The sequence below is a fragment of the Sporosarcina sp. FSL K6-2383 genome (assembly GCF_038618305.1).
GTDB lineage: Bacteria > Bacillota > Bacilli > Bacillales_A > Planococcaceae > Sporosarcina.
In genome coordinates this window covers 1,172,248-1,287,590 of the sequence record NZ_CP152017.1, presented here as the reverse complement: position 1 = coordinate 1,287,590, position 115,343 = coordinate 1,172,248, and the positions used below count along the sequence as shown (strand labels likewise).

General features: G+C 40.9%; 108 protein-coding genes and 2 pseudogenes (1 of these 110 running past the window's edge). 19 read left to right on the top strand and 91 right to left on the bottom strand.

The window, feature by feature from the left end; genetic code table 11:
- Together addB and fdhD are read right to left on the bottom strand one after the other, a co-directional pair.
- On the bottom strand, positions 1 to 2,457 hold the 5' portion of the coding sequence (addB, locus tag MKZ10_RS06430; RefSeq protein ID WP_342508942.1) for a helicase-exonuclease AddAB subunit AddB. 1,041 nt of this gene lie to the left of the window's left edge; the window shows 2,457 of its 3,498 coding nt (coding positions 1-2,457); the start codon lies at positions 2,455 to 2,457; its stop codon lies beyond the left edge, outside the window.
- Positions 2,458 to 3,271: 814 nt separating this feature from the next.
- Entirely contained in the window at positions 3,272 to 4,069 is a 798-nt protein-coding gene (gene fdhD / locus MKZ10_RS06425; protein WP_342508940.1) for a formate dehydrogenase accessory sulfurtransferase FdhD, read from the bottom strand.
- Positions 4,070 to 4,255: 186 nt separating this feature from the next.
- Here fdhD and fdhF point away from each other — a divergent pair, with 186 nt between their 5' ends.
- The gene (fdhF, locus tag MKZ10_RS06420) at positions 4,256 to 7,192 is read left to right on the top strand and encodes a formate dehydrogenase subunit alpha (protein WP_342508938.1); all 2,937 of its coding nucleotides are present in this window, start codon (positions 4,256 to 4,258) and stop codon (positions 7,190 to 7,192) included.
- A 6-nt stretch (positions 7,193 to 7,198) separates the two neighbouring features.
- Positions 7,199 to 7,681 carry a DUF1641 domain-containing protein gene (locus MKZ10_RS06415; RefSeq protein WP_342508936.1) on the top strand — a complete coding sequence of 161 codons (483 nt, stop codon included), beginning with the start codon at positions 7,199 to 7,201 and terminating at the stop codon, positions 7,679 to 7,681.
- Positions 7,682 to 8,118: 437 nt separating this feature from the next.
- Here the strand turns inward: MKZ10_RS06415 and MKZ10_RS06410 are convergent, their stop codons facing one another.
- Positions 8,119 to 8,742, bottom strand: a complete 624-nt coding sequence (locus tag MKZ10_RS06410; protein ID WP_342508935.1) for a TVP38/TMEM64 family protein — start codon at positions 8,740 to 8,742, stop codon at positions 8,119 to 8,121.
- A 111-nt stretch (positions 8,743 to 8,853) separates the two neighbouring features.
- On the opposite strand from MKZ10_RS06410, the gene MKZ10_RS06405 reads away from it, so the two are divergent.
- Positions 8,854 to 9,570: an AzlC family ABC transporter permease gene (locus tag MKZ10_RS06405; protein WP_342508933.1), complete on the top strand. Its 717-nt coding sequence runs from the start codon at positions 8,854 to 8,856 to the stop codon at positions 9,568 to 9,570.
- Entirely contained in the window at positions 9,570 to 9,878 is a 309-nt protein-coding gene (locus MKZ10_RS06400; RefSeq protein WP_342508931.1) for an AzlD domain-containing protein, read from the top strand. The genes MKZ10_RS06405 and MKZ10_RS06400 overlap by 1 nt, the downstream gene beginning before the upstream one ends.
- A 267-nt stretch (positions 9,879 to 10,145) precedes the next feature.
- Here the strand turns inward: MKZ10_RS06400 and MKZ10_RS06395 are convergent, their stop codons facing one another.
- From MKZ10_RS06395 to flaG, 17 genes are all read right to left on the bottom strand, one after another.
- The gene (locus MKZ10_RS06395) at positions 10,146 to 10,397 is read right to left on the bottom strand and encodes a CsbA family protein (RefSeq protein WP_342508928.1); all 252 of its coding nucleotides are present in this window, start codon (positions 10,395 to 10,397) and stop codon (positions 10,146 to 10,148) included.
- A 27-nt stretch (positions 10,398 to 10,424) separates the two neighbouring features.
- Positions 10,425 to 11,612, bottom strand: coding sequence for a PDZ domain-containing protein (locus MKZ10_RS06390; protein WP_342508926.1), 1,188 nt, complete (start codon positions 11,610 to 11,612; stop codon positions 10,425 to 10,427).
- A 553-nt stretch (positions 11,613 to 12,165) separates the two neighbouring features.
- Complete coding sequence (locus MKZ10_RS06385; RefSeq protein ID WP_342508924.1) at positions 12,166 to 13,605, bottom strand: S41 family peptidase; 1,440 nt, start codon at positions 13,603 to 13,605, stop codon at positions 12,166 to 12,168.
- A 203-nt stretch (positions 13,606 to 13,808) separates the two neighbouring features.
- Positions 13,809 to 14,375, bottom strand: a complete 567-nt coding sequence (locus tag MKZ10_RS06380) for a TlpA disulfide reductase family protein (protein ID WP_342508922.1) — start codon at positions 14,373 to 14,375, stop codon at positions 13,809 to 13,811.
- Entirely contained in the window at positions 14,368 to 14,988 is a 621-nt protein-coding gene (locus MKZ10_RS06375) for a hypothetical protein (protein WP_342508920.1), read from the bottom strand. The genes MKZ10_RS06380 and MKZ10_RS06375 overlap by 8 nt, the downstream gene beginning before the upstream one ends.
- A 375-nt stretch (positions 14,989 to 15,363) precedes the next feature.
- A complete protein-coding gene (locus MKZ10_RS06370) occupies positions 15,364 to 16,653 on the bottom strand; it encodes a peptidoglycan DD-metalloendopeptidase family protein (protein WP_342510060.1) in 1,290 nt (429 codons plus the stop codon).
- Between the two features lie 52 nt (positions 16,654 to 16,705).
- On the bottom strand, positions 16,706 to 17,590 hold the full coding sequence (ftsX, locus tag MKZ10_RS06365; RefSeq protein ID WP_342508918.1) for a permease-like cell division protein FtsX: 885 nt from the start codon (positions 17,588 to 17,590) through the stop codon (positions 16,706 to 16,708).
- The gene (gene ftsE, locus MKZ10_RS06360) at positions 17,580 to 18,266 is read right to left on the bottom strand and encodes a cell division ATP-binding protein FtsE (protein WP_342508916.1); all 687 of its coding nucleotides are present in this window, start codon (positions 18,264 to 18,266) and stop codon (positions 17,580 to 17,582) included. The genes ftsX and ftsE overlap by 11 nt, the downstream gene beginning before the upstream one ends.
- Positions 18,267 to 18,636: 370 nt before the next feature.
- Positions 18,637 to 18,966 (bottom strand): cytochrome c551, encoded by a 330-nt coding sequence (gene cccB / locus MKZ10_RS06355; protein ID WP_342508914.1) that lies wholly within the window; start codon positions 18,964 to 18,966, stop codon positions 18,637 to 18,639.
- A 412-nt stretch (positions 18,967 to 19,378) separates the two neighbouring features.
- Positions 19,379 to 20,480 (bottom strand): peptide chain release factor 2 gene (gene prfB / locus MKZ10_RS06350; protein WP_212391128.1). Its coding sequence is split into 2 segments (ribosomal slippage): positions 19,379 to 20,407 and positions 20,409 to 20,480, totalling 1,101 coding nucleotides; the frame shifts between segments, so codons are not numbered across the junction.
- Between the two features lie 36 nt (positions 20,481 to 20,516).
- On the bottom strand, positions 20,517 to 23,024 hold the full coding sequence (gene secA / locus MKZ10_RS06345; protein ID WP_342508911.1) for a preprotein translocase subunit SecA: 2,508 nt from the start codon (positions 23,022 to 23,024) through the stop codon (positions 20,517 to 20,519).
- Between the two features lie 270 nt (positions 23,025 to 23,294).
- Complete coding sequence (gene raiA, locus MKZ10_RS06340; RefSeq protein WP_342508909.1) at positions 23,295 to 23,861, bottom strand: ribosome-associated translation inhibitor RaiA; 567 nt, start codon at positions 23,859 to 23,861, stop codon at positions 23,295 to 23,297.
- A 255-nt stretch (positions 23,862 to 24,116) separates the two neighbouring features.
- Entirely contained in the window at positions 24,117 to 25,745 is a 1,629-nt protein-coding gene (locus MKZ10_RS06335) for a methyl-accepting chemotaxis protein (protein WP_342508907.1), read from the bottom strand.
- 182 nt (positions 25,746 to 25,927) lie between these two features.
- Complete coding sequence (locus MKZ10_RS06330; protein WP_342508904.1) at positions 25,928 to 26,284, bottom strand: hypothetical protein; 357 nt, start codon at positions 26,282 to 26,284, stop codon at positions 25,928 to 25,930.
- Positions 26,281 to 26,682: a flagellar export chaperone FliS gene (fliS, locus tag MKZ10_RS06325; RefSeq protein WP_342508902.1), complete on the bottom strand. Its 402-nt coding sequence runs from the start codon at positions 26,680 to 26,682 to the stop codon at positions 26,281 to 26,283. The genes MKZ10_RS06330 and fliS overlap by 4 nt, the downstream gene beginning before the upstream one ends.
- A 33-nt stretch (positions 26,683 to 26,715) precedes the next feature.
- Positions 26,716 to 28,170 carry a flagellar filament capping protein FliD gene (gene fliD, locus MKZ10_RS06320; RefSeq protein WP_342508900.1) on the bottom strand — a complete coding sequence of 485 codons (1,455 nt, stop codon included), beginning with the start codon at positions 28,168 to 28,170 and terminating at the stop codon, positions 26,716 to 26,718.
- A gap of 19 nt (positions 28,171 to 28,189) precedes the next feature.
- Entirely contained in the window at positions 28,190 to 28,561 is a 372-nt protein-coding gene (flaG, locus tag MKZ10_RS06315; RefSeq protein WP_342508898.1) for a flagellar protein FlaG, read from the bottom strand.
- Positions 28,562 to 28,856: 295 nt separating this feature from the next.
- On the opposite strand from flaG, the gene MKZ10_RS06310 reads away from it, so the two are divergent.
- Entirely contained in the window at positions 28,857 to 30,848 is a 1,992-nt protein-coding gene (locus tag MKZ10_RS06310; protein ID WP_342508896.1) for a methyl-accepting chemotaxis protein, read from the top strand.
- 173 nt (positions 30,849 to 31,021) lie between these two features.
- Here the strand turns inward: MKZ10_RS06310 and MKZ10_RS06305 are convergent, their stop codons facing one another.
- From MKZ10_RS06305 to MKZ10_RS06055, 51 genes are all read right to left on the bottom strand, one after another.
- Complete coding sequence (locus MKZ10_RS06305; protein WP_342508895.1) at positions 31,022 to 31,537, bottom strand: DUF3800 domain-containing protein; 516 nt, start codon at positions 31,535 to 31,537, stop codon at positions 31,022 to 31,024.
- Positions 31,538 to 31,643: 106 nt separating this feature from the next.
- Positions 31,644 to 31,925, bottom strand: coding sequence for a hypothetical protein (locus tag MKZ10_RS06300; RefSeq protein WP_342508893.1), 282 nt, complete (start codon positions 31,923 to 31,925; stop codon positions 31,644 to 31,646).
- Positions 31,922 to 32,959, bottom strand: coding sequence for a hypothetical protein (locus tag MKZ10_RS06295; protein ID WP_342508891.1), 1,038 nt, complete (start codon positions 32,957 to 32,959; stop codon positions 31,922 to 31,924). Before MKZ10_RS06295 ends, MKZ10_RS06300 begins: the two co-directional genes overlap by 4 nt.
- A gap of 505 nt (positions 32,960 to 33,464) precedes the next feature.
- Entirely contained in the window at positions 33,465 to 33,653 is a 189-nt protein-coding gene (locus MKZ10_RS06290) for a hypothetical protein (RefSeq protein ID WP_342508889.1), read from the bottom strand.
- Positions 33,654 to 33,811: 158 nt separating this feature from the next.
- On the bottom strand, positions 33,812 to 34,957 hold the full coding sequence (pseC, locus tag MKZ10_RS06285; RefSeq protein ID WP_342508887.1) for a UDP-4-amino-4,6-dideoxy-N-acetyl-beta-L-altrosamine transaminase: 1,146 nt from the start codon (positions 34,955 to 34,957) through the stop codon (positions 33,812 to 33,814).
- Entirely contained in the window at positions 34,954 to 35,997 is a 1,044-nt protein-coding gene (pseI, locus tag MKZ10_RS06280) for a pseudaminic acid synthase (RefSeq protein ID WP_342508885.1), read from the bottom strand. Before pseI ends, pseC begins: the two co-directional genes overlap by 4 nt.
- Positions 35,998 to 35,999: 2 nt before the next feature.
- On the bottom strand, positions 36,000 to 36,980 hold the full coding sequence (gene pseG, locus MKZ10_RS06275; RefSeq protein ID WP_342508883.1) for a UDP-2,4-diacetamido-2,4,6-trideoxy-beta-L-altropyranose hydrolase: 981 nt from the start codon (positions 36,978 to 36,980) through the stop codon (positions 36,000 to 36,002).
- A 1-nt stretch (position 36,981) separates the two neighbouring features.
- Entirely contained in the window at positions 36,982 to 37,698 is a 717-nt protein-coding gene (locus tag MKZ10_RS06270) for a glycosyltransferase family protein (protein ID WP_342508881.1), read from the bottom strand.
- Positions 37,695 to 38,231 carry a UDP-4-amino-4,6-dideoxy-N-acetyl-beta-L-altrosamine N-acetyltransferase gene (gene pseH / locus MKZ10_RS06265; RefSeq protein ID WP_342510055.1) on the bottom strand — a complete coding sequence of 179 codons (537 nt, stop codon included), beginning with the start codon at positions 38,229 to 38,231 and terminating at the stop codon, positions 37,695 to 37,697. Before pseH ends, MKZ10_RS06270 begins: the two co-directional genes overlap by 4 nt.
- Entirely contained in the window at positions 38,231 to 39,433 is a 1,203-nt protein-coding gene (locus MKZ10_RS06260; RefSeq protein ID WP_342508878.1) for an acyl-CoA reductase, read from the bottom strand. The genes pseH and MKZ10_RS06260 overlap by 1 nt, the downstream gene beginning before the upstream one ends.
- The gene (locus MKZ10_RS06255; protein ID WP_342508876.1) at positions 39,433 to 40,503 is read right to left on the bottom strand and encodes an acyl-protein synthetase; all 1,071 of its coding nucleotides are present in this window, start codon (positions 40,501 to 40,503) and stop codon (positions 39,433 to 39,435) included. Before MKZ10_RS06255 ends, MKZ10_RS06260 begins: the two co-directional genes overlap by 1 nt.
- Positions 40,500 to 41,855 carry an AMP-binding protein gene (locus tag MKZ10_RS06250; RefSeq protein ID WP_342508874.1) on the bottom strand — a complete coding sequence of 452 codons (1,356 nt, stop codon included), beginning with the start codon at positions 41,853 to 41,855 and terminating at the stop codon, positions 40,500 to 40,502. The genes MKZ10_RS06255 and MKZ10_RS06250 overlap by 4 nt, the downstream gene beginning before the upstream one ends.
- A gap of 46 nt (positions 41,856 to 41,901) precedes the next feature.
- On the bottom strand, positions 41,902 to 42,648 hold the full coding sequence (locus MKZ10_RS06245) for a 3-oxoacyl-ACP reductase family protein (RefSeq protein WP_342508872.1): 747 nt from the start codon (positions 42,646 to 42,648) through the stop codon (positions 41,902 to 41,904).
- A 9-nt stretch (positions 42,649 to 42,657) separates the two neighbouring features.
- On the bottom strand, positions 42,658 to 42,897 hold the full coding sequence (locus MKZ10_RS06240; protein ID WP_342508870.1) for an acyl carrier protein: 240 nt from the start codon (positions 42,895 to 42,897) through the stop codon (positions 42,658 to 42,660).
- A 129-nt stretch (positions 42,898 to 43,026) separates the two neighbouring features.
- The gene (locus tag MKZ10_RS06235; RefSeq protein WP_342510052.1) at positions 43,027 to 44,208 is read right to left on the bottom strand and encodes a glycosyltransferase; all 1,182 of its coding nucleotides are present in this window, start codon (positions 44,206 to 44,208) and stop codon (positions 43,027 to 43,029) included.
- A gap of 10 nt (positions 44,209 to 44,218) precedes the next feature.
- A complete protein-coding gene (locus MKZ10_RS06230; RefSeq protein WP_342508868.1) occupies positions 44,219 to 45,319 on the bottom strand; it encodes a glycosyltransferase in 1,101 nt (366 codons plus the stop codon).
- A complete protein-coding gene (locus MKZ10_RS06225; RefSeq protein WP_342508866.1) occupies positions 45,316 to 45,885 on the bottom strand; it encodes a GNAT family N-acetyltransferase in 570 nt (189 codons plus the stop codon). Before MKZ10_RS06225 ends, MKZ10_RS06230 begins: the two co-directional genes overlap by 4 nt.
- Positions 45,886 to 45,935: 50 nt before the next feature.
- Entirely contained in the window at positions 45,936 to 47,030 is a 1,095-nt protein-coding gene (locus MKZ10_RS06220) for a DegT/DnrJ/EryC1/StrS family aminotransferase (protein WP_342508864.1), read from the bottom strand.
- Positions 47,027 to 47,434 (bottom strand): FdtA/QdtA family cupin domain-containing protein, encoded by a 408-nt coding sequence (locus MKZ10_RS06215; RefSeq protein WP_342508863.1) that lies wholly within the window; start codon positions 47,432 to 47,434, stop codon positions 47,027 to 47,029. Before MKZ10_RS06215 ends, MKZ10_RS06220 begins: the two co-directional genes overlap by 4 nt.
- 11 nt (positions 47,435 to 47,445) lie before the next feature.
- A complete protein-coding gene (gene rfbB / locus MKZ10_RS06210) occupies positions 47,446 to 48,453 on the bottom strand; it encodes a dTDP-glucose 4,6-dehydratase (protein WP_342508861.1) in 1,008 nt (335 codons plus the stop codon).
- A gap of 4 nt (positions 48,454 to 48,457) precedes the next feature.
- Positions 48,458 to 49,330 (bottom strand): glucose-1-phosphate thymidylyltransferase RfbA, encoded by an 873-nt coding sequence (rfbA, locus tag MKZ10_RS06205; protein WP_342510050.1) that lies wholly within the window; start codon positions 49,328 to 49,330, stop codon positions 48,458 to 48,460.
- Positions 49,331 to 49,404: 74 nt separating this feature from the next.
- Positions 49,405 to 51,039, bottom strand: a complete 1,635-nt coding sequence (locus MKZ10_RS06200; RefSeq protein ID WP_342508859.1) for a hypothetical protein — start codon at positions 51,037 to 51,039, stop codon at positions 49,405 to 49,407.
- A 142-nt stretch (positions 51,040 to 51,181) separates the two neighbouring features.
- A complete protein-coding gene (locus MKZ10_RS06195) occupies positions 51,182 to 52,156 on the bottom strand; it encodes a Gfo/Idh/MocA family oxidoreductase (RefSeq protein WP_342508857.1) in 975 nt (324 codons plus the stop codon).
- Complete coding sequence (locus MKZ10_RS06190) at positions 52,156 to 53,094, bottom strand: Gfo/Idh/MocA family oxidoreductase (protein ID WP_342508855.1); 939 nt, start codon at positions 53,092 to 53,094, stop codon at positions 52,156 to 52,158. The genes MKZ10_RS06195 and MKZ10_RS06190 overlap by 1 nt, the downstream gene beginning before the upstream one ends.
- 19 nt (positions 53,095 to 53,113) lie before the next feature.
- Complete coding sequence (locus MKZ10_RS06185; RefSeq protein ID WP_342508854.1) at positions 53,114 to 53,809, bottom strand: acylneuraminate cytidylyltransferase family protein; 696 nt, start codon at positions 53,807 to 53,809, stop codon at positions 53,114 to 53,116.
- Complete coding sequence (locus MKZ10_RS06180) at positions 53,802 to 54,854, bottom strand: nucleotidyltransferase family protein (RefSeq protein ID WP_342508852.1); 1,053 nt, start codon at positions 54,852 to 54,854, stop codon at positions 53,802 to 53,804. The genes MKZ10_RS06185 and MKZ10_RS06180 overlap by 8 nt, the downstream gene beginning before the upstream one ends.
- Before the next feature lie 3 nt (positions 54,855 to 54,857).
- Positions 54,858 to 55,481, bottom strand: coding sequence for an acetyltransferase (locus tag MKZ10_RS06175; protein ID WP_342508849.1), 624 nt, complete (start codon positions 55,479 to 55,481; stop codon positions 54,858 to 54,860).
- Positions 55,474 to 56,547, bottom strand: a complete 1,074-nt coding sequence (neuB, locus tag MKZ10_RS06170) for an N-acetylneuraminate synthase (RefSeq protein WP_342508848.1) — start codon at positions 56,545 to 56,547, stop codon at positions 55,474 to 55,476. Before neuB ends, MKZ10_RS06175 begins: the two co-directional genes overlap by 8 nt.
- Positions 56,547 to 57,218: a PIG-L family deacetylase gene (locus MKZ10_RS06165; protein WP_342508846.1), complete on the bottom strand. Its 672-nt coding sequence runs from the start codon at positions 57,216 to 57,218 to the stop codon at positions 56,547 to 56,549. The genes neuB and MKZ10_RS06165 overlap by 1 nt, the downstream gene beginning before the upstream one ends.
- On the bottom strand, positions 57,215 to 58,102 hold the full coding sequence (locus tag MKZ10_RS06160) for a formyltransferase family protein (protein ID WP_342508844.1): 888 nt from the start codon (positions 58,100 to 58,102) through the stop codon (positions 57,215 to 57,217). Before MKZ10_RS06160 ends, MKZ10_RS06165 begins: the two co-directional genes overlap by 4 nt.
- A complete protein-coding gene (gene neuC, locus MKZ10_RS06155; protein WP_342508842.1) occupies positions 58,099 to 59,274 on the bottom strand; it encodes a UDP-N-acetylglucosamine 2-epimerase in 1,176 nt (391 codons plus the stop codon). Before neuC ends, MKZ10_RS06160 begins: the two co-directional genes overlap by 4 nt.
- Positions 59,271 to 60,425, bottom strand: a complete 1,155-nt coding sequence (locus tag MKZ10_RS06150) for a LegC family aminotransferase (protein WP_342508840.1) — start codon at positions 60,423 to 60,425, stop codon at positions 59,271 to 59,273. Before MKZ10_RS06150 ends, neuC begins: the two co-directional genes overlap by 4 nt.
- On the bottom strand, positions 60,422 to 61,432 hold the full coding sequence (locus MKZ10_RS06145) for an NAD-dependent 4,6-dehydratase LegB (protein WP_342508838.1): 1,011 nt from the start codon (positions 61,430 to 61,432) through the stop codon (positions 60,422 to 60,424). Before MKZ10_RS06145 ends, MKZ10_RS06150 begins: the two co-directional genes overlap by 4 nt.
- The gene (locus MKZ10_RS06140; protein ID WP_342508836.1) at positions 61,419 to 62,501 is read right to left on the bottom strand and encodes a GDSL-type esterase/lipase family protein; all 1,083 of its coding nucleotides are present in this window, start codon (positions 62,499 to 62,501) and stop codon (positions 61,419 to 61,421) included. Before MKZ10_RS06140 ends, MKZ10_RS06145 begins: the two co-directional genes overlap by 14 nt.
- A 7-nt stretch (positions 62,502 to 62,508) precedes the next feature.
- Positions 62,509 to 65,352, bottom strand: a complete 2,844-nt coding sequence (locus tag MKZ10_RS06135; RefSeq protein ID WP_342508834.1) for a 6-hydroxymethylpterin diphosphokinase MptE-like protein — start codon at positions 65,350 to 65,352, stop codon at positions 62,509 to 62,511.
- A gap of 40 nt (positions 65,353 to 65,392) precedes the next feature.
- Entirely contained in the window at positions 65,393 to 65,554 is a 162-nt protein-coding gene (locus tag MKZ10_RS06130) for a UDP binding domain-containing protein (protein WP_342510048.1), read from the bottom strand.
- Positions 65,555 to 65,746: 192 nt separating this feature from the next.
- Complete coding sequence (gene pseB, locus MKZ10_RS06125; protein ID WP_342508832.1) at positions 65,747 to 66,715, bottom strand: UDP-N-acetylglucosamine 4,6-dehydratase (inverting); 969 nt, start codon at positions 66,713 to 66,715, stop codon at positions 65,747 to 65,749.
- A 63-nt stretch (positions 66,716 to 66,778) separates the two neighbouring features.
- A complete protein-coding gene (locus MKZ10_RS06120; protein ID WP_342508830.1) occupies positions 66,779 to 67,381 on the bottom strand; it encodes a hypothetical protein in 603 nt (200 codons plus the stop codon).
- Positions 67,382 to 67,622: 241 nt separating this feature from the next.
- Positions 67,623 to 68,453 carry a flagellin gene (locus MKZ10_RS06115; protein WP_342508828.1) on the bottom strand — a complete coding sequence of 277 codons (831 nt, stop codon included), beginning with the start codon at positions 68,451 to 68,453 and terminating at the stop codon, positions 67,623 to 67,625.
- Positions 68,454 to 68,610: 157 nt separating this feature from the next.
- A complete protein-coding gene (csrA, locus tag MKZ10_RS06110; RefSeq protein WP_342508827.1) occupies positions 68,611 to 68,832 on the bottom strand; it encodes a carbon storage regulator CsrA in 222 nt (73 codons plus the stop codon).
- A 1-nt stretch (position 68,833) separates the two neighbouring features.
- Positions 68,834 to 69,280 (bottom strand): flagellar assembly protein FliW, encoded by a 447-nt coding sequence (locus tag MKZ10_RS06105; protein ID WP_342508825.1) that lies wholly within the window; start codon positions 69,278 to 69,280, stop codon positions 68,834 to 68,836.
- Positions 69,281 to 69,442: 162 nt separating this feature from the next.
- Positions 69,443 to 69,997: a DUF6470 family protein gene (locus tag MKZ10_RS06100; RefSeq protein ID WP_342508824.1), complete on the bottom strand. Its 555-nt coding sequence runs from the start codon at positions 69,995 to 69,997 to the stop codon at positions 69,443 to 69,445.
- 68 nt (positions 69,998 to 70,065) lie between these two features.
- Positions 70,066 to 70,953 carry a flagellar hook-associated protein FlgL gene (gene flgL / locus MKZ10_RS06095; protein ID WP_342508823.1) on the bottom strand — a complete coding sequence of 296 codons (888 nt, stop codon included), beginning with the start codon at positions 70,951 to 70,953 and terminating at the stop codon, positions 70,066 to 70,068.
- 40 nt (positions 70,954 to 70,993) lie between these two features.
- Positions 70,994 to 72,562: a flagellar hook-associated protein FlgK gene (flgK, locus tag MKZ10_RS06090; RefSeq protein WP_342508822.1), complete on the bottom strand. Its 1,569-nt coding sequence runs from the start codon at positions 72,560 to 72,562 to the stop codon at positions 70,994 to 70,996.
- Positions 72,563 to 72,573: 11 nt separating this feature from the next.
- Positions 72,574 to 73,071: a flagellar protein FlgN gene (locus tag MKZ10_RS06085; RefSeq protein WP_342508820.1), complete on the bottom strand. Its 498-nt coding sequence runs from the start codon at positions 73,069 to 73,071 to the stop codon at positions 72,574 to 72,576.
- A 25-nt stretch (positions 73,072 to 73,096) separates the two neighbouring features.
- Positions 73,097 to 73,360 carry a flagellar biosynthesis anti-sigma factor FlgM gene (gene flgM / locus MKZ10_RS06080; protein WP_342508818.1) on the bottom strand — a complete coding sequence of 88 codons (264 nt, stop codon included), beginning with the start codon at positions 73,358 to 73,360 and terminating at the stop codon, positions 73,097 to 73,099.
- A gap of 147 nt (positions 73,361 to 73,507) precedes the next feature.
- Positions 73,508 to 73,936, bottom strand: coding sequence for a TIGR03826 family flagellar region protein (locus MKZ10_RS06075; protein ID WP_342508816.1), 429 nt, complete (start codon positions 73,934 to 73,936; stop codon positions 73,508 to 73,510).
- A gap of 26 nt (positions 73,937 to 73,962) precedes the next feature.
- The gene (locus MKZ10_RS06070; RefSeq protein WP_342508814.1) at positions 73,963 to 74,565 is read right to left on the bottom strand and encodes a phosphoribosyltransferase family protein; all 603 of its coding nucleotides are present in this window, start codon (positions 74,563 to 74,565) and stop codon (positions 73,963 to 73,965) included.
- On the bottom strand, positions 74,562 to 75,671 hold the full coding sequence (locus MKZ10_RS06065) for a DEAD/DEAH box helicase family protein (protein WP_342508813.1): 1,110 nt from the start codon (positions 75,669 to 75,671) through the stop codon (positions 74,562 to 74,564). Before MKZ10_RS06065 ends, MKZ10_RS06070 begins: the two co-directional genes overlap by 4 nt.
- 308 nt (positions 75,672 to 75,979) lie before the next feature.
- Positions 75,980 to 76,825: a DegV family protein gene (locus MKZ10_RS06060; RefSeq protein ID WP_342508810.1), complete on the bottom strand. Its 846-nt coding sequence runs from the start codon at positions 76,823 to 76,825 to the stop codon at positions 75,980 to 75,982.
- 559 nt (positions 76,826 to 77,384) lie between these two features.
- Positions 77,385 to 78,620, bottom strand: a complete 1,236-nt coding sequence (locus tag MKZ10_RS06055) for an HDOD domain-containing protein (RefSeq protein ID WP_342508808.1) — start codon at positions 78,618 to 78,620, stop codon at positions 77,385 to 77,387.
- A 144-nt stretch (positions 78,621 to 78,764) separates the two neighbouring features.
- Between MKZ10_RS06055 and MKZ10_RS06050 the strand changes: the two genes are divergently transcribed.
- Entirely contained in the window at positions 78,765 to 79,541 is a 777-nt protein-coding gene (locus tag MKZ10_RS06050; RefSeq protein WP_342508807.1) for an enoyl-CoA hydratase-related protein, read from the top strand.
- Positions 79,542 to 79,627: 86 nt separating this feature from the next.
- Here MKZ10_RS06050 and MKZ10_RS06045 read toward each other — a convergent pair whose 3' ends face one another.
- The 4 genes from MKZ10_RS06045 to MKZ10_RS06030 all read right to left on the bottom strand — a co-directional run bounded on the left by MKZ10_RS06045 (position 79,628) and on the right by MKZ10_RS06030 (position 83,408).
- Entirely contained in the window at positions 79,628 to 79,912 is a 285-nt protein-coding gene (locus MKZ10_RS06045; protein ID WP_342508806.1) for a late competence development ComFB family protein, read from the bottom strand.
- A 240-nt stretch (positions 79,913 to 80,152) separates the two neighbouring features.
- A complete protein-coding gene (locus MKZ10_RS06040) occupies positions 80,153 to 80,737 on the bottom strand; it encodes a hypothetical protein (RefSeq protein ID WP_342508805.1) in 585 nt (194 codons plus the stop codon).
- On the bottom strand, positions 80,734 to 81,279 hold the full coding sequence (locus MKZ10_RS06035) for a GNAT family protein (RefSeq protein ID WP_342508804.1): 546 nt from the start codon (positions 81,277 to 81,279) through the stop codon (positions 80,734 to 80,736). The genes MKZ10_RS06040 and MKZ10_RS06035 overlap by 4 nt, the downstream gene beginning before the upstream one ends.
- A 152-nt stretch (positions 81,280 to 81,431) precedes the next feature.
- Positions 81,432 to 83,408, bottom strand: coding sequence for a S9 family peptidase (locus MKZ10_RS06030; RefSeq protein ID WP_342510046.1), 1,977 nt, complete (start codon positions 83,406 to 83,408; stop codon positions 81,432 to 81,434).
- Between the two features lie 159 nt (positions 83,409 to 83,567).
- On the opposite strand from MKZ10_RS06030, the gene MKZ10_RS06025 reads away from it, so the two are divergent.
- Positions 83,568 to 84,722, top strand: a complete 1,155-nt coding sequence (locus MKZ10_RS06025) for a hypothetical protein (protein WP_342508801.1) — start codon at positions 83,568 to 83,570, stop codon at positions 84,720 to 84,722.
- Between the two features lie 109 nt (positions 84,723 to 84,831).
- On the opposite strand, the gene MKZ10_RS06020 is transcribed toward MKZ10_RS06025, so the two are convergent.
- Positions 84,832 to 85,938 (bottom strand): citrate synthase/methylcitrate synthase, encoded by a 1,107-nt coding sequence (locus MKZ10_RS06020; protein WP_342508799.1) that lies wholly within the window; start codon positions 85,936 to 85,938, stop codon positions 84,832 to 84,834.
- A 106-nt stretch (positions 85,939 to 86,044) separates the two neighbouring features.
- On the opposite strand from MKZ10_RS06020, the gene MKZ10_RS06015 reads away from it, so the two are divergent.
- The 3 genes and pseudogenes from MKZ10_RS06015 to MKZ10_RS06005 all read left to right on the top strand — a co-directional run bounded on the left by MKZ10_RS06015 (position 86,045) and on the right by MKZ10_RS06005 (position 87,762).
- Entirely contained in the window at positions 86,045 to 86,926 is an 882-nt protein-coding gene (locus MKZ10_RS06015) for a LysR family transcriptional regulator (RefSeq protein WP_342508797.1), read from the top strand.
- 35 nt (positions 86,927 to 86,961) lie between these two features.
- A pseudogene (locus MKZ10_RS06010) lies at positions 86,962 to 87,243 on the top strand (nucleotidyltransferase domain-containing protein); the annotation flags it as partial.
- Between the two features lie 114 nt (positions 87,244 to 87,357).
- On the top strand, positions 87,358 to 87,762 hold the full coding sequence (locus MKZ10_RS06005) for a DUF86 domain-containing protein (RefSeq protein WP_342510044.1): 405 nt from the start codon (positions 87,358 to 87,360) through the stop codon (positions 87,760 to 87,762).
- Between the two features lie 42 nt (positions 87,763 to 87,804).
- On the opposite strand, the gene MKZ10_RS06000 is transcribed toward MKZ10_RS06005, so the two are convergent.
- The 7 genes from MKZ10_RS06000 to MKZ10_RS05970 all read right to left on the bottom strand — a co-directional run bounded on the left by MKZ10_RS06000 (position 87,805) and on the right by MKZ10_RS05970 (position 97,677).
- A complete protein-coding gene (locus tag MKZ10_RS06000) occupies positions 87,805 to 88,884 on the bottom strand; it encodes a CotH kinase family protein (protein ID WP_342508795.1) in 1,080 nt (359 codons plus the stop codon).
- A gap of 914 nt (positions 88,885 to 89,798) precedes the next feature.
- Positions 89,799 to 91,352: a fatty acid--CoA ligase family protein gene (locus MKZ10_RS05995; RefSeq protein WP_342508793.1), complete on the bottom strand. Its 1,554-nt coding sequence runs from the start codon at positions 91,350 to 91,352 to the stop codon at positions 89,799 to 89,801.
- Positions 91,353 to 91,514: 162 nt separating this feature from the next.
- Positions 91,515 to 93,449 (bottom strand): ABC transporter permease, encoded by a 1,935-nt coding sequence (locus tag MKZ10_RS05990; RefSeq protein ID WP_342508791.1) that lies wholly within the window; start codon positions 93,447 to 93,449, stop codon positions 91,515 to 91,517.
- Positions 93,421 to 94,203, bottom strand: a complete 783-nt coding sequence (locus MKZ10_RS05985; RefSeq protein WP_342508789.1) for an ABC transporter ATP-binding protein — start codon at positions 94,201 to 94,203, stop codon at positions 93,421 to 93,423. Before MKZ10_RS05985 ends, MKZ10_RS05990 begins: the two co-directional genes overlap by 29 nt.
- On the bottom strand, positions 94,118 to 95,206 hold the full coding sequence (locus MKZ10_RS05980) for a sensor histidine kinase (RefSeq protein ID WP_342508787.1): 1,089 nt from the start codon (positions 95,204 to 95,206) through the stop codon (positions 94,118 to 94,120). Before MKZ10_RS05980 ends, MKZ10_RS05985 begins: the two co-directional genes overlap by 86 nt.
- Entirely contained in the window at positions 95,203 to 95,907 is a 705-nt protein-coding gene (locus MKZ10_RS05975) for a response regulator transcription factor (RefSeq protein ID WP_342508785.1), read from the bottom strand. The genes MKZ10_RS05980 and MKZ10_RS05975 overlap by 4 nt, the downstream gene beginning before the upstream one ends.
- A gap of 777 nt (positions 95,908 to 96,684) precedes the next feature.
- On the bottom strand, positions 96,685 to 97,677 hold the full coding sequence (locus tag MKZ10_RS05970; RefSeq protein ID WP_342508783.1) for a lipoate--protein ligase: 993 nt from the start codon (positions 97,675 to 97,677) through the stop codon (positions 96,685 to 96,687).
- Between the two features lie 257 nt (positions 97,678 to 97,934).
- On the opposite strand from MKZ10_RS05970, the pseudogene yhfH (MKZ10_RS05965) reads away from it, so the two are divergent.
- A pseudogene (yhfH, locus tag MKZ10_RS05965) lies at positions 97,935 to 98,036 on the top strand (protein YhfH); the annotation flags it as partial.
- A gap of 79 nt (positions 98,037 to 98,115) precedes the next feature.
- On the top strand, positions 98,116 to 98,241 hold the full coding sequence (gene yhfH / locus MKZ10_RS05960) for a protein YhfH (protein WP_203245910.1): 126 nt from the start codon (positions 98,116 to 98,118) through the stop codon (positions 98,239 to 98,241).
- Positions 98,242 to 98,505: 264 nt separating this feature from the next.
- Here the strand turns inward: yhfH (MKZ10_RS05960) and hemY are convergent, their stop codons facing one another.
- The 3 genes from hemY to hemE are packed head-to-tail and all read right to left on the bottom strand — an operon-like array spanning position 98,506 to position 101,941.
- Positions 98,506 to 99,921 carry a protoporphyrinogen oxidase gene (gene hemY / locus MKZ10_RS05955; protein ID WP_342508778.1) on the bottom strand — a complete coding sequence of 472 codons (1,416 nt, stop codon included), beginning with the start codon at positions 99,919 to 99,921 and terminating at the stop codon, positions 98,506 to 98,508.
- A gap of 28 nt (positions 99,922 to 99,949) precedes the next feature.
- Positions 99,950 to 100,882 (bottom strand): ferrochelatase, encoded by a 933-nt coding sequence (gene hemH, locus MKZ10_RS05950; protein ID WP_342508776.1) that lies wholly within the window; start codon positions 100,880 to 100,882, stop codon positions 99,950 to 99,952.
- Between the two features lie 18 nt (positions 100,883 to 100,900).
- Positions 100,901 to 101,941 (bottom strand): uroporphyrinogen decarboxylase, encoded by a 1,041-nt coding sequence (hemE, locus tag MKZ10_RS05945; RefSeq protein WP_342508774.1) that lies wholly within the window; start codon positions 101,939 to 101,941, stop codon positions 100,901 to 100,903.
- A gap of 270 nt (positions 101,942 to 102,211) precedes the next feature.
- Between hemE and MKZ10_RS05940 the strand changes: the two genes are divergently transcribed.
- From MKZ10_RS05940 to MKZ10_RS05930, 3 genes are all read left to right on the top strand, one after another.
- Positions 102,212 to 102,730 (top strand): antibiotic biosynthesis monooxygenase, encoded by a 519-nt coding sequence (locus MKZ10_RS05940; RefSeq protein ID WP_342508773.1) that lies wholly within the window; start codon positions 102,212 to 102,214, stop codon positions 102,728 to 102,730.
- Positions 102,731 to 102,806: 76 nt separating this feature from the next.
- A complete protein-coding gene (locus tag MKZ10_RS05935; protein WP_342508771.1) occupies positions 102,807 to 103,970 on the top strand; it encodes a M20 family metallopeptidase in 1,164 nt (387 codons plus the stop codon).
- Positions 103,971 to 104,156: 186 nt separating this feature from the next.
- Complete coding sequence (locus MKZ10_RS05930; protein WP_342508769.1) at positions 104,157 to 104,675, top strand: competence protein ComK; 519 nt, start codon at positions 104,157 to 104,159, stop codon at positions 104,673 to 104,675.
- 9 nt (positions 104,676 to 104,684) lie between these two features.
- On the opposite strand, the gene MKZ10_RS05925 is transcribed toward MKZ10_RS05930, so the two are convergent.
- From MKZ10_RS05925 to MKZ10_RS05910, 4 genes are all read right to left on the bottom strand, one after another.
- Positions 104,685 to 105,041: a hypothetical protein gene (locus MKZ10_RS05925; protein ID WP_342508767.1), complete on the bottom strand. Its 357-nt coding sequence runs from the start codon at positions 105,039 to 105,041 to the stop codon at positions 104,685 to 104,687.
- Between the two features lie 633 nt (positions 105,042 to 105,674).
- Entirely contained in the window at positions 105,675 to 106,247 is a 573-nt protein-coding gene (locus MKZ10_RS05920; RefSeq protein ID WP_342508765.1) for a nuclear transport factor 2 family protein, read from the bottom strand.
- Between the two features lie 77 nt (positions 106,248 to 106,324).
- Positions 106,325 to 106,999 carry a response regulator transcription factor gene (locus MKZ10_RS05915; RefSeq protein ID WP_342508763.1) on the bottom strand — a complete coding sequence of 225 codons (675 nt, stop codon included), beginning with the start codon at positions 106,997 to 106,999 and terminating at the stop codon, positions 106,325 to 106,327.
- 22 nt (positions 107,000 to 107,021) lie between these two features.
- A complete protein-coding gene (locus MKZ10_RS05910; RefSeq protein ID WP_342508761.1) occupies positions 107,022 to 108,179 on the bottom strand; it encodes a histidine kinase in 1,158 nt (385 codons plus the stop codon).
- 144 nt (positions 108,180 to 108,323) lie between these two features.
- On the opposite strand from MKZ10_RS05910, the gene MKZ10_RS05905 reads away from it, so the two are divergent.
- Positions 108,324 to 108,956, top strand: a complete 633-nt coding sequence (locus tag MKZ10_RS05905) for a YigZ family protein (RefSeq protein WP_342508759.1) — start codon at positions 108,324 to 108,326, stop codon at positions 108,954 to 108,956.
- 177 nt (positions 108,957 to 109,133) lie between these two features.
- Entirely contained in the window at positions 109,134 to 110,189 is a 1,056-nt protein-coding gene (locus tag MKZ10_RS05900) for an LCP family protein (RefSeq protein ID WP_342508757.1), read from the top strand.
- 181 nt (positions 110,190 to 110,370) lie between these two features.
- Here MKZ10_RS05900 and MKZ10_RS05895 read toward each other — a convergent pair whose 3' ends face one another.
- A complete protein-coding gene (locus tag MKZ10_RS05895) occupies positions 110,371 to 111,414 on the bottom strand; it encodes an MraY family glycosyltransferase (RefSeq protein ID WP_342508755.1) in 1,044 nt (347 codons plus the stop codon).
- A gap of 258 nt (positions 111,415 to 111,672) precedes the next feature.
- Here MKZ10_RS05895 and secA2 point away from each other — a divergent pair, with 258 nt between their 5' ends.
- Together secA2 and MKZ10_RS05885 are read left to right on the top strand one after the other, a co-directional pair.
- The gene (gene secA2, locus MKZ10_RS05890) at positions 111,673 to 114,036 is read left to right on the top strand and encodes an accessory Sec system translocase SecA2 (protein ID WP_342508753.1); all 2,364 of its coding nucleotides are present in this window, start codon (positions 111,673 to 111,675) and stop codon (positions 114,034 to 114,036) included.
- On the top strand, positions 114,033 to 114,935 hold the full coding sequence (locus tag MKZ10_RS05885; RefSeq protein ID WP_342508751.1) for an accessory Sec system S-layer assembly protein: 903 nt from the start codon (positions 114,033 to 114,035) through the stop codon (positions 114,933 to 114,935). The genes secA2 and MKZ10_RS05885 overlap by 4 nt, the downstream gene beginning before the upstream one ends.
- Positions 114,936 to 115,343: the final 408 nt, after the last annotated feature.

The window sequence follows — 115,343 nt, the reverse complement described above, 5'->3', positions numbered from 1 at the left end:
CTCCAATGTAAATTCTGTCCGTTCACGCAAGCCAAGCCCGAACGACGCGTAATGCTGAAATGGACAACTATAATAGGATTCAATGCGTGACACACTCGATACAAATGATTCCCCATACAAGCCGGTCGTCAACTCTGGACGTAGTCGATCTGTTTTATTCTTTTCATTCATGGGGCGAATAATATGACGGAAGACAGATGACCAATACGGATCCTCTTCGTAATAGGCCATAACCGCACGCCATTCACGCTCAAGGACTCCTGTATGCTGCGCTTCTTTGATTTTCATCGACACATACGGCAGTGCCGCGCGCGGATGGCTAATATAATCGAATTGATTGGCTTCAACCGGTAATTCCGACGGATCCGTCACCGCCATGATTGTTTGCGTACCAGGCAATAGCTGTTGAATACGAGCACTATATAACGAAGGTAATAAGGATTTCCCTTCTTCATCCGCAACAGGATACGACACATAAAGCTGTTCACGCGGCGCAGTGAACGCCCGGTATGCCATATACGTTTCATCCATCAATTTCATTTTCGAAGTTGGTGCCAGCTCAAACCCGATATCCGTAAACCACTCACGATCCGCGTCCGATAATAGCCCTTCATTATCGACACGTTTTGGCATGACACCATCATTGACACCGATGACAAATACAGCGTCTATATTCATTAAATTGGACACTTCTACATTCGACACCGTCACTTGATCAAGAGATGGAGGAATCCGTGCAAATTCTAGTGAATCGAAACCTTCATCCAAAATACGCGCAGCTTCTTTTGGAGGCATCTCTTTATCGCCGAACATCAACACAAACTGATCGAGGACATTGATCCAGCCAGTCCACGCCTGTTCATGCTCCGTGGCACCAAGCAAACGCCCCGCCCGTTCTTCATCCGCACGCAAGTCGATGATTTTATCAAAGACATGGAGCTTTTCCATCAATAAAAACAGCGCCTCTGCTACATCACGCCCATTTTTCGAACCTTTCAGCCGTTTTTCAAATCCAGCAAGTGGCCCCCGAATTTCATCGCGAATGATATGCAATTCTTTCTCCATCGCACGCTCTTCATCAGTTTGGACATCGCTATACAATTCCAGCCCACGGTACTTCTTCACTCGCCAACGGCTATCATCGAACCAGCGTTGACCATAAATGCCATGCGCTAAAACGTAATTTTCAAGACGATCCGCCCGATCACGCCAGAGCAGCTTATCTTCTCGATGCGGGAAAAAAAGATCCGTCTTCACCGCACGAAATACCGACTCATACGACCAGCCCGACGTTATCGCTTCTAAAATTGAACGTGAAAACTCAATGAGTGGATGGTGTAGCATCGGCTTTTTCTGGCTAATGAATAACGGAATATCATACTGCGGAAAAATGGTTTCAATGAGTTCATCATACTTTTCAGGCTGGCGATACAATATCGCGATATTCTTATAGCGTTTACCTGCTAGCATAAGTGACCGAATCTGACGTGCCACCGCATGAATTTCTGCTCGGCGATTCGCCGCTTCAATGAGCACAACATGGCCCTCTGAATCCTTCGCTTGCGCTGGATAATGGTCAAATTCTGCTTCAAAATGCTGAAGGTCTTTGTTTTGAAAACGTTGTGCCTGCGCCATATAAATATCTTCTTCTACATCCACTGACTCGACGCGCGCTAGTTCACGTAATTTAAGTGATGTCTTGACTGGATTAAAAAATAGCTCGTGGTCTGCAAAACCTGCATGCGCACCTTCCATTGGTAGCACAACCGTGACACGCTTGGCATGCTTCATCAGTTCAGTGACAATTTCATATTCCCGTGTCGTAAAGTTTTCAAAGCCATCTAGGTAAATATCAGCCCCTTGCAGAAGCTCCGAATGATTAATTTGCGCAGCTAAAAGAGCGAGATGTCCTTCACTATCAACAAAACTTGTCCCTAGCTTTTCTTCGATTTTTGTCAGTAGCAGCGACAGGTCACTCGCTTTGTCGAGCAAAGTACGCGGCGCATTAGCTGCCACCAGCTCATCGTAGAGATTACCCATCATTTGATGATCCAAGCAATAGCGACTAAACTCCTTCAATAAATCCCCAATCATTTCCGTGAATCCACGTTTACTCGCCGCCTGCCGGAACAATTTAAACTCTTCCCGATTGTCCTCCAATACACTGCGTACGAGCATTCGATACCCGAAGCCATCCACTTCCTTACGCGTAATGCCTCCCGTCTCCTGCAGCACGCGCCATGCCAGCCGCTTAAACGTCAACACCTGCGCACGAATAATCCCTTGCAAACCATAATCGACAGCTAAGCTATGCTCCATCGCAAACGACATTTGGTCAGGCACAATAACAATTATCGGTGAACCTACTGGATTTCGTTCAAGCTCTGTTGCAATCTCCTGCTTAACGAACGTCGTTTTGCCTGAGCCCGATCGTCCCGTTATAAAACGTAATGACATGTTGTCCCTCCTTTTTTCGTAATGATATATGTATTCAAATCTATTCTTCTATTGTACAGAAAGTTGGAGGTGACATGAACATATATGTTAAATTGCTGAATATCTAAATGTAAACTGACGACATTCCATGATGTCTCGAAACTAGACAACGTTTTCGCCTAACTAAACAACATTTCCTGTGAACTAGGCAACGTTTCAAGTAGTTAACAACATAAACACGAAACTAGACAATGTTTTCACCTAACTAAACAACGTTTCCTGTGAACTAAGCAACGTTCCAAGTAGTTAACAACATAAACTTGAAACTAGACAACGTTTTCGCCTAACTAAACAATGTTTCCTGTAAACTAGGCAACGTTTCAAGTAGTTAACAACATAAACATAAAACTAGACAACGTTTTCACCTAACTAAACAACGTTTCCTGTAAACTAGGCAACGTTTCAAGTAGTTAACAACATAAACACGAAACTAGACAACATTTTCGCCTAACTAAACAACGTTTTCTGTGAACTAGACAACGTTTTCGCCTAACTTTGCAACGTTCATCATAACCACAAAAAAAGAAGAGAGAAGAGTATCGCCCTCTCTCCCTTCCTTCCCACACAAATGATTAGGTTGCTGCCCAACATCCGGCACCCGCAGTCCGGCAAGTGAATCACGTTTTTAAGTTGCTCACCAACACCCAGCACCCGAAGTCTGGGAGGACCATCACTTTTTCATGGTGCCTAATCATCACCCGCATACAACTTGACAGGAGCTTTCAAAATGTCCTGCTATTTTTAGTATATGCAGTTCTCAGGTCAATCTATGCATTCATTTGCCATCAAAAATAATTCGTTCTGGATGCGTATACACATTGAATGACTGTTGCCGAATAAAGCCAACGGTCGTGATGCCCAATTCTTCCGCCAACGTCAACGCCAACTCAGTAGGCGCCGACTTAGACAGCACTATTTCACACCCAATTTTAGCGACCTTCAATAAAATCTCAGAAGAAATGCGCCCACTAAATACGATCACTTTATCTCCGACTGGAATTTGATGCTTCAAGCAGTATCCATATATTTTATCTAGAGCATTATGTCTGCCAATATCCATCCGCGCTAGCACAATACCGGTCGAATCGCAAAGCGCCGCATTATGCACACCGCCCGTTTGACGAAACATCTCTGCCGATTGGTCCATCTGCTCCATCAAGAAAAGACAATCATCCGGCGTCAATGTCACACGCGTTTCCGTCATCTTTTTAGCCGTCAAAGCATCGTTAGCAAAAACAAATCCTTGCCGACTCATTCCACAACAAGACGTGATATAACGCTTATTCATTAATTTTTCGTAGAAAGGATACTGCTTATCCGTTTCAATATGCACAATCCCAGCCTCTTCCTGCACACGAATCGAACGAATATCTTGATACCTTGGAATCACACCTTCCGACGCCAAAAATCCAACCACCATATCCACTATATACTCCGGTGAGCAGACAATGGTAGCCAATTCCCGTCCATTGATGTGGATGGTCACAGGATGCTCCGTTACAACGCGGACTTCCTTGTTCGCACTCTGCCCTTGCGTATATTGAACGATCGTCCGTCCCTTCTCCAACTCCATCCGCCTCTCCTCCTTGATACTGTTTCAATAATCCAAAAAATAGATTGAAGATTCATTTTCTTTCTATTATACTAGAAAGTAGAGATAATCCTACCCTATTCGCAAACGAATCCACTATGAAAGTGCACGCATGACATCGGTGTATTTTTTTCATAGTGGTTTTTTATTAATTAAAGGAGGTGCCCTGTGTTGATTAACATCAATGGTTTAGATTTTAACTTTGAGGAAGGTCAGACACTCATTGAGCTCATCAATCAACATCAATTTTCCCATCCGCAAATTTGTCACTTACCAGAAGTCGACCCCATTGAGACGTGTGATACCTGTATTGTCGAGGTCAATGGTCAACTGATGCGGGCTTGTTCAACGGAGGCCGTTGCAGGCATGGCTGTTCAACTTTCATCTACTCGTGCCAAGGAAGCTCAGACCGAAGCAATGGATCGAATTCTTGAAAACCATCTACTATATTGCACAGTTTGCGACAACAACAATGGCAACTGCAAAATTCATAATACAGTCGATTTGATGGAAATCGAGCATCAAAAGTATCCATTTGAACCGAAATGTTCAACGAATGAGGTCGATTTTACGCATCCGTTTTATCGCTATGATCCGAATCAATGCATCGCTTGTGGCCAATGCGTTGAAGTATGTCAAAACTTACAGGTCAATGAAACCCTGTCCATTGATTGGGAAAGAGATCGCCCTATTGTGTTATGGGATGGTGGCGCGAAAATCAATGACTCTTCCTGTGTTGGCTGTGGTCAATGCGTAACGGCTTGCCCATGTAATGCGTTGATGGAAAAATCAATGCTCGGTGAAGCTGGCTTTATGACGGGATTAAAAGAGGAAATTCTGACACCGATGATTGACCTTGTGAAAGACGTGGAGCCAGGATACAGCGGAATTATGGCGATTTCAGATGCCGAAGCGGCAATGCGTGATACACGGACGAAGAAGACGAAAACCGTTTGTACGTTTTGTGGGGTCGGCTGTTCATTTGAGGTGTGGACAAAAGATCGTAAAATCTTGAAGATTCAACCCGTTTCTGACGCACCTGTCAATGCGATTTCCACTTGCATCAAAGGAAAATTTGGCTGGGACTTCGTCAATAGCGACAAACGGCTCACCACGCCCCTCATTCGCAAGGGCGACTCCTTTGTCGAGGCATCGTGGGAGGAGGCACTTGACCTTGTTGCGCTCAAACTAGGGACGATAAAAAAAGAATATGGCAAGGAAGCTGTCGGCATCATTTCCTCATCGAAGATTACGAATGAGGAAAACTATGTCATTCAAAAGCTTGCACGCCAAGTGTTTGAAACGAATAGTGTCGATAACTGTTCACGCTATTGCCAGTCTCCGGCAACGGATGGACTTTTCCGTACTGTCGGAATGGGCGGCGATGCGGGAACGATTGAAGATATTGCCAAAGCAGGGCTAGTCATTATTATTGGTGCGAATCCTGCTGAAGGTCATCCTGTTCTTGCAACTCGCGTCAAACGCGCGCATAAATTACATGGGCAAAAATTGGTTGTCGCTGACTTGCGGAAAAATGAGATGGCGGAGCGTTCCGATATTTTCATCAGTCCAAAACAAGGAACAGATCAGGTGTGGCTCATGGCTGTGACCCGTTATATGATTGAGCAAGGCTGGCATGATCAGTCGTTCATTGACGAAAATGTTCATTACTTGGAAGAATTTAAAGATGTTCTTTCAACATATACACTCGATTATGCGGAGAAAGTTTGTAATGTATCAAAAAATATGCTGATTAAAACAGCTGAATTAATTCGCGATGCTGATGGCACTTGTATTCTATGGGGCATGGGAGTTACACAAAATACGGGTGGTTCCGATACATCCGCCGCCATTTCAAACTTGCTACTAGCAACTGGTAACTATCGCCGCCCTGGCGCGGGTGCTTATCCACTACGTGGGCATAATAATGTACAAGGCGCCTGTGATATGGGCACTTTACCAGGCTGGCTGCCCGGCTATCAGCATGTGACCAATGATGCCGCGCGTCAAAAATTTGAACAAGCATATGGTGTGGCTATCGACGATAAACCTGGGCTCGACAATATTCAAATGCTCCATTCCGTGGATGATGGCATCATGAAAGCGATGTATATTGTCGGAGAAGATATGGCGCTTGTCGATTCCAATTCCAACTTCGTACATGATATATTGTCGAAGCTCGATTTCCTTGTCGTACAGGATGTTTTCTTTTCGAGAACAGCTCAATATGCCGATGTTATTTTACCAGCAGTACCTTCACTCGAAAAAGATGGCACCTTTACAAATACCGAAAGGCGTGTTCAGCGCTTGTACAAAGCACTCCCTGAGCTCGGTGATGCCAAAGCGGACTGGTGGATTGTCCAAGAAGTGGCTAACCGACTTGGTCAAAGCTGGAATTTTAGCCACCCTGCCGATATTTTTGCAGAAATGGCGAGTTTGTCACCTCTGTTTAGTCAGGCAGATTACAGTGTGATGGAAGGTTGGGACAGCTTCTTATGGGGCAGTTTGGATGGCTCAAGTACACCGCTTCTGTATGAGAATGGATTTAATTTCCCGGATAAAAAAGCGCGCTTTGCATTATCCGACTGGGTAGAGCCTGTTGAATTTCCGGAAGAATACGATCTTCATATTAATAATGGACGCTTGCTAGAACATTTCCATGAAGGCAATTTGACGAATAAATCAGATGGTATTCAAGAGAAAGTTCCAGGGATTTTCGTCGAGGTATCACCCGAACTCGCTAAAGAACGCGGCGTATTAAGCGGTTCACTCGTCCGATTGGTTTCTCCCTATGGGGCGTTGAAACTTCCCGCCCTTGTCACGGACCGCGTCAAAAACAACGAATTATTTTTACCAATGAACTCAGTGGAAAAAGAATCCGCTATTAATTTCCTAACAGGACCTGCAGTCGATCAACGTACGAATACACCTGCCTATAAACAGACGATGGTGCGGCTGGAAGTTCTTCGAAAAGACGGAGAAAATCCTCTACCTGCATCCAATCCGCGCAATAAAGTGCGTCATCCACAAAACGGCGTCGAAGTGGAGCGCAAATGGGCACGGCCAGGCTATGTTCATTTAACGGATTATTGGGAGGAAAGGTGATTAGCGATGGCGATACCAATTACGACGATTCATAAAAATGAGTTGTCGCCCGAAGATGTCAAACAGCAGAAACTGGCGGAGCTCCAGTCATTAATTGCTCAACAAGATCAGGCGATCAACAAAATTCTTGCGATTACTGGTGAGCTAGATGACGCCGGCATTTTCGATGCTTTACAGGCTATTGTCAAGGCAAAAGAAAATCTAGCCCAAATCGCGGTTGACCAAGCAGCGAGAGAGCCCATAACAAATATTATCAACCACGTACTAAAAGCATCCGGAGTCCTGTCATCCATTGATCCTGCTGTGACTGAAAAACTTGCCACAGTCATCAAAAAAGGACTCGATGAAGCAGAACTGTACAGGGCGAATGGGGAAAAAGTGGGTGCATATCAGTTGATGACAGCTTTAAATGACCCTGATATTAACCGAGCAGTCAAATTCGGGATTGATTTCCTGAAGGGAATGGGGAAAGAGCTCGGTAAGGAGTAATTATCGGAGCAACCTGACTGGGTTGCTTCGATTTTTTATTTTTTTGGGAGAAACTGGGCTACAAATTTGGAGAACTGGGCTACCTATTTACAGAACTGAACTACCTAATTCGCAAACTCGGCTACCCCACGGAATTTGAGCTACGAATTTGGAGAACTGGGCTACCTATTTACAGAACTGAACTACCTAATTCGCAAACTCGGCTACCCCGCGGAAACTGAGCTACGAATTTGGAGAACTGGACTACCTATTTACAGAACTGAACTACCTAATTCGCAAACTCGGCTACCCCACGGAAACTGAGCTACGAATTTTGAGAACTGGGCTACCTAATACCAAAACTCATCTACCAACCACTCCCTCAAATAAAAAACTATCCTAAATCACTTTCCAACTCACGGAAAATAACTGAGGATAGCCATCTAAACAAACACCCGTCATTTTTCATCTCCACGACTAGCGACTGCCCGAAAATCAGCTTCAACCTTCGCATTCAAGCGTTTTTCAAATGCTTTACCAACGAACCATAGTAGCACAATAATGAGCACAACAATGATTGTCCGCATCGGTTGCGTTAACAGCGCCTTTAAATCATAGCCGATGAAACTGATCGTGAAAATCATCACCAATTTACCCGCCATCAGTGTTACCAAATAATACGTTTTCTTCATATTAGACAAAGCCGCAACGAGATTGACAAGGGCAGACGGTGTAAATGGAAAACAAATCAATAGAAACAGTGGACCAAACCCGTGCCCATCCACCCATCTAATTAATTTCTGAACACGTGGTTTTTTCGTTAAAAATCCTAACAAACGATTCCGACCATATTTTCGAATAATCAAAAACACCACATACGAGCCAACTACTGCCCCAGCCCATGACAAGACAAATCCATACCAAAGACCATATGCACTCGCATTGGCAAAAACGAAAACGAACAATGGTAGAAAAGGCAAAAATGACTCGATGAATGGCAATAACAATCCAATGAACGGCCCTAATGCCTTATAATGTTGCGCCAACTCAACTATTTTATCTACATCTAGCCATTCATTCATCCCAAACACCTCCAAAAAACTACTACTACTACTTAGAATTCTCTTATATATACCCATTAAAACATGGAATTATAGTATAATCACAGGAAACCTATAGAAAGATGTGACAATATGGAGAATAACCAGTTTTCAGCCGGATTGAAAGCCGGTACAAGCATTGCCATTGGCTACTTCCCCGTTGCCCTCACATTTGGACTTCTTGCGAAAACAGCGGGGTTGTCCATCGTCGAAGCAACTGCGATGAGCATTTTCGTCTTTGCTGGCGCAGCGCAATATATGTCGCTCAGCTTGATTACATATGGGGTCGATCCATTGTTAATCATTATGAATACATTTGTCGTCAACATTCGACACTTTCTTATGACGGCTTCACTCAATGAAAAGATGCAGCCCGCTAAAAAATGGATCAAAGCTATCTATGCTTTCGGTATTACAGACGAATCATTTTCCGTGCTAGCAACTGGTAAAAAAGGCAAGATTCCGACCACCTTTGCATTTGGCGTAGCGCTCATCGGCTATGGAAGCTGGGTTATTTTTACCGCTATTGGTCATGTCATCGGAGCTAATCTGCCGCAATTTTTACAAGCCGCCATGTCTATCGCGCTCTATGCCATGTTTATCGGACTGCTCGTCCCTTCCATGAAAGGCAACCGCAAAGTCGTCATGCTGGCAGGCGTAGCAGCAGTTACCCACTGCCTACTGTATGTTATCGGTGTATCAACCGGGTGGTCCATTTTAATCGCAACACTAGTTTCTTCAATTTTAATTGAAATTGTGTACGCGAGACGTGGTAAAGCCACTATGTATAGCCAAAAGGAGGGAGCATAATGGGACCAACTTATTGGTGGATGCTGTTCGGCATGGCACTTGTAACGTACTTACCACGTATGATTCCGCTGACATTTTTGGATGGTAAGGAATTGCCGCCCATCGTATCAGGCGTTTTGCGTAATATTCCATACGCTGTCCTCGGTGCGCTCATCTTTCCCGCTGTATTATTCGTGCAGGAAGGTAATATTTTATTTGGCGTCATTGGTGCCAGTGTTGCATTTTTGATAGCAATTTTAGGTGGTGGCGTCATGCCCGTCGTACTGGGTACGATTGGTGTGCTTGCCGTCTACAGTCTATTTATGTGAATTCAGCAGAAAACCACCACTTCCATAAATAGGAGACGGATGCAAGAAGCTTTTCATTCAGTGGGAGTTCAAATTACTGCTGAATTCAAATAAAGCCTCCGGCGGATGTCACGGATTTTTTAGGGGAGCTTTCGAGCAAGCTCGAAAAAAATCCGGACTCAATCATGCCGAGGCATGATTGATGTAAGGGACCGCTTTGACTGCGGTCTTTTTTTGTGGCTGAATAAAATACGAGACCACTCCTCCGAAAAGAAGTGGCCTCGCATTTTATTCAGCCTTGGCATGTTGGCGTGCTCTATTCACCATACGTGTTGCATACCAGAAGCCTACTGTTAGCGACAGTGCGTCTGCCACGTATAACAGCCAATTATGCGTATAGCCTGCATAGACCGACGCAGCGATCAGCGCAACCGTCAAAATCAGACCGACGATATGATGAAATGTTACGCGTGTAAAGAAAATTACAAGAAGCCCTGGTAGTAAAAGGGCTAACATCAATTTCGTTTCAAATGAACCCATGTCAAACATTCCTTCCAACATACAGGTTTATCGCACAACGAGAAGACCTAAGCGATGATGATCATGCCTGTAAATGACTTGCTGCATGAGCCGCACTTCACCGTTACGATCGACGACTTGCATACGACAATGCGCGGCATTGATCTGAATCGCATCGTACAGCTCTTTTTCATTACTCACTTGAATGCCATTCACGGAACGGATACATTCTCCAGTAATCAAACCCATCTTCTCCCCAGGTGAATCCGGTAAAATACCTGCAATCACAACACCCGTAGGATGGGGACTAGCCGCAAACCCACCTTGACGTTCACGAATGGAAACCACAATGGAAATCGTTATCCGGCAACCTACGCCAATCAACAGCGCCACCCATCCTAATATCGGTATCCATATCGCCGTTAAACCTGCACCAGCAACAATAATGCCCGTCCAAGCAACCGTACGACCTATCTTTGGCAATAAAACATCAGGATATGTCGAACGCATAACTTGTGAAAATCCGATAATTACTGGAAGCGGGATAATGCTGAATGCGTTCTCTCCCAGTGTAAACTGCGGCCAGTAGGGAAGATAAGCTGAAATCATATCCCCCGGAATCACAAATACAATTGGCAACAGCCAAAGTCGCTTCGTCTTAAATACCGCCGCACGTAATCCACGCTTCGTCTCCATTAAATAAGGCGATGCATATTTCAGAGTGTGGCGACCAATTAGAAGCCCCTCCGTCACAAGTAACAATCCAGCTATGACAGGAATCGTAATCGCCAGCTCACCAAACAAATCGATTTGCCCCGGACTCCAGCCTCTGAATGTAAACGTTCCAGCATATTTCCCGATAAAATAAAGAGCGAAAAAAGACGTTGCTGCAAAATAAATCGGTGAAGTTATTTTATAATAAAATGAAACAAGTCCAACAAGCACCGCTGCCGAAAACAGCACAAGCCAACCCGGATCAACGAGTAAGCCAGCCCCCGAAATAATGACCGACAACACAAGCCCATATAACCACGACTCTGCCAGCAATCGCTTCAGCTCAGTCAAACCAGGCAATAAGCGCACTTTAAAACTTTGACGCTCACGCTTTACACGAAAATACCCTAAAGCAACAGCAACTAGAAGCGTCACTAGAAATAAAGGATTTAAAAAAAATAGTGCAATCGCCTGTAATACATCAACCAGTAAGTTCTCGGACACGAACCGCCACCATCCCATCTTCCACAACCTCATTTCCTCTCATTGTATCAAAATAATGAGAGGAAATGTAAAAGAATCTTTGAAACTGTCAGAAGGAGGGAATGTCAAGGTGGATTGGGGAACTGTCAGGGCGATTCGCCGAACTGTAATGGCTATTTTGCTTACTTGTAATGGCTAAATCGAAAACTCTAATGGCAGGGCGAAACTGTCAGGGCGATTCGTCTAACTCTAATGGCTATTTTGCTAACTGTAATGGCTAAATCGAAAACTCTAATGGCTATGCGAAACTGTCAGGGCGATTCGCCGAACTCCAATGGCTATTTTGCTAACTGTAATGGCTAAATCGGAAACTCTAATGACAGTGCGAAACTGTCACGGCGATTCGCTGAACTCTAATGGCTATTTTGCTAACTGTAATGGCTAAATCGAAAACTCTAATGGCAATGCGAAACTGTCACGACGATTCGCCAAACTCTAATGGCTAAGCAAATCTGTCTGCGCAATCTCACTAACTCTAATGAGAATCACCCGCCCAAAAAGCCCCCGGCATAAATCACCAGGAGCCCCGCTATCAATTCTCACCCATTTTGTGGTTAATATAACCAAGCGCCATTTGCAGCTGTTCATCATTTTGACGGTCATCCCGGAACGCTTCCACTTGCCCTTTCAGCGCTGTAAAGAAGACGCGGTCCATGCTTTCATCCACCTTCACTTTCGAATCAACGCGAAATGCGTGGACCGCTCGAGCTGTTGATTCGTCAAAATAGCCGTCTTGCCGCCCTACACTGTAGCCGAGTCCGTCGAGTAAACGCTGCCCATATGCGATATCGTCATGGTAATCGCCATCTTTATACACTTCCGCAACTAGGCGAATATGCTCGCTAAACAACGCTTTTTGGGCCACTTCAAGATCCGTCTTTACCCCTTTACCATGAATCCACTTCTCCTTAGGCGTAAGCCATTTATGTGTCGACAGCTTCATCTCTCCGCCATTCGATAGCTCCGTAATATCTTGGACGGTTCCTTTCCCGAAACTTGTCACACCCATAATATAGCCTCTTTTCAAATCCTTCAATGCCCCGCTCAGCACCTCGCTCGCCGAAGCACTCCCTTTATCCTGCAACAAAACAATGGGCATCTTCTTCAGCTTTTCATCATAGGCATAATCTTCAGATGCCTCTGTCACAAGCGGTGTCAATGCCCCTTGCGCATCTTGCATAAAGGCAAAAACCGTATCCTCCGGCAATAAACTACCGGCGATATCACCAACCGTATGCAAATATCCTCCTGGATTGCCACGCACGTCAATTATTAATGACTGCGCACCTTCATTAATCAGCTTATTGGTTGCCTTCTCCCACTCTTTTGCACTTTCTTCAGCAAATTTCGTCAGTGATATGTAACCAATCTTCTTGTCACGTATTTCCATCATTTCTGCTGACACCGTCTTCACAGCAATCGCGTCACGTATGACCGGCACTTCAAGGTGTTTATTCAAATCGGGCCTGTAAATCGTCATTGTCACCGTCGTTCCACGCTTACCTCTAATGCGTTGCACCACGTCTTGTAATGACTTACCATCCAAACGTTCACCGTCAATCTGCACGATTTCATCATAAGGCTGCAAGCCCGCTTTCTCAGAAGGAGAGCCCTTCATCGGTGCAACAATAATGAATTTTCCATTTGACCTTGTTACTTCTGCACCGATGCCAATTCGTTCACCCGCAAGCGATTCCTTATGCGCCGCAGCCTCTTCCTGCGTTAAATATGTCGAATACGGATCGCCAATCACATCTGCCATGCCACGAAGAGCGCCCTCAATCAGCAGCTCCTGTTCAACCGGATAAACCCCTTTGTCCTTAATCACATCCAACGCCTCATCAATTACCGGGAACGTACTTGCCGTACCCGTCCCTTGCTCCTTATTCGCCGCACAGCCATCCAATATTAAAAATAAGCCAAGCAACAAGACAACTAAAATTACGAACAACAAAAACCGGCTTCTTTGCATAAAGCAATGTCCCCTCCTCCGTCCACTATATGAACGAAAAAGCAACATTACGACAGCAGAGAGCCGGCTTTCTTTAAATCAATCACGCCTGGCGTGATTGCGTCCAGATTTTGAATTGCGCTTGCGCAATTAACTCCCTTCAAAATCTGTGACATCCGCCGGAGGCTAGACTAAATTCAGCAGGGTTTGAACCCCTGCTGAATTTAGTTCAGGTTATCAATAAGCGCCTTCAACATTTTTTCATCCATCGGTCCTACCTTTTTAAAGGCGATGACTCCATCAGTACCAATCATATACGTCGTGGGAATCGTCATGACCTCATATTGCTTCCCAACGGTCCCGTCAATATCCATTGGAATCGGAAAAGTTAGCCCATAAGCTTCCACGAATTGCTCGACACCTTCAATGCCCCTCTTCTCGCCAGTTGTCAAATTCACCGCAATGAATTCAACATTTTCTTTGTCCTTGTTTTTCTTATAATAATTTTGCATATGTGGCATCTCCACCTTACAAGGTCCACACCACGATGCCCAGAAGTTCAACACCACTTTCTTACCTTTCAAATCCGACAGCTTCACAACATCTCCTGAAAGCGTCGTAAGTTCAAAGTCAGGCGGCGTAGTTCCCTTTTTCAATCCAGGCAGTTCCTCCGAGCCCGCTAAATAATTCTCAATCGGCTCCGTCTTCTCTAAATTCGACTTTATCATCAGCACCACCATCGATCCTATAAGCAGCACTGTGATTATATAGCCAATTATTTTCTTATTCACATCTGTTCCTCCGATCTAACTCCATGAAAAAAAGTCCTATTAATAAAGTTGAAATAAGCGGCGTATCGAAAAGTCCAGCTGGCTGCCATACAGCAACAAAGACATGAACCGTCATGAACAATCCTATGAATGGACGTGATCCATCACCTTTCATCCAATAAAAGATTGCAAACCATACAAAAGCGACAACGGTCACTACTTGCACGACCAACTCTCCGTCATTCAACAAAACCATCATCACCTGATACACTGCCTGCACAACCACTGCACCCATCAGAAGAGCTTGAATTCCCTCAGCGGTCAGCCGTTTCTTTTTACTGTCCCATAAAATTTTTCCTGCAACAAACACCAGGCCCAGATAAAACCCAACAACCCCTCCATCGAAATAAATCAGCGAGATTGGCGAGCGAATTACCGAACTAAAATCGGTAAGGACAACACTCAATTTCCACACAATAACCAAATAAAAAAATCCATCCGACAAAATTTCTGCATACTTTTTCCCATAACGAACCCGAATTGCACTATATGCGATAACGAACGCCACAATGAGTGCAATCCAAGAAGAAGGGACTGATAGATTCACGATTGTAAAATAATCTGTCACAAGCATTATCGGCTAACTCCTTCTACTATGTATATCCTATATGCTAGCGGATATCAGACGTGATGGCGACTTTTTTGCCCTATATGAGAACTCGACTACCTTTTCAGCAAACTGAGCTACCTTGGGGAAACTTTATTACCTAATTCGGAAACTCGGCTACCCCGACGGCGAACTCGACTACCTTTTTGAAAAACTGGGCTACCTCAGGGAAACTCTATTACCTAATTCGGAAACTCGGCTACCCCGACGGCGAACTCAACTACCCATTCATCAAACTGGGCTACCTCATCTCCAAATCCTGTCCAACAAAAAGGCCCGTCATCTTTAGACGGACCTTCCTATCAAACTACTCAATTCCGCTGAGGAGTTTGCTGAATTTAGTTAAAACGATACATATCGTAGTGGATTGACTGCACTTGGACCACTTGCTGTCCAGTTGCCAACATGGATTTCAAAATGCAAGTGAGGACCTGTTGAACGCCCCGTATTTCCCATTGCAGCGATATATTGTCCTTTATCAACTTGCGTACCAACACTCACTCCGATAGAAGATAAATGTGCATAAACAGTTGTAAACGTCTGACCTTCAAGATAATGCGTCACCATCACTAGATTCCCATATGTGCCTAACGAACCGGCATATGAAACAATTCCATCTGCGGCAGACACGATTGGTGTTCCAACCGAATTGGCAATATCCGCACCACGGTGTTGACGGCTTATCCCTCCAAGCGAACGCCATCCAAATGATGATGTAAACCGTCCATTTGCTGGTCTTGTCCAACTTCCACTTGAAACAGCCGGAATACTTTGACTTGAATTATTTTTAGCCGCTTCTCGTCTTGCGCGCTCTTCAGCAGCTTTCTTTTCCGCTGCTTTGCGTGCAATTTCAGCAATTCTTTTTTGTTCTGCTGCAATTTTCTGCTGGAGTTCTTCCTCTACCTCAACAACTTCATCGAGCACCGTTTCAAGATGATTTTTTTCATCCTTTAACTCAGCCTGCTCAATTTCCAACTGATCTATCAACTTATCTTTATCCTTCTTTTGCGTTAATAAAGATGCCTTCAAGCCTTCAAGTTCCGCCTTATCAACTTCTTGTTGAGCAAGTTTTTGTTCAACAAGCGCCTTCTCATTTTCCAACTGCTCGACGTCTTCTGCTTGTTGCGTCATTATTTTACGATCCGCATCCATCAGTGTATTGACAGCCGAAAAACGGTCGATGAAATCTGCAAAACTATTAGCCCCAAGAAGGACATCTAAATAATTAACTTTTCCACCCTTAACCTGCATTGCACGAACACGTTCCCGTAATACTTCATCACGCTCCTCGATTTTCTTTTCAAGGTCAGCAATGGAGACTTTTAGCTCATCAATTTCAACTGTCGTCTGATTGATTTGTTCGATGACGCGGTTAATATTGGTATTCGTATTGTCAATTTTACTATTTAGCTCACTAATTTGTTTGAGGATTTTATCAATCGTCGATACGTTTGTTTTAATCTCCGCTGATTTTTGCTCAATCCCCTGATTCAATTCATTCTTCTTCTGCTCTGCTTCTTTTTTCTCTTGTTTCAAATCACTCAGCGGGCTCGCTAAAACAGCTGCTCCACCTAACACAGTGGAAAGCAATAGAATGACGATACTATTCGAAATCAACCATTTCGTTCTCATCAACGTCTCTGTTCCCCTTTCACGCACTAATAAAAAATTATACTAGAAGTAATTACACTTTAAGAAACTTACGGACGGACATAAAGCTACCCCATATACCGATAAAAATTCCCATGAATAAAATCAAACCATTCAATTGGAAAATAAACGGTGTCGTATTCAACAATTGGAACAGTTCTCCTTGTAATCTCGGCTCCCAATATTCATATAGATTAAAATAGGAGATAGAAATGATGAGCATCGGTACGATTGCCCCTAAAATACCGAGCCAAACCCCTTCCATTAAAAATGGTACACGAACAAAATTATTCGTCGCTCCCACCAGTTTCATAATTTCAATTTCTCTTCCTCTTGCAACGATTGTAATGCGAATCGTATTCGAAATGAGGAACATCGCTGTGAACAGCAACGCCAAGATGAGCACAAGCCCAACATTACGACTCGCGTTCAAAATACTAAACAACTTTTCAACTTTTCCTTCTCCATACTCAACATCAGATATGTAGTCATATGTACTAATTTTCTTAGCGACGGCGGCAGTTTGCTGGGGATCCTTCGCCTTCACGAACAAAGCATCGCCAAGCGGATTACTTTGTTTATATAAACTCAGTTCATTCCCGAACGATTGAATCAGCTTGTCCAATTCTTCATCCCTCGATGAATAAACAACTTCGAAAACGCCCTCTGTCTCAGTTATCTTTTTCTGTAGCTCCTTCACAGCCGCTTCGTTTGCCGCCGGATCCGCTACCACCTTAATTTCCACATCATTCTCGATGCTTTCCGCCAATTGATTTAAGTTCATCATAATGACGATAAAGACACCGACAAGTAATAATGTAACGGTTACAGCGCTCACCGAAGCAAACGTCATCCAACTGTTACGACGTAGGCTCTTTAAGCTTTCTCGTAAATGTCTTCCTAAAGTTCTAGCCTTCATAGCCGTACTCACCTCCGTATTCATCACGGGTGATAAGTCCGCCTTCCACTACGATGACACGATGCCTAATTGTGTTTACGATTTCCCTATTATGGGTGGCCATGACAATTGTCGTTCCACGAGCATTAATCTGTTCGAAAATCCTCATGATCTCCCATGATGTTTCAGGATCCAAGTTCCCAGTCGGCTCATCTGCAATCACAACTTTAGGGACGTTAACAATTGACCTTGCAATGGAAACGCGCTGTTGTTCTCCACCCGATAACTCATTAGGGAACATTCTTGCTTTTTGCGTCAGTCCCACAAGTCCAAGTACATCATTTACTTTTTTTCTAATTTGTGCTGGCGTTTCCTCAATTACTTCAAGAGCAAATGCCACATTTTCATACACATTTAATTTCGGTAATAATTTAAAGTCTTGGAAAACGACACCAATTTGCCGACGCAAATTAGGCACTCTCTTGTTGCGAATTGTCGAAAGGTTAATGCCATTAATAATGATGTCACCACTCGTAGAAGCCTCTTCACGATACATCATTTTGATGAACGTCGACTTTCCAGCACCACTCGGTCCAACCACATAGACGAACTCGCCTCTGTCAATTTCAATATTAATGCCGTTTGCTGCTACAACCCCATTGGGATACTTTTTGTACACATTTTTCATTACAATCATGTTAAGACCACCTGAAAATAAAATTTCCCTCTTTTTAACCAACAAGCCCATTATAGCATGAATAATCTATGTAAGCATTACAGTTGTGTATCAATTAAGCTCTGCAATAAACCTTTATAACTCTATATGTGAGTACTATTCTCACAGTTAATAACCGTGACCTACAGACTATCTTGTTGTTCTATTCGACCTGAACAGGAAAAATCCTCTATTTCAGTAGTAATCTTATGTAATCATAAAGAATTTTCTGTTTTTTATCGGATTTTCCTAAAGTTACAAGTGAATCTCAATAACCGCGCGGAATTTCGCCAAACTTCTACAAAAAAAACCGCCACAGACAATTTGCCCGTTAGCGGTTTCAGCATTCGATTTATTTTTTCTCTGCAAGCCATTTCGCTACTGCTGTAGCGTCATCACCTTTAATAAGTCCAGGTGGCATACCGCCGCTTGTACCTTTTTCAATGATTGTATGAATTTCTTCTTCAGACATACGTGCGCCGATATCAGCTAGTCCAGGTGTATTACCTTGACCTTCAAGGTTACTACCGTGACATGCGATACAGCTCTTGTTTACGATTGCTTCTGCGTCAGCAGTTGCTGTTTCTCCACCTGTGTCTTTGCTTGTGTCAGCTTTATCGCCACCACATGCTCCAAGGACGAGTACAGCTCCGAACATGACTGCTAGTAGTTTGCTCTTCATTTTCTTCCTCCTTCATTAATTGTTGTATTACATATATAAGTATACCAAAACTATCCGCGGATTGAAAAAACTTCCGCGCTTGAAGAAACCATCTACACCTTGAATTAGCGGAAAACGTATTCATATCAAGGGTTTGTGAATTGTTCCAAATTTGTGAACATGATTATTTATTCTATTACGCAATAGTAAAATGCTCTTTTACGCCTCTATCGCTTACTATACACCTTTAGCGCATTTCTAAACCCTTTAACAAACATTTTTAATCTAAATACATTGAATTAAATAATCCGACAACCCGCTGATTTCCGTTCCGGGCGGACGCTTTCCGCGGGCACGGCTTCAGCTGAAGAATCATTAATTCAACTTATATAAAGAAAAAGCACACCACAAAGTGCACTTTTCCCTTCAACTATTATGAAATGCGTGAACGTAAATATGCATTAATGAATAAATCGATGTCGCCGTCCATCACTGCGCCAACGTTTCCTGTTTCTGCACTCGTCCGGTGATCCTTCACCATGGAATACGGGTGGAAAACGTAAGAACGAATCTGACTGCCCCAACCGATTTCTTTTTGATCGCCTCGAATTTCGAGAAGACGTGCTTCCTCTTCTTCAATACGAATTTGATAAATTTTTGCTTTCAATAAATTCAGCGCACGCTCACGGTTTTTGATCTGTGAACGTTCCGTTTGACACGTCACAATCGCGCCCGTTGGAATATGTGTCATCCGTACAGCAGAATCTGTCGTATTGACGTGCTGACCGCCCGCACCACTTGAACGGTACGTATCGATCTTGACATCTTCCATTTTAATTTCTACATCGACGTCGCCTTCAAACTCCGGCATTACTTCTATAGAAGAAAATGACGTATGACGTCGACCTGATGAATCAAATGGTGATATACGAACAAGACGGTGAACACCTTTTTCTGCTTTCAAATAGCCGTATGCATTATGCCCTTTAATGGACAATGTCACTGACTTCACGCCCGCTTCGTCACCCGCCTGGTAATCAAGTGTCTCGACTTTAAAGCCGCGATGCTCTGCCCAACGCGTATACATACGCAGTAGCATAGATGCCCAGTCCTGAGATTCCGTACCGCCAGCACCCGAATGAAGCTCAAGAACTGCACTATTTTTATCAAATTCATCGCTTAACAGCATTTGTAATTCAAATGCCTCTAGCTTCGTTTTAAATTCCTTCAATTCTGCTCCGAGATCTTCTTGCATTTCTGCATCGAATTCTTCACGCAATAATTCGAGCGTCATTTCTAAGTTTTCCTGCTCGTCAGTCAGCTCTGTGTAATCGCCGACAATGTCCTTTAATGCCTTTGATTCAGAAATTACTTTCTGCGCACTGTCCTGGTCATTCCAGAATTGTGGATCCAGCATAATTTCATCAAACTCTTGAATACGTGCCTCTTTGTTTTCTAAGTCAAAGAGACCCCCTAAAGTCCGCTAATTTCTTAGCTGATTTGTCTAGCTCATTACGTACATCGGATAATTCCATCATTGTTATTCCTCCTGAATTTGGGTTGCCCGGCACTTATGCTCTACCGTGACAGTTTTTATACTTCTTCCCGCTACCGCAAGTACATGGGTCATTTCGTCCGATGTTTACTGCACGACGCACTGGTTTCTTCGTTACTTTTTCGCCATCCTCTTTCGGATTAACAGCTTGAGCTTTGACAACTTCTTCACGCTCAAGATTATTACGGATTTCTGCCTTCATGACGTACTTAGATGCATCCGATTCAATCGACCCCAGCATCTCCTCGAACATCGCAAATCCTTCCGATTGATACTCACGCAACGGATCTGTTTGTCCATAAGCACGTAAATGAATTCCATGACGTAATTGGTCCATCGCGTCGATATGATCCATCCATTTCGAGTCAATGGCACGCAACAAGACGACTTTTTCGAATTCGCGCATACGCTCTTCCGACATTTCCGCCTCTTTCTCATCATAGCGTTCCGTAACCGCCTGTTGAATCAATGCCGTCAGCTCTTCCACTGATTTCCCAGCCATATCAGTCGTTTTCAGACGTTCCTCTTGCAATAAATTCGCTCCAAGGAAATCTTCAAGCCCTTTTAAATTCCAATCTTCTTGCTTCTCTTCAGTTGTATGCAACGCAACAGACTGTTCTACAATATTCACTAACATATTTTCTAACACATCACGAATATTATCCGACTCTAACACTTCATTACGTTCTTTATAGATGATTTCACGCTGCTGACGCAACACATCATCATACTGTAGCAAACGTTTCCGTGCATCGAAGTTATTACCCTCTACCCGTTTTTGTGCAGATTCAACCGAACGTGATACCATTTTCGACTGAATCGGTGTCGTATCGTCCATGCCCAATTTCGTCATCATCGACTTCATTTGATCCGAACCGAAACGGCGCATTAATTCATCCTCAAGTGATAAATAGAATTGCGTCACACCCGGGTCACCTTGACGACCTGAACGACCACGAAGCTGATTATCAATACGGCGTGACTCATGTCGTTCCGTACCAAGAACTGCAAGACCGCCAAGCTCCTGCACGCCTTCACCCAATTTAATATCCGTACCACGTCCAGCCATGTTCGTCGCAATTGTCACAGAGCCTTTTTGCCCGGCTTCCAAAATAATTTCAGCTTCACGACCATGGTTTTTCGCATTCAATACATTATGCTTCACACCAAACTTCGTCAAGTACCTTGAAATGATTTCAGACGTTTCAATCGCAACCGTACCAACTAACACTGGTTGCCCTTTGGCATTGCGTTCTTTAATATCCTCCGCAACAGCCTTATACTTGCCTTCCATTGAGGAATAAATCAAATCCGCCCGGTCATCCCGCGCAATCGGTCGATTTGTAGGAATCGCAATAACATTCATATTGTAAATATTGCGGAATTCCTCTTCTTCCGTTTTCGCAGTACCCGTCATACCAGACAGTTTTTCATACATTCTAAAGAAGTTCTGGAATGTAATCGTCGCAAGCGTCATCGTTTCATTCTGGACTTCAAGACCTTCTTTCGCCTCAATCGCTTGGTGCAGACCATCGCTATAACGACGTCCTTTCATCAAACGCCCTGTGAATGAATCGACAATGACAACTTCGCCTTCCTGCACAACGTAGTCAATGTCATTATGCATACTCGCATGTGCCTTCAAAGATTGGTTGATGGCGTGGTTTAGCGTGACATGCTGCAAATCAAACAGGTTTTCAATGCTAAACGCCTTTTCCGCCTTTTCAATACCATTTTCCGTTAGCACTACACCTTTAGTTGATTCATCATATGAATAATCTTCTTCATTCTTGAGCGTTTTCGTAAACATATTCGCCAAACGATACAACTCAGCCGCCTTCGCAGCTTGCCCAGAAATAATAAGCGGCGTACGCGCTTCGTCAATTAAAATCGAGTCAACCTCATCTATAACTGCATAAAACAGCGGGCGCTGCACTTTATGTTCATTATAAAGCACCATATTATCACGCAAATAATCGAAGCCAAGCTCGTTATTCGTACTGTACGTAATATCCGCACTATACGCTTCACGCTTCTCATCCTTCGATAAACTATTCAAGTTCAAACCGACAGTCATACCAAGAAACTCATACAGCTGGCCCATTTCCACAGCATCACGACTGGCAAGGTATTCGTTCACCGTCACAACATGCGCACCTTTACCTGCAAGCGCGTTTAAGTAAATCGACAGTGTAGACGTCAACGTTTTCCCTTCACCGGTTTTCATCTCAGCAATATTACCTTCATGTAAAGCAGCTGCTCCAACAATTTGTACACGGAATGGATACATGCCAAGTACACGACGAGACGCTTCGCGAACAACTGCAAATGCCTCCACTTGAAGATCATCCAGTGTTTCACCTTTTGTGAAACGCTCCTTAAACTCTTCTGTCTTCGCAGTTAGTTGGTCATCCGTTAGCTGCTCCATTTGCGCAGCAAGCTGTTCAACCTTTTCTGCAATCTTATCGAGACGTTTCAAATCTCGTTTATTCATATCAAACACTTTATTCAATACGCCAAGCATTTAGGTCACATCCTCATTAGGTTCACTCTTCATTTTAACATTGTAAAATGCTAGGTGCAAATGGTCTAGTCCAAACCGTTTAGAAAATTCCGGGTGCCAGACACCAGATGTGATTTTTTTTACGCGCGAGAGGTACAACTTTGTGGGTTGCACTGACTATTCCACCGGTTTCACTGACTCCTTCCCAATTTGCACACGAAGTGAGTAATCTCTCGACAATTCAAAAACCCCCGAGCAACATACACTCGGAGGTTCAACTTATTCACTCATTTAATTTGTTTCGATTAGACCGTACTTACCGTCTTTACGTTTATAAACGATATGTGTGCCGTCAGATTCTGCATCTGTGAAGATGAAGAAATTATGACCCAGCATATTCATTTGTAGGATGGCTTCTTCTTGATCCATCGGCTTTAAGTCGAATTGCTTTGTACGAACGATTGGGAATGCGTTGTCTTCTTCGACAGCTGCATCGCCATTTCTATCGTCGCTTTTGTTAACAGATGCAAAAAATGCAGCAACACCTTCGCGTTCGCGGAACTTACGATTTACTTTTGTTTTATATTTACGAATTTGACGTTCGAGCTTATCGACGATTAAGTCAATGGCTGCGTATAGATCGTTATGGCGTTCTTCAGCGCGAAGTGTCAAGTTCTTCATTGGGATTGTAACTTCTACTTTTGTTTGCTTATCATTGTACACTTTCAAATTCACATTGGCTGTTGCATCTGCACCTTCTGTGAAATACCTTTCGAGTTTTTGAACTTTCTTCTCGACGTGTTCACGAATCGCCGGAGTCACCTCAATATTTTCACCGCGGATGTTGAAGTTTAACATATGAACTCCTCCTTTAATTAACCATATAGTACTCTTCTACATCTTCCCTTTAAAGTCCTTCTGGAAACATTATTTCTTTTTTAATTTTGTCGAATTGTGACGAATTTTCTTCAAACCTCACCCAAATTCATTTCAAAGCGTTTGCGCAATTTAAGTTCCTCCGCAAAAAGCTTTGCACCACCTAGACCACTATCAATAAATTGACACTCATCGCATCACTACACATTTCTTTCAGTATACCAGATGGTCATTTTTTCATCGAATTTCTGCCAGCAATTTTGTACGCCTCATCGTCCCATCTAATGTGGCAACGATTTGTTCATTATCAGCAACGGTTGTATGAATCGTCGCATTGACTTCCTCGAGTGATGCACTTGATTCGGTCAACAAATCGGCAAATGTCCCTGTCATACGTCCGATATCCGTCGTCTCCCGTGTGATTGACGCCATTTTCTCATCGAACATCCCAAATTTCTGATGAAGCTCATTCAATGTATGGTGCATGAGACCAATTTTCGCTTCCGCATCCACCGTCAATGCCGTCTGCGTCACAAGTCTTCCTGTACTGCTCGTCAAATTGTTGCGTGAGCGTTCGTTCATTGTATTGACATCGGCTAAATTGCCGTTAATTTCCGTAAGCGTAACAGCCGTTAGTCCCGCCAGCTTACGAATTTCATCGGCTACCACTGCAAAGCCTTTACCATTTTCACCTGCCCGTGCCGCCTCAATCGACGCATTCAATGCCAAAAGATTCGTCTGCTCAGTAATCGTCGCAATCGACTTTGCAAGTGTATTCGTCTTGTCGATGTTTTCCGTTAGCGCCTCGAACGAGCCGTTCAGATCGTCAAGCAATGACTGCACTTCTTGCATCCCACCTCGCAAATTTTGCATCAAATCTACAATTTCACTAGACTCCAAGCGCAAATTTGCTGTATCCTCATTCATCGTCCGTGTTTCCTTATGCATGTCGCTCACATCACTTTGCGTCCGCTCCGTATTGTCAGCAATTTTCGCAATTTGTACCGTTTCCTGCTCAACTGTTGCTGCAACACTATTCATAATGTCTAGCAACTCCTTCTGCGCTGTCAAATGGCGTGTAGCCGTCTCCCCAATCGCCGTCAAATCATCCGCCACTTGCTCCACATTTGCATTAAGTGCGCGATGCTTATCCGATTGCTCTTGCGCATGATTTGCCTGCTTAGCTGTAAATAAATTCACTTGCTCCTCCAGCTTTTTCGTCTGCTTGATTTGAATGAAAAGCCCTACTGCCATTAAAATGAGAACGAGTGCCAAACTGCCCTTACTATCTGCAATCTGATCCTGAAAAGGATAATTCACAATGAATACTCCCAAAACGGCAAGCGATAACGCAAACCCATACGTCATAATCCTCATCGACAAATGCACACTCGCAATCCCGGCAATGAAAAAAGCAATTCCCGCTGTCGCAATCGAAGGCTCTCCAACAACTCCATTTAAGAGCGCTGCAAAGGCTGTCACACCAAGAACAACCCAGGGAAACCATCGTTCCACAACTGTCACCTTTTTTGCTAGTCCATAAAATAACAGCGTGATGACAACCGGTATGGCCATGCTAACCGTTTTCAACATTCCTAGACCCGTTACGATATAAAAGAGTAGACCAACGAAACTCGAACCACCGAGCGTTATAAATAGAATAAAGTTCTTGTTCGCAAATTCCTTCTGCCGCATTGTCTCTACATGATTCATTTTTTCATCCCCCATGAAGATTTTTTCTATAGTGCTCAACAACTTATTCGAATTAACTGACAACCGAAGTTGTAAAAAAATCGCCCAAGGATCAGGACGATTCCATATCACTTCTTCATATGTTTCATTCTGCTTTAATCGTTTTATATCCATTCATAAACGTTCCGTAAACAGCCATTATTCTTGAACAGTCTGAATAAATCACTATGTAAAATGTATCATGAATGAATCACCATTCACATAGGAGGAACTAACTAATTATTCATTATACTTTTAACCGCCATAAACAATGTAAAAAACCCTAGTAGAGAAAGAAATCCTCTACCAAGGTCTGATTATTGTTTCGTATCGTAAAACGTACCATCACGTGCTACATTGCTGTAGGGATTGATGTAGTTTTTCATATGGTCTTTTTTTGATTGACTTTCGGAAATATCCACACGGATTTGTTTGGTGAACAAGGCTAGTTTTTTCTGAACATCTGCCTCCATTGCGACAAGCTCCTTGCCGAACGATTCTTCTTCAGAAGTAAACGGTGCAACAATTTGCGCTTGTAGCTTGTCCCGATCATCTAAAAATCCTTCAATGCTCAAAATCATAGCATCTCGCTGTTCTTCAGAAATCTCACCTGCCGCCAATGCCAACAATTTCTCCGTCACGTCACGCCAAGCGACCATCGCTGGCCGAATCATATCTCATCCACATTCGCATACTGCTTCTGCCGGTTAATCTGAATAACCTGCTTCCACGTATCGCGAAATTCCATAATGATAGAGGAAGCTTCGTCGAAAAGAGCACTATCATTTTTAATATTGCCGTCAATGAGACGACTGTTAGCAAATTCATAGAGAATGAGCATGTTTTTAGAAACCGGATAGGACATATCAAGCGTTAGCATCAGCTCAGAAACGATTGCCCGCGCCTTTTTAATAGACTTGTTCTTTCCTTCCATATTGCCATCATGCAGTTCCCTTTTTGCTTGTTCAATAAATTTCAAACAGCCATTATACAACATGAGTGTTAGCTCACCGGGCGTAGATGTATTAACTGAGTTATTCTGGTACGTTGCATATGGATTATTTGCAGCCATTTTATGTCTCCTTTTGTACTATACTTACTACTATTATACACCGCCGAGTGTACTTTGCAGTTGTGCAGACTGTGCGTTTGCACGATTGATCGCCATTTCCATCGCAGTGAATTGTTTCCAAAGTCGATCTTCAACCGTTTTCATGCGTTTTTCAAAACGTTCAATTTGTTCATTCATGCTCTTCATTGTATTGCCTAAAGTAAATGTATCGTTTCCTGCTCCAACACTACCAGCTAATTTAGCAATCGCTGACTGTCCTTCATCAACAGCCTTACGGAATGTCGTAGCAAGCCCAGTTTCTGCTTTTGTGAACAGTTCAGATACTTTGCTTGGATTTTCTGCAATCATTTCACGAAGTTTTGTCTCATCAATAATCAGTTTCCCATTATCCTTGTAATTCGTAGACGTTGTAATACCAAGATCGCTGAGACGTATTTTTTCTCCATCCGAACCTATGACATTATCATTCAACGCTTGGCGCATTTTCATTAACATACTTGAAATCGTCGGGTCGTTGCGAAGTGTTCCACTTAATGCTTTTTCTTCCCAAAGCTTAATTTCATTTTCCTTCATTTCTTTCTTTTGTTCAGCAGTAAGTGGCGGAAAATCACGATATTTAGGTTCGCGAATCTTCGCATTTAATTCTTCAATCATTTTATTATAATCATTGACAAATCCAATGACTGCATTAGCTACTGTATCAGTATCTGGAGTTGAACTGAAGGTTACAGCAGTACCAGGTACAGCCGGTGTTCCCGTAGCTTGTTTTAACGTAATTTCAAAACCATTGATTTCAAATGAATTGGTAGAACGCTCTGTTTGAAGGCCGTTAAATGTAAACATTGCATTTTGACCCGCTTTGCCTGTTCCGTCAAATTCTGTTCCTGCAAGTCCTGTCACATTAATTGTACCAGCTCCACTATTTTTAGCTGTAAATGCAAATTTACCACTAAACGAATCATAAAACGCATTGACATCTGTATTTTTACTTATTTTAGTCATCAATGAATCGATGGTATCCGTCGCCGGATTGATTGTTACTTTCTTATCCTCCATAACACCTTTTGCATTGGGTGCCTGAATGATAATTTCAGTTCCATTAATCCCTAGACTTGACAAAGTTTCATTTCCACTTTTACCTTTAGTTGCTTCACTGCCCGTACTTTGCCATGTAGCTTGCGCAGCTAACTGCTCAATTGAAATTGTTCCTGTAAAATCGGCTATTGAACTTGTACTTTTAATGCTTACTGCGTCCGGATTAGAAATCGTAATATTTTTCGCCATAAAAGACTTTTCAAGTAGTAATGTATCTCCAACTTTATTGCTTGCTGCTGTCAAATCACGGTTTACGCTACGATAAGCATCCAATTGCATTTCTAAATAGGATTTCTTTTGTGTTATTTTTTCGAGCGGTATCCGATTTGCTTTCATTAAATCCCTAATAATTGAGTCTGTATCAATCCCTGATGCTAATCCACCAATTCTCATAATCCTTCACACCTTCTACTTATATTTTTCGATCTACGAGTAAACCTACAAACTCACGCATTGCCGCATGGATGTCCATCAATTTTTTTGATGGAATTTCTCGAATGACTTCATCTGTTTTCGAATCGATAATCGTTACATAATATTCATTGAGTCCCTCATGAAACTTAAAACGAAGCTGTGTGTTCGCGCTTCCTAAAAACGTGTTCATGCTGTCCGTCATCTGTTTTGCTTTTTCCGCCGGGAATTGTTGTTCTTGATCAGCTTGCGGCTGTGTTTGCTCAGCAACTGGTTGTGTTTGCGCTACCATAACTTCCATGTCCGGAGCTGCTTTTTCAACTGAAACCCTTGCTTGCCGTGTCACCGTTCCACCATCCATACGACTTACCATTCCTCAAACCTCCCTGTTCTCGAGAACTTACTTATAATTTATATCGGCAACCATAAAAGGAAGTTGAGTAAATTGGGAATAAAAAGTATTGAAACGCTTATGAATTCCAATTTCCCCTCTGAATTAAACATCTTTATTTGCAAACAGAAGTTTGTCCAGCAGGTTTCTACATAATTACAATTGGGTACTTTAAATAATAACTACTATTCTCACTTTTCGGTTTATCTAAACAAACGAATAGATAAACCGAAATTCATATAGTAAGACTATTTTAGAGAGAAAGCGAGGGCGCGATATGTTCAAATCTATTAAGACGAAAATTATTATGACAGTTATGGTATTATTTCTAATCGGTGTCTCCGTTATGACGGCTATTAGTAGCACACAAGTAAAAAGAAGTACGGATAAAAGCGTCATTGACTCAAGCAGTGCACTCGTCAACGAGATGAGTTACGCGATCGAGAACTTTCTCGGTCAATACGAGAAAGGTATTACCCAACTCTCTACCTCAGCAACGGTCATTGAGTTTGCTAATATGAATAACGATGCGGGAAATGACACGCTCCAAGCACTAAATACAACGCTTAAAAACTTCCTTACGCCTTACACAGATGCATCGGGAGTCTATTTTGCACTACCAACTAAACAAACCATTATTATGCCTTACGCAGATCTCGGAACAGATTTTGATCCAACGACACGCAGTTGGTATACGTCAGCTGCTGCTACCCCTGACATTGTTCAGTGGACTAGTCCTTATATAGACCAAGCAACTGGGCAATTTGTTGTCAGTGCTTCAAAAGCTGTACAAGAAAATGGTAAAGTCATTGGTGTTGTCGGTCTAGACGTTCAGCTCGCTGCATTAACCGATAAAATCAGTGCGAGTGAGATTGGCTATGACGGCTACCCCTCATTATTCGATGTAGATGGGATAGCTATTGTTCATCCGGAATTTGAGGGAGAAAACCTCATAGACTATCCATTCATTGCCCAAATGTATGAGGGGGCTGAGCGAGGTACTATTCATTATGAATTTGAAGATGTAGCTAAAACGCTTATTTACTCAACCATTCCAAGTGTCGGATGGAAGGTTACGGCTATTTATGATGAAGAAAAGGTTGACGCAATGGCAAATAATTTACGGATTTCCATGATTACCGTTGCCCTAATCACATTACTCGTCATCTTTGTTGCACTCTATTTCCTCATCAGCCGGACTATTAAACCACTTGGACAAGTCAATTCACTCATGGACTCTGTCTCTCAAGGTGATTTAACCGTTCGAACCGACATTCAAACAAAGGATGAAATAGGTGAACTAGGTCGTAATTTCAACACAATGATTGATAATATGAACGCGATTATTACCGTCGTCAATAACTCAGCTTCCAATGTTCGGGCAAGTTCGGAAAGCTTGAGTGCTGTCGCCGAAGAAACGAGTGCATCCGGCGAAGAAGTGGCACATGCAGTTAATGAAATTGCACATGGTGCATCAAAATCTGCCGAAGACGCAGAAATCGTTACTGAGCGTGCAGATTTACTCGGTCAGCAAATTAACGAAATCACTGCAAAAGCAGGCGTTATGTCCGATATTGCAACGAAAGCCGGAGATATGAATGCTAATGGTCAAGGCCAAATGCAACAGCTGAAGCAATCATTCGGTGATTGGGAGACTAATTTACAGTCCATGTCCCAAGTCATTGGTACCCTTGAAACGAAAGTAAAAGCAATTGGTGGGGTTATGGAAACAATTACCGAAATTTCCTCACAAACGAATTTACTAGCTTTAAACGCCAGTATTGAAGCTGCACGCGCAGGTGAACATGGTAAAGGATTCGCCGTTGTTGCTGATGAAGTTCGCAAGCTTGCGGAGCAATCTGCACGATCAACGGAAGAAGTTAAAGTGACTGTTCAAGAATTGCAGGCAGAGTCTCAGCTCGTCACTCAGCAAATGAACGACACACGCGAAAACTTCCAGTGCCAAGGAACTGTCGTCAACGACACTGAAATTACGTTCGGAGAAATTTCTACATTGATGGCTGACATGCAGGATTCCATCGATGCTGTCTATGAAGAAATCCAAAAAGTGGCAACTCACAAAGATGATGTCGCCGAAACCATTCAAACAATGGCGGCAACCTCAGAGGAAACAGCAGCTGCCTGTGAAGAAGTGAGCGCGTCAACAGACGAACAACTGCGTGCCATTCAGTCTGTGACTGATGCAGCAGAAACGTTGACAGAGTTGAGTGAGGAATTGAGTTTGGCGGTTAATCGGTTTAAGGTTTAAATGTAAGCATCAAATAGCTTACAGTGATGATCCTTTTCGGGAGTAGGGGGAGTTGTTGATTAGAAGAATCACGATGTAAAAGGTACCTATTCCGCCAATAAAAATAAGACCAGCACGAGGCAGCTCCTAGTCAGAGCCACCCTTATCATGAGTATATCCATTGGAAGTAGATATTATGTTAATTTAAAGAATCGAGCTGGCATTTTATAAATCGGGAACAGTTCCTGATCACCATTAGGTGAGAAGACAGTGCATGTTTGCAGTTGAACCTTAGCATATAAATCATGAATCCACTGTTGGAAATTATCGGGACTCTCATTACCAAATACAGTTTCATTGTAATGCCGAACAATTCCTGCACAAAAATCTGCCAATTGAATTCCATCTTCTACTTTTGAACTTACAAAAAAAGCAGACTCGACAATCGAGTTACAGTTATTTCCCTCAGAAGAACGAAATAAATAGTTCTTCATTTTATTAGATATTATTTGGTCATTACCTTCATCCTGTGAATCAAAACATAGGATTGCTTTAGTTGAATATGTACTTGCATATCCATTTATTCGTTGCAGCAAAAAACGATAATGATTGGGTAGGTTTTCTTTATCAACGGAAAGTACTTGTTCCGGTTTTTCCATAACAATCGCAAAAATTCTTAAATTTAATATTCCATTTAAAACCTTTTCCACACAAAAAATACTCTAAATAATGTGCTATGATTTGGGGTATTTTTGTGTGTACTATGGAAGTCGCTTTTACTCTCTTAATATTACAGATGAACTCCGTCCGTAATACTCATTTAATAGCCTGCTTATTTCGCAAAAGTTCAACATAAGATTCATAACTCATTGGACAATCAATTAGATCAAGCAATTCCTCCTTCGTTACCGCTAATTGTTTTGACATTTGCCCTAATAAGTGATCGTCATACTCTTTCAACCCATGACTCAATCGTGTTCGAATCGATGTCTTCTTCCCATCTACATAAAGAGTGTACATAAAGTGATGGGTCTCTTTTAACGAAAAGCCCTTCTTTTCCAATGAACTTCTAATCAGCTTTACTTTTCGAGTACTCATACAGACGGGACCACCTTTTCAATGTAACGGGGGATACATTTTTTTAGTTCAATCGCATCTTTAGTTAGATCACTATCATCTGATAGGACATATTCCTCCCAAAGAAAACTCAGTTCCAAATAGCAAGCTTCAATCACTTCTCGAAGAGTTAGTTCACTTATATATAATCCTAGTGGCACATGGGTAATTGTCCAATAGCCCTCAATATAATCCAACTCAACATTAAAAGAATCTACCATTTCATAAGTTTTTTGAACGTATTGGAAGTTTGAGATAAACCATTTTCCCGGATCAGCGACAATGACTTCATCAATTGTAGTCAATTCTTGAATATCATTTGTATTCGTTAATACAGCTTCTCCTTTTAAAAGTACTTCTTTTCCAATCATTTGAAATACTTCACTCTCAATATCCTGTGTAAAACAACGAATAACCCGAGAACCATTAAAAACTCCTATATAGGATTCACCATGTATTTTAATTTCAACTATTTTCCCTATTAATTCTCGTGCTTCTTCTAGCGGTTTGCCAAGAAGCCTTTCCACTACCTTGATTTCTTTAGTTGAAATACGATTTGTGAAAGTCGTTTGATTACCTTTTATAATGAGCCCATACTCATCTTGCTTCGGAAGCATCTCTTTTATTGATTTCAGAATACGTTGCAAAACTTGTGGATTGTCGATAAGTTTACGTATCTCTTTTGGTTTATCATCACCCAAGAGGTCGATAATAGAATGAAAAGTCCCAAATGCCTTCTGTTGTAGAGTCTTTGGCGTGGTAGTGGGTAAATCCAGGTTCATAACAAAACTACCTGTGGAAGTATCTACAAGTTCCAAAGTAAATTCTTCTTTCACTTTTTTGGGAACTGGCCCTCTCTCCCTCATTAGAGCACCTTCTGATAGTTGCTGCTCCCCCAATATGAAGATAGCTTGCTGTGCGCCCCTCAATACCTTTTCCAGTACAGACACCGGAATTCGTCCAGCATCGACACTATTCCCATCAACCTTTATAATCAGCTGATTTTCAATAGACATCTTCCATCCTCCAACCTGTATACTTTTCTTTAGTCTATTCACCATTTATGTTATTGCAATCATACCGTCAACTTGTGAAGGTTTCAAATTTCAATGGTATATCGGTAGTCCTGAATGATTACTTCGTGAGCGCTATCGGTTTGAACCCCTTTACGTTATGGTGTCCTTTACGCCTTATTTGGATTCTCTTAGGGTTGCGGGAAACTTGACCACATACCCAATGCTAGGAGAAGTGCTTTAACAACCAAGTGATTTAGAATAATTTTCACCTTTTTAACATGGCATGTAAGCATATACATTCCCCCTTTTAGGATTCGAGCATTGAAAATACCTTTTGATAGTATTGCAATGAGGAATTCACTCCCTATAGCAACCACCACTGGCCATTCTCCCGCATCCCTAAAAGAACCTTTACTATTCTTTGTTTTTAACCCCGGTAATTCGTCCACACTTCAAGAATGCGGACAAATCCGGGGCTATTACATCCATTGAAAATACTTGCACTTTATTTCCAATGCTTTTCCGTATAGCAATGCTCGCAACCATCGTACTCTTTTGGGTAAAGAACCGTATAATCCGTGTCAGTATTTAATCGATGACTTGGAGCAATCAGATGAATATTACACGCTGTTTCTACATGTGCTGATCTGTGCACTTCTTTATTTGGCCCTGTATTGACAATGTATATAGACACACTTTTCCACCACCTTTCAAGTTATACTTTTGAAGAACAACAGAAGAACTAATGTTCTTATTTATAGAATACTATATTACCTAAAAAGTATCAATCAATTCAATCAACCTTTTCTAATAATCTTAAAAATGTATAAACTATAATGTAAGCCTATTCAATTATCTAACTACTTCCCTTAGTGCACCAACAACATCCCCCACATCTCCATCCGTCATCCCCGGATAAATCGGTAAAGTCAATGCCTGTTCATACCATTGCTCAGCAACCGGACAAAGTCCTTTTTCATAGCCTAACTCTCTATAATAAGGTTGCCAATACACAGGTATATAATGAACATGGACACCAATATTCTGTTCACGCATTTCAGTAAAAATTTCCTTGCGAGACTTGTTAAATACTTGGCTATCCAATTGAATCATATACAAATGCCAACCTGATTTCGTTTCTTCCAATTGTTTTGGTAAAATAATACCTGGAATCGCTGCCAACTTCTCATTATACAAAGCCACAATTTCGCGACGTCGTTCAATAAACCCATCAATTTTATGCATCTGAGATACGCCTAATGCTGCCTGGATATCACACATGCGATAATTATTCCCTAAATCAGTCATTTCGTAATACCAATCCCCTTGCTCAATAGCATAAGGTGTCTTACTAATCCCATGACTACGGAACAATTTTAACTTTTCATAAAACACTTCCGAATTAGTAGTAATAATTCCGCCTTCACCTGTTGTTATCGGTTTGACTGGATGAAAACTAAACATCGTCATATCAGCCTGAGATCCGATTTTACGCCCTTTATAAGTGGCCCCAAGTGAATGTGCTCCATCTTCAATGACAATTAAATTATGACGACTAGCAATCTCCATAATGGCATCCAAATCAACCGGCTGCCCTGTAAAATCCACTGGCATGATAGCTTTCGTCTTAGACGTTATTTTCTTTTCAATTTCAAGCGGATCAATATTATACGTCTGCTCATCAATATCCGCAAAAACTGGGGTGCCACCGCAATACAGCACCGCATTCGATGTCGCTACAAACGTAATCGGTGTTGTAATCACTTCATCCCCGTCGCCAATCCCTGCCGCATAGCAAGCCCCGTGCAACGCTGTAGTTCCATTTGAAAAGGCGACGGCATACTTTGCCCCGACATAGTCTGCAACCTCTTGTTCAAACTCTTCCACTTTCGGTCCTTGTGTTAAAAAAGGCGACCGTAATGTTTCCACGACCGCCGCAATGTCTTCTTCGTCTATTGTTTGTCTACCATAGGATAAGAATGTATCTCTTTTTTTCATAGCAACTGCTCCCAACTCATTGGAGCTCCCTTAGCTACATCAACTTTTATTGTTTTACCAAGAACCAACTCTAAATACTTTGGTGCAAGTCCATGTCCGGGGCGAATAACACGTACATTGTCCTTCGTTAACACGTCTCCCGCTCTCAAATCTGCTCCTATATAAAGCGAACGTCGATGCTCCAATGATGGTTTTTCTGCATTTGTCGGACCGTAAGTCACAGTCCCTAAGCTATCCCAAGCTCGTTCTGTTTCTTCCACCAATAGTTTTAACTCATGTGGTTCCATTGAAAATGCCGCATCTACGCCGCCCTCTGCACGTGATATAGTAAAATGTTTCTCAATAACCGTTGCGCCTAGCGTCACTGCTGCAATCGATGTCCCAACACCCATTGTATGGTCAGATAACCCAACTTCTAGGTCAAACAATTCTCGCATATGTGGAATCGTTGCGATATTCGAGTTTTCAGGTGTTGCGGGATACGTACTTGTACATTTCAACAAAACAAGCTGGTCATTCCCTTGTGAACGAACGGCTTGTACAGCTTCATCTAGTTCAGCAATAGATGCCATTCCTGTCGAAATAATAATAGGTTTCCCTGTTGCAGCTACTTTTTTTATTAACGGAATATCCACATTTTCAAATGATGCAATTTTATAAGCAGGCACATCCAGCGTTTCCAAAAAATCAACTGCCGTTTCATCAAACGGTGAACTGAAACCGAGCATGCCATGCTCCTTACAACGATTAAAAATAGCTTCATGCCATTCCCAAGGTGTGTACGCATCTTTATACAAATTGTACAGCGACTGCCCTTTCCACAAATTCGCGTCACTTTCTATAAAAAATTCACCGATATGTATATCAAGCGTCATCGTATCTGGCGTATACGTTTGCAATTTCACTGCATCCGCGCCAGCCTCGGCCGCCAAGTCAACTATTTTTAAAGCACGCTCGAGTGAGTGATTATGATTGCCAGACATCTCTGCGATAATAAATGGCCTTTCACTTCGTCCAATTTCTCGAGTTCCAATTTTCATTCCTATATCAACTCCATTATTTTTTCAATCCAGAGATTGGGACCTTCTGGACTTCCCGTCAATTTCAACCCGTTTACACTCATCTCTTGCAACTCTTTCTGTCGATTTGACAGAGTCTTTAACAATTGTAGATAGGTTTTAACTGTCACCTCTTCATGCCAGCCGATGTTCCAAACAGCCCACAAAGAAGCAGCCGTTTCCGTTGCAACAATCTGATTCTCCGCAACGATCGTACTCGATGAAGGTAATCCGACATAACAACGTTCCCATGTCGCACTCCCGCCAGCTCCAATTGCGAAATCTGCTTGTGCCATTAATGACGCCATGTAATCGATTTGGCAATGAAAATGAAAATCTTCATGTAAACAAATCTTTTCAATTTCTATCCGGTTCGGATTGCCACCACCGACAACAACATCAATATGTGCAAACGTCACATTTACCTTTTGCAAAGCACGCAATACTTTCAACGTCTCATTCGTCGGATCCGTGCCTCCCATAAAAATAAGCAACCTCTCCACAGTTCCATCCCGTTCACGCATTTGTTGACGTTCACGCACAAACTCCTCACGCATGATTAAATACGTTGAACCTAACAACTTCACACAATGTCTTGACACTAGCGCATCATATCGAACTTCAAAATCAGGCACGGTATTTTGATCCAACAATAAATCACAATCATGCTGACGATCCGCCAAATCATCAATTACGACAATCTTATTCACAAACGGACGAATCGACTGCTCCCATTGCTCATCAATCCCGTAATGGTCAATGATACACAAATCTGCCGACTGAAAATCATGAACCACTTCAAAGTCTCTTAATTGAGCGAGCCCAATCAAATTCCCCGGCAACTCTTCCATCATAAATACCACTCTACAACCACGTGCACGCAATGCATCAGCAATCGTCAAACAACGCATGACATGTCCACTGCCAATTTCGATAGAAGCATCTGTCCTAATTAGCACCTTCATGTCAAATCACCGGCTTCTGTTCGATATGCGCATTCAACTTTGCTACTTCCGGATGCTCGACTAAGTATTGAATAACATCCGAACTTGATACAAGTGGATTATTAAAATGACTTGCAACCGCCTGACAAAGCGCATAATCTTCCACTGTATCAAGCGTAACTCGAAGTTCAGGATAAAGCCGATTCACTGGAACACTGTAGCTCACACGTTGAAACTGTTCATGGTACTCATACGCATAATACGTCACATGCTCACGATGCCTTTCCTCCTGCCCATTTTCATGAATAAAAAGCAGTGCCTCATAAGAAATAAGCTCCACCGCAAGCCCTCGCGGCATATCCCCTACTACATCGACGATATCGACACGCTCCATGATTGCAACAATGTCATTCGCCATTTCATAATCGACAAACGGGCAATCTGAGGTCACTCGCATCACATACTCAGGCTCATATTGTTTTGCACACTGCACATAGCGATCCAGCACATCATCTTCCGAACCGCGGAAACAAGCTACCCCATTTTCTGTACACCACTTTTCCACAGCATCATCCTGCGGTAAAAGTGATGTCGCTACGATAACTTCACCAACACCTTGAATCTTCCTGCAGCGAGATGTGACATATGTTAGTACATCAGCATCGCCCAATGGCTTCAATATTTTACCCGGCAGGCGGGATGACCCCATGCGTGCTTGAATGATGACGATTGTTTTCATAGAATCACTTCCGCCACATATTTTTTATATTTCTGTCCTACTTCTTCCCATCGTTCTTTCGTCATTTCAAATAAATAGACATCGTGCCACTGCCCATTTTTCAAAATATGATGTTCCATTTTCCCAACTACCTGTGCACCTTGCTTCAGATGTAGCTTCAGAACACCTTCATTACTATCCATCACTTCACCCATAAGTTTCTCAAGCCCTAATTCAATAAATGCATAATTGTACATATACGGTCCTAAAAAACCAGCCAACATCGCATATTTCATATTCCCAATATAAAAATTCCAAAATCCTCGTTTGTTTTTCCAATCGATTGCTGTAATGGAAATGAAGCCGATTAGCTCTTCACGATAAGAAATCACCCAGTAGTATCCATTTTTATCTTTCCGAATACCATCCAGCCATTTCCACTGATTACCCATACTGTACGGAATATCCGTATACATATAGCGCGTGACAACTCCACTTGTCCGCCAATCTAAAATCAACTGCAGATGTTCTTCCTTAATCTGCATCCATTTCATCACAAAATCACAACTTCCCTCGTAAACGATTTTAAGAAACTTTGTCCGTCCCAAACACCATCAAAATCCAATGCCTGTCCAACTGGCACAATGCGATCGATGCCACGTGTTGGGACCTGTTCTACAAATGCAACCAATTCCTCTTTTGAGAAACCAAAGTAACTAACTGTCTGGTCTTTATCCACAATCATCGTGCTTACTTCCGCTAATTCAGTTGCCTTACATTCAAAAAACAAACCACCGCCACAATGTCGTTCACGAACATTGGCCGGTACACGTTCAAATGACACTCTGGAAAATGTCGTCCCATGCTTGAATTCCTTCGTTTCCACTTCCGCGGCTAACGCTAAACCCGTTGCAAATTTCTGTACTTGGATTGCAGACATGAGTTCTGCTTCTTTCTCACGAATAACTTGATCAAACAAAGACCAAAATTCTATTTGTACAGCCTCAATGACTTCATTAGAACCCGTCCAAACAATTAATCTTGGTGATGAACAAGCCATTTGATCAAACCAAAACGAATCATTATAAAATCGTTGCAGTAGTTGCTCTTTCTCTTCGGATTTCGCGTGTAGCACCGCTTCAGCATTCAACACGGCTAACGAAAACCGATCAGGAAATACAAGTTCATTTGCAATCGGTGCGAGTGGGATACGTCGAATGGTCTTTACCGTGTCATCCCCTCCCCATACAACACGTGTGTGGCTCTCACTGCTTAAAAAAGCCGTCATTTGCTCATCATGGTCATATGTCAACACAATTGTTCGTTCAGCAATCATCGTATGTTCTGCTTCTTGTAACACATCGATGATCACGGAAAGCAACGCATTCGTCTGCAATTGTTCCTTTCCCGATACACGGATAATATTCCGATTCCCCGCTAGCAACGACAACATCCAAGAATAAATGAAAATCGTATCAACATTCGATGGTGCCAAATGAAACACAGTTCCGCGTGATTTTACAAACCGATTTTTCGTTTCCTCGAGCCAAGCTTCTTTCATTTCGTGAATATGTGCTTTTCGTAGCCAATACCCAAGTGCCACAACTTCGGGATAGGCTCGCATCCGGATCAATCGCATCGAAAGTGCTTGAACAAATGACAATACTTGAGGATGAAAGGGCATTAGCGTCTCTTTTTTTTGCAAATCAACAACAACATCGCGCCACTCCAGTAATTTCGGCCAAAATAAACGCATTAGCCATTCTCTCCCTTCCGGTCAAATGTAAACGTATCGCTACACCCGCGTAATTCTGCTTTGGGAATCCGTCCTGCCACAGTAAAATATTTTCCTTTCCAACCACAAGAACAATCATCTTCCCCTAAAATTGTTCCTAAATCCTCAGTCAACAAACAATGCCCAGGATAACTTTTTGGTAACACACTTATCACCTGAATCAATCCTTGTTCTCCATTCGGAAGTGGTTCAAACGTAATCGCATCACGAATCACTACATCGGCATAATTGGGCGTATGCAAATGTCCCTGCTCACACTCCACAAAAATCGAGCCGACCTGCTCCACCATTCCATAATAATTATGGACATGCTGAATTCCAAAACGTTCTTTTAACTCTCTTTTAAATATATCGGCATCCACTGCTTCATCTTGAAGCTTCTTCCAACCACCGCCATGAATTAAAATACTCTCTCCCATATCAAGATGAATATTTTGCTTCTTAGCTTCTTGATAAAAATATTTCCATACCATGAAAGTAAAGCCGAACAGCAAAATCCTAGACCCGCGATGCTCGTCCAAATAACGACGTAATCCATCCCAATCGACCGTCATATCCTCATTCAGCGCATAAAAATGTTTTCGTCCAAAATTAGAAAAACCCAAAATCCCGGCTCCACGCGCGCTGAAAGATGTTCGATCTTTCAATACCGATTTTGTATCTAAAATGATCATCGGCAGCCGTTTTTCACCCAATACTGGCTTCATCACTTCTACAAGGGCACGTGTTTGACTCGCTGCAGTTTCTTTATCCAAATAAATCTTCGACACCTGCTGTCCAGTCGTACCACTTGAAGTCAGTACTTTCACAACTGCTTCACGCGGAATGGATAAAAGATCCATCATTTTAAACAATTGAACCGGGATAAATGGCAACTCATTCAACGCTTGTGCCTGAACAAATCCCCCACTCTTTTCAATCATTGCTTGATACTCCAAACTATGTTCAAGATGACGACTTGTCAATTCATTCAGTTGTTGGACAAGAAATTTTTCTTTTTCCTGTTTCGCTAAATCATATGGATACATCATACTAAATCATCCTTTATCGCCCGATAATTTGTTTTTCCATTGGTCATCCGTGGAATCGCTGCAACAACAATACGAAAGGCAGATTTATGCAGCCGATAGTCAGATTCCAAATATGCTTTCACAACCGCTACCGACTCTTCTGATTCCACCACAATCACCATTCGGTCATCACTTCCTGCACATGCGACAGCAGCCTGAAGTTCCTGTTCTAGCTTTTTCTCCACTTCATCTAAATTGACACGTAACCCAAATAATTTAACAAACCTCTTCAATCGACCTATGATGGTATAAAATCCATCGTCATCAACCGTTGCTAAATCCCCTGTATGCAAAACACCTTGCATGTCATCGCCTTTTGCTAAATCCTTTCCTGATTCCGCGTAGCCCATCATGACGTTCGGTCCTTCGTAAATCAGTTCGCTTGTATCACAATCAAGACTAAATGAGCCACCAGGGACAGCAATTCCAATCGAACCGGTCTTTTCCGACAGGCGATTGGGAGGTATATACGACATGCGCGGCGACGCTTCCGTCTGCCCATACATAATATAAAACTGTTTTCCATTTTCCTCTGCATACGTGCCGAATAGCCTCACTAATCGCTCATCCAGCCGACCACCTGCCTGCGTAAACATTTGTAAATGTGGCAAATCCATTTTCAAAAAACCAATTCGTTGCAACATTTGATAGGTGAAAGGTACACCTACAAACGAAGTTGCCCGTTGTTCGTTTAAGAACGACCAAAATGACTTTGCCATGACACTTTCATCCGTCAATAAAATCGTTGCACCGGCTGCCAAATGACTATTAATAATAGATAGACCATACGAATATGATAACGGTAAATTCGCTACACCTCGTTGTTGTTCATCGAGGTGCAAATAAGTGACAATCGATTCTGCATTCGACTGGAGATTCGCATACGATAATCGAACAAACTTCTGACTGCCTGTCGTTCCAGATGTGCTCAGTAAAACTGCCAGGTTAGGGTGAATAGTGACGTCTACCACACTACATCTGTTCCAAATAGACGACTCTACTTGCTCATAGCCTGCTAGCATTCGTGACCCAACGATCCACTTCGGTTGATATCGTTGAATGATTCCCACAAGCAAATCATCAGCCAAATCCGAGCTCACCAACATGATCGCATGTCCCGTACGAAGTGCTGCTAAATAAGCGACTAATACTTCATACGTATGTTCACAAAGAAGCACTACAAGCTCTTTTTGTTTTGTCTTCCATCCCTTGGATAACTCTTCTATATCACTATTCAATTCTTCATATGTGTACGTTCGTCCTGGTGTCACAACAGCTGGTCGATTGCCTAAATCCCACTTCTCATAAAACATGATTCCCACACCTTTCGTATCTCTTACTATAACAAAAAAGACATGGTTAAATCACCATGCCTCCATCGACGCCAATCACTTGCCCCGTTACATAAGAAGAGCGACCGGACAGCAAGAAAAGAACCACATCTGCCACCTCATCTACTCGACCAAAGCGATTCATCTTAATCGCTTCGAGTAACTGCTTCTTTTTCTCACCTTCGTAATGGGCTGTCAAATCCGTCTCGATAAACCCTGGAGCAACGGCATTCACACGAATACCTGCACTCGCCCACTCCTTAGCAGCAGACAGAGTCGCACCAATGATTGCAGCCTTACTTGCGGAATAGGCCACACTTCCTTCACTTCCATGAATGCCTATGATTGAGCTAAAATTCACAATTGATCCAACACGCTCTTTCATCATTAACCGGGACGCCAATTGCATATGTTGAAGCACCCCCATGACATTGACATCCATCATCTGTTGAACGTCAGTTGTCTTTGTCATCATGAGCAATCCTTCTGTCATAATACCTGCATTATTCACAAGCCCATCTAAACGCCCAAAAGTCTTTTTGATTTGAAGAAAAGCTTGTTTTGTCGCCTCATCATCACGCACATCATAAATGACTCGAAAAGGCTCTAGGCCACCCTGAGCTAGAATCTGTTCTGATGTTTCAACAAGATTTTCCTCAGAACGTCCATGAATGACAACTTGCGCACCTGCTTTAGCTAAACAACTAGCAGTAGCCTGTCCAATTCCGCGCGATGCTCCCGTTACCAATACAACCTGCCCATCCAATCGCATCATAAATTCTCCTTAGTCAAATGAAATTTCATACTTTGCTAAAATCTCTTTTGCCTTTGCAAATGAGCTCATATCCAGCACATCATCTGTATCTAGCATAATATCAAATTGATCATCAATCTCTGTTACAAGCGCCATATGCGCGATTGAATCCCATTCAGCGATTGAATTGTATGCTAATTCATCCACTACAAGAGATTCGTCGATTTCTAATGCTTCTGCGAATATAAATTTTAACTTGTCAGTGTTCATTTTCCCGTCCCCTAACTATTTTATTAACATCAATTAATCAAAATTTCTTTCAAATCATTGTATCTGAACAAGATTTTTTTACCTATCGAGTAGCATGAGAAGTCGTGGTTTATGTTTATTATTCGACTATCATGATTCCTTCAAGTAATTATTTCTTTTTATTAAACTATTTGATAACAATCTCTGCGTAATAAGCAATTCTCCCGCTAGGTCATTAGTAATCATTTTTAAATTAGTATGACCATCCAAGTAGCTCGGATTAAGGTCGCAAGCTTCTTTTATTAACCTCTCTGCTTCCCCTTTATCCGTAGATAGCAGTAGCACGCCTAAATTATTTAAAACTACAAAATTGTTCGGTTGCAATCGAAGGACTTCTTTCCAATCCTTTAACGCCTCCCCTATTTCGTTCCTTTCGTACTTAAAAATACCTTGATAAAAGTAATATTCAACTCTAGACTGCCTATCTAAGGTGTTTGACAAAACATCAATTCTATTGAAATAATTTTCCGCTTTTGCTCGATTTCCCTTGAATAATTCAAAAATCCCCAATGCTAAACTTGCTTCATCTTTTAAAACTCCTGAGCTAATGAGTACTTTATCAATTTTCTCAGCGGCATATTGAGTTAAAGTGGACAATGTTTTTAAATGAAGGTCTTTCTTTCGAGAACTAACACTTTGGTTATGCACACGATATTGTAAAAGAACCTCTTTTAGAGGATATATCTTCCACCCAGCTAACAGATAATCTAAACTAATCTGATAGTCATCAATCAATTCCAAAAAGTTTTCTTTAGCAAATAAATCCTGTCTATTTCGAATAGACATTGTAGCTCCAAGACAATAATTTCTCTTTAACTGATAAAGAAAAGCATTACCAATGTTTAAACTACTTGGCAAACTATAATATTCTCCTGTTGGAAGATCAGCCTCATTAATAATCTCTGCCTCACTAACAACAATGCCAACATCCTCATATTCGCGAAAAATATTTACGACTTCGCTAGTACGATTCTTAAATGAAATATCATCGGCAGCAGTGAAGATAATAATCTCTCCAGTAGCAAATTGGAGTGCTTTTTTTAATGCTTTTGCCGGCCCCAAGTTCTCTTCATTTACAAGTAGTTTGATAAAATCATATTTCTCTGTGTAATATTGCGCTATTCGAATACTACCATCTTCACTACCATCATCAACTAAAATTAGCTCGGCCTCGGTGGAATCCGTTGTATTATCCAAAACACCCTTTATCGCCTTTTCTAAATCTCTTTTGTTATTATAAAAGGGCATTACAAATGATACTTCTGGTTTCAGAATTAAAGAACTAATAATAATTCTCCCCTAACTTCAATCCATTATCCTCTAACCATTCAAATATCTCATCGACAAATGTACTCAATACTAAAATAAAGATTTCACTAGATTTATAGTTCAGTATCTCATTAGGATGCTTAACTAGCTTACCCATAAATTCTGTATTTACTTTTTGGAGATTGGAGTCAAGGAAAAACTCTATCTCATTGTTAACTAAATGAATGTTATTTTTACAGTATTCACCTGTGCCCCATACAAATACTTTTTTGTTTCCAATGTCTAGGTGACTAAAGTTTAGGGGTAACAACACTCGTTTGGTGAAAATTAACCATCTCTCTAATTTCCGCTTATGCAATTCACTTTCAAAGAAATTGGATTGTGTATATTTTTCAATCATTCGTTCAACACTAGAAATCATAATCTCTGGAATGAAACCTGCATTGTTATCATGTAAGCGATGTATAGCAACATCATTTTCTAAATATAAGAATTTGCTTTCCTTCGAAAATCTCAAGTAAAGATCCATATCCTCACATCTTAAATTTTCATCATACAGTCCATACTTATCAAAACATTCCTTTTTAAATAAAACTGTCCAAGAGGACATATGTGGTAAAATATCATATAAATGGTCATGAATATTTCCAGAAATATATGTAGCTTTCCCAGAAAATTTAACACATTTTGTTAAATCCTTTTCAATCAAACGCTCATTTTCGGCATAGACATAATAGCCATCCGCATAGGCAATATCAAAATCCGGCTCATTTTCTAAACCATTCACTAATAATTCGATTGCATTTTCGAATAGAAAATCATCTGACGCAAATGTTTTAATATATTTTCCTTTTGCTTTTTTAATGCCTATATTAAAGTTTTTACTAATTCCCTCATTCTCTTTGTTAATATACTCAAATGCGGTGAACCGTTCTTTTAACTTAGATTTGAAACCTAAAATTTTTTCATGGGTACTATCCTTTGACCCATCATTAAACAAAATCAGTTCAATATTTTTGTATGTTTGATTCATTATACTTTCTAAACATTCTTCAATATATTTCTCATGATTATAAGCAGAAATTATTAGACTTACTAGTGGTTGTTCGTTCATTTTTTCTCCTCTTTTTTTCTCCATTTAGTCACAATTGATTGGTATTTTAATAGAGAATCAGGATGATAATCTTCTAATAAGAAATGTTCATATACCTCTTGATTTATAATACACTCACCTGTTTTTTTAAAGCCAAAACGTATATTAATAGATTTCATCTTATCATTGTCTAATTTTGTTCGTGTTATTAAATGACGGAGCTTCAAATTCTCAAATGCATATTTAAGTATTAATAATTCTGCTTCTAACACATAAGGCTTCCTCATAGATTTTTTCTCATCAACGATTAATCGGCCTTTTTCAGCATCTTGATCAGTTATATCATATAAAGCCGTAGTACCAATCATTTCTTTTGTTTCTTTACATTCAATAATCCAATAAAAATCATTATCTCGGGAGAAATATCCCTTTTCCCATTCCACTTGTGTTTCAATAGTAGAAACGAATCCTTGATTTAAGAAGTACTGCCCTCTGGCTGTATTTCTTAGTTCAATTACCTTTTCTCTATCTGATGGGCTGTAGGGTTTTAAATTCACAACTTCTCCTTCTAAAACAACTTGATGCATTCCTCCCCCACCTTCTCTATAATTCAGATTAATACTTACTGAAAGTTAGTTCAAGCTTTATAACGATTTACAATCGCTATAACACTTTCAATTTCCTCATACGTATGCACAGGAGAAATTGGAAGACTTACAATGTTTTCATGAATACTTTCCGTTATCTCAAAATGTAAATCATTCAGCTCCCTGTAGGCCTGTTGCCTATGTGGAGGTATCGGGTAGTGAATTAATGTTTCAACACCATTTTCCTTCATATACTCTATAAAAGCAGAGCGATTTTTCACAAGTATAGGAAATACATGCCACACGTTTTCCTTTCTTTCACTTGGGATTGGTAACGAAATAAGCGGATTGTTAATTCCTTTTATATAGCTAGCTGCAATCTCTCGTCTAATCTCATTGTCTTTATCTAAATCCTTTAGCTTAAGTGATAAAAAACCAGCTTGCAATTCATCCAATCGATGATTATAGCCCTGATATACGTTTTCATATTTCACAAACGAACCGTAATTTCTTAAAGCATAAAGTTTTTTGGCAATACTCAAATCATTTGTCGTGATCGCTCCTGCATCTCCCAAAGCACCTAAGTTTTTTCCGGGATAAAAACTAAATGCAGCAGCGTCTCCAAAATTCCCCGCTTTAACTTCATCTAATTCGGCACCATGAGACTGTGCTGCATCTTCAAATAACTTCAAATTGTTTTTTTGACAGAACTCTTTAATTTCCTTAACCTCGGTCACAATCCGACCGTATAAGTGGACAATAATTACAGCTTTTGTTTTTTCTGTAACAGACTCTTCAATGTTGGCTAACGTAATATTAAATGATTGGAAATTTGGTTCTACTAATACAGGAGTAGCACCTACTTGTGTGATTGCTAAAATCGTTGCAATATAAGTATTTGCTGGAACAATTACTTCGTCCCCTTCTCCAATATCATAGGATTGCAACATTAGTTTCAAAGCATCAAGTCCATTACTTACTCCAATACCATATTTTGTTCCACAGTACTTTGAAAACTCTTGTTCAAATTTCTCCAACATATCACCGTTTATATACCAACCGCTATTTAAAAAACTCTTCATTATTTCCAAGTATTCAGTTTCATAACGTATATTTATTTTTTTTAAATCTAAAAATTTTATCATGAGATTTCCCCTTTTTGAAATTCTAAAAATTGAGCATAATCTCTAATATAATCTTCTTCATCGAAAAATTGATCGGCTAGCACTAAAAATACACAATCATTACTGAAGTCAAACATTTCACGCCAAACTAAACTATCACACAAGACAGCCTGATTTGGGTTCGTTAAATGGTATTCTTTCTTACTGATCCCATCATCCAATAAAACTTTACAAGACCCATGTACACATATAAAAAGTTGTTTTAATTTTTTATGGGCATGAAATCCTCTAGCTTTATCAGCAGTTAAATTATATAAGTAATATACACGTCTCACTTCGAATGGTATTTCCTTTAAGTTTTCTATTGTAATTAGACTGCCTCTTTCATCACTAATATCTTTTAATTTTATTAAATGATTAGTCATTTTATCCCTCACTACAATATTTTTTGTAAATACCAATCAATTGTGTGTTCTAATGCTTTTTCAAATGTCATTCGGGGCTTCCAGCCTACTTCCCGCTGAACTTTTGAAGAGTCGATTGCATAACGATAATCATGGCCAGCACGATCAGCTACAAATTGAATTTGATTTCGATAGGAAACTTCCTTAGGTACTTTTCTATCTAAAACATCACATATAGCATGAACAATTTGTAGGTTCGTTTTCTCATTATTATCGCCAATTAAGTATGTTTCGCCAACTTCCCCATTTTGCAGTATTGCGCTTATTGCTGCGCAATGGTCTGATACATGTAGCCAATCACGAACATTACTACCATCCCCATAAATTGGGATTACTAAATCATTTAATGCATTAAAAATAATTTTCGGAATTAATTTTTCTTTATTTTGAAAAGGACCAAAATTATTGGAGCAATTTGTTGTAATCACATTCATTCCATAGGTATGGAAATAGCTTCTCACTAATAAATCGGAAGCTGCTTTACTCGCACTATATGGACTATTGGGCATATAGTTTGACTCTTCAGTAAAATATCCCTTATCTTCCAGCGTTCCGTATACCTCATCTGTTGAAACATGAATAAAACGTGAATTACGATATTTTTCTTTTATCTCAAATGGCTTACTAAACCATTCTTTATATGCCGCTTGTAATAAATTTAGTGTCCCCATGATATTTGTTTCGGCAAAAATATATGGGTTTTCAATTGAATTATCAACATGAGACTCAGCAGCGAAATGGATAATTGTATCAATTTCATTCGTTTTAATTATTTTTGACACACTTTTTTCATCACAAATGTCTACTTTTAAAAATTGATAATTTCCTAACTTCTCTAGATCTTGGATATTTGTAAAATCACTTGCATATGTCAAATTATCTATGTTTATTATAACATAATCGCTATATTCTTTAGTAATGTATTGCAAGAAGTTAGCCCCAATAAAACCAGCTCCTCCTGTCACTAAAACCTTTTTCATATATTTACCTCTTTTCATTAGCAATATCTAATAAATATTTTCCGTAATCAGATTTACTATATTTATTAGCTAATTCCAGCAATTGATTTTTATCAATATATCCTTTTCTATATGCTATTTCTTCGATACAAGCAATTTTAAAGCCTTGACGAACTTCTATCGTTTCAACGAATTGTGCTGCATTTAATAAGGATTCAAAAGTTCCCGTGTCAAGCCATGCAAATCCACGTCCTAATAACTTAACCTTCAGCCTATTTTCCTTTAGAAACAAATTGTTTAAATCTGTAATTTCTAATTCCCCTCTTGAGGAATGGTTCAGACTTTTAGCCTTTTCAATCACATCATTTTCATAGAAATATAATCCGGTTACAGCATAATTTGATCTAGGATTAGTTGGTTTCTCAATTATTGATTTAACATTGTTATTATTATCAAATTCCACTACACCAAAACGTTCGGGGTCCTTGACCTGATAACCGAATATTGTAGCACCACTAAGATTTGAAATAGACCCTTTCAAAATTTCTGAAATACCCTGCCCAAAGAAAATATTATCTCCTAATATTAATGCTACATCATCTTCACCAATAAAATCTTCCCCTAAAATAAATGCCTGTGGTAATCCTTCTGGTTTTTCTTGGATTTTATATTCAATCTTTAATCCCAACTCTTTACCATCAGAAAACATGTTCATAAATAAACTAATATCTCTTGGTGTTGAGATTATTAATATTTCTTTTATACCCGCTAACATTAAAACAGATAACGAATAATAAATCATAGGTTTATCATAGATAGGCAATGCTTGCTTTGAGATTGTTGCTGTTAGTGGGTGGAGTCTTGTCCCATGCCCCCCTGCTAAAATTATCCCCTTCATTGTCATTCAACCAACACTTCCTTTTCATTTTTTTGACTATTCAGCTAAAAACTCAGTTTCAGTAATCTAGGATTTTAGATTAATGACGTTAGGTTTATTTCAGCAAAGGATTCCTTTAATTCCATATTAACAGCGTTAGTATATTTTTCTCGATAGTCTTTTCTCTCTTGAAAACATCTAATTATTTCCTCAAATTCTTGAATACTTGAAAAAACTGAAAATGAGTTATCACTTAACGACTTATCAGAGTCATACATAAAAGCTATTTTACTTCTCATTAGTTCTTCGAAGTAGGTTGTAGATTTTGCTGAAATGACAATATTAAAATCTTTAGTAATATCACTAACAAAGCCTTCTTCGATTAGGGTGAATTCATTTATTTCTTTCAAATTCCCTTTTGTTTCAGGATGAGGTTTAATATAAATATTTTCGACCCTTGTATTTCTCTTCAGTACTCTAGCTGATTCCATTAATAATTCGTTTGTCTTTTCATCCAAATTTAATATAATTAATAAGTTGTTTTCGCGACATAGTTCATAGTTAAATCTACTGATTTTTTTATATTTCAAATTCCCTACGACTTTTATTTTTTGATTATCAACTCCCCAACTATGTAGCGCATTTCTCCATTTTTCTCCCCAAACTAACCTATATTTCGATGGTGAGTGCAAATAGTAAATTTCGTTCCAAGATCCTATATCTCCAATATTTTTGTTCACTGTATAAAATCCATGCTGCATAGAATAAGTAATGATATTCCTAGAATTGAGGAGCATAGACAAAATATATTCATCCCTAAAATAATCCAAAATAAAAACACTTTTTCTCACACTTACATTCTCTAATAAATCTTCATATAAATAAATTAATGAAATTGCATATTCGATATGATTTGCTAACCACAATATGATCCCATCTGAAAATTGATATCCAAATCTCTTGAATACAGATAAAATTATTTCGTTCCATAAGCGATTATTTCTATAATAGTTCTCTATGTTAAATTCGATAATCCTTTTTTCATTGCCTGGACTTCCTGTACTAACATAATCATCATAAAACATTAATCTTGTAACTTTTTCAGAGCCTAGTTCTTTTGCAACTTCATCCATCAATTGAATCTGATCATATCTTTTATACATTAATGATGATACCAATATATCCCCATTTCCAATTAAAGCGAGCTTTATTTTTTCGGGGAGTAAAACTTCGTACAACTTACTATTATTGGAATTCGACAAAAATGAACAAAAATGATTTATTTCAGTTTTCATTAAATCTCCAATGGGAATACTTTTCTCAGTAAACTTGTTTAATTCTTCAACTAAAGTTCCATTCAATTCTTGAGTATTATATTTTGTATTCTCTTTTAATAATAGATTTCTTTGTATCTCTAATAATAAACTTATGTAATAGTCAGGGTTTCCATAGATATCCCATACTGTAATAATGTTGTCATATGAACTTAGGATTGGATCTTTTTTTATTTCTTCATAGAACTGACTAAATACTACAATCATTGTTTTATTGGGATTACATTCATTTAATATTGATGGCGAAGTCAATACCTCAAAATTTTCAACACTTTTACTCGAATAGTCCCTATCCACAAATTCTCTAAAAAAATTTTTCATTATCGGAAATTCTTTTATGAAATTTAAATACGCAGAACCGTACCCCCAAGCTATAAACCTTTCTATATTTGACATTTTTATCTCTCCAATCTAAGTATAAGAATAGTTCACAATCATAATTTTCCAACTAGATGATTCATGCTATTCGGTTGTCTATTCTTCCTTATTATCGACTGAAAAGAAAAATACTAAAATGAAACTATTCTTTTTTATAAACTTAGTTTCTTGACGATAGTGTCATTTCAGAACCCTTGTCGTTCATCCGCTCATATATATGCATCAGCATCAGCGCTTCTTTAACTCTCAACAATCTGTCTGATAACTCTGTTTGAAATAAAAAGGCTGCTGTTTGTTCATAAAGGCCAGGCTTATACTGAACATCTAATCTATCCTCAATCTCCACATTTTCAATTGTAGCAGAACCAATTTTCTGTACATGTAATTCTTCCAACGGTCTGAATATATATCTATTCATATTTGTTAACAACTCCAGTTTCCAACTCCCCGGCGCCTGCCAATTTGCATGATAGGAAAAAAATATTTTCTTTTCTGTCACACCTGCCCCTGCATAGATACTACCTTTCGGATGCCACTCTAAGGTACTAGTAGTATAACTACTGATTTCTTTTGGTTTTCCACCAAAGAAAAATGCTAGATCAACAACGTGAGTAGAATTTCCAATAAACCAGTTATCCAGCTGAGTCGGTGTTTTATTCAAACCACCTACGATGTGACTCCACTCTGTAAATTCGAATAAAAATGATGTCAAGCCGCCATCTTCTTTAATTAACTTACTGGCTGCCATCACCGATGCGTAAAAACGCCTATTATACGCGATGTAAACATTCGCTCCATGCTTATCCGCCGACTGCATGATTTTATTCATTCCCTCATTACTTAAAGCACCCGGTTTTTCAACAAGGATTTGTTTAACACCTTTTTCAAGTAGATAAAGTGTATTTTCCTCCAAACTTTCTAATGTTGTTGCAACAATCGCATGAGTTGGCTGTTCGACCAAGCGAGCATATGCAACCTCTAATCCACCTGTCAGAACTAATTTTCCTGTTCTCTTTTCAAAAGCTGTTGCACTTTCTTCACTACGTCCAATCATTGAATAATCAACATTAAATTTATCCAATACTTTTACATACTCAGCAGCCATATTCCCTGCTCCAACAAGTAAAACGTACATTAGGTAATAACCCCTTTCCATCCATTCAAGAAACCATTGAAAGCATTCAACAGTAACAAGTGATCTTGCACTGACCTTTCAAAGGTTACTAGGTCACACGTTTCTGTTTCAATCAACTGTTCGAACACTTTATGTGTTAGCTCACTTTGATGAAACATTTCAAACTTTTCAATCTCACCATTACAATGTATTTCTTGAAAACCTTCTTTGATTACACAATGCTGATTATCGGACTCTATCGTAATCTCTACTGTCACATTTTCTAATAGTGTTGATGAGGTCAGAGTAAATTCATTACCACCGATTGTATGGCCCGTTAATGTCCCCGTAAGCTCAATGTAACCTAATCTCTTATTTTTAATGAGTTCGTTATCCAATTTTGATGAGTCTATAGCTATCGTCTTATCATTCGTTACAAAGAAAAACAGGTCAAGAAAGTGAATCGCATTACTTGCTAAGTTCCAGTTTGATCCCATTACACTCAATTTGATATTTGGCTCATTAATAAACTTATTTTTAAGTTCTTGATAGCTTTGCCACATTCTTCTTGCACAATTCACATAAGCTTTCACTTTTTTCTCTTCTATCAACTTCATGGCTTCTTCATACTCTTCTATCTTTGGAAATAAAAATTTCTCCAATAATAAATAATGAACTTTCGAATTATCAAGAAGCTCCTTCAATACCGCCAACCTTTGCAACGAGTTTGTCGCAATAACGACAAAGTCAAGAACCGCCGGTAGGTCTTTTACTGAATGAATGAAAGATAATTGCTTATTGTGATAATAATCTACTTCTAAAAATCTATCCCTACTTCGATTTAAAGATTCTTCTAACGGATCGACGATATAGATGTTCAGTTCTGATTCATGGAGTGCTAAAGCTTGAAGATGCCTGCTCCCTAACTGACCAGCACCTATAATAGCAATTTTTTTCATAATGTCAGCCTCTTTCTTCTTAGCGTTCACTGGACTTCTTTAATAAGTACTCACACCACAAAAAATCCTCTTCAGTATCAATATCATATGATCGATTATTAGGCATAATAAAAGCTGCGGTTTCCTCTGTTAAAAAAGATTTACTTTGCTTTAACCAATCCACTTCCGCTACATACACCGCACCGTTCAAAGCATAAACTGCCTGCAAGTCTTGACGCCTTATCGCAAACCTATCCTGTTCGATAAGTGGTATCATTTTTTCCTTATCATTTACTTTATACATCCAATAAGGAGAGTGTGTAGGCTCCGTAACACTGACACAAGCTGGTGAATTCGTTGCTAGCATTTTTTCAATACAACCATCTATCTCATCTGCAGTGCGCAAAGGTGATGTCGGTTGTAGTGAAATAACATAGTCACATCCTTCAACCTCCTTTAATGCATGGAGAAGAGGCTCTATTCCAGGGGTATCATCTTGCGCTAATTCATTAGGACGAACAAATGGGACTTCACAACCATGCTCTTTTGCAATTTTAATAATCTCATCGTCTTCAGAAGACAATATTAACCGATCAATATACTTCGATTTCTTCGCTTCTTCAATCGTCCAACTAATTAACGGTTTACCTGCAAGATTCCTTATATTTTTCCTCGGTACTCCTTTAGAGCCACCACGAGCCGGAATGATTGCAAGAACCTTTTTATTCTCAATCATTGAAAGTCTCCTTATAATCACCATTTGCCTTCTCATAGTCATCTAATCGACCGATGTCTAGCCAATATTCCCTCAATGGAAATGCAGAAACCTTTTCTTTTTCAATCATCAATTTTTTATATAACTCCGGCATATCATAAAATTCACCTTTCGGTATCTGATCCAATGCATCAGGATTTAACACATATATACCCGCATTCACAAAGCTTTTATGTACTGGCTTTTCTACAATCGATAGCAACTGATGGTTTTCCGTTTCAATGACACCGTATGGGATTTGATATTCATACTCGCGCACACACATCGTTGCAGCGGAATCCGTTTCATTATGAAAATCAAGCAATTGTTCAAAATTAATTTTTGTTAATAAATCTCCGTTCATCACAAAGAAAGGCTCAGTTGGCTTTTCAGACAATAATGATAATGCTCCGGCAGTACCAAGTCTTTTCGTTTCTTCTATATAATCAATGTTTACCCCAAGATGGGCACCATCCTGAAAATAATCCATAATCATATCTTTTTTATAATTGACAGATAAAATAAAATTAGTATATCCATAGCTTTTGAAACTTTCAATGATTGTTTCTAGAATGGGCTTGTTGCCAACATTTAGCATCGGTTTAGGTATCGTTTCTGTTAGTGGACGCAATCTTGTTCCAATCCCACCTACCATTAATACGACTTTATTCTCTTTCTTAATCGCTAACTCAAGTTCATCCGAAAATAATATCCTTTGCAATATGTTGTCACTTGATACGATTGGTAGTTGCTTTAATTTTCGCTCTCGCATTCTTTTTTTGTAGTGAATATATTTCTTTCCCTCTTGTTCACTATATGGAGCACTATTCATCACATCACTGATTGGGCTTTCAAGTGGAAGACCCTTTAAAATTCCACGTCGAATATCTCCATCGGTTACAGTTCCTTGTAAGTGCATCTCATCATCTACAACAGCGGCGAACTGCATAGTCGTTTTGTCAATCAGCTTCATAGCTTGTAAAATTGTCGTTTCTGGACTGACTAGAACCTCTTTCCAACTTTTCATCGTTCAAACCTCCTTTGCCGGAACTCCAAAAGCTTTCTTATTACTTTCAATGTCCGTGACAACCACAGAACCAGCGCCAATTAACGTTTCATTTCCTACTGCAATCCCCTGGATAATAGATGCCCCTGTTCCAATATGACAACTACCCCCAATTGAAACACCGCCGGAAAGTGTCGTTCCAGGAGCAAGATGTGCATGGCTACCAATCGTACTGCCATGATCAATAATCGAACCTGTATTTATAATTACATTGTCCTGTAACACTACATTTGTTTGAATAATTGCACCAGCCATAATTTGAACGCCTTGTCCAATTCGTGCAGATGGAGATACAATCGCCATTGAATGGATGACATTAGCGAACGTAAATCCACGCGCTTTATACTCTTCAAAAATCAATTTGCGTTGAGAAGATATATTTATTGTCCCTAATCCCAATACAAGGTCAATTTCTTCTGGATTGTAGTTGGTTATCACATCATCCGTCCTCAAGTATGGCAAACTAAATAAATCAGTTCCTTCTCGTGGTGCTGTGTAACCAATAATTTCCCTCTGCTGAGCTATTAGTATTTCTACTAAAACCGAGGCGTGTCCACCATTCCCAATAATAATCACTGGCTTATTCATCTAGCAACTCATCCATTTCATACGTTTTCTTAGCTACTTTATCAATGAGTGACCAATAGGCTGTTGGTGGCATCCCATTCCCCGGGCGTTTGATTGCCAAATGGGCTTCTGTCATTTTTTCTCCCGCTATAATTGGGATTTTCGCGACAATGCTCTTTCTTGCGGCTTGTCGATTTTCTAATTCAATTCGAGTCGGAACTTTATGGCCATTACCAAGTGAATGCTCAATAGCCCGAATACCATTAACCATTTCTTCTAGTTCTCTGGGCTCTAATGAAGCACGGTGATCTGGACCCGGCAAATTACGGTCTAGCGTGAAATGCTTCTCAATGACAGCTGCACCAAGTGTCACGGAGGCCAACGAAACAGCAATTCCTTCCGAATGATCAGAAAAACCAATCGGTAATTGAAGTTCTTTTTCCATTTCATTCATTGCCCTTAAATTAATCGTTTCAAATGGGGCAGGATATTCCGTCGTGCAATGCAAAACTGTTATATATTCCCTTAAAAGCAACCTCGCTTCTTCTGTCTGATAAAATGCTATAACCGCATCAATCTCAACTTCGTTCTTTGGATAGGCTAGTCCATATGCAATGAATGACAGTGCTTCATGAATGTCGTCCATTGTCGCCATTCCCGTAGACAAAATAATGGGCTTACGCTTTGTCGCGATATAATGAATAAATGGGCTATTTGTTAATTCACCCGAAGGTATTTTTATTGTGGACATTCCAATTTCATCTAGTAAAAAATCGACACTTTCAAAATCAAATGGTGTCGATAAAAATTCAATATGTATTGAAGCACAATAATTTTTCAACTCATTGAATTCTTCAAAGGACAGCTCTAATTTTTTTAGCATATCGAATTGAGAAGTCGATTCACCAAGATTCTGAACCTGATATTCGGCTTGCAGTGCAGAGCGCGTGACTAGATTCTCTGCCTTAAACGTCTGGAATTTCACCGCATCTGCGCCGGCCTGTTTTGCAACATCCACAAGCTCCTTTGCCATTTGTAAAGAGCCATTATGATTCACACCTGCTTCAGCGATGATATAAGCCCTCATTATAAAACACGCTCCTTTACAAGCATAAATGCTTCAGCGGCCCTTGCCCCTGCTGCTGCTCCCCGTAAGGTTGCCAAAGCCCTTATGGCTTCTTCACTACGTGGAAATGGGTGTGGTGCAATCTCAGACTCGTATATTTTCATAATCTCTAATTTTTCATCTAAAAAGCTGCTTATATTAATAAAAGTAGTTGGTCGAAAACCATTGGCATCTGTATTCATTATAAAATCGGTTTCTGACAAGGTTTCATATACTAGTACTTTTTCAATGCTTGGGTAGCGAAACCATTTCGTACATGACATCGTGGCATCAAAAACTACTTTATGGTCACTATGTATATCATTCCTGTAAGGAGCATAAACGATATTCGGTTCGATATCCGCAAATACATTTCCGATTTCAGATACCAGCTCACTTGCCGGGACTTCGTCTAGTTTTGCTGCTTCATAAGGTAGCTGAAATATTTTTGTGAATCCGTATTTATTAGCCACTTCCTCAATCTCACTCTTTCTTTTTTGCACACGTTCCTTAGAATAACTCTTTTCATTCATTTTTGTAACAATAAGCCAGTACACATCATCACCAGCTGATCGATGTCTCAAGATTGTTCCGCCGCATCCCAATGTTTCATCGTCAGGATGGGGGGTAACGATTACGATACTTTTTTTCATAAATATTCTCCTACTTGTGGTATAGTCGACCATTCATGTTCTGTAATTTTAATAAGAGTATCTCCAGTTTTCACAGTAAATGTTTGTCCACTCGTTTCAATCACTTTACCGGGTTCAATATTTTTAATTTTTGTTAAATCCGAATTTACTGTTTCAGCTTTCCAAATAATATAATCATTCTCCTGATAAACTGCATGTGCACCCACATATGGTTTTGTTAAAGCCCTCACAAGGCGCAATATCGAATCGGTTGTCATACGCCAATCAATAAGACCATCTTTTTTTGTTCGCTTTCTCCAAGTGTTTGCTGTTTTATCATCTTGATTTATAGATTGAATAGTATTACCCAGATATGCATTTGTCAGTTCTACAACTTGATTTTCTCCAACTGTTAGAAGGCGATTATAGAGAGTTCTAGCATCATCATTTTTTTTGATAGTAACGATTTGTTGATTCAAAATATCGCCAGCATCTGCTTCTTCAGTTAAACAAAAAAAAGTAGATCCTGTCGTCTCTAAACCAAGAACAAGAGCCCAAATAATCGGATGTCTACCACGATTAGCCGGCAATAAAGCAGGGTGATATCCTATTGCTCCATACTTTGGAATCCCAAGAATAGATATAGGTAAGATATGTGACCAACCAAAACAATAAATCAAATCAGGTTCTTTCTGACTTATCCACCCTTCCATTTCGTCATTCGTCTTATAGTCAATCCAATCAATATTATTTTCTTTTGCAAAATCAGCTAGTGATATGTGATCTGAATTAAATGTTGATTGTGTCTTTGTTACAATACCTATAATTTCAGCATTGGTATTATGATAAGTAGCTTCAAGAAATTTAAGACTAGATTCGACACATCCTATAAAAATTATTTTCATTTTATGTCCTCAATATCAAAAAACACTTTTTTTACCAAATTCTTCAAATTAACTTCTTTAAGTATAGAATAGATTTTTTTAGCCGTTTCACCTTCACCATACGGTAGTTCCATATTTTCAATAGATAATTTAAAGTCTGAAGAAATAGCTTTATTAATAGTTTCCACAATCTCTTGATATTCAAACCGACTGTCAATCACAGAAATAGCTTTTAATCGACCACGCTGCCGATCTCCAATATTTATTGTAGGCTTATGAAAGACTGGAGCCTCTATTAATCCACTAGATGAGTTTCCTATAACAACTTTGCAATGTTTTAATGCACTTAAATAGCGAACTTGTCCCAACGAGTCATATAATCTTGCACGCGTTGGATTTGCTCCTACATAAGCTTCTATTCTTTCATTAATAACTCTGCCTTCTGTATCTGCATTGGTTTTTGTAAATATAAGCTGATAGTCTTCATATTCATCTAAAACTTTTAGTAACAATTCCACATGTTTAAGACCAGTTTGATTTTCTAATGTAGTTGGATGTAAGGTAATCAAGAAATAGCGCTCAAGTTCAAATTGTAAAGACTCAGACAGTTCTTCTTTACTTAATAATGTAGTCTTTTTTATTCCGTCAATACCTGTTGCCCCTACATTAAATACTCGATCTGGCTGCTCCCCCATCTGGATAACTCGTTTTCTATATGGTTCTGCTGCCGTAAAATGAAGATGAGACATTTTTGTGAGTGAATGACGGATCGGTTCATCAATGAGCCCTTCTGTTAGTTCACCGCCATGTAGATGTGCAATAGGTATCCGATGAATCACAGCTGTTTGTGCAGCAGAGAGTGCTTCAAAACGATCACCAAGTAAAACCAATATATCGGGCTGTAATCTTGTGAAAGTATCCGCAAACCCAATTGTTCCAAGTCCAATTGATTTTGCAATTGCTGAAGGCGTGTCTCCTGATAATAACATTTCTACTTTTTCATCAATGATAAATCCATCTTCTTCAATTTGCTTATATGTTAAACCAAATTCGGGCGAAAGATGCATACCGGTAACGACTAACTGCAATTCAAGCTCAACATCTTGCTGTATTTCTTTCATCAACCAATACAGCAATCCATACTCCGCTCTTGTACCTGTAACGACACATATTTTACGGCGCAAAGAAATCACTTCACTTTCATTGGTGTACTCGGGAGATTTATCAAAGTTCGTTTCAGGCGATTTGTTGTAGACAAATCATCTTTTGGCATATTTTTGAATGGCTCTAATTCATGCATCGGCGTCCAAATCGGGCGTGACATCACACCATTGTCGTTTAAAAAATCCAAAACAGTATCACGATCATGAATTGAACCTATTCGGATTGTTTGTAGCCAATAATTACTTGTCGAATTGGCTGGCTCTTTTACAAACCTAACTCCATCCAATTTTTCAATCATTTCTTCATATATAGAAGTAATCTCCCTCTTTTGTTCAATGAACTCCCGAATTTTTCGTAATTGTGCACAACCAAGTGCTGCATTAATATTTGGCATTCTATAATTATAACCAATTTCATCATGCTCATATGCCCAGCGATGTGGAACTTTCGCTGTTGTCGTAATATGTTTCGCATAATCGGCGAGTTTATCATCATTCGTTAAAATGGCTCCGCCGCCGCCTGTTGTCATAATTTTATTACCATTGAAACTGAGCGCACTCACACGCCCAAAACCACCTGTGTGCTTTCCTTTATAATAAGAACCAAGTGATTCAGCAGCATCTTCGGCAAGCACAAGATTATAACGCTCACATACTTCAATTAAAGGATCAAGGTCAACTGGATGACCAAATGTATGCATTGGTACGACTGCCCGGATAATTCTACCTGTGTGCTTATTCGTCAATTGTCCGCTTTTCACTTCTCCAATATCCTTAATATGCTCTTCAAGTTTTATCGGATCTAGTCCAAGTGTTTTTTCACTTACATCTACAAAATGTGGGACAGCCTGCAAATATGAAGCCGCATTAGCTGTTGCAACAAACGTTAGAGAAGGCATAAACACTTCATCTCCTGCTTGTACCCCCGCGACTTTTAAAGCTATCTGAAGCGCTGCAGTACCATTGACAACAGCAACTACACGCTTCACACCTGTAAACTCCGCTAACTCCTGCTCAAAACGATCCACATATTTTCCTACTGAAGAAACCCAGCCTGACTTTATACAATCTGTTACATAGTCAATTTCAGTTTCATCGAAAGTCGGTTCATGAAGTGGAACAAAATCTTTTTGATATATCTCTTTTATGCTATTCGCAAAGGTAATCCATTGCTCATTCATATGTTATACACATCCGTTTTATAGGAGGCTAGATTTCGGGAATTTGTAAACCATTCAATTGTTTCTTCTAGACCATGCCTAAAGCCTTCTTTTCCACCATAATCAGGTGTCCAACCAAGTAAGTCTTTCGCCTTTTGATTGTCAGCCCACAGACGCTCTACTTCACTTTTATCTGGACGGAGACGCTGTTCGTCTGTTTCAATTGTTAAATTGACATTCATAATATCCGCAATCATTTCTGCTGTTTCGCCAATTGACACTTCATAGTTAGATCCGATATTTATAACTTCTCCAACAGATTTATCACTATTCATTACAGAAATAAAGCCATTCACTGTGTCTTTTACATAGTTAAAATCACGCGTTGGACTAATTGCACCTAACTTGATAGTTGACCTTCCAGCTGCTAATTGACCAATGATTGTCGGAATGACTGCACGTGCCGATTGACGTGGGCCGTATGTATTAAACGGGCGTATGATTGACACTGGTGTATCAAATGAACGATAGAACGATAGCGCCATTTGATCTGCTGCTATTTTTGTTGCTGAATAAGGAGACTGTCCTTGAAGCGGATGATCCTCATCGATAGGGACATATTGCGCTGTACCATAGACTTCACTCGTAGATGTATGAACAACTTTTTCGATTCCTAACTCCCGTGCTGCTTGAACGACATTTAAAGTTCCTTTAATATTCGTGTCAACATATGTGTCAGGTGAGTGATATGAATAAGGTATAGCAATGAGAGCAGCTAGGTTAAGGACGTGTGTGCATCCTTTCATTGCTTCTTTCACACCATGTGGATCACGAATATCCCCCGCGAAAACATCTAGGTTTTGCTTAATTTCAGAGGATGATTGGTCCAACCACCCCCAGGAGTTGAAGGAATTATAATAGACGAATGCACGGACCTTATAACCTTGTCGAACGAGTTCTTCAGTTAAATGGGAACCTATAAAACCATCTGCCCCTGTTACCAAAACTTTATATTTATTCAGATTCATATTTACATACCTCAATCATTTCATACATTTTTTTTATTGAGACTGTTATTTGATTTGAATAAGTCAGTGTTTTTCCCTGTCCAATTCCACGTTTATTTAATTCTTCAAACATTTCATCTCTAAATTGGTACGATGCAATAATTACTTTATCTAGATTTAATAACTTAGATTTATCTATAACATCAATCGGAATAATTGGTACTCCTAAAAACTTTCCCGCTTGATTTTGATCAATAAATGCTTCTACCACTATTTTTCGTTCTAACAAACGTCGATAAATAGATTTACCAAGTTCGCCCGCACCATAAATTATTACTTTTTCATGATGCTTAATACAATCTATATCAAAAAAGTATGACTGGTTAACAAACATATCTTTAATATGGAGTGTCATTAGGTTAGTAGAAACGTTTTTTTCAACTTGAGGGCTTCTTTCTTCGCTATCTTCTAACATCTCGATTAGCTTTTGAGCGATTATTTTATTACCTTTTGGATTTAAGTGATGTCCATCTTTCATTAATAGTTCTTCTGAATGTTCAACAGTAAATACGTTGGATAAGTCTATGAATGAATATTCTTCTTTTAATGAGCATATACTTTTTATTATTTCATTGAATTTTTCTATAGCGTCCTGTACACCCGGATATTTACTACTCATCTTCAACGAAGTTGGCGCAATACCTATACAAATAACTCTTGTAGATGTAAGAATATCTGCCTCACTGAGTAACTTAATATAATAAGTTGCAAATTCAGTTTCACTTAAATAGCTACGCCCGTTTAATTCTACTCTAGGCCATAAATCAACAATTCCAACATGGACAATAACAACATCTGGCTTTGTTAAAAATATATGATCTGACCGATCCCGATTATAGATTTGTTTTATCGTTGAAGCTCTTACACTTCGGTTGATAACATAATAATCACTTAAGTTTTTTTGTAATAAGTAAGGATAAGTTTCATCAAATTCAACACCTAAAGACAAACTTTCAAAGGGGTCAAATGTATGGAAATTTTCAGGTCTTGGTAAGGATAACGAATCACCAAGTATCATTATTTTTTTCATATATTCTTCACCTTTTTATCATTACCATTGGCAAAAACCCGATATTCTCAACTATATTCGTTGCCGTTGCCAATGATTTGAAATTATATTCGTCATACTCTTCATAATTTCCTCTAACCAAAATATGAGAAACCCTAGTTACAGGGTGACAACCCAGCTCCTCTTTTAACCAAACCAATTGATCCAAATAGAAAGATTTTTGACCCTTTCCAATAAATTCGTCCCAATCATTCTTTACATCATCTACTGATAAGCTTCCACCAGACATCAAACTGATTGTTCCAACCATTCCGACGTTTAACTGTGTTTTTCTCTTGCTATTAAGAACCTCTTCTTTCCTCAATACTTCCCATGATATATAATTTTGTAGGCAACGATCCGCAATCAGCTTCTTCTCCCCGTCTACCTCGTCCACCATAATAAAATAAAAATCCCCATCAGGATTAGCAGATGCTTCAACTGATAAGAATGATTCCGACTCTTCGCCAAATCCAGAAAATTCACCCACTGTATTATACGTTGCTTTGTAATGACAACGTATCCGTTTGCCTATCACAAGTTCAGCAGTAGTTGTGACTTCATCGATATGATAAGCTCGACCGCTTTTATCAATTTCAATACCTTGAAATGAAAAATCGACATTGTCAGATAACAATTCTAAAGTAACAATATGTAGACCATCTTTTAAATGAGTAGTCTGGAATAACTCTTGGTATATAAATGAACCATATAGCTTTTCATCTATACCATCTTTCATTGTGAGATTCGTAATCTTGTTGTCGATAATTACCCTTAGCTTTAATATTCCTTTTGCATGATTCGTTCCATACAAAGTTAGCGAAGTTCCACTAAAACGGAAGGTGAATGAAGCATTTTTTTCAGTTGTTCTTATACTTGAAATCGGAAAATCGATTTTATCTTCAAGTCGTTTTCTTTCATGCCATTCTCCTTTCTCGTCTTCCGTTAAATCAGCTGGCATTTGTTCTTTTGGAGAATTTTGTTTCTCCCACTCACCTTTATATTCAAACATTCCACTTGTAGCAACCCATTCTTTTTTATCAACTTCGTGTATAAATGCTGGACAAACTACTGTCTGAATAATTAGCGCTACTTCTTTGTAAACTTCACGACAACTATGCAAATACTGTGCAAACAGATTAACGATCTTCACAAGTTTTTCTTTTGTCGGTTCCATGTCCCGCATAATTTCGACTTCGTTTCCTAATCGTTCAAAGAGGTTTCGGGTAATTGGATAAATGATACGCTCATAGACAGTGTTTGCTGTTAGTTTCCGCATCAATTCGTCTAATTTCGCAAGACGTTTGTGAATCTGATCTCTATTTAGTTTGTCGATAGATTTCTCAATATCTGAAAAATGTTCAAATAAATCTTCATTCTGCTTTATATAAGTAGCTATATCTTGTTGCAACCTTTTCAGTTCTTTTATAGTCTGCATCGATATTGGTAGCGATTGTCCTTGCTCATACCAACCTTTTGTTACAATTGATTCTGTCAACTCTTGTGCCATCAGTTGAGTGAGTGAGTGATAAGTTGTACCTGCGATAGCAGCTCCCCCCCTCGTTGTGTTAACGACAGGAATTTGCGGATTTTGCACAATATATTTCTCCATAAGTTCTCTCATATTGTTGAATTTTTTATTGGTTAAAACTTCATTGCCGTGGATATCAGGAACAGTAAATGAGTATTTCAAATCATCTTTTTGCACACTGGCGTCTGAAAGGGTTTTTAACTCTTTATCATATCTTGCGATTTCTTCTGAATAGAATAAATCATTCTTGAATGCAAAGTTTTGACCGACAAGAATGATTTTTCTCACTTGTAAATGATAAAGTAGTTCTAGTGTTACAATCGCAATGGAATAGGCATCCTTGATGACTGGAAGCACTGTTTCATGGAACAATTGAGTAATTGTGTCTTGTGCTGTCAAGAAATGAAATTTCGGGCCTGGGTAACGCTCAATGGTTTCAAAACCGACACTTGTTCCATAAATCAGTGGAATCGTTTGAATCCCTTCGTCAATAATCGGTTGGAACACGGTATAGTTATGCGATTGCGGGTCATATGTGAATACTGCGTCGGGGTGTATTCCCTGAGCAATAAGTGCTTTATTGGCTGAGCCAACTGCAAAAATATAGGCTGTTCCTTGTTCTTTGATTGTACGTAAATTATCCATTTCTTCGTTTAACGAAGGGCCAGCCGCTACAAGAATGACAGGTTTATCACGAAAAGTGTCTTTGTGTTCCAAAAGAAAATTAGGATTTTCAAATGTCGATGGTAAATTCATAAGTGAATTAATGGTCCATCTTTTCGAGAAAAAATCATTTGTATGTAATGTTATTTTCTTTTCTTCGACAATTTCTTTAAACTTCCCAATAAAACGTAGTACATCTTCTTTTAGGAAACTCTGATACGTTGGAAGAACAATTAATAAAACGTTTTGTGACAAATGATTCGAAAGGGTATATAGATGGCGCTCCATATCTTCCGATTCATTTTCCACAAAAGCATATTTCAACTTAGAAATCGGTAGTTTTGTATCTGCCATCGCAGCAGTACATGCCTCCGCAACTTCCACAATTGGCTCATATGTAGATACAATTTTATCTGGATAGCGCTCCATAAATGATTTCACATGATAGCCCAAACCAACACCATAAAACAAGAAGTGATTGAACTGATCAATTTGCCCTTCATATTTACTCAAAATTTGCTCTGCTTCTTTTACAGGATCGTATTTGCTATGAATAAATAATTTTCTTCCTTCATGCTCTACTTGCAAAATAGGGAGCCCATTTTTACTGCTTAGCTGTTCAATTTTCCTGGAAACCATAGGCAACGCTCCTATCTTTTCCGATGCCGATATATGTCCATCAGGCATTCCGACCATCGAAAATAATTTGTTCCTTTACTAGTTTATGAATTGTGGTCCAGTCGGCTTCTATAAACTCCTCCCATTCCGTCACAAGAAGTACCGCGTTAGCATCTCGCACACAGTCTATTAGTGAAGTAGCACTGTATTTATTGGATGCAATTGAATTATATACACTTATGTACGTACCTTATTATCGTCGCTTCCACTATACTTAGTCTTCTATTGTTTTTTCTCGTAAGATAAGCAAATACTTCGTAGTCTCTTAAGTAACAAAAGCCGACGTAGCAAGAGTAACCTATCCCTTTTTACATTTGTAGTGAATTACCACATATAGTTCAAACAAAGACTATAATCATACCGATTGCTCCTCAATCATTTTCTTTAATTCGCTCACCGTCAACCATGCAGTATTTGTTTCACTTGAATAGACAAATCCTTCCGAGACTTTATCACCTGTTTGTACTTTACTACCCCACCAAGAAAATTCCGGAACAATTGTATAATAATCGTCAAATTCAACCGTATGCCTTGCATCGTCCAATGTGATCATCACTTCATGTAATTTTTCCCCTGGACGAATTCCTACAATATCAATTTCACATTCGGATCCAAATGCTTTCGCCAGATCCATAATATTCATACTTGGAATTTTAGGCACAAAAATTTCTCCACCTTGCATTCTTTCTAAGTTATCGAGAACAAATTCTACACCTTTATCGAGTGTAATCCAAAAACGAGTCATCCGTTCATCTGTAACCGGAAGTCTACCCGTCTCCTTCATCTTAGCAAAGAACGGAATAACACTACCGCGGCTGCCAACGACATTCCCATAACGCACGACGGAGAACTTGGTATGTTTCTCTCCCACATAAGAGTTAGCTGCAACAAAAAGTTTATCAGATGCTAGTTTTGTTGCACCATAAAGATTGACTGGCGCGGCTGCTTTATCGGTACTTAGTGCAATGACTTTTTCCACACCCCGGTCAATTGCGACTTCAATAATATTTTGAGCCCCATAAATATTCGTTTTTACGGCTTCAAATGGATTGTACTCGCATGCTTCAACATGTTTCATCGCAGCTGCATGGATGACAATGTCTACACCATCGAATGCGCGACTAAGCCGCTCCTTATCCCGTACATCTCCTATAAAGAAACGCAGGCGTGAGTCTTTGAATTCCTGTGCCATTTCATATTGTTTTAGTTCATCACGGCTGAAGACGATTACTTTTTTCACATTTCCCTCTAATATTTTACCGATGAATTTCTTACCGAAAGAGCCAGTTCCACCAGTTACTAATATCGTTTTATCCTGCAACATATTTCTGACACCACATTTCTTCAAAATAGAATCGTCATTTTAAGATTTTAATATATTTGATTATCAACTAAGATTATGGCGGGTTCCCACAGCATCTATGATTTTACCGATTTCAATTTCCAACGATTCAAATATCGGAATAAACTCGTATTGAATGATATCGGCGATGAGCACGTTATCACTATTTTCTACAGCTTCAGAAAGACTCACAATTTCAGTTTTCATTGACTCAGATAGCTCCATACACTTGTCCCAATCTACTGGACGCTCATTACTCTCGTCGATGACTGCCAACATTTCATCTAACCACTGAAGTCCTTCCATAAGTTGTCCAAATTTCGTTTTCACTTCAGATGATGGGTTCGAATAAAATCCCTCTGGAAGCAATACAATTTCGGGCTTAGCACGCTTCAAATATGCTTCTGCCGAAAGAAGTATATCATTTAAAAATTCCTTCTCCGTTTTCGCGATTATCTCTAATTTTTCGATCCGGTCAACGTTAACAATTAAATAATCTTCATGCTCCTCATAAATCTCGGTTCCATCCGCAATAAAATGACTAAAATAATAATTTTCTTTCAATAGTTCATTTATTTTCGCAACGACTTCGTCCGGAGACGGAGTCATGTCAAATTCAATTTGCTGTTCTTGAAAAGTTAACTTCACAGCTACATACCTCCAATAATCTAGTAATCTAAGCGTATCATATTCATACTCTTTATATCGGCTAAAAAGTGAAAGATTCCAATGGTAGTTGATGAGATATTATTGCAACAAGGGAAATGTATTTTATTATTGAAAATTAACTATCCTTTTCATAGATTTTGTGCATTTTTCAGGATTTGTTTATATTCATAACAAAACAAAAACACGGTCGCTTTCGCGGACCGTGTTTTTGTTTTTACTATTAACGAAGAAGTTGTAAAACGCCTTGTGGCTGCTGATTTGCTTGAGCCAACATTGCTTGTGCTGCTTGAGTAAGGATGTTGTTCTTCGTGAACTCCATCATTTCTTTCGCCATATCAACGTCACGGATACGTGATTCTGCAGCCGTTAGGTTTTCTGTAGAAGCTCCAAGGTTGTTGATTGTGTGCTCAAGACGGTTTTGAACTGCCCCTAGGTTTGAACGAATTTCAGATACTGTATTGATAGCTTCCTGAACTATAGTTAGATTAGCTGTTGCTCCTGCATTACCACTAACCAATGTTTGTAAACCATTTAGTCCTAAACCGTTAACTGAAGCACTCTTAAGATCGAGTTTAATAGTTTCTCCTTCATTAGCTCCAACTTGGAACGTAAGTGTAGGAGTAGCAGTAGCAGCGCCCGAAGATAGAAGCTCTTTTGTGTTAAATTTAGTTTGTGATGCAATATCGCCAATTTGTTCTGTTAATTGTGTAATTTCAGCTTGAATTTTATCGTTATCCTCTGCTGTGAGTGTTTCGTTACCTGCTTTTGTATACAACTCAGCCATACGTTGTAGCATTGCGTGTGTTTCGTTCAATGCACCTTCAGCTGTTTGTATAAGTGAAATTCCGTCTTGTGCGTTTGTAGAAGCTTGCTCCATACCGCGGATTTGGTTACGCATTTTTTCAGAAATTGCAAGACCTGCTGCGTCGTCTCCTGCACGGTTGATTTTAAGACCTGAAGATAGTTTCTCCAAGTTTTTAGAAGCTGAATTGTTGTTCGTAGTTAACTGACGGTGTGTGTTAAGTGCTGCGATGTTGTGATTAATTCTCATGTTTAATTTCCTCCTTGAGTGTATGTGGTTCACATCCATGTGAACCTAATTTTTGGTTGTTGCTCGCGGAGTAAAGTGCCGGCCGAACGCCTTACTGCCGCTTACAATAGTTATATCGGATGGGACGTGTAAGTGTTTAGCTTTTCTTTAAAAGTTTTTATTTTTTCTTTGTTAGTTGTGAAAATAATGAGCTATCAAGTGCTGTTGCCTCTGTATTCGTTTCAGAAATAGAGAGCACCAACTCCCCTCGTAGGATATCAACAGATTTCGGTGCATCAACACCGATACGTATGGTATCCCCTTTTACTTCAAGTATACGAATTTCGATGTCGTCACCGATTTTGATGGTTTCGTTCACTTTTCTTGAAAGTACAAGCATGTTAGTTGCCCCCTTTTTCGGCCGTTAGTGTACCGATTGGATGACGTAATGAGTATTTGTTGTCGTTCAAGATCATTTGTCTTGCCTTTTTTGTAATTGATTGGAAAATAAGTGGTGCTTGTAAGTTGATGGTTGATGATTCGAATGGATCTTTGAGTGAGATGACGCTGAGTATAAAGACGTCTTGTTCACTTTCGATGCTTAGTAGATTAACGGTTGGTTCATCGACGTCAAAGCTATAATCATCGACTAGCGTGTATGGGTTCGCGACGATAAATGCTGTAGTTGGTGTTTGAGTAGATTGTAAGACTTGGAATATGCCATTCCCTTCAATTGGTAGTAGCGTGAATTGATTTTCGTTCTCGAAGCCTGGCAATCCTTTTGGAAGGTTCCATATTTGGTCAGGTTGGATGGTGAGTTCGCCGTGAAATTTTGTTTGGATTTGCATATAGGTCACTCCTCATTTTATTGTTCTTATTGTTAGAATAGCATTGTTTTAGTAATAACAAAAGACCGGCGGGTGGCCGGTCTAACTATGCGGGAACTAGGCACTGCTACAATTCGCGGAAGGACGCGAATGGTTTCAGTGACCTAGCACCCACGAGTGTGTTCACCATTTGACGTCAATCTGAATAGATGGATATTGCTCCATGACACCTGTCACTTTCCCCGGTGTGTACTGGTGGAAGGGTTTATTGATTTGTACATCGTTGATGGCTTTTTGCGGTGTGAATCTTATATCGGTCGTCCCTGGTTGAATGGACATTTGGATACCAGACTTGTTACCGATGAATCTGATTCCAAGTTGCGCTGGAGGTGGTGTGCCATTTCGTTTACTTAGTTCGGCAAATATGTTGCCTCCATTTTCGATGCGCAGCATTTCTTGTCCTTCTTGCGCTCGTCTTCCAATACCTTCCATTGCACCTTGTCTACCCAGTTGAACGTATTCTTCTGAACGTCTAAAGACACTTTTCAAGTCGATTTCAGCACGCGCTTCGGTTGTATCAACGGACAGTTGCGATCTCGTTGTTGAGATTTCTAAAATTGCAGCAGGTTGTTGTTGGTTCAGCGTTGCTTTTGGCTGCTCGATTTCCTGGATTGGTTTTGTTGTTTGTAGGCTGAGTATGCCTGGTGTTGTTTGAATTTGGAGTTGTGGAATACTCATAATTGTCACCTTCTAAAGAAAGCGATTGGATACTCTCCAAACGCTTTCCGATTTTTTATATGGTTATTTTAACGTAAGAAGTCTACTAATGATGGCTGAATGATACGTGCACCTACAGATAACGCTGCACGATGAATCGCTTCTTCCGTAAGCATATCGGTAATCACTTTTTCATAGTCGATATCTTCATTTTCACTCATTTGTTTTTTAGCGGAGCCCTCTTGGGAACTAAGACGATTCTCCATCATATCAGATCGGTTTTGACGGGCGCCGATGTCAGCACGCGATGTCAACACGACATCTAATTGTGTTTGTATTTCAGTTAACTCTGTATTAAACGTACTTTGGTCAGCAGTTGGGGCAACTAACCTATTAAACATATCATTTATACCCGAAAATATACTATTGCCGTTCGTATTCACTTTTAACGTCACGCCGTCAAATACTTCGATTTCAATGTCTTTTCCAACACCCGTAGCACCCGTATCTGGTAAAAAGGTAGGTGGAGTCGTCGATTTATCGTACAATGGTTTATCAGTATTTGTACCACTAAAAAGATACTTATCTCCCACTTTGGAATTTGCCATATCTAGAATTTGTTCTTGAAGTTGTTTAAGCTCACTTTGAATTTTCTCACGATCACTATCTGTCAAAGAACCTGTTGCTGCTCTATTTACTAGTTCATTTGCCCGTTGCAATGCTGAGCCCACTTTGTCCAACGCATCATCCGAACTATCCAACCAGTTATTTACTTCTCCCAAATTGTCTTGGTATTGCTCAATTTTGTCGACCTGCATACGGTATGCCATACCTTTCATGGCAACGACCGGGTTATCAGATGGGCGATTGACTTTTTTCCCCGTTGTAATTTGCTCTTGCAGTTTACCCATTTTATTATAGCTATTGGAAAGATTCCGCAGCATATTATTTGAAAGCATTGATTGTGTAACGCGCATTTAATTTCCTCCTCTATCCATATCCCTAAAATGAAGATGATTATCTTCCAACGACACCCATACCATTGATAATTTTATCTAGTGTTTCATCGACAACGGTAATCATACGTGCTGATGCGTTGTAGGCTTGTTGGAAACGAATCATATCTGTCATTTCCTCATCAAGCGACACAGAGCTGATGGATGCACGACGGTGTTCAACTGCGCCTAGTAGTGTAGCGGTATTAAAGGCAAGTCGTTCCGCCTGTTGCCCATCCACACCTAGTTTACCGATTAAACCTTGGAAGAAACTTTGCACAGTCGCGCCGTCTAAGCCCGTATTACCTGCTCCTAGAAAATTTGTGAACTGCATATTGGATAACGCTAAAGCGTTTTTACCGTTTCCGACTTCACCTGCACCCAGAGCTGCATCAGCGGCAGCTAGTTTGCTAGGGTCATCTAGTAAGTCCTGATTGACATAAATATTCCCTGCGTTAATATTTCCAGGTGGAGTTGTCGTTCCTTTTTCTACAAAAAAGGCCTCACCCAAGGTACCATTTGCGTCATATCCACCCTCATGAATTGCATTAAATTCCTGCGCAAACACTTCTGCCATACGATTTAACTCTCTAATCATATCGGGATAAAGGCCTTTTCCTTCAGGGGATCCATCAGCATAGCCAAATGAATCGACAAGTGATTTCATCTTCCCAGAGTTCACCATTTCACTAACAATCAATGGGCCTCCAGTTGCTGTTCCTACTGTAGAAAAAGTAAACCCTGTTACAGGACCATCTGGATTTCCTTCTGCGTCCGGTAGTGTAACAGACATCGTTGAGTAGTCTTTACCATCCACAACCGTAATCGTACTTGGCGTACCATTCGATTTAATTTTTATTGTCACTGAGCCTTCCGCAATTGCGAGTGCACGTCCACCTGATTTTGTGTAGGACGTTTCAATCGGGACAATTGCCGATAATTCATCAATAAGCGCATCTCTTGCATCATATAAATCATTTGGTAAATAACCGTTTGGCTCTACTTTTGTAATTTGCTCGTTAATTTCCGCTATTTGTTGCAAAATAGAATTGACATCTTTTGTCGTAATTCCAATTTCTTTTCCTAAATTCGTTTGGATGTCTGTTAGAGATTTGTGCATATAGTTGAAAGAATCCGCTACAGCTACCCCGCGTTGCACTGCTACTGCGCGCGCGCCACTGTTTTCTGGATTTGTCGATAATGTTTGCAACGATGCCCAAAACTCACTCAACGATTTTTGCAATCCGTATTGTGACGGCTCGTTCAAAACATCCTCCATCTGAGAAATAGCTTTAGAAGTCGTATCCCAATACCCAAGCTTAGTAGATTCCTGCCTATACTGATGATCGACAAACGAATCCCGTATCCGCTGAATCGAACCAGCCTGAACACCCGTTCCAAGGAAGCCGGGCATTGTGCCGGAGTTTAAACCGATTCCAGGATACCCCGCTGTTGCTTCCATATTGACACGCTGGCGTGAGTAGCCGAGTGTGTTGGCATTACTGATGTTGTGTCCTGTTGTGTAGAGTGCGGATTGCTGTGTGAACAGACCGCGTTTACTTGTTTCTAATCCCATAAATGATGAACGCATGGTGTTCCTCCTTAAGCTTGTGAGTCAAAAGAGACTTGCTCTTTCGATGCTTTTTTTCCACTAATTTCGGTTTTTGAGTAGTTGGTCGATTCTGGGCGTGGTCGGGCCATATCCAGCGACAGATTCACGAACTGAAGTGACTGGTAGGTCAGCTTCTGGTTCAAGTCATTTTGCCATTTCAAGTCATGAATCGCGTGCAGGAGACGGTCCCTCGCCTCCACAAGGCTTTGCTTGTCCGCTTCTGGTATTACGTCGAGCAAATCAGCGACAGTTGGATTCGCCGGCACTGATCGTCCTTGATCAGTTAAATATTGTGCGACATCCCTTTGCCGTAGACCTTCCATTTGCATGATGCCTGCCAAATGAGATTGCTCATCTTTTAGCAATTGGTCGAGTCCTTCCATGTCCCCGCCTTTGATGGCTGCTGTCTTGTCGTATGCAATCCGTAATAGACTTCTATGCAGTTTTTCCAGATTGTCGAGTGACGTCAAGATGGTTGTAATGGACATTTTTTTGACCTGCTTTCATTCTTTTTTACGCTTTGTAGTAGTTCGCTAAGTTCGAAGCGAGCTGGTCAGCATCTATTTTGTATGTGCCTGATTCGATTTTCGCCTTTAGTTGCTCAACACGCTCATTACGTTGGACGGTAACTGGTGAAACTTCGGACAGCTGTTTTGCTTCTGATGAAATTTCAAGTTTATCTGATTGCATCTTCGCTTTTTGAGCTAGCTGCTCTGTTTTCGCTTGGTTTGCTTTGTATGGATTGATAGCAGGAATATTCATTTTCGAGATTTTCATATACTCTCGCTCCTTTCGTTGTTGTTTCGCTTATGCTTTTTGTAATAGCCTATTCTTTATTTCGGCATAAGTTCGTGAAGGTTTAGGGTCTTTCGTATGAAATATGGAAAATCGGGGGCGCCAACCCACCCCCCCACAAGATTTAGCTTATGATCGTCTACGCCCACGATCTCGATCTGAAAGATATGTTATTTTGTCATTTTCTACGATTGCTTCCCTGAATTCTTTTACTGCCTCAAACCGGTTCAATTCGTTTTGAATATCCTCCGTACAGCTTGCACACAGCTTCCCTTTGTTTGTCAGCTTGCCACATTTATCGCATGGATAGCCTAGATTCGGGAACATGGCGGGCTGTAATCGACCTTTTCGTACCCATTTGTAGAGTAATGATTCGGAAACGCCTGTTTCTTCAATAATTCGTTCTACTGTTGCCGAACGGTTTTCACGTTTTCTAAGGAAGCGATAGACCTCCTCATACAACTTTTCTTCGTTCATGGCGCATTTCGCGCAAACTTCGCGTATTCCTGTATAGTTGAAAAATTCACCACATGATGGGCAATCTCGTAGTTCTGCCATTTTTTCCATCTCCTCTATCATTATGATTAAGCGCGAATAAGTGTTAACGCTTCCACTCGCGTTGCACCCGCTTGCTTTAAAACAGTAGCCGCATGACGGAGTGTCGTACCCGTCGTATAAATATCGTCTACTAGTATGTATGTGCTCGGTCGAATAATCGTTTCCTCTTTTATTGAAAATAAAGGTTTCATCGCTTGACGCTGTGCTTTCGTTTTTTCTCCCATTGCTTCCAGATTGATCTTGTCGAGTACATGCGTATATGGAATGCGTGCACTTTTCAGCAGTTCATCGACCTGGGCGAAGGTTCGCTGAATCTTTTTTTCAGGATGCATCGGAATTGGGACGATAATTGCGCTTGTTGATAGATGGTTGCGTAATTCATGCGCAAAGACGTCTGCCAATCGAATGTCTTGCAGAAATTTAAATTGGTGCAAATAGTCAAGCATTGCTTCGTTATAGCTATATAGCGTTGTAATATGGTCGAGCACGTCACACTTATCCTTATTATCGGCACGTTGGAACTTTTTTGAACAATCCTGGCAAATATTTGATTGTTTACGCAATCCAAGTAGTGCTTGCCATGACGGTGTCGAGGCGATGGATTGTGCACAAAGGAGGCATTCATTCATAGATTTTTGCCTCCTTTGTTGAGCTGAATGATATCATTCTTCGCCGCGTCCATAGCGTACGTAATACCGTGATGGAAGAGCACAAAATCTCCTGTTGGACACTGCGCTGAACGCCCGACACGACCGCCAATTTGAATGAGTGCACCTTTGTTGAAAATCTGCTGTTCCGCCCCAACGATGGCGACTTGGACGTTTGGAATAGTAATACCGCGTTCTAAAATGGTCGTTGTGAGGAGGCCAGGAATTTCTTTATTGCGTAGCGCTTGCACATGCTCTTTTCGATCAGGATGCGCAGCATGTACAGCGTGAATGCGTGTATCGAGTTGTTTGAATAAAGGTTCGGCCTGTTCCATGAGTGCGATATGATGGAAGAAGATAAGGAACGGCTGTTGTTGTTCAAGTCGTTCTAACGTCCAGGCGATGAGTTTTTTTGGTAGCTTATTCTTTTGAATATACTTGCTGTAATTCCATAGGGCGTCGTAGCGCGGCACAGGTAATGGATGTCCGTGGTAGCGACGATTAATGGTAGAGATTTGACCGGTCTTTTTCATTTCCGCTAGCAGTTTGTCCGATGGTGTAGCTGTGACAAAATGGACAGGCGCATTGGGTTTTGCCGCTTTCCGAACTGCTTTACGTAAGGTTTCATCTGCGGTATAAGGGAATGCATCGGCTTCGTCGACAAAGATGGCGTCGAATGCGTGACGGAAGCGATAGAGCTGGTGCGTCGTGGCAAGTATGAGCTGCGGGGCTACTGTTGTCGATTTTGCCCCTCCGTATAGTGCGTCGATAGCCGTTTGTGGGAATGCTGCACGCAGTCGCGGCTCAAGTTCCAGAATGACATCGACACGTGGAGCTGCGATGCAAACGCGTTTCCCTTCTATTAGTAGTCTATGAATGGGTTCAAACAGAATTTCTGTTTTCCCTGATCCACAAACGGCATGAATGAGGTGCGGAATGCCTTTGCTAGTGCTCACAGTGAGTTCATCGGATGCTTGCTTTTGTCGTGGGGTGAGTGTGCCTTGCCAGGCGAGCGAGTGTATTGTTGGATAGGCTGTCGGCTCCCCGTCCCAAACGATTAGCTCGGTGCAGGAAGAAACACGTCCCATTTTGAGGCAATGTCGGCAATAGGTGCAGGGACCTTGGCATTTTGCGCAATCAAAGGTTGTAAAGCGTGATGGGTTGTCGTTTTCACAGCGGTTACAGAAATGACAGAAGCGTTTGGTGAATGTCTTGGTGGATGTGATGCCTGGGATAATTCGGATATAACCGGATGCAATATGAGCATCTATTATGGCAGATTGGAATGGGGTGTGCAGTCGCAGCCAAATACGGCCGGTCAGAAAATCCCTGACTGCCGGGTTGAATGTATCCGTCAACTGCAACACCTCCATTTGATTCTATAGGATGTCTCCCTTTATGCTTGTCGTTTCACCCAACCGAGTCCCATTGCCCCTTCACCGAGATGAGTACCGATGACTGGTCCAAAGTGGCTGATGGTGAATTGGACGCTTGGCAATTGCTCTGTTAATTGAGCAAGCCATGCTTCGGCTTCTTCAGGTTGGTTACCGTGGATGATGACTGCTTCCAATGGCATGTGGACCGCGTCTTCCGCTAATAAATCTGCGATACGCTTCATCGCTTTTTTACGTGTCCGAACCTTTTCAAAGGGGACAATCACTTTTTCGTGGAAATGAAGTAGTGGTTTAACCTGGAGTAATCCACCGATGAGCGCCTGTGCACTAGATAGTCTGCCGCCTCGCTGGAGATGTGTGAGATCATCTACCATGAAATAAGCGCGCAATGTTTGTTTCATCGCCGCGAGTTCTGCCAGGATAGCATCTGGCGTTGCACCTTGTTGTGCCAATTGCGCCGCGCGGAGTACGTAAAATCCTTGTGGATAACATGAAATTTCCGAATCGAATGTGTGGACTGTTATGCCCTCCACCATTCCGCCTGCTTGTCCCGCGCCTGCGTATGTGCCGCTAATTCCACTCGATAAATGGATGGAAATGACCGCGTCATGTGTTTCTTTTAATGATTCATAGAGTTCGACAAATTTACCAATGGGCGGTTGGGATGTCTTCGGTAATGGACCGTCTCCACGTACTTTATCGTAAAAGTCGGTTGTCGTTAGGTCGATTTCCTCCTCATATGCTTCGCCGTTTAGCGTTACAGTAAGGGGAATCATATGGATATCTAATTCTTTTAGTAGATGTGCTGGTAAATAAGCCGTGCTATCAGTCACAATTGCTGTTTTCAATGCTATATCAACTCCTGCCTTCTATTCTACCTAAAATGAAGAGAAATGGGAATTGTGAAGTTTTTGGGAACAGCGCGGGGGGGGGGAACTGGGCTACCTCAGGGAAACTCGGCTACCTTTTGTCGAAACTGAGCTACCTATTCCCGGAACTCGACAACGAATTTGGGGAACTGGGCTACCTCGGGAAACTGGGCTACCTTTTGTCGATACTGAGCTACCTTTTCCCGGAACTCGACTACGAATTTGGGGAACTGGGCTACCTCAGGGAAACTCGGCTACCTTTTGTCGATACTGAGCTACCTATTCCCGGAACTCGACTACGAATTTTGGGAACTGGGCTACCTCCGGGAAACTGGGCTACCTTTCAGCAGAACTGAGCTACCTATTCCAAAAACTCGGCTACGAATTTGGGGAACTGGGCTACCCCGGGGAAACTGGGCTACCTTTCAGCAGAACTGAGCTACCTATTCCAAAAACTCGACTACGAATCAGCAGAACTGAGCTACCCTAGCAATATACAAACCGCCCATCCCGGTATTGCAGGATGAGCGGTTATTTGTCAGTCAATATTTTGTATCCAACGATGTGCTTCTAAAGAATAGGCGCTAAGCTGGGCTTTGTCGATGTCGATTTTTTCGGCGAGTTGTTCCAAACTTACCCAGTCGAAGCGTTCGATTGCTTCAGCCAGTTTGAGCGATTGTGTGATTTCGGTTTGTTCGCCTTTCAAAGTACGTGCGACTATATCAGATAAAGGAATAAGTTCTAAAATATCATCCCAATCACGTTTCGTGATGACATTGATGAGTGAAAACATCCCGGCCAGGAAATACTCTTCTGCATTTTTCTTTCCTTCATGCTCGGCTAGAAGCTCGCACATTTTCGCTCGCGTTAATGAATAATCGACAAGTGCTTTAATACGTCCTTTTCCTAACCCCTCACCCATTTCACGTAGCGCGAGGACGAGCATCCATTTTTTCGTTTCCTGCATGCCGATGATCATGATGGCTTGTTTAATAGAACTAATGCGTTTTGGCACTTCGAATACAAGTGTGTTCATAAGTCGTAGCAATTTGTAAGAAAGCGATATATCACGCATGATGAGGTCAGCCACTATATCGATATTGGGTGATTTCCTATTAAATTGCTCGATAATTTGGAAATGAAGACTAACATTTGTTGGAATTTCTATCCCTGTAATAATTTCGGGTTCAGCAAAAAAATAGCCTTGAAATAGTTTGTAGCCTGCTTCTTCAGCTTGTTTAAATTGCTGTTCCGTTTCAATCTTTTCCGCTAGAAAGACGATGTCGGGATATTTCTTTATAAAGGTTTCAATTTCTAACCGTTCGACCAGCGTAGTGTTTATAAAGTCGACCTTAACGAAGTCTATAATTTCGAATAATTCCTTATGTACCATATACTGGTTTTGCAGGATAAAGTCATCTAAGGCTAATTTAAATCCTTCTGTTTTCAATAATTTCATTTTAGTGAGAAGGGATGGTGTAATTTCGACATCCTCTAAAATTTCAATGACGACCTTATCAGGTCGCAAACCCGTAAAAATATCTTTTGCGAGCAGTTCCCCTGAGAAATTGATAAACGCCATACTTTCACCTGCAACATTTTCTATTCCTATCGAAAGAAACGTGTTGACAAGTAGTCCAATCGTTGCTTTGTCTGAATCAATTCCCGGAAAGAAATTATCTTTACTATTTCTATACAGCAACTCGTAGGCAAAGAGTTCACCATCTCGATTTAAAATTGGCTGTCTACCTACAAATATATCTAGTTTTTCCACTTATTCCACCTCACTTTCAGTAGTATATCAAATAAATACCAGTTTACAACTATTAACACTAGAACAAACTTTTTAGGATGCATTCAGTCTTGTTAAATGGTATGTTTTAGTTACACGCAACTTTTATTTAGGGAGGTTTTATTAATGGAAACCATTCACTATAAACAAACAGGCAATACTGCTTTTATTACGCTAAACCGATCGGGAGCTATGAATGCGTTCAACTACGATATGCTCGTCGAATTGGGACAGATTACGGAATCTATTCGCATTAATCCCGATATTCGCGTTGTGATTTTTACAGGGGCTGGGGATCGGGCATTTAGTGTAGGGGCTGATTTAAAGGAGCGTAAAACGCTAACAGATTGGCAAGTGAAACGTAATATTTACAAAATCGGTGATGTTTTTACGGCGATTGAAAACTTGCCACAACCGACGATTGCAATGATGAATGGCTATGCTTTTGGTGGTGGAATGGAGTTGGCATTAGCATGTGATTTTCGAATTGCGGCTGACACTGCGCTAATGGGGCTTACGGAAACTGGATTAGCGATCATTCCAGGAGCTGGCGGAACACAGCGGTTGCCACGGTTGATCGGCGAAGCGAGGGCACTTGAATTGATTTTAACCGCTCGAAAATTGACGGCTGTGGAAGCACTTGCCTATGGTGTCGTGACAAAAACGGTATCAACAGAAGACTTACTTCAAGAAACAACGGCATTTGCCGATTCAATGCTTGCCAATGGACCGATTGCTTTACAGCAAGCAAAGTTCGCGATCAAACACGGCATGAATGTCGATTTGCAAACAGGTCTAGCCATCGAACGTAAAGCATATGAAATGACAATTCCAACAGAAGACCGAATTGAAGCTCTAACGGCATTTTCTGAGAAACGGAAACCGGTATTTAAGGGAAAATGAGTAATAGGGACTATCCGAAAGTCAAATGACAAGTCGGTAGTCCCTTTTTTATTTGTAAGGTGAAGGCTTATTCAGTCGTACTATCATTATTTGGAGACTTGGTCCTGACAACGGGGACTTTGTGAGACAATTCCAGCAGCTTTCGTCACAATTAGCATGATATTGGTAACCCCTTGCCGATCCGCGGTATACGGCGCTCGCACATATGGGCGATGCTCCAACTGAACGATATAACGTGGTGACAAATTATTAAGCGCTATCGCCCTTATATCGTCCAAACAACGGTCGCAACCGCAGGTCAGTTGTAAATCCTCCTTATGTTTAACGAGCACTTCACATACAATTTCCTCCATAATATTATGTATAGCCATCGTTCTACCTCCCAAGATCTTACTTAGTAGTCTGAAAGATTTCCTATGTTATCCATTATACTCTTGTATTTACTTTTTTCATACAAAAATAAAGGAGAAGAAGACATTGATGCCCTTTCTCCTATGCCTTCATCCAACACAATTTAAATAGTGTGGTTTGTAAAGTCAGCGAATCCTATTGTTAGCGCTTTTATTTTTCGCGCAAAAGCGAGCCATCCCTCTCACAAGGAATGGCTCGCCTTATTTCTGCTCCACTTTCTCTACCAATTCATCTTTCATCGCAACATATCTTCCACTATCGGCGGTAACCCGTATGTCATAAAACTTCTTTACCAGCACATTTTCTTGTTGTGAGTCAATGTCAACAAGCCGTCTTTTTCCAAAACGTCTGTCGAATAAAGAGATTGCTCGCACGAAAGGGTGCTTATGTGCAATTGCTTCCTCGAACGGTATGTGAATATAATCGAAGAGGAGACGTTTTATTTCCCATCCTGGGAACATTCCTTGGTTCTGCACTTCAACTTCTGCATCATCATATGCGGCGTGCAGTTGCCTCAACTCTTCTGATTCTAGTATTGCCTGCAAATCACTCATGGCAATGGGAGACAATGCCTTTTCCTTTGTCAGTTCCTCCCCACGTATAGTTGCTGCCCTATTATATGGGATATCAGAAGCCCGAAATATCTCTATACCATCAAGAGTTACCCTAAAACTGCCTGTCTGATCATGGCTTTTCCGATGGACAACCACCTGGTAATGTACCCGGCCTTTCAATGAGTCACATAGTAAATCTTCCGCCAGTACCTTCACTTTCGACCATCTCATTTCGCCCTTTGCGCCTCCCACTCCTCACGCAAAATCCCCATCCGAATCGAGTCATAGTACGTGTCGTTCCAAAAACGAACTTTGCGTAAGCGTGCTTCCATCGTCATACCTAGCTTCTCGCCAACTTTAATCATCCGCGCATTTCCAGACCACGTTGTGTAGCCGACACGGACTAAAGGCATTTCATCAAATAAATGATTAGTCCACATCGCGAGAGCCTTTGTTCCATAGCCGCCGCTCCAATATGTCGGCTCATAAATAACGATGCCCATTTCTAGCCAAAGTGACGGCTGATGTTCCCAATAATAACTAACCATGCCGATTAATTCTCCATCGACTTCGATACCCCAATAATCATCTCGGCCAACCATTTTATCCTTCCGTTCTAAAAACTTGTCGTACCGCATTGACCGATGTTCATAATAAGGCGCGTCCCACTTTTTCCACTCGGGATTTTCTTCTTTGAAACTTAATTCCCACAGACGGGGTAAATCTTGTTCTGTAATCTGGCGTATCGTGACGCCTTCATTTATATAAGTCAATCCAGTTCCTCCAATTCAAATCAAATACGTCTCGGCGTATTTGTGCCTAGATTTTTATCGAGCTTGCTCGATAAATCCCTTTAAAAATCTATGGCATCAGCCGAAGGCTTTTAATTTTATTCAGCCGGGGTTTAAACCCGGACTGAATAAAATTATAGATATTTCGCAAACCAACCCGTCATTTCATTAAGCCTTGCCACACGTAAATTCGGTGTACCCGTACGCGATAAGTTATGGTCCGCATCTGGGAAACGCACAAATTCTGTTTCTTTGCCCATGCTTTTCAATGTCATATACAGTTGCTCCGCCTGTTCAATTGGGCAGCGAAAATCTTTTTCTGAGTGTAAGATTAACAGAGGTGTTTCAATGTTCTTCGCATATTTCAACGGTGAATGCTTCCATAGCTTGTCGACATCCGTCATATCCGCTCCAATTTGCCAATCGCTGAAATAATAACCGATATCAGACACACCAAAGAAACTGATCCAATTGGAGATTGAACGCTGTGTAACCGCTGCTTTAAAACGATTCGTATGACCCACAATCCAGTTCGTCATGAAGCCGCCATAGCTACCGCCTGTAACACCAAGACGTTCCGTGTCAATCCAATTATTTTCTGCAATGACATAGTCTAGTCCTGCCATAATATCCTCATAATCCCCGCCACCATAATCGCCGCGTACCGCATCTACAAATTCCTGACTATAGCTATGGCTACCGCGTGGATTGACATATAGTACACCATATCCTTGCGCTGCCAATAGCTGCAATTCATGGAAATAAGTATTGGCGTACATCGCATGTGGTCCCCCGTGGATTTCAACAATTAGCGGGTATTTCTTGCCCTCTTCATAGCCCGCCGGTTTCATCAGCCACCCATGGACATCCCAATTTGTTGCTCCTGTATAGGAAATCGCTTCTGGCTCAACAAGTTCAACTTCCTCTACATACGTTGCGTTGAATGAAGTGAACGCTTCCCTTTCGCCCGTTGCGATCATTTGCTTATACAGCTCACCTGGGTTAACGGCATTGCTGGCTGCGACCAAAGCAAATTCACCATCTATAGAAATGTCATAGCCATAGACGTGTTCATTATCTGGTGATGCCGGATATACCTCCCCTTCCAGCGTCGCAAAATACAGTTGTACATCGCCCATTGTCGACAATTGAAAATACAAGTGGTTGCCTTGCGTCCAAACTACTGCCGGCGCATTTCCTCCTTGCTGATGATCCGCGACTGAATAATCCCCAACCGGTGCATCAATGCTTTCCGTCACATTTACAAGCGTTCTCTCTTGCATATCATAGACATACACATCGCCATGTGTTGCATTTTGGTATGTACGATCTGAGCCAACAAACGCAATGTAATGATCGTCATTTGAAAACTGCGCGCCACCGTAATAACCTTCTTCTTCAATTAGAACTGTCTCTTCTTTCGTCTCAATATCAACGATGAATAACGGCTGACGGAATTCATAATCTAAATTATCTTGTCGATTGACACCGATAATTAATTTCTTGCCATCATGTGATATCGCTTGTAAACTATGCTGGTAATTGCCTGCTGTGAACTGTGTCACATCACCCGTTTCAATGTCGACCACGCCAATTTGCCTAAACGTATCTTGCGGCAACAGGCCTGCGCCATCCATCTGATACTTCATCGTTGTTACACGGTAGGGCTCTGGTTTTTTCTTCTCTTCCTTTTCCTCTTTATCCGTAAAGGTCTGGCCTTCTTTGACGACAGCGTTCATCCAGATTTGATTGCCGCATGGCGACCAGAGGAAACTTGAAACACCTTTTTCAAACGATGTCAGTTTCTTTGCTTCTCCGCCCCTTGCCGACAAGATGAACACTTGACTTTTGTCTTCACGATCCGATAAAAAGGCGATTTTCTTGCCATCTGCTGACCATCTCGGTGAAGACAAAGTTCCTTTGCCATGCGTCCACTGCGTCACCTCATTCGTTACCAAATCCACGTGGAATAAATTCGATACATATTGATTGTCCTCTTCCTCAATATGCGTGCGCACAAATATCGCTTCCTTACCATTCGGCGCCAGCTGCGGATCCGTCACAGACTGTAATGTGAATAAATCATCTACTGCTACTTTACGTTTTTCCATCATCTATTCCCCCTTACGCTTTTCCTGTCTACTTACTTCGACACTCGTAGGAATTTTCCTTTTTTCATATGACAACCCCTCGTGGCCATTTCCACATGAATTATCTGGTATGCTTATAATTCAAATGTCATTTATTTCATTACGGAAAGGATGTAAAAAATGATAAAACGGTATCCGATCGTACTCCTGATTTGTAGCATTCTTCTTTTATCGGCCTGCCAAGAGGAGACAATAAAACAGCCGCTGGAACAGGATATTCCTACTGAAGTAGAAGAGAAGCAAGAGGTTGTGCAAGAAACGACACCTATTGAAAAAATAAAAGAAAATGCTCTTTATTCGTGGGAAGTACAGGATGCTGCACGTACTGCGCGGCTTTACCTCGTATCAGATGACGGTACAACGACAGAGAATGGTAAGCAATATAACGGCAATCTAGCGTTCTACTTAGTCGAAGGCACTCACGGAATTTTGCAGGAGCATCTTGCCTCAGGCCTCGAAGCCGCCAGCATTGATCTAGACAAATCGCCATTCAAAATATATACATTCGGGGATCAAACAATGATGACATGGATTGCATCTGATGAAGCAGCTGGCAATACAGTTACGATGTGGATCTATACGGGTGAGGAAATGCAGCAAGTCACTTTTGAGGGAGAACCTCAACTTTTAATTACAAGTGATCAAGTAAAATTCATCGAAGATCATTATTTACAAGCATATCTTTATAATGATGGAAGCGATGAAAGCAAAGGCATCGGCTGGTTTTATACGACTTGGCAGTGGGATGCAACTACGCATGATTTTACTACCTATGATATGAGGCAGTATGTACAGGATGATATGTACGGTTGGGAGTCTGGTGAATACTTCACGCAATTATGGGATGAACATGAAGCCGAATATATCTCATTCCCTCATATCACCTTGACCGATGAGTTTGCAGAGGTCGTTAAGAAAGGAATGCTTCTTAATAATTCCATTCACTTGGGCGATTCCATTGATAGAGTACTGGAAGAATTCCCGGATTATCTTCATCACGATTACTATGAGGGTGGAAATTATTATGCTTACCCCGGCGGTAGTAGCTATTTTTACGATGAAGCAACACGTGAAATCACTTATATTACGCTAGATGGCACCTTGATTATCAACGACCTCTCCTCACTTATCACTATTTTAGGTGAGCCTGTAGAAAGCGGAAAGGATGAAATGGCTGATACAAATTATATGATATTTCACATTGGCGATTCTCGCTTGAAGGTGGATGGTAATGAATCTGGCCAAGTCCATGAATTTTGGTTAACTACACACTAAGTATAAGAAACTCCGGCTGCGTCTTCTAACGAAGATTTTGCCGGAGTTTTTCTTAGATATATTGATTCGCAAGCGAAATTTTGAAGACCTTAAGATCAGTATGAGGTTGTCATTGCTGGCTATTTTCAATCAACCTATTCTCCCCTACATACACGGACTGCGGACGAAAAATGGTGTTGTCACTCAACTGCTCCATTGCATGTGCCGTCCAACCAACAACTCTTGCTGCACTAAATGTCGGCGTGAATAATTCTGGTGGCATATTGATTGAGCGCATAATGGCAGCGGCATAATATTCGACATTGGTGTACAGTTTTCGTCCCGGCTTGTACGTCTCTAGCAAAGCGATAATTTCCTTTTCGGCCTCAGTCGCCAAGTCTAACCAATTGTCTTTTCCTGACATACTGACGCATTTATCTCTCAATAGTATTGACCTTGGATCTTCCGTTTTATAAATGCGGTGGCCGAATCCCATAATTCGTTCACCATCCTTCATTTTCTTTTCAATCACTGAACGGATATTTTCGGGTGTTTTGATTTCTTCCAATAATTCAATGACAGCCGAGGGTGCGCCACCGTGTAACGGGCCTTTCATCGTGCCAATGGCTGATGTGACAGCTGAAGTGATATCCGATTCAGTTGAAATTGTGACACGCGCGGCAAAAGTCGAAGCGTTCAAACCATGCTCCATTGTCAATTTCAAATAGGTTTCGAGTGCCTCGATTTGTACTTCATTCGGAGGAACGCCTGTCAGCATCCATAAATAATTGGCCGTGTGTGATAAAGTTGAATTTGCTTCCACGATCGGTTTCCCCTGCTGATTTCGGTAATGACGAGCGATGATTACTGGAAGAGCTGCCGTCAAAATAATGGCCTGATCCTCAACTGTTTCTTCGTTAAAGTTTGCGTGTGCATACGCAGAAATAGCCGTCCGCATGGCATCCATCAAGGACACCTCATGAGGGAATGCATCGATGATTGCGGTGATATGTTGAGGTAGTTCCCTTCCTACTAGCAATTTTTCATTCATGAGTCTTTGTTCCATTTCCACCGAAAAATGTCCACGCCACATGAAGTAAGCTATTTCCTCAAATGAATAAGACGATACGAGATCACCTACTAAAACGCCCCGATAGCGCAATTCTCCCTTCTCTCCATCGACAGATGCAATTTTCGTATTAACAGCTACAACATCTTTCAACCCTTTTTGAAACATCACGATTCCTCCTTCTTTTCTTTAGTATAAGGGCGAGGTATGATTATATAAATTGAATGTTTTTCATCGAAATGATTACTATTATTAATTAAGAAGGAGAGACCTAATGGATTATCAATGGCTAAAAACGTTCGTTATCGCCGCTGAAACATTAAATTTCCGCAAAGCTTCAGAGAAATTGATGTTGTCCCAACCAAGTGTGACTGTCCATATCCGACTACTCGAGGAACAACTGGGGACGAAACTGTTTGACCGTGTCAACAACCGTGTCACTTTGACGGATGCTGGTAGAGTTTTTTATCCTGAGGCTATACGGCTCACCAACGATGTCGATGCAAGCGTCAATCGAATGCAGGCGTTTTCGCAACGCTATCGCCGGAACTGGACGATTGCCATTTCACCCTTAATGGCTGAGACGATTTTACCTTATTTTTTGCGGACATTCATCGAGCGTCATAAAGACATCGAAATTTCCATCCGTATTGAAGAATCGGAAACGATTGAATATCTAGTTGATAACGGCGATGTCCATCTTGGCATCTCCGCGCTGGATGCCAAATTAAAAAACATAGAATCCATCCGTATTTATGAGGATCCCATTTTATTCATCACACCAACCGATAAGTATGACGAAGAAAGTGGTCCGCCTATTGATATACTAGATGTACTTCGGAAGAATTATTTATTCACACACCATCATCCCGTCTTTTGGGACGACTTGCTGTTCACCCTCAACAAGCACATCTCAGGTATCCGAACGATGAAAGTGACACAAGCGCACATCGCCAAACGATTCATTCAGGAAGGGCTCGGTGTCTCGTTCCTGCCCCACTCCATCGTACGGCGTGAATTAATTGAAGGAAGACTGATGCAACCACATTTTGATTTATTCGATTTGCCAGCCGTTTCTACGTATATTATCGTGAAAAAGAAAGGTGAACTTGAGGAAGAGTTTATTCATCAGATTGCCAACTATTATTTTGGCTAATGTTATACTAAAAAGACTAGTAAAGGAGTGATTTTTTGCACAATAAAATCTTCCAACAGGTTCGTGAGTTTATCACTGAAAAATTAGATCCCGCTTTTATCATCATTTTTGGCTCGTATGCAAAAGGTACGACTCATAGCGAAAGCGATATTGATGTAGCTTTCTATCGTGAAGACCAATTATTTTCTTCCTATGAGTTATTCATGTTTGCACAGCAATTAGCAGACATCATTGGCATTGAAGTTGACTTGATTGATTTAAAAGAAGCATCCACTGTTTTTGCAGCACAAATATTTTCGACCGGCGAAGTGATTTATTCCCAAAACGACAACTTACGAATGGAATTGCATATGCGCACATACAGCATGTACGCAAGGCTGAACGAAGAACGGCAGCCTATTATTGATAAAATTAATGAAACTGGACAGTCTATGGTGAATGATATCATTCTTAATAAAATCACAGTTATTGAAAGATACTATGCCAGAATAAAAGATGTGTACGCTGGTGACCCAGATAATTTAACAGATTTCACAAAACAGGACTCGATCGTATTGAATATCCAACGTGCTTGCGAGGCATGTATTGATCTCGCCATGCTTGTATCCGCTGAAAAAAAGTTCGTGATACCCCAAAAGAGTAGAGAAGTCTTCGAGCTACTTCATGCAAATAAAGTAATTCTTGAAGATACCGCTACTAACATGAAGTCAATGGTTGGCTTCCGCAATATCGCAGTTCATGACTACCAAGCTATTAACACTATTATTTTGAAGGAAATCATTGAACATCATTTAGATGACTTCAAATCTTTTACAAAACAGATTCTCGCCTATTGAATCAATTACGTCAAAAACCCTCTCCCTCTGGAAAGGGTTTTACTATTCCAATACATCTAATTGACTTCTTATATAATTCCCCCGTGCTTCAATATAAGTACAAATAAACGCCGGCTCATGATCAAACACGTTCAGATTCTCCTTTACATAAGGGTCCTGTTGCATATAAGGCCTGATTAAATCATGTAATTCTTGTATTTTGGGTTTCAAATAATCTACAGTAAATTTGTTCGTTAAAATATCTTCTAGCAGGTTTTTATAGTGAGTACGAAACGTTTTTATCGCAAGAATTCGTGCCGTAAGCGTATTAAACCCTTGGATTCTTAAATAATCTTCTTCCATGATTTCTCCATCGACATCCCTTCCCCATGTCGCATCATAATCCCACGGAATCATTTCAAATAAGCCGGTCTCCCCATTGCGATACAAGGCATAGTTATGGACAAATCCATCAAAATTTTGGGTGAAAACTACTCCAGCAAGCCAGCGAAGGTATTGCTCGACATTGATGTACTTGACGATTTCGGTTTCAAATTGTTCTTGAGGGAGGGTATTAATCATAAAAATTAGTTCTTGTAAATGAACCTCATCTTGCTCCGAACCATACTTTTTTTCATAGCCAACCAGGAGTGATTCCTTCACTTTGTTATCAAGATCACTCATTAGCGAAAAGTTAGCATCTCCGTCTACTGCATAGAAAATGGCTCCGTTCGGCAATTTTCTATTTCCTAGGAAATATTCATCTACAGACTCTAGCTCCAAATAAAGCCCTTCATTTTTCCCGTTCATCTTTAAAGAAATGAAACGTGCTTTTGGGGATAAACAGCCAATTTCTTCAAAAAAGTCAAAGGATAATTTGTTTCTAAGTAGGGAGGGATCCTTAAATTCGGCATTCCAATGAACTTCTTTTGCTCCTCGAAACATGCTCGGTTTGGAAAAAGTGACACGATATGATTTTTTGCGTAAATCTCGAATATGTGAACCGCGATAGGCTAGGTCAATCGCATATTTCTTTTTACCGATTGTTAGCTTTGCGGTGATTGGATCGTCCTGCCAAATATTTTTTCGTAGTTCATTTCTATCTGAGGGGTGGACAAAGAGCTGATATTCAGGGATTTGCATGTGCAATCATCCTTTTACCGTTTACTGTATGGGTATGAGTAACGGGTATAGGATGCCACTTTTAATTTATCGGCGACGAGTAAGCGATTGTCTCTACCACGTTTAGGACAGCCACGTACCATAGAGAAGGGGAGGAATTTGCTCTTCAAAAGAAGAAAGGAGGTTAGGATATGTCTAATTTTTCTATGGACAATATACAGCGGGCTGTTGACAATGCAAGACGTTCCGGATTAGGGGACTTCCTTTTCCAGGAGCCTTCTAGTAACCGGGGACGTTCGAATCGTTGTCGATGTAGTGAATGTAACCGTCGTCGTACAAGCCGCAGGCGGCAAACTTCTGGCAATCGAAGACCTTCGAATATTAGCCGTTGTACTTGTTGCGTTGCAGGACAATCGAACTCAAATCGCTGTACTTGTCGCGTTTTAGGCCAATCGAATTCGAATCGGTGTACCTCTCGGCGAACGGATCGGAACCGACGAACTTGTAACAATGATAGGCGAACGGACAGAAACCGTTGTAATCAGCGCTGTTGTGGCGGTGTCTTCCGGCGAAATAGTTGGTAACTTGAAATTTGATTGAGGATTGTTAGGTAAGTCGGGATTCAGCAACTTACTTGGCAGTCCTTTTTTTGATGAAGATGGGTTATGGAATAATTGACGATGAATTTCCGGAAACTGAACTACCTATTCGACAAACTCGGCTACCCCGGGACTGAACTGGACTACGAATTTCGAAAACTCGACTACCTCGACGAAACTGAACTACCTATTTAACGAACTCGGCTACCTCGAGACTGAACTGGACTACGAATTCCCAAAACTGGGCTACCCCGGCGAAACTGAACTACCTCGCACCAGAACTAGACAATTGATAAAAAAAGCCCTCCTCATACTTTCACAAGGAAGGCCCATCATTCATATTCTAACTTGCTCTTTCAATGACCGTCTCAAAATTTTACCTGTTGTGTTTTTCGGTAGTTCATCTAAAAATTCAATACGTTTTGGTACTTTGTATTTAGCGAGGCGATCCGCACAGTAGGCGGTTATGGATGCTTCGTTAGCGGTTGCCCCTTCTTTTAGGACGACGAAGGCATGGACAGCTTCTCCGAAATCAACGTCCGGCAATCCGATGACCGCTGCTTCAACGATGTCACTGTGTGCGAATAATACTTCTTCAACTTCACGTGGGTAAACGTTGTAGCCACCTACGATGACAAGGTCTTTTTTGCGATCAACGATGTAGAAATATCCATTCTCGTCACGTCTTGCCATATCACCTGTATACAACCAGCCATCACGAATAGTCACTTCCGTTTCTTCCGGCATTTTGTAGTAACCTTTCATAACGTTTGGTCCGCGTACAATTAATTCACCAACTTCTCCATCAGGCAATTCTTCCCCAAGCTCGTTCACAATTTTGTTTTCAACATTGATAATCGATGTTCCAATTGATCCTGGAATCCGCTCTCGATCTAGTGGATTGAAGCAAGTAACAGGTGATGCTTCGGACAAGCCGTACCCCTCTGAAATGCGCACATCGAATTTCTCCTCGAAATTATGGAGCAAGGCGACGGGTAATGATGATCCACCCGAGATAGCTATGCGAACCGATTTGAAATCTTCCGGGTTACTATCTGGGAATTGGTATAAGAAATTGTACATTGTCGGTACTGCTGCAAATATCGTTGCTTGTTTTTCTTTGACGAGACTGAAAATATCCGCTGGTGAAAAACGTGGTGCGAGTAAAATCGTTGCCCCTTTTACAAGGGGTGCATTGACGACTACCGTTAGGGCAAACACATGGAATACCGGTAGTGTAGCCACAATGCGATCACTTTCCGAGTAATCTAAGTAATCTGCGACGTCACGTGCGTTGGAATATAAGTTATCGTGTGTCAACATTGCACCCTTTGGACGTCCTGTTGTCCCAGACGTATACAAAATGACAGCGGTTTCATTTTTATCTACATCAATTGGCTCGACACCCGATTTCCCTGCTGCAATAAGTTGTGTGAATGAACGAACTTTCGCCTTCACTGCTTTAGGTAGCGCAGCTATTTTCGCGGGTGTTTCAGGAACTGTTTCGCAAATTACATAATGCTTAACAGTTGGGAATGCCCCGGCTGCCTGTTCCACAAGCGGCAATAAAAGATCGAGTGCAATCACTGCCTTCGCGTCACTGTTATGTATAATGTACGAGATTTCGTCTGGTGTATAAATCGGGTTTACCGGTACTGCCGTTGCCCCAATTTTCATTGTCGCATATAACGCAATTAGAAAATGCGGCGTGTTGCCAAGTAAAAACGCGACATTGTCACCTTTTTCAATACCTAAACTTTGTAATGATGAAGCAAACATCGAAACCGATTGGTCAAACTCGGCATACGATGTATCCTTTCCCATGAAGTGATAAGCAATTTTTCCAGGTTGTGTCGTTGCGGTCTCGTGCACACGTGAAACTAAATTCATGTAGTCAGCCCCTTATCAAGTTCAATGAATGACTATTCATTCATCTATCGTAATCATTATATAAGAAAAGTTCTGATAATACAATACTAGAATAAGATGAACTTCTGATTTTCATATCTGACGAGATTTCTTATTCCAACATACTAAATAAGCACCAAGGAGTCACCCCGGTGCTTTAATATGCGCTAAATAGCGCCAGCGAATTAAATAAAAGTAACAAATTTGCATCAGTGTAAAGCCGGCCATAACAATCACCAATTCTTTAACAATCGAAATTTCTGCAAGCTCATCCCAGATAACTTGTAGCGATAGAAATGCAAATGAACTATGCACAAATGCTACACCCCATGGGAAAAAAAACTGGGGAATTAATTGGCGATTGACGATTGTTTTGAATTCTCGATCTGTGATTCCCATGCGCCTAAGTACATCAAACTGTTTTCGATCGCGTTCAAGAGAGGTATACAACCTGAAATAAATAAAGCTACCTGCCGCCAAGAAAAATACAGCTGCTAATAGTAAACCGATGAATAACAACAATGAAAAAGTTGTGCGGATGACTGAATAATTCAAGCCGGGATTGATGAATGAGTACGGTAACGAGACAGACTCATCTGAGAGAAATGGTTCTGTATTTGCAGCGTCAATAGATAGCCCGATCTCCTTAGTCTCCTGCCACTTAGGCACATTGAAGGCGTAATAAGCAAAAGTCTCTAACCCCTCCGTCATCACCGTTTCAAATACTTTATCGTAATCTATATCATTTAAAACAATGGCATTTTGGGCGATGGAATACGATGAAAACAAATGATAAGGGTATGCTCCGTCAATATTGACCATCACTTCACTTTCTTCAAGGAGCGTTCTTACTACCCGGCCATTTAGCTGATCATAGGCGGCTATAGATGGTGGCAGGAATAATGCCTCTCCTTCTGCCAATACCATCGGAGGTTTGTCAAATGACTGCGCCAGCATATTGACGTTGGAAAGTTTCAATATCGCAACGTTATTTGCGGTGAATGAAGATGTCTGTTGCAATACTTGGAAACGAATAAGTGAGTAGTCAATACGATCGGTTTTCAATTCATTCACTAGCTGTTCGATATGCTGACGTTCTAATGCATTATCTTGTTCACTTTTATAAATAAGACCAAGCGGATGCATTTCACGATATTGTGAGGCGAATGAGGTCAGCGAAGCTAACAGACCCACTGACATGAACGCGATTGTCGACACCATCGTCACAATGAAAAACATTCGTGCATTTTCACGGAGTCGGACAACTCCCTCCGATATCGACAGTAGCCAAAAATGATGCCAGTATATTTTTTTTCGTTTACGAATTGTATGTAACAGCAATGGCAAAGAATCTGTGAAAAAGTAAAAGGTACCAATTGCCGCCAGGGGTGGTAAGAAAAACGACAGACCAATGACGATTGAATTCGTTGTAGTTGCCGCCATAATATATGCCGCACCTAAACAAAAAAGTCCCAAATAACCACGGCTCTTCGAATAACCATACGCCCCTTGGTTCCCCGCCTCTCCCTGTATTAAATCAGCTACTTCCCCTGTTCGAATAAACACCGGAGCAATAAATGAAATCAGGACAAACAAGCTCATAAATGCACCAATCGTCAGTGCAAATGGCTGCCATGAAAAATAAAGTGGTAGGGCCGGTAAAAGCACGATTTCACGGACAATCATAAAGAAAAACTTAGAAAACATATAGCCAAGAAATGTCCCAGCGGCAATCGACCCCAACCCGATAAACATCGTTTCAGTAAAGATCAAACGATTTAACTGACGCTTAGCCATGCCTAAATGGAGTAAAATACCGAATTCTTTTGACCGAGCCTGTAAAAATGCCCGCATTGAATAAAATAAGAAAAACACCGTAAAAATATACAAAATGATTTCTGCAGCACCCATTCCTGTAATGGCGATTTCCTGTATAAATCTATCCTCAATGGAAGGGTGAAACAGAAGCATCGAATACAAAAAAAACACCATGACAGAAAAAACACTCGCCATGAAAAAAGCGGCGTAAATGCGGCGATTGCGAACGACGTTACGGTAAGCGAACTGACGAAAGGTCATTGACATTCCCTCCGAGAAGCGACAAGACGTTTAAAATACGTTGAAAAAACGTCTGACGTCTTTCATCTTTATAAATTTCATTGAAAAATTCGCCGTCTTTTATGAACAGCACACGGTCACAATAACTAGCCGCAATCGGATCATGCGTAACCATTATGACAGTTGTACGCTCCATTTTATTAATTTGACTCAGCAGTTCAAGGACATCCTTTGCCGATTTCGAATCCAGATTTCCTGTTGGCTCATCCGCAAGAATAATTTTTGGTCTATGGATTAAAGCACGCCCAATCGCCGTTCGCTGCGCTTGTCCTCCCGATAACTCATCCGGTCGTCTATTCAAAATTCCTGTCAAATGAAGGCGTTTTGAAAATTCTACAATCCGTTTTTCCATTTCCTGAACAGGAATGCCATCCAACGTCAGCGGCAATACAAGATTTTCTTCCACCGTTAGCATTTGAAGAAGGTTAATATCTTGAAAAACAAAGCCTAAATTACGCCGTCTGAATAAAGCTAACTCATTTTGTCCCAAAGCTTCCGGCTCAATCCCATTAATGGTCAAGCGTCCATAGGTTGGCACGGTAATCGTTGAAATTAAATTCAACAGCGTTGTTTTCCCACTGCCAGAAGGTCCCATCACCGCAACAAACTCCCCTTCTTCAACTTCAAAGTCAAGACGGTTCAGTGCTCGGTGCATCACTTTCCCTTCGTAAATCTTCGTCACTTCCGTCAATTCCACGATTGCATTCCGCGTCATCTACTTCACCCGCTTCTTCATTCTTAAAGAGGACCGTCACCGCCGTCCCCTTGCCAAGCTCTGATTCAATCGCTAGCCGATGTCCTAATCTGCCACATACTTCCGATGCGATATACAGCCCCATTCCCGTTGACTCGCCTGTTAACCGCCCATTTTCACCCGTGAAAAATGCTTTCGTCACGCGGTTCAAATCTGAAGAAGGGATGCCAATTCCCTCATCACGAATCACGAGCTGTATTCCTTTCTCTGTATGAGATGCTGTTAAATGGACTTTCTTTCCTTGCTCGAATGTATATTTCACCGCATTGGTAATGAACTGCCCAATGACGATATTCAACCATTTTACATCTGTGGCAACCGTAAATTTCTCGTCGATTGAAATAACAGGGAACACACCATTGGTGATAAACAAACGCTTATGCTCTGTAATTATTTCCTGGACAACCGTTTTTAACACAACTCGCTCAATTTGCATATCCTGTTCAAACGTTTCAAGTCGTGCATTAACAAGCACTGAATCGAGTCCGCGTCGCAATTTGTCGATTTCTTCATTGAGGCTATCGCGATCCAAGTCATCCTGTTCCTGTAACAGTAATCCCATGACTGAAATGGGTGTTTTCATCTGATGGACCCACTGATTCATAAAATGGAGCTGTCGATGTTGAGACGCATATAGCTGCTGCACCTCATTTTGGTACAACCTGTACAATTCACGTGTAAAATCTGCCGTTTGTTTATGTTCTGGTGCTTGAGCATGACGGATTAAAGCGTCCTCCATCTTATCCGGCTTGAGTGTAATGGCCGCGTAAAAGGATCGTCTCATGATAAATTTTCCGACCAAATACCCCGCGGTTAACAGCATGCTCATACTAATGGCGTAAATACCCGTATTGAGGTTGCGAAAGCCGTCTAGCCAGTACAACAGTAAAATAAATAACACGAGTAGCATTTGAAATAATAGAAACGATAGATGTTCTTTCAAAAAAAATATGAACTTATTCATGACTCCTCCGGCGCTAATATGAAACGATATCCTGCACCACGCACAGTTTCAATAGACGACTGGATATCGTAATCAGCCAATTTTTTTCGCACACGCGTCATATTTACATTTAATGTGTTTTCATCAACGAAGGATTGATCGTCCCATAGTTCTTCCAATAACTTTTCACGTGATACAACTTTAGGTGCTGCTTCAATGAGTAGCTCCAAAATGACACATTCTTTTTTTTGCAAAGGAACAATGGTGTTACGCACCTGTAACTCCATCCGCTCGATATATAAATTTAGCACTCCAGCCTTCATCGTCCGTTCGGATTGGTTCGGTGCGTATTCGCCAAAGGTCCTGCGTAAATGACTTCTTATTTTTGCAAGGACGATTTCATAGTGAAAAGGTTTCGTGATGAAATCGTCTCCGCCATTTTCTAACGCGAATACTTGGTCCATGTCACCGGATCGTGCCGAGATGAATAAGATAGGACATGTGGTATGTTGGCGAAGCTGACGACACCAATAATAGCCGTCATAAGAAGGCAGATTGATATCGAGTAAAATAAGGTGTGGATCGAATGCCAAGCACTCTTCTGTGACACGTTCAAAATCTTCAACAATGGCGACGTCATATTGATATTTCCTTAGTGTATCTGCTAACAGTTGCGCAATTTTCCGATCATCTTCAACAATAAAAATACGGTGGTTTACCATCTGTTCAGTCCCCCTTCACAGTTATTTTTAGTATAACGTAGAATTCACTGTTACGCTCGAGTAACGGGACTCGTAGCATTTCAGCAAAACTAAACAACGCTCGCACAACTAAGCAACGTTTTTCGTAAAGGTCACAACGTTCCACCCGAACTAGACAACGCTTTCGCTGAACTTAACAACGTTTCAGCAAAACTAAACAACGTTCGCACAACTAAGCAACGTTTTTCGTAAAGGTCACAACGTTCCACCCGAACTAGACAACACTTTCGCTGAACTTAACAACGTTTCAGCAAAACTAAACAACGTTCGCACAACTAAGCAACGTTTTTCGTAAAGGTCACAACGTTCCACGCGAACTAGACAACGCTTTCGCTGAACTTAACAACGTTTCAGCAAAACTAAACAACACTCGCACAACTAAGCAACGTTTTTCGAAAAGGTCACAACGTTCCACGCGAACTAGACAACGCTTTCGCTGAACTTAACAACGTTTCAGCAAAACTAAACAACGTTCGCACAACTAAGCAACGTTTTTCGAAAAGGTCACAACGTTCCACCCGAACTAGACAACACTTTCGCTGAACTTAACAACGTTTCAGCAAAACTAAACAACACTCGCACAACTAAGCAACGTTTTTCGAAAAGGTCACAACGTTCCACCCGAACTAGACAACGCTTTCGCTGAACTTAACAACGTTTCAGCAAAACTAAACAACGTTCAACTCACAATCCACAATAAAAAGAAGCCCAACACGTAGTCAGGCTCCTCCTTATCCATCAATAAATCAATTGCAGAAACTCTTCCTTCGTAATACCGCCAAGATAGGTTGGAATATCAAGCGTAGCCAATGCCTCACTCATGGATTGTCTATCGTACTGGACACCTTTCAAACTTCCCTCGATGACAGCTACTTCTCCAACACCGAAGAAATCACCGAAAATGTTGACGTTTTCAATGATGCCTTTATTAACATCTAGTCGAACGTCTAAGCCGCCAACTGGGAAGCGATGCGAATGCTGCATGTTGAACTTCGGTGATTTCCCATAGTTCCAATCCCAGTTCGCATAACGCTCTGCAGATAACGCATGGATGTTAGCCCAATCTTCGTCTGTCAGCTCCATATACTGAATTTTTTCTTCTCCGCCAAAAATCGATTTCAATATATTCAAGCGAAACTGCTCAATCGTCATCGACTCAGTGAGAAACTCCGTAATATTAGCTACACGACTACGAATCGATTTAATGCCTTTCGATTCAATCTTGTCCTTCCGCACTTTAAGCGCCGAAACAACTCGCTCGATTTCAGTGTCAAACATCAGCGTTCCGTGACTGAACATGCGACCATTCGTTGAGAACTGTGCATTCCCAGAAATTTTGCGCCCCTCGACTAAAATATCATTACGGCCTAGTAATTCCGCTTTCACGCCCATTTCAGCAAGTGCTTGAACGACGGGCTCCGTAAACTTCTTAAAATTCCGGAATGATTCACCATCATCTTTTGTAATGAAGCTGAAATTCAAATTGCCAAGGTCATGATAGACGGCTCCTCCACCCGATAGACGACGAACAACATGAATACCATTCGCCTCCACATATTCTGTATCAATCTCCTCAATCGTGTTCTGATTTTTCCCAATGATGATGGACGGCTCGTTAATATAGAACAGCAAAAAGGATTCTTTTTCTATATCCATATTTTTCAGTGCATACTCCTCAATTGCCAGGTTGATGCGTGGGTCAGTAATTCCTTTGTTATCAATGAAATACATGTAAATCGCTCCTCACTTAAATAGACTCTTATTTATTTTATCTGAAAAGTACTGAAATGTATTGACATTTGATTATCTGTTATAATACACTACTAATAACGAATCGAGTACTAGTACAAATTGAAAGGGGAGAATGAATGATGATTGAAAACGTTATCGAGTTTTTTTAGAAAACTCGGCGATTGCCGAGCCTTTAGGCGACAGCAGAACCGTAGTTGCCCTTATAAGGTCATCAACGAACTTATACTTTCTGACGTTACAAAAACCTACCTGTCAAAGTTTGTACGTCTTGTGGGAAAGAAATTGAAGAACAGCATGAATGCTACGGCAACAAATGCGATTATTGCAATATAGTATGATTTTTTTCGCAACACCTGTACTATTACAACATAAATCATCTAAACAGTACTAATACAACCTGAAAGAGGTGAACACACTATGATCGAAAACGTCATCGAGTTTTTCAAAAACCTTCCTGCTAAAGTATGTACGTCTTGCGGAAAAGAAATTGACGAGCAGCATGAATGCTACGGCAACAAATGCGACTCTTGCAATATTTTATGAATTTAAATATATCAATTACGCTTCGGCGTAATTGCGTCTAGATTTTGAATCGAGCCTGCTCGATTAACTCCCTTCAAAATCTATGACATCCGCCGGAGGCTTTATATTTGTTCAGCGAGCGTTTGGACACCCACTGAACAATAGTGACTAAATCACATTCATCTTTCCACCTATAAACGTAAAGTGTTCCGCTGAACGAATATAAAACAGCCGCAAATATTTTCTGCGGCTGTTTTTGTATTTATCTGTAGCTGTATCATTCACTCAAAATAATTCATCCATAATTTCTCTCACTGCAGCTCGTCCCTGATCGATACAATCCGGTAAACCGACGCCATTATAGGAAGCACCTGCTAGTTTCACGTGTGGAAACTTCGCTTGTAGCTCGGTCCTCGCTGCCTCAATACGTTGTTTGTGCCCGACTCGATACTGCGGTCTGTCTTTTTTCCAACGCGTCACAATTGTGAAATCTGGATTGCCCGTAATGTTAATAATTTTACTCAGATCAGCAAGAACAATTTTTTCGATTTCAGCATCTGGTAAATCCACAATCGCCTCTTCACCGACGCGCCCGACAAATGCACGAATCAGCACTTTTCCTTCTGGCGTTGATGTAGGCCATTTACGATGTGTCCACGTACATGCTGTAATCGAATAATCACTATTTCTTGAAACGAGAAAACCAGTTCCTTCCTTGTCCTGTACAACAGATGACGCTGGAAATGCTAGTGCAACTGTTGCAACAGATGTGGTCGGAATTTGCCCAAGATCCTGTAACAGACCATGCGGTGCAAATAAGTGGCTTGCCATTTCGTGACCCGTCGTCAAAATAACGGCATCTGCTTCAACTTTACGACCATCATTCAAGTCAATTATCGTCTTATTCCCTACCGACTCGATTGCCTCGGTTCGCACGCCCTTCATAACAGACCCCGGCTCAAGTTGTTGTTCAATGGCTTCGACTAACGTTTCAAGCCCATTCCGGAATGTATGGAAGACGCCTTCCTTTTTCGTACTATGACTATTCTTCTGTGGCAATTGTCTGGGTGTCGTTTTTTTCATGCCTAAAATGAGACTACGATGTTTTTTCTCCACTTCGTAAAACTGTGGAAATGTCGATTGCAGGCTCATATGGTCAATATCTCCTGCGTAGACGCCTGACAATAACGGCTCGATTAGATTATCCACGATTTCCCCGCCGAAACGCCGACGGAAAAAGCCACCCAATGACTGATCACCTTGTATAGCAGAACGCGGAAGGACGAAATCGCCAGCCGCACGAATTTTACCTGCCCAAGAAAATAGACCTGTCTTCAAAAACGGAGTGATTTCTGTTGGAATTCCCATTACGGAACCACCCGGAATCGGATGCAATACACCATTAACGAATACATATGCCTGTCCTGTTGCATTTTTCACAAGCTGGTCTTCAATACCTAGATCCTCAGCTAGCAATCCGACACTTTTTTTACGGATTAAAAATGAATCCGGACCACGTTCAATGACAAAGCCATCACGTCGCACCGTCTGGATTTTACCGCCAAGACGGTGCGACGCTTCGATCAGAAGTACATCGAGTGGAAGTCCTTTTTCACGCGCTTCTTTTTGCATATAAAATGCCGCAGAGAGGCCCGTAATCCCTCCCCCGACGATTACTACCTTTTTGTTTTGTTCGTCCATAGTCCATCATCACTTTCTTGTACGGATTTTATGCTTCCTTCATTTTATCAAACACAGCATCCACCATTGCATCGACGAATAGTGGGTCGACATTCGGCATTGCTGGACGATAATAAGAAGCACCGATATCATCACAAACAACTTTACATTCATAATCATTGTCATATAACACTTCGAGATGGTCGGAAACGAAGCCAACCGGTGTATAGACAAATGTGTTATAGCCTTTGTCGGTATGCAAGGCGCGTGTCAAATCTTGAACATCTGGACCAAGCCAAGGTTCTGGTGTCTGTCCTTCACTTTGCCAGCCGACTTCGTAGTTATCCACGCCAGCTGCAGCGGCAATTAAATCAGCCGTTTCTTTCAACTGGTCCGCATACGGATCACCGTTCGCTAAAATCTTTTCTGGTAATGAATGCGCTGAAACAATCAGGCAAGCAGCTGCCCGTTGTTCTTCACTCATGCTGTCAAACGTCCCCCGAACTTGCCCCACCCAAAAGTCAATAAACTTCGGCTGCTTGTACCAGCTTTCCACTGATGTAATGGTCATGCCATGCTTGTCAGCTTCTTCTTTTACACGTCCGTTATACGATTTGACGGAAAACGTTGAGAAATGAGGTGCCAATACGATTGATACCGCTTCTTTAATGCCATCTGCATGCATTTTTTCTACTGCATCTTCGATAAATGGTGCGATATGCTTTAATCCGATATAAACTTTAAATTCAATGTCGTCCTGCACTTCATTCAAACGATGACAAAGCGCATTGGCTTGGTTTTCAGTAATTTTGGCAAGCGGTGAAATTCCACCAATCGCCGCGTACCGATTGCGTAAATCCTCTAATTGTTCAGGTGCCGGCGGGCGACCATGTCGGATATGTGTATAATACGATTCAATATCCTCTTCCTTATTCGGAGTCCCGTAAGCCATTACTAACAGTCCCATTTGTTTCTTTGTCATCAACTTCACCTCATCAGTTTATTTACGTAGTTGTGCACTATAACTATGAATAAATTCAGTAAGCTTTTTCAATGTTGCTGGTTTAACATCTGGGAAGACGCCGTGGCCCAAGTTAAAGATATGGCTACCATGCTCTACGCCTTGCTCGATAATAACCTTCGCACGTTCTTCGATAATATTCCAGTCAGCCAATAGCATTGACGGATCTAGATTACCTTGCAACGGCTTCGTCATGCCACGCTCGCCCGCTTCCTTGATAGACAAACGCCAGTCCAGTCCTACAACGTCTACTGGAAGGTCATGCCATTCATTAGCCAAGTGACTCGCACCTACACCGAATGTGATGAGTGGAACGTTCAATTTACGCAGTTCTGTGAAAATACGTGTCATTACTGGTTTAATGAAAATCCGGTAATCCGCAACATTCAAAGCGCCTACCCATGAATCAAAAATTTGAATCGCTTTCGCACCTGCTGCCACTTGTGCAGTAATATACGTAATCGTCATATCTGCCAACTTGTCCATCAAGGCGAACCATGCCTCAGGCTCGGATACCATGAATGACTTTGTCAGGTTATAACTTTTCGAAGGTCCACCTTCAATCATATAACTCGCAAGCGTGAATGGAGCTCCTGCAAAACCGATAAGTGGCACATTCAACTGCTCTTTCGTCAATATTTTTATCGTTTCCAAAACGAATGGAATATCGTCCTGAGGTGATAAATCACCGAGATTATGGACATCTTGAACAGTACGGATTGGGTTAGAAATCACTGGCCCAACACCCGCTTTGATCTTCACATCCACACCAAGGCCTGGTAGAGGTGTTACGATGTCTTTATAAAGAATCGCTGCATCGACATTATATTGATCAACCGGAAGCTTCGTTACATAAGCACAAAGCTCAGGCTGATGCGTGATTTCTTCCAATGAATATTTCTCTTTAATTTTCAAGTATTCAGGTTGTGAACGTCCTGCCTGCCTCATGTACCAAACAGGTGTGTGCTCAATTTTTTCGCCACGGGCGGCGCGGAGCAGTGTATCGTTAAATTGTGTCATTTAATCTGTCCCTACTTTCTTATATGTTGGTATTTCCCTATTACATATCCATACTCAAATATAGACGTTTAGCTAGGCTAAGTATAGCGTTTAGCCCGACTTGTCATCAAATTGTACGTCTTTGTTCATGCATTGCCATCATTTCGTCAATGTTTGTTAACTTGCTTCAGTTGAAGCAAGTTAAACCGAGGTGTAATTGATTAACTTTCTGTAAAGAGGGAAAATGTATGAGTAGGAACAAACAATTTAAATCCTAAGGAGGGGTTTTACATGTATATTTTCACAACATCTGGCACAACCACATTTATGGAGTCCTTAAGGGATAAGCATCCTCAAGAAAGGATGATTGCCATGCATGCTGGTGCGAATTCATTGTTATTGCATGAAACAACTGGTAAAACCGTTTTCCAAACACCGCGCCGCTATGAAGTCATCGGCTCTTCCGGCACACTCAATGATGTCGGCTATTTTGTATGGAATCACATTCCTGTCACAGATGAAGGGCGTCCTATTTTCGAGCATCATTTTAAAGAGCGAACGCATACACTTGATACCGAGCCTGGCTTTATCGCATTTCGCCTTCTACGCCCACTTAATTCTGACACATATATCGTCATGACGGAATGGTCTGCTAGCACGTATTATACGAGATGGAAAAATGCAGCCCCCCATCATGAACAATATTTAACGGGACATGCAATCCCTGGTGTCGACAACAACCCCCATATTTTCACAAGTGCAGCTTCTGTCACAAGCTACATCGCTAAATCGAAGGAAGACAATGCATAACCTGCTTCTACCGTCCATTGCTCCCTATTAAATGTTTGGTATAATAGAAGAAAAACATTTTAAGGGGCTGTCTGGTATGAAGGAGCAACTGTTTGAAAAGTTGGATAGTGCGTTTGAGGATATGATCGTAATACGCCGCCATCTTCACATGCATCCTGAGTTATCCTTTAAAGAAGAAAAGACTGCACAGTATATTTATGATTTCTATGCTGATCTTGGTGTAGACGTGCAAATGGGCGTTGGTGGAAACGGTGTAGTTGCACGTGTTAAGGGAGGTAGACCAGGGAAAACGGTTGCACTTCGCGCTGATTTTGATGCACTACCTATTCAAGATGACAAAGACGTGCCTTATAAATCGACTGTCCCCGGCGTTATGCATGCTTGCGGTCATGATGGACACACTGCGACGTTACTTCAAGTAGCAAAAGCAATTCACGAATTACAAGAGGTCCTTACTGGGGAGTATGTTTTCATCCATCAACATGCCGAAGAATATGCGCCAGGTGGTGCTATTTCAATGATTGCAGATGGTTGCCTTGATGGGGTTGACGTCATTTTCGGCACCCATCTTTGGTCATTGACACCTTCTGGAACAATTGAATATTTGGCAGGACCTGTTATGGCAGCAGCAGATCGCTTTACGATTGCGATTCAAGGTAGCGGCGGTCATGGGGCAGCCCCACACCAAACCAAAGATGCTATCGTCATCGGCGCACAGCTCGTTATGAATTTGCAACAGCTTGTCGCTCGGCGCGTCAATCCGATTGACTCCGCCGTGTTATCTATCGGCTCATTTGTTGCGGACAATGCATTCAATGTCATTGCAGATTCTGCAACACTTGGTGGCACAGTTCGTTCATTCAACCCGAAGGTTCGTGACTTAATGGAGCTTGAGATGAAGCGCGTCGTTGATGGAACTGCATTTGCTCATGATTGTACAATCGACTTTCACTATTATCGCGGCTATCCTGCCGTTGTTAACCATGCTACTGAAACCGACTTTCTAAAAACAGTCGCTGAAACCGTTCCAGGTGTTCAAGCAGTTGTCGAATCGACACCCCAAATGGGTGGCGAAGATTTTGCTTATTATCTAGAAAAAGTACCCGGCACATTTTTCTTCACAGGTGCAAAGCCAGCCGAACCCTATCCGCATCACCATCCGAAATTCGATTTCGATGAAAACGCCATGCTTATTGCGGCAAAAACGCTTGGCGCCGCTGCCTTGGATTATCAGCACTAACCTAACGACCTTCCCTCTTCATCCGAGCGGAAGGTTTTTTAGTATACTTTTATAATCTGACCGCCGCTCAAACTATGCTAAAAGACCTTATTTAGATATTAGTCGGAATTATCCATTTAAAGGTTGCTTTATTAATTTTCTGACTTATAATGATAATTGTACAATACAAGCATAGGAGGTATAAATATGAAAAAAAGGAATTCAGTTGTAAATTATATCATCTCTTTCGACACATTTATGCTACAACCTGTAACTGTAGGAGAGATGATCTCAACCCGTGTCATTGAACGAAATCGTGAATTTAACATCTCCAAAAAGCCCATTCACATCGTCAGGAAATCCTGTGACTATTATGGAAGCTCATTGCAAAATTCAGTGAACATCGCAAAAATCGCTTTAGGTAATCATCATAAAACGCCAATTATCGTTGCTCACGATTTTGGTATACCTTATATCTTCCTACCTACAATGTCACCTACTTCCGAACAAAATGTTTGGATTTCGTACCACGCAATTACCCGAATAGAACCTGATGATTTAGGATGTATTATCCATTTGGAAAATAATCGTACCTATAAAGTAAATATTTCAGCCGCAACGATGTATCGACAGTTTTCATTTTGTAGTCTTCTTGAAAAAGACTTTGCCAAAAAGCAAAAACAATTAAACAGACCTTCTCCCTATGATGATTTCGATGATGAATGATAGCGGCTGTTATCCAGCCATCGCAAAATAGACACTTAACAATTCTTCTGTCCGGTTACGTAAGCGAACGTTCAAATAACGTCTGTGTTCTTCATAGCCACCATACATGAATATATATTCTGTAAATGTATCGTCTGTCTGGCTACGAACAACCTTCATATTATGACGTCGCAAATAGATGCTTGTATCTTTTAGTTCAGCACGTATAAGCTTCGTTGCCTGATTGACGAGCTTAACATAAGGTCCTTTCAATTTGAAAGGGCCTTTTTCAAATGAATTTCGATCCCGTTCTAAAATAATAATAAGCATCGGCAAGTAAATCATATTCTCAAAATGCGGCAATGCCTCTGCAGGTATTAAAGGCATAATCATTCCTCCCCTAAACGGAACACTAGTTCTATTTATTGTATGCCCGAACTCAGTATTTATCAACCTCCAAATTATAGAAATGACATCACGTCTGCGGATTATCCATTTACTCACATAAATTGTAGCTAAGTAAAGGCTTGAGAACTTCATTTCCACTGGACTATTTTTGGTTTGCTTTCGGCAAAATTATTCATGACCTCATTACCGAGGAGCGAGTGTGTTTAGAAAGTAGTACCTCCTAAAATAACAATGGGGAAGACCATAACGAAAGATTCAGCCGCCAAAATTGCGTCTTTGGCGGCCCTCTTCAGTTAAAAAGCCCTCTATTCCCTCATACCCAAAAGCATTGGTACTTCATTTATCTGCGTTTTTGGAGGGAGACGGATGAACGACTACCAACGATTATCGAAAATATGAATAGGAATGCGGCGAAGTCGCACCCCTATTCATAAAAACAGCACGGTTATTGTATAGAAGTTGTTCAATCCAAAGTGGACCAAAAACGATTGAATATAAAGCGCCTAGTGTTTAATTAAAGTATTTATAGGTTAATCAACAGGCGTAAAATGAAATAGTAACAACCATCAAAAAAAGACTTCCAGCCATTTTAGCTAGAAGTCTCATGTCTATTTATTCTTTAGGCCCATCAGGAATATGATGGACAGATGTTATTTTCCATTCTCCATCTTCCTTTACAAACACAGTCACTTGTCGACCACTTGGGTTCGTTTCAAGACCAGTAGACAATTGCTTATAGGACATCTTCATATTTGAAAATACCTGAGCTTCCTTAGCCGAATACTTTACAATCGTGACGTTTGATACTTCGTAATTAAGACTGTATTCACTAAACTGCTCTTCCATGAAAACACGTTCTTCCTCAAGATCATAAGCATCCTTCGACAGCATAGCCAAATGCGCATCTACCTCCTGCTCATTCAATGTTGTGATATACGTATCGAATGCAGCCAGAAGCTGTTCTTTCTCTTCTACCGGTATATCCGCCGCCTCTTCTATTTCGCCACCTAACATATTGAAGCCCACCTGCTTATCGTCTACGCCATGGTCGATCGCCCCATACCCGGCTGTCGTCTCACCATCATCGACTGATCCTGAGTTAGGAGAAGCTGTTCCCTCATCCTTACTGCATGCGCCTAGTAGCAATAGCACCGACATTACTGTAAATATAATGATTTTCTTCATTTTCTTCCTCCTTAGAAAAATACAGAATGAAAGGGCTCTTCCAAGACGGAAGGCCCTTTCATTTCATTCGATTTGGACTACTTCACTTCAACCCAACCGTTTTTAATCGCCGTGACAACTGCTTGTGTTCTGTCATTAACAGCCATCTTTTGTAAGATACTAGACACATGATTTTTAACCGTTTTTTCAGAAATGAACAGTGTCTCTCCGATTGTCCGGTTACTCTGTCCGTCTGTCAACAGCTGCAGCACTTCACACTCACGTTTTGTCAGTAAGTGGAAGGGACGACGAATATCATTTTGTTGGAATGACCCTTTATGTTCACGTTCGCTCAAACGGCGAAACTCGCTTACAAGATTATGTGTTACTTTCGGGTGAAGGTACGAACCACCTGCTGCGACTACTTTAATCGCTTGGACAATTGCATCTGCATCCATCTCTTTGAGCATATACCCGAGTGCTCCCGTTTTTAGTGCGTGAGACACGTAAGATTCATCATCATGAATCGACAGCATGATTACCTTGGCATCCGGAAAATCTTTAATCAACTCTTCCGTTGCTTCTACACCATTCATGCGTGGCATGTTAATATCCATCAGAACGACGTCCGGCTCGAATTGCGCATAAAGCCCTTTTACTTCGCTTCCGTCATCCCCTTCAGCAACAACTTCAAAGGAATTTTCAAAATCGAGAATACGTTTTACCCCTTCACGGAATAACTGGTGGTCATCTACAATTAAAATTTTCGTCATATTCATTTCCTCCCATTTATGTCTAATTAGCAATTATTTCTTCTCGCAGTGGAATTCGGAAATAGATAATTGCTCCATTTCCAATTGTCGAAGTAATTGACATCTCACCTTTTAGTAATTCTATCCGTTCTCGCATTCCAATCAAGCCGAACGACTTATCTTTCACTTCATTTTGGTCGAACCCTTGTCCACTATCCTTGATGATAATATTCATTATATCTCGAAGCCATTCGACTTTCACCCAAATATCCTTCGACTTTCCATGTTTTAGTGCATTTGACACAGATTCTTGCACAAGCCGGAAAATCGACACTTCAAAGTCAGTCTTAAAGCGCAGCTCTCGACCACTATTTTGGAAATGAATTTCAACGTCTTTCTCATATTCCTCTACTGTCGATAAATACTTTTTCAGCGTAGGAATCAACCCAAGATCGTCAAGTGCCATTGGACGAAGATCATAAATGATACGACGGACCTCATAAAGTGCCCCCCTTACCATCTCCTTCAGGTCTGCCAATTCAAGCAGTGCCAATTCCGGTCCTTTTTCGACAAATGTCTTTTCAATCAAGCCCGAACGGATCATTACATTAGCTAACATTTGTGCAGGGCCATCATGAATATCGCGCGAAATCCTTTTACGCTCCTCTTCTTGAGCCTGAATAATACGAATGCCGAATTCTTGTTTGTGTCTAGCTGTTTCCAACGCTTCTCCAACATCCTTCAAGTCCATATTCAGATAGTTAATGACCGTTGTCACTTGACCAACAAGGTGATTGGCCCGTTCAATCGTAACTAAAAGTGCGTTCAGGCGCCTGTCCAACTCGTCCCGACGAATACGTAGCTGCTTCTCTTCCATTTGGTTAATGGACAGCTTCACCAATAAATCATTCGCTACTTCATATGCTTCCCTAACTTGTGCCTCTGAGTAATTAGTAAAATTTTTCGAAACATCGGCAAGTCTTAAACGGGAATTGCGGGTCATACTCTCCAAATAATCACCTTCAGTTATTACACGGGAAATATCAACCCTAACTTCGGCTAACTCTTTTTGCATGTCTTCAAAGCTTTTACGACTCTGTTCACTTATAATGAAAATATCATTCTTCGATTGATCCATTACCCGGACCATGCTGTTGAAGATTGTTTCAAGCGTTTGGATATCGATTGCATTTTCTTTCATATTTATTCCCTCCCGCCTGGAAAGCCATACAATACCATGAGAAGTGTTGTAAGTACAATGAATACCCTACACACTTCATTTAGTATATCATCATAATAGCTATTAAATATTATAATTGTATTACAAGTGATGGAGGTGTCGCAAATGCGAGCAGATTATTACACAGTAAAAGCATACGGGGAAAGTGAATTGATCATCCAAAAGTCCAAATTTCTAACCTATGTAAAGCGGGTAGAAACCGAGCAGGAAGCCGTTAACTTCATCCAAGACATCAAAAAAATGCATCATACAGCAAACCATAATTGTTCGGCCTATATGATTGGCGAGCATGATAATATCCAAAAGGCGAATGACGACGGCGAACCGTCTGGCACAGCAGGTGTCCCTATGCTAGAGGTATTGAAAAAACAAGGATTGAAGGATACGGTTGTCGTCGTGACACGCTATTTTGGAGGTATCAAGTTAGGCGGTGGTGGACTCATTCGTGCATACGGCCGCGCAACGACAGAAGGTATTGCCTCTACAGGCACGATTTTGCGAAAATTACACGAGCTCATGAAAGTAACAATTGACTATACATGGCTCGGTAAGGTCGAGAACGAGGTTAGACAATCTGCCTACCCACTAAAAGAAATTAGCTATGCAGATGGTGTCGATCTTTTTATGTATGTCCCTCACACCGAAATTGAGCACTTCACAGCTTGGATGACTGAGTTAACAAACGGACAAGCTACTATTTCCTCGTTTTCTAGCGAATTTCTCGAATTCGAAATTTGAAATAGTATACGTTTTACGAGGATGATAGTATAATGAAAAAGGTTGTAGTTTTTTGTCTACTAATACTTCGCACCTCGTAACTTTGTCATATTTTGTAATTGATGACAATAATCTGTGACCTAAATGATTAGCTATGAAGATAAGTGATTGCATAGCCAATTCCGGAGGAACATTGAAATGAAAAGAAAAGACTATAAAAAACAGAAAAAATCGTCGAATAAATATCTAGTCATTAAAGTTTTAGTACTTCTGACATTTTCACTTTTCGTAGTTGTCGTAGCCTATGGCGCCTCACTACAGAAAAAAGCTCTGTACGCGGCTGACCAAGCTTACGAACCCGTTCCCGACAGACCAAAATCTGTCGTCCGTGAAGAAAAAGTCGAACCTGAACAAGATAATGTATCCGTCTTATTTATCGGGGTGGATGATAGTGAACAGCGACACCAAGGTGATAGCAATAGTCGATCCGATGCGCTACTTTTTGCTACATTAAACAAAGAAGACAAATCAGTAAAGCTTGTCAGTATTCCACGTGATTCTTATGTGTACATCCCTAAAGTAGGATACCGCGATAAAATTACACATGCACATGCGTTTGGAGGAACGAGCGCAACGATTGACACCATTGAAGGATTATTTGATGTTCCAGTCGATTATTACGTAAAAATGAATTTTAACGCTTTTATTGATGTTGTCAATGCACTTGGCGGCATCGAGGCTGAAGTCCCTTACAATCGAACTGAGAAGGACGAAAATGACAAGTATACAATCCACCTAAAAAAAGGATTGCAGCATCTAGATGGTAAGCACGCTTTGGCATTAGCCCGAACGCGCAAACTTGATACGGACGTTGAACGTGGTAAACGTCAACAAATGATTTTACAAGCGATTATGAAACAGGCTGTATCTGTCAAGTCGATTACGAAGTACGGCGATGTGATTGAAGCAGTCGGTGATAATATGAAGACAGACATGACATTCGATGAAATGAAATCATTTTTGGATTATGCCAAAGGTGGTATGCCGCAAGTTGACACGTTTAGCTTAAAGGGCTTTGATGATATGTCGACAGGCATTTATTATTGGAAGCTCGATGAAACCTATTTAGATGAAGTTACGCAGGTGCTACAAACTCATTTAGAGCTTACTCCTGACTCTTCTAGTCTCACTGACGGTCGATCAAACTCGACCGACTCGATGGACGAAGCCCTAGAAGGCTCTTATAATGACTAAAAAAGTACTAGGCCACATTGCCTAGTACTTTTTTTTATGAATTCTTGTCATGAAGTTAAAAAATCCGACCATACTACCTGAATGAGTTAGGTAGTGGTCGGATTTTAACTTGATTCACAAGTTAAGTCTCCTCGCGGATGTCACAACTTTTGAATTGCACCAAGTCGTAGTTGATTTTTATTTATCTGCCAATCATACGGACAAGGTTTAGTAACGGTCGGTAATTTGTACCCGCAAGTCCAATCACTTCGACAAATAGTTCAATGGCAATGAGCATCACAACAATGAGTAAGATTGCTCCCCATACTGTCGCTTGTGAAAAGAGAATTGCCGCAACACCGAATAGAACGGCCAGTCCATAAATAACCAATACTGTTTGTCTATGAGAAAATCCTACGCGTAGCAGACAATGGTGTAAATGCGATTTATCTGGTGCCATAATGGGTTGCTTTGTACGTATACGACGGACAATCGCAAAAAATGTATCAGAAATTGGAACACCTAGCAAAATAATTGGGATAACGAGTGCAACGACAGTAATATTTTTAAATCCTAATAAAGCCAAGACCGAAATCATAAAACCAAGGAACAACGATCCCGTATCACCCATAAAAATTTTCGCAGGATGAAAATTATAAAACAAAAATCCTAATGAACTTGCTGCAAGAATTGAAGCTGTTGCAATAACGAAAACGTCTCCCATGATTATCGCCATGACTGTCATTGTAATAAGCGCAATCGTGGAAACACCCGCTGCCAGTCCATCCAAACCATCAATCAGATTGATGGCATTCGTAATACCAATAATCCAGATAATTGTAATTGGGATACTTAAATAACCAAAATCAAACTGGCCGATAAACGGTAAGTTAATGTACTCAATTTGTAGACCGCCCCAAGAAACAACGACAATCGCCGCCGTCAGTTGACCGGCTAGTTTTATTTTCGCAGTAATTTCAAACATATCATCCAAAAATCCGGTTACAATAATAATGAGGGCGCCGATGAGAATGGCAGTAGAGTGATCATCTACCGGCCTCAATATGAAATAACCAATTAGGAATGCACCAAATATCGCAAGGCCACCAATACGTGGCATAGCAGATGCATGTACTTTCCGGTAGTTTGGATGATCGACCGCTCCGATTCGGAATGCTAATTTTATAACAAGCGGAGTAAGTATTACAGAGGCTACAAAAGCAGCAGCCATCGCAAGGAATAACATGTCCTTCCTCCCTAAGTAAATCGATAATTTATCAAATCAACAGTATTATAGCATGTATTAGTTAGAAAAGCATACTACTAGTCAATTAATTCCGCTTCCAACTTCTTATATCCATTACTTTTCCCCTTTCCCCCGAACCCTATCCCGTCAATTTCTTTCCTTATATATGTAGATTTTAGCTTAAGGTAGTCATTTACCATACTTTTTGATAAAATAAGAGAAGGTCCTTTCAAGGATAAGAAAAAGGAGCGTTCATTCATGTTATCGATTTTCAAACGTTCAAATCAAACGAGCGAAAGACAACTTCGAAAATACAGGAAGATTGTCCAACAAATAAATAAATTAGAACCCACATACGAAGCGATGTCGGACGAACAACTTACCAATATGACAGATCTATTTAAAGAACGGATCCAATCAGGCGAATCTGTTCACTCCATTACTCCAGATGCATTTGCTGTTGTTCGCGAGGCGTCCAAACGAGTATTAGGAATGCGTCATTTTGACGTACAACTTATCGGCGGGCTCGTACTAACAGAAGGAAATATCGCTGAGATGCCGACGGGTGAAGGTAAAACACTAGTTGCCTCCCTCCCCTCCTATGTTCGTGCACTGGAAGGTAAAGGTGTCCACGTTATTACAGTGAACGACTACCTTGCCAAGCGTGACTATGAACAGATTGGACAAATTCATCGTTTTCTCGGTCTCACAGTCGGGTTGAACGTACCGATGATGCAAGGTCCCGCAAAGCAAGAAGCCTATAATGCCGATATTACATATGGAGTCGGAACTGAATTCGGCTTCGATTATTTACGGGATAATATGGCACACCAAACTACCGAACATGTCCAACGTCCATACCATTTCGCTATTATTGATGAAGTTGACAGTATTCTTGTTGACGAGGCAAAAACACCACTTATTGTAGCCGGAAAAATGCCAGCAGATGCCGATTTACATCATATTGCGGCGCGTCTTGCCAAACGCTTTAAAAAGGGTGTCGATTTCGATTTCGATGATGAAACGAAAGCTACTTCCCTAACTGATACAGGTATTGAAAAAGTTGAAAAAGCATTTGGTATCGATAACTTATACGAGCTAGAGCATCAAACTCTTTATCATTATATGATTCAAGCAGTTCGGGCTTATGTTATTTTCGAGCGTGACGTTGACTATATTGTACGCGAGGAAAAAATTGAACTTGTTGATATGTTCACGGGGCGTATTCTGGATGGTCGGACGCTTTCCGATGGTCTACACCAAGCAATCGAGGCAAAAGAAGGCTTGCCTATTACTGATGAGAACAAAGCACAGGCACAAATTACAATCCAAAACTATTTCCGGATGTATCCACAGCTTTGTGGTATGACAGGCACCGCAAAGACGCAGGAAAAGGAATTCAACGAAGTATACGGAATGGCTGTCATTCAGATTCCAACAAACCGGCCACGCGTGCGCATTGACGCTCCTGACCAAGTATACGAAACCATTGACCAGAAGTATAAAGCGATGGCAAAAGAAGTGGCTGCACGCCATAAAACAGGACAACCTGTCCTCGTAGGAACAACGTCTATTTTGCAATCTGAAAAAGTAGTTGAATACTTAAATAAGCACAAGCTTCCCTTCAACCTATTGAATGCAAAAAGTGTTGAGCAAGAAGTAGAGCTCATTTCTCAAGCTGGCCAACTCGGTCATATTACGGTTGCGACAAATATGGCTGGACGCGGTACTGATATCGTACTCGGAGAAGGTGTCGAAGAACTTGGCGGGCTTTTCGTACTCGGTACAGAAAAACATGAAAACCGCCGTATCGACAACCAGCTTCGGGGTCGTTCTGGACGCCAAGGCGACCGCGGGGAAAGCTGTTTCTACCTTTCCCTTGAAGATGATATGTTCAAACGCTTTGCCAAAGATGATATTGAAAAATTTGTAAAAAAACTAACGGCGGATGCTAATGGGCTCATCCAAAATCCAGAGGTCGATGAACTGACGGAACGTACACAGCGAATCGTTGAAGGCGTGCACTACTCCACGCGCGAATACAACTTGAAATTGGATGATGTGATTAATGATCAACGAGAAGTTGTCTATTCATTGCGCGATAAAATCATTGAAGGTGAAGGAATCCTTGAGCAATTAAAGACAATGCTAACCGAAACTGTCGAATTCGTCATTTTCGATAGTTGCCCGGAGGAAGATTCTTCAGATAACTGGGATTTCGAGCGCATCGAAAGAACGATGAATAGCCTATTATTGGAACCAATAGCCATCCCACGCATAATTGAAAAAACAACCGATATTTTAAGGCTGTATGAAGCACCAATGGCTGATTTACTTGCTTATATCGATTCATTTGAAGAGGATAAACAGGTAAATGAGATGATTCCACAGGTTATGCTGTCACATATTGATGTAATGTGGGTAAAGCATTTAGAAGTGATGACACGACTCAAGGAAGGTATCGGACTTCGTTCTTACGGTCAGGAAGATCCAATGAGAATTTATCAACGGGAAGGACTTGAATTATTCGGTCGTCATTACCAAAAGTTACGTCGCAATATCGCTTCTGAAGTGATTAACTTTACAAAAATGATTGCACAACAGCAGGAGGTACAACAATGAAACTTTTTTCTTTTTTTAAGCAAGCTGAAAAGACAGGTAAGGATAGCATAATCGGTTCTGAAGAAATCATTGACGGTGTAAATGTTTCAAGTAATACAGATGAGGTCGAAACAACTCTTTCACTTCATCCAGAATGGGACGTGCCACAGGAGCAGGACTACGTTTTCCGCTTCCTATCTAATGAGCTCGAACCATTGAAACCTAATCAGATTTCCCTTTCTGGAATTGATATTGATGTTGAATCAGCAAATGGTAGCTGGCTCGTTAAGGCATTTTTCCGCTCCTCTCTTGATCAACAGATTTCTGTTGGCCCAATCGAGTTAATGCTCCTCGACGGTGAAGGAAATACACTCGCTTCTGATGAGTTCGATTTATCGGAACTTGGCGATATTCCAGCACGCAGTGCAAGACCATGGGTATTCGTCTTTACAAAAGAAAATATTTTTGCTGAACAACCTCCGGTAGAAAACTGGAAGCTTGCTTTCAACGTTCAGTCGATGGTGCCACATAAACTGGAATTGGAACAGGCATGGGAAGACGGCTTGACGGATGAGCAAAAAGAAGGACTCGCAACAGTCGTTGAAGGGCTGCCGAAATTGAAGCCACGGGAAGTAAATATTAGCGGGTTCCAAGTGAAGAAACAAGAGGATGGTGGCATTGCTGCTTCCGTTTTCATCCGTAACGGTCACTCGAAACAAATTAATATTGAAAAGTTACCACTTGAGCTTATTGATGCGGTTGGAGATCTTGTTGCTACCGGAACATTTGAGCTTGCTCCATTATCTGTCAAAGCAAACACGTCTAAACCATGGACGTTTATCTATCCAAAGGAATTGACCCAAAAGACAGAGCCAGACTTGTCACGTTGGACAGTTCGTGTACCACAACAAAATGCGTAATTTATAAAAGCTGCCTAGCCAAGTCTAATTCAACTTCGCTAGGCAGCTTTTTTTCTAACATCAATTACGCCGAGGCGTAATTGCGTCCAGATTTTGAATCGAGCTTGAGGCCTACAGGATATAGGTCATGCGGTCGTTGCGAATCGAACAGCGAAGGGTTCGATTTGCCGTATTTCTGTGTTCTTTGCAGAAATTAAGGCACTGTTTCAGGACATCGCGAACTTAGACTGCCTCGATTAACTCCTTTCAAAATCCGTGACATCCGCCGGAGGCTTGGGCCTGCACGATGCTGGTCATGCAGGCGTTGCCAATCGAACAGCAAAGGGTTCGATTTGCCATATTTCTGCGTTCTTTGCAGAAATTAAGGCACTTCCTTTCAGGACGTGGCGACCTTAGCCCGCGTTCCTC

Excerpts from the sequence above, each read along its gene's own strand:
- MKZ10_RS06375 (WP_342508920.1), bottom strand. The coding sequence starts at position 14,988 with ATGCTTGTGACAGATTATTTTACAATCGTGAATCTATCAGTCCCTTCT.
- rfbB (WP_342508861.1), bottom strand. The coding sequence starts at position 48,453 with ATGAAAAAGGTTTTAGTGACAGGAGGAGCTGGTTTTATTGGGGCTAAC.
- MKZ10_RS06180 (WP_342508852.1), bottom strand. The coding sequence starts at position 54,854 with ATGAAAAGTTGGAAAGAGGTTCTAGTCAGTCCAGAAACGACAATTTTA.
- hemH (WP_342508776.1), bottom strand. The coding sequence starts at position 100,882 with ATGACAAAGAAACAAATGGGACTGTTAGTAATGGCTTACGGGACTCCG.
- MKZ10_RS06330 (WP_342508904.1), bottom strand. The coding sequence starts at position 26,284 with ATGATTCGGCCAGCGATGGTCGCTTGGCGTGACGTGACGGAGAAATTG.
- MKZ10_RS06270 (WP_342508881.1), bottom strand. The coding sequence starts at position 37,698 with ATGAAAACAATCGTCATCATTCAAGCACGCATGGGGTCATCCCGCCTG.
- MKZ10_RS05975 (WP_342508785.1), bottom strand. The coding sequence starts at position 95,907 with ATGGTAAACCACCGTATTTTTATTGTTGAAGATGATCGGAAAATTGCG.
- MKZ10_RS06390 (WP_342508926.1), bottom strand. The coding sequence starts at position 11,612 with ATGGGATGGTGGCGGTTCGTGTCCGAGAACTTACTGGTTGATGTATTA.
- secA2 (WP_342508753.1), top strand. The coding sequence starts at position 111,673 with ATGTTATCGATTTTCAAACGTTCAAATCAAACGAGCGAAAGACAACTT.
- MKZ10_RS06100 (WP_342508824.1), bottom strand. The coding sequence starts at position 69,997 with ATGAGTATTCCACAACTCCAAATTCAAACAACACCAGGCATACTCAGC.
- MKZ10_RS05995 (WP_342508793.1), bottom strand. The coding sequence starts at position 91,352 with ATGAATTTAGTTTCACGTGTGCACGAGACCGCAACGACACAACCTGGA.
- MKZ10_RS06145 (WP_342508838.1), bottom strand. The coding sequence starts at position 61,432 with ATGAATCTGAATAAATATAAAGTTTTGGTAACAGGGGCAGATGGTTTT.
- MKZ10_RS06300 (WP_342508893.1), bottom strand. The coding sequence starts at position 31,925 with ATGAGTACTCGAAAAGTAAAGCTGATTAGAAGTTCATTGGAAAAGAAG.
- flgM (WP_342508818.1), bottom strand. The coding sequence starts at position 73,360 with ATGAAAATCTCGAAAATGAATATTCCTGCTATCAATCCATACAAAGCA.
- MKZ10_RS06135 (WP_342508834.1), bottom strand. The coding sequence starts at position 65,352 with ATGGTTTCCAGGAAAATTGAACAGCTAAGCAGTAAAAATGGGCTCCCT.
- MKZ10_RS05940 (WP_342508773.1), top strand. The coding sequence starts at position 102,212 with ATGTATATTTTCACAACATCTGGCACAACCACATTTATGGAGTCCTTA.
- pseC (WP_342508887.1), bottom strand. The coding sequence starts at position 34,957 with ATGAAAAAAAGAGATACATTCTTATCCTATGGTAGACAAACAATAGAC.
- MKZ10_RS06115 (WP_342508828.1), bottom strand. The coding sequence starts at position 68,453 with ATGAGAATTAATCACAACATCGCAGCACTTAACACACACCGTCAGTTA.
- secA (WP_342508911.1), bottom strand. The coding sequence starts at position 23,024 with ATGCTTGGCGTATTGAATAAAGTGTTTGATATGAATAAACGAGATTTG.
- MKZ10_RS06030 (WP_342510046.1), bottom strand. The coding sequence starts at position 83,408 with ATGGAAAAACGTAAAGTAGCAGTAGATGATTTATTCACATTACAGTCT.
- MKZ10_RS06385 (WP_342508924.1), bottom strand. The coding sequence starts at position 13,605 with ATGCAAAGAAGCCGGTTTTTGTTGTTCGTAATTTTAGTTGTCTTGTTG.
- MKZ10_RS06075 (WP_342508816.1), bottom strand. The coding sequence starts at position 73,936 with ATGGCAGAACTACGAGATTGCCCATCATGTGGTGAATTTTTCAACTAT.
- MKZ10_RS06250 (WP_342508874.1), bottom strand. The coding sequence starts at position 41,855 with ATGTTTTATGAGAAGTGGGATTTAGGCAATCGACCAGCTGTTGTGACA.
- MKZ10_RS06190 (WP_342508855.1), bottom strand. The coding sequence starts at position 53,094 with ATGAAAAAAATTGCTATTATAGGTGCTGGTCAGTTAGGGAGCAGGCAT.
- MKZ10_RS06395 (WP_342508928.1), bottom strand. The coding sequence starts at position 10,397 with ATGGGTTCATTTGAAACGAAATTGATGTTAGCCCTTTTACTACCAGGG.
- MKZ10_RS06255 (WP_342508876.1), bottom strand. The coding sequence starts at position 40,503 with ATGATGTATCCATATGATTTAGCGAAACAGGAAAAAGAAAAATTTCTT.
- MKZ10_RS06070 (WP_342508814.1), bottom strand. The coding sequence starts at position 74,565 with ATGAATGAATGCCTCCTTTGTGCACAATCCATCGCCTCGACACCGTCA.
- MKZ10_RS06175 (WP_342508849.1), bottom strand. The coding sequence starts at position 55,481 with ATGAATAAGCCAGTGATTATTATTGGGAATGGTGGACACGCCTCGGTT.
- MKZ10_RS05910 (WP_342508761.1), bottom strand. The coding sequence starts at position 108,179 with ATGAAAGAAAATGCAATCGATATCCAAACGCTTGAAACAATCTTCAAC.
- MKZ10_RS06000 (WP_342508795.1), bottom strand. The coding sequence starts at position 88,884 with ATGCAAATCCCTGAATATCAGCTCTTTGTCCACCCCTCAGATAGAAAT.
- MKZ10_RS05970 (WP_342508783.1), bottom strand. The coding sequence starts at position 97,677 with ATGTATTTCATTGATAACAAAGGAATTACTGACCCACGCATCAACCTG.
- MKZ10_RS06150 (WP_342508840.1), bottom strand. The coding sequence starts at position 60,425 with ATGAATGAGCAATGGATTACCTTTGCGAATAGCATAAAAGAGATATAT.
- MKZ10_RS06165 (WP_342508846.1), bottom strand. The coding sequence starts at position 57,218 with ATGAAAAAAAGTATCGTAATCGTTACCCCCCATCCTGACGATGAAACA.
- pseH (WP_342510055.1), bottom strand. The coding sequence starts at position 38,231 with ATGAAATGGATGCAGATTAAGGAAGAACATCTGCAGTTGATTTTAGAT.
- MKZ10_RS05930 (WP_342508769.1), top strand. The coding sequence starts at position 104,157 with ATGAAAAAAAGGAATTCAGTTGTAAATTATATCATCTCTTTCGACACA.
- MKZ10_RS05925 (WP_342508767.1), bottom strand. The coding sequence starts at position 105,041 with ATGCCTTTAATACCTGCAGAGGCATTGCCGCATTTTGAGAATATGATT.
- pseB (WP_342508832.1), bottom strand. The coding sequence starts at position 66,715 with ATGTTGCAGGATAAAACGATATTAGTAACTGGTGGAACTGGCTCTTTC.
- flgL (WP_342508823.1), bottom strand. The coding sequence starts at position 70,953 with ATGCGCGTTACACAATCAATGCTTTCAAATAATATGCTGCGGAATCTT.
- MKZ10_RS06310 (WP_342508896.1), top strand. The coding sequence starts at position 28,857 with ATGTTCAAATCTATTAAGACGAAAATTATTATGACAGTTATGGTATTA.
- MKZ10_RS06185 (WP_342508854.1), bottom strand. The coding sequence starts at position 53,809 with ATGATTGAGAATAAAAAGGTTCTTGCAATCATTCCGGCTCGTGGTGGC.
- MKZ10_RS06225 (WP_342508866.1), bottom strand. The coding sequence starts at position 45,885 with ATGCATCAAGTTGTTTTAGAAGGAGAAGTTGTGAATTTAAAACCCTAC.
- rfbA (WP_342510050.1), bottom strand. The coding sequence starts at position 49,330 with ATGAAGGGGATAATTTTAGCAGGGGGGCATGGGACAAGACTCCACCCA.
- MKZ10_RS06220 (WP_342508864.1), bottom strand. The coding sequence starts at position 47,030 with ATGATAAAATTTTTAGATTTAAAAAAAATAAATATACGTTATGAAACT.
- pseI (WP_342508885.1), bottom strand. The coding sequence starts at position 35,997 with ATGAAAATTGGAACTCGAGAAATTGGACGAAGTGAAAGGCCATTTATT.
- flgK (WP_342508822.1), bottom strand. The coding sequence starts at position 72,562 with ATGCGTTCATCATTTATGGGATTAGAAACAAGTAAACGCGGTCTGTTC.
- MKZ10_RS06415 (WP_342508936.1), top strand. The coding sequence starts at position 7,199 with ATGGCGATACCAATTACGACGATTCATAAAAATGAGTTGTCGCCCGAA.
- MKZ10_RS06020 (WP_342508799.1), bottom strand. The coding sequence starts at position 85,938 with ATGTTTCAAAAAGGGTTGAAAGATGTTGTAGCTGTTAATACGAAAATT.
- yhfH (WP_203245910.1), top strand. The coding sequence starts at position 98,116 with ATGATCGAAAACGTCATCGAGTTTTTCAAAAACCTTCCTGCTAAAGTA.
- MKZ10_RS06230 (WP_342508868.1), bottom strand. The coding sequence starts at position 45,319 with ATGAACGAACAACCACTAGTAAGTCTAATAATTTCTGCTTATAATCAT.
- MKZ10_RS05920 (WP_342508765.1), bottom strand. The coding sequence starts at position 106,247 with ATGAAGAAAATCATTATATTTACAGTAATGTCGGTGCTATTGCTACTA.
- MKZ10_RS05900 (WP_342508757.1), top strand. The coding sequence starts at position 109,134 with ATGAAAAGAAAAGACTATAAAAAACAGAAAAAATCGTCGAATAAATAT.
- neuB (WP_342508848.1), bottom strand. The coding sequence starts at position 56,547 with ATGAGGGCTTATATCATCGCTGAAGCAGGTGTGAATCATAATGGCTCT.
- MKZ10_RS06240 (WP_342508870.1), bottom strand. The coding sequence starts at position 42,897 with ATGAACACTGACAAGTTAAAATTTATATTCGCAGAAGCATTAGAAATC.
- MKZ10_RS05905 (WP_342508759.1), top strand. The coding sequence starts at position 108,324 with ATGCGAGCAGATTATTACACAGTAAAAGCATACGGGGAAAGTGAATTG.
- MKZ10_RS05895 (WP_342508755.1), bottom strand. The coding sequence starts at position 111,414 with ATGTTATTCCTTGCGATGGCTGCTGCTTTTGTAGCCTCTGTAATACTT.
- MKZ10_RS06025 (WP_342508801.1), top strand. The coding sequence starts at position 83,568 with ATGATAAAACGGTATCCGATCGTACTCCTGATTTGTAGCATTCTTCTT.
- hemY (WP_342508778.1), bottom strand. The coding sequence starts at position 99,921 with ATGGACGAACAAAACAAAAAGGTAGTAATCGTCGGGGGAGGGATTACG.
- MKZ10_RS06410 (WP_342508935.1), bottom strand. The coding sequence starts at position 8,742 with ATGAATGAATGGCTAGATGTAGATAAAATAGTTGAGTTGGCGCAACAT.
- MKZ10_RS06335 (WP_342508907.1), bottom strand. The coding sequence starts at position 25,745 with ATGGATATAAAACGATTAAAGCAGAATGAAACATATGAAGAAGTGATA.
- MKZ10_RS06260 (WP_342508878.1), bottom strand. The coding sequence starts at position 39,433 with ATGCGTTTATTTTGGCCGAAATTACTGGAGTGGCGCGATGTTGTTGTT.
- MKZ10_RS06005 (WP_342510044.1), top strand. The coding sequence starts at position 87,358 with ATGGTGAATGATATCATTCTTAATAAAATCACAGTTATTGAAAGATAC.
- MKZ10_RS06045 (WP_342508806.1), bottom strand. The coding sequence starts at position 79,912 with ATGGCTATACATAATATTATGGAGGAAATTGTATGTGAAGTGCTCGTT.
- fliD (WP_342508900.1), bottom strand. The coding sequence starts at position 28,170 with ATGAGAATTGGTGGATTAGCATCAGGGATTGATACAGACTCAATTATT.
- MKZ10_RS06200 (WP_342508859.1), bottom strand. The coding sequence starts at position 51,039 with ATGTCAAATATAGAAAGGTTTATAGCTTGGGGGTACGGTTCTGCGTAT.
- MKZ10_RS06085 (WP_342508820.1), bottom strand. The coding sequence starts at position 73,071 with ATGTCCATTACAACCATCTTGACGTCACTCGACAATCTGGAAAAACTG.
- MKZ10_RS05885 (WP_342508751.1), top strand. The coding sequence starts at position 114,033 with ATGAAACTTTTTTCTTTTTTTAAGCAAGCTGAAAAGACAGGTAAGGAT.
- fdhD (WP_342508940.1), bottom strand. The coding sequence starts at position 4,069 with ATGGAGTTGGAGAAGGGACGGACGATCGTTCAATATACGCAAGGGCAG.
- hemE (WP_342508774.1), bottom strand. The coding sequence starts at position 101,941 with ATGACACAATTTAACGATACACTGCTCCGCGCCGCCCGTGGCGAAAAA.
- csrA (WP_342508827.1), bottom strand. The coding sequence starts at position 68,832 with ATGCTTGTACTTTCAAGAAAAGTGAACGAAACCATCAAAATCGGTGAC.
- MKZ10_RS06105 (WP_342508825.1), bottom strand. The coding sequence starts at position 69,280 with ATGCAAATCCAAACAAAATTTCACGGCGAACTCACCATCCAACCTGAC.
- MKZ10_RS06400 (WP_342508931.1), top strand. The coding sequence starts at position 9,570 with ATGGGACCAACTTATTGGTGGATGCTGTTCGGCATGGCACTTGTAACG.
- flaG (WP_342508898.1), bottom strand. The coding sequence starts at position 28,561 with ATGGTAAGTCGTATGGATGGTGGAACGGTGACACGGCAAGCAAGGGTT.
- cccB (WP_342508914.1), bottom strand. The coding sequence starts at position 18,966 with ATGAAGAGCAAACTACTAGCAGTCATGTTCGGAGCTGTACTCGTCCTT.
- MKZ10_RS06405 (WP_342508933.1), top strand. The coding sequence starts at position 8,854 with ATGGAGAATAACCAGTTTTCAGCCGGATTGAAAGCCGGTACAAGCATT.
- pseG (WP_342508883.1), bottom strand. The coding sequence starts at position 36,980 with ATGAAGGTGCTAATTAGGACAGATGCTTCTATCGAAATTGGCAGTGGA.
- MKZ10_RS06295 (WP_342508891.1), bottom strand. The coding sequence starts at position 32,959 with ATGTCTATTGAAAATCAGCTGATTATAAAGGTTGATGGGAATAGTGTC.
- MKZ10_RS05935 (WP_342508771.1), top strand. The coding sequence starts at position 102,807 with ATGAAGGAGCAACTGTTTGAAAAGTTGGATAGTGCGTTTGAGGATATG.
- ftsX (WP_342508918.1), bottom strand. The coding sequence starts at position 17,590 with ATGAAGGCTAGAACTTTAGGAAGACATTTACGAGAAAGCTTAAAGAGC.
- MKZ10_RS05915 (WP_342508763.1), bottom strand. The coding sequence starts at position 106,999 with ATGACGAAAATTTTAATTGTAGATGACCACCAGTTATTCCGTGAAGGG.
- MKZ10_RS06215 (WP_342508863.1), bottom strand. The coding sequence starts at position 47,434 with ATGACTAATCATTTAATAAAATTAAAAGATATTAGTGATGAAAGAGGC.
- MKZ10_RS05980 (WP_342508787.1), bottom strand. The coding sequence starts at position 95,206 with ATGAATAAGTTCATATTTTTTTTGAAAGAACATCTATCGTTTCTATTA.
- MKZ10_RS06195 (WP_342508857.1), bottom strand. The coding sequence starts at position 52,156 with ATGTACGTTTTACTTGTTGGAGCAGGGAATATGGCTGCTGAGTATGTA.
- MKZ10_RS06050 (WP_342508807.1), top strand. The coding sequence starts at position 78,765 with ATGGAAACCATTCACTATAAACAAACAGGCAATACTGCTTTTATTACG.
- MKZ10_RS05985 (WP_342508789.1), bottom strand. The coding sequence starts at position 94,203 with ATGACGCGGAATGCAATCGTGGAATTGACGGAAGTGACGAAGATTTAC.
- ftsE (WP_342508916.1), bottom strand. The coding sequence starts at position 18,266 with ATGATTGTAATGAAAAATGTGTACAAAAAGTATCCCAATGGGGTTGTA.
- MKZ10_RS06015 (WP_342508797.1), top strand. The coding sequence starts at position 86,045 with ATGGATTATCAATGGCTAAAAACGTTCGTTATCGCCGCTGAAACATTA.
- fliS (WP_342508902.1), bottom strand. The coding sequence starts at position 26,682 with ATGGCTGCAAATAATCCATATGCAACGTACCAGAATAACTCAGTTAAT.
- MKZ10_RS05990 (WP_342508791.1), bottom strand. The coding sequence starts at position 93,449 with ATGACCTTTCGTCAGTTCGCTTACCGTAACGTCGTTCGCAATCGCCGC.
- MKZ10_RS06370 (WP_342510060.1), bottom strand. The coding sequence starts at position 16,653 with ATGAGAACGAAATGGTTGATTTCGAATAGTATCGTCATTCTATTGCTT.
- raiA (WP_342508909.1), bottom strand. The coding sequence starts at position 23,861 with ATGTTAAACTTCAACATCCGCGGTGAAAATATTGAGGTGACTCCGGCG.
- MKZ10_RS06245 (WP_342508872.1), bottom strand. The coding sequence starts at position 42,648 with ATGATGCGATTGGATGGGCAGGTTGTATTGGTAACGGGAGCATCGCGC.
- MKZ10_RS06160 (WP_342508844.1), bottom strand. The coding sequence starts at position 58,102 with ATGAAAATAATTTTTATAGGATGTGTCGAATCTAGTCTTAAATTTCTT.
- MKZ10_RS06140 (WP_342508836.1), bottom strand. The coding sequence starts at position 62,501 with ATGAAAAAAATAATGATACTTGGTGATTCGTTATCCTTACCAAGACCT.
- MKZ10_RS06040 (WP_342508805.1), bottom strand. The coding sequence starts at position 80,737 with ATGAGATGGTCGAAAGTGAAGGTACTGGCGGAAGATTTACTATGTGAC.
- MKZ10_RS06065 (WP_342508813.1), bottom strand. The coding sequence starts at position 75,671 with ATGGGACGTGTTTCTTCCTGCACCGAGCTAATCGTTTGGGACGGGGAG.